We start from the raw sequence: 86,437 nt of genomic DNA on the forward strand, positions 1-86,437 counted from the left end.
GTGCGCGTTCCGGTGGACCCCCCCTCTTTGTGGGGTTCGGTCTGTTTTGGTGTAAAAACCCCAACACCCCCCCCCAAACCCACGAACTCGGCGAAGGTAGGCAAGCCCATCACAAGATTGTTCAACAAAGCGTTGCTTGATTGTTGAACAATATTTTATGATGTGAGTCACGCGGCCACGTGACGGCCGCCACGACCAGCTTTCCCGGACCCGCGGGTCCCGCCTGGAATGGACTCACATGCTCGTACTCATCGGGGTACTGCTGGTGATCGTCGGATTCGCCGTTCGCCTGAACCCCCTCATCGTCGTCACCGTCGCGGGAATCGTCACCGCGCTCCTGGGCGGAATGAACCCGCTCCAGATTCTGGAAGCCTTCGGCTCGGGCTTCGCCAGCAGCCGTTCCGTCACCGTCTTCGCGGTCGTACTGCCCGTCATCGGCATCATCGAATACTTCGGACTGCAGGAACAGGCCAAGAACCTCATCTCCAAGCTCGCCCGCCTCACCGCAGGCCGCGTGCTCCTGGCCTACCTCGCCATTCGCCAGGTGACCGCCGCCGTCGGCCTCACCGGGATCGGCGGTCACGCGCAGGCGGTCCGTCCGCTCGTCTACCCCATGGCAGAGGGCGCCGCGATGCGCCGCTACGGCCACGTCCCGGGCCACATCAAGGAACGCATCAAGGGTCACTCCGCCGCAGCGGACAACGTCGGGGTCTTCTTCGGAGAGGACGTCTTCGTCGCCGTCGGCTCGATCCTGCTCATCACGACCTTCGTCGACACCACCTACCACCTGCAGCTCGAACCGCTGCAGCTGGCACTCTGGGCGATTCCAACGGCGATCGCGGCTCTCCTCATCCACGGCTTCCGCCTGCTCCGCCTGGACAAGCAGCTGGACAAGGAATACGCCCAGCTCACGGGCGATGCCGCCACGGCCGAGACCGGAGGTGCCCGGTGATCAACGTCGAAGCCGTCTACTGGTTCATCGGAGCGCTCTTCATCGCTTGGGCCTCCCTCATCGCCCGCGACACCAACCACCGTCACAGGATCGGCAGTTCGCTCTTCTGGGGGCTGTTCGGCCTGTGCTTCTTCTACGGCACCTGGGTCCAGGCCGGCACCGCACCCGCCTGGCCTCTCGGCATCGCGGTCCTGGCGCTCGTGGCCCTGGCTGCCAGCGGTCAGCTCTCCGACGGCAAGGCGAAATCCTCGACGGCGGAGGAACGCGTCGCCTACGCCGCCCGTTTCGGGAACAAGCTGTTCATCCCGGCCCTCATCCTGCCCGTCGTCACCGTCATCCTGGTCCTGGTGGCCCCGGTCCTGGTGATCGGCGGCAAACCGCTCCTGGATCCCAAGAACACCACGCTGGTGGCCCTGACCATCGCCGCGGTGGTGGCCGCCGTCGTCGCCGTCCTGATTCTGAAGCCGAAGAACAAACTGACGCCCGTGCTGGAAAGCCGACGCATCCTCGAGTCCATCGGCTGGGCGGCACTGCTGCCCCAGATGCTTTCCACGCTCGGCATCCTGTTCACCAAGGCGGGCGTCGGCACGGCGGTCGGGACGCTGACGACGGCGATCATGCCCAAGGGCTCGCTGCTCGCCGCCGTGGTGGTGTACTGCGTCGGAATGTTCGTGTTCACCGTGCTGATGGGCAACGGCTTCGCGGCCTTCCCCATCATGACGGCCGCGATCGGCTGGCCCGTGCTGGTGCAGCAATTCCACGGCGACCCCGCCATCATCTTCGCCATCGGCATGCTCGCCGGCTTCTGCGGAACCCTCTGCACCCCCATGGCGGCGAACTTCAACCTCGTCCCGGCGGCCCTGCTGGAGATGAAGAACCGCTACGGTGTCATCACGGCGCAGATTGGCACGGCCGTACCGTTGCTGGTGGTGAACGTGGCCCTCATGTACTTCCTGGCGTTCTAGAAAGGCACCCACATGACCGACACCCTGTTCTCTGACGCCGCCCCTCATTGCGCCGCCGTCGTCCTCGGCAACCTGGGCCGCAGCTACCCCTACGCCTCGCACCACGTGGAGCGCTCGGTGGAGGATCTGCACACGCCCGTCGAAATCCACCCGTCCTTCCACACCTCCTTCGACTGGCATTCCTGTGTCCACATGCACTGGCTGGGAGTCAGCGTCCTGGATGCCGTGGCACGGGGCGAGGAGGAACTGCCGGAGGAGATCGTGCAGCAGCTGCGGACCGTCCTGGACGCCAATCTCAGCGCGGAGAAGCTCGCGGTGGAGGCCGGATACCTCCTGGCGAACCCTTCCTGGGAGCGGCCCTACGGCTGGGCCTGGCTGACCCGTCTGACCGCCGCATGCCGGAATTCCGAGGACCCCCAGTTGCAGCAGTGGGGCCGGAATCTGGCGCCCTGCGTGGACGCGGTGGCGGAGCTCCTGATCCGCTGGGCTGCGACCGTGGAGCACCCCGTGCGGCACGGTCTGCACACCAACTCGGCCTTCGGGCTGGCGTATCTGCACAGCGCCTTCCGGACGCTCGGGCGCGATGACGCCGCCCAGGCATGCGAGACGGCCGCCCGTAGTTGGTTCGGAGAAGACCGGGCCTGGGCCGCCGAATGGGAGCTCAGTGGGCAGGACTTCCTCTCGGCCGGACTCAGCGAGGCCGACCTCATGCAGCGGCTGCTCCCCGCCGGCGAGTTCGCCCAGTGGCTGGATGGTTTCCTGCCGGGTCTCTCCGCGGACTCCAGGATGCTCGCCGAAGTGGGTGTGGCCGACGAAAGCGACGGCTACATGGTTCACCTCCACGGCCTCAACCTCACCCGCGCGGGACAGCTCGCCCGCGTGGCCGCGGCCCTGCCGGCCGGTCACGGATTGCGTCCCGTCCTGGCGGCGGCCGCGGAGCCACTGTTCCAGGCCGGGATGAAAGGCCTGGCCAGCGGCGACTTCATGTCCACCCACTGGCTGGCCAGCTTCGCCTGGGACGCCCGGGAATCCCTCCGGGCGCTCGCGGGGACGCCCGCATGAGCGTGATCGACCTGAACAGCGACGTCGGGGAGTCCTTCGGCAACTGGAGCTTCGGGGACGACGCCGCGATCCTGGCCAATGTCTCCAGTGCCAACGTCGCCTGCGGTTTCCATGCCGGGGATCCGGTGGGGATCCGCGCGACAGTGCGGGCGGCCGTGCAGAGCGGGACCACCGTGGGTGCGCATCCCGGGTACCGGGACCTGGCCGGTTTCGGCCGACGGTTCATCGACATGGATACCGGCGAACTGCGCGACGACGTGATCTACCAGATCGGTGCGCTCCAGGCCCTGGCCCGGGCCGAGGGGACCGCCGTGAAGTACGTGAAACCGCACGGGGCGCTCTACAACACGATCGTGCACCACGAGGCGCAGGCGCGGGCCGTGGTGGCCGCCGTCCAGGCCGTCGACGCCGGCCTGCCGCTACTGGTCCTGCCGGGGTCCGCCGTCGAACGCGTGGCGGCGGACGCCGGTCTGAGGACGGTGGCCGAGGCATTCGCGGACCGGGCCTATCAGCCGGACGGGACGCTCATGCCGCGCAGCCGGGAAGGCGCGGTGCTGCACGACATGGGGCAGATCCTGGAACACGTGCTGCGCCTGGTCGACGGGACCGTGAAGGCCGTGGACGGCAGCCTCCTGCAGGTGCAGGCCGAGAGCATCTGCGTCCATGGGGACAGCCCGGGTGCCGTCGCCATGGCCGCTCGCATCCACCAGGAGCTCAGCGCGCGCGGCGTCACGCTGCAGAGCTTCGCCTGAGATGGGTGCTCTGCTGGGCCTGCGTCGTGCCGGTGACCGAGCCGCGCTCGCAGAACTCGACGGCCTCGATGCCGTGCTCGCGCTTCAGGCGGGATTGCTTGCGGACCCACCGGCCGGCGTCGTCGACGTGGTGGCCGCCGCCCGCACCGTCCTGGTGACGGTGGCGCTGCCCCGCGCTCTCGGCGCCGTCGAGAAGCGCATCCGCGCCGTGGACCTCACCGCCCCCGCGGTCACCGCTGGGCGGCTGGTCACGGTGGAGGTGGTGTACGACGGCGACGATCTGGCCGAGGTGGCACGCCTGACCGGCCGCAGCGAGGAGTCGGTGGTGGCTGAGCATGCCGGTGCCGAGTGGAGTGCGGCTTTCGGCGGTTTCGCACCGGGTTTCGTCTACCTGAGTTCCCCGGACGCGGTGGAGGTTCCGCGCCGGACCTCGCCCCGCACGCGGGTCCCGGCCGGGTCTGTGGCACTGGCCGGAGGCTATTCGGCGGTGTACCCCAACGATTCTCCGGGCGGCTGGCAGCTGATCGGCCGGACCGGGGCGGTGCTGTGGGATCCGTCGCGCGTGGAGCCCGCGCTCATCCAGGCCGGAGACACCGTGCGCTTCACGGCAGTCCGGGAGGTGATCCAGGCCGCAACGGCTTCGCGCTCCGCGGCCGAGCCCGCTCCGGTGCTGGAGGTGCTCCGGCCTGGTCTGCAGACGCTCGTCCAGGATCTTGGCCGACCGGGCCATGCTGCCGCGGGGGTGAGCGAATCGGGAGCGATGGACCGTGGTGCGCTCAAGCGCGCGAACCGCATGGTGGGCAACCCGCCAGGGGCGCCGGGGCTGGAAGCATTGCCCGGTGGACTCACGCTCCGCGCCGTCGAGGACACGATCCTGGCGGTGGCCGGTGCCGAGGTGCCACTCTCCATCATCACTGCTGACGGCGGTTCCGCCGCGGTGCCCGTCGACTGCCCCTTCCCTTTGCTGGCCGGGGAGAGCCTGAGTCTGGGGGCACCGTCGTCCGGGCTGCGCAGCTATGTGGCCGTCCGTGGAGGTGTACGGGCCGAACGGGTGCTGGGCAGCGCCGCTGGGGATGTCCTGTCCGGGCTCGGGCCGGTGGCGCTGGCCGCGGGTTCATGGCTGGGCCTTGAGGACGGGCCGGTCTCCGGGGCTGTCGGAGCTCCCGAGGCCCCGGCGCCGCTGCCCGGTCCCGGGACGAGTGTGGTGCTGCGCGTGGTCCCGGGGCCGCGGGAGGACTGGTTCAGTCCGGAGTCCGCCGAGGCGTTCTATGCGGGGGAGTGGGCGGTCACTGCCGAGTCCAACCGAGTGGGGATCCGCTTTTCCGGAGAGCCGCTGACCCGGTCCGTGGAGGGGGAGCTGCAGAGCGAAGGCATGGTCCGGGGAGCGATCCAGGTGCCGGCGTCCGGGCTGCCGCTGGTGTTCATGGCGGATCATCCGGTGACAGGGGGGTACCCCGTGATCGGGGTGGTGATGGACGCGGACCAGGATCTGCTGGCGCAGTTGCCGCCCGGGAGCCGGGTCCGGTTCGAGCGAGTGGCGCCGGCGTCCTTGTAGCCGTTCGGTGGTCCGGGCTCCGGGCTCCGGGCTCCGGGCTCCGGGCTCCGTGGGCTCCGTGTGCTCCGGGGTCCGGGCGGCGCCGGTGCCCTGAGCTCCGTACTCTGGGCCTCCCTGTGTACCTGCCGAGTTCGTGGGTTCCGGGTGAGTTCGTGGATAAGACCCACGAACTCACCCGGAACCCACGAACTCGCGGATGGTGGAGAGCAGGGGAGTCGAGAGCAAGGGAGCCGTGCGCAGACCCCGGGACAGGGAAGGCCCCGCGTGATGGCGATTCCGGCCCGTCCTGTTCCGCGGCATAAGGTGAGGCTGTGAGTTCTGATGCTGTCCTGGCCGGTCTGAGGCGTGAAGCGCGTGGCGTACATGCGCAGACGGCCCAGTGGGTTGCCGCTGTGCTGCGGCAACGGATCGCCGACGGCGAGTTGACCCCGGGCACCAAGCTCCCCGAGGAGGCACTGCGGGAGGCCCTGGGCGTCTCACGGAACACCCTGCGGGAGGCCTTCGCCACCTTGCACGCCGAGCGTGTGGTGCACCGGATCCCCAACCGCGGCGTGTTCGTCGCCCACCCGACGGCGGAGGACGTGCGCGAGATCTACCGGGTGCGCAAGCTTGTGGAACCGGCCGCGCTCCTCTGGGCTTCCGAACTGGACCTCGAGGGGCTCCGGGCCATCGTGACCCGGGCCCGGGAAGCCATGGCGGTCATGGACGTCCCGGGCATGGCCGGGGCGAACCAGGAGTTCCACCGGACCATCCTGCGCGGAGCCGGAAGCGGACGCCTGGACGTGCTGATGGAACAGGTCCTCGCGGAGATGAGGCTCGTCTTCGCCGCCATGGGCTGGGATCCGCGATTCCACGCGCCCTATGTCGAGGGCAACGAACGGATCGTGCAATTGCTGACCGCAGGGGACAGGGCCCTCGCGTCCGAGTATCTCCGGGAGTACCTCAGCCGGGCTGAAGAACAATTGGTGGACGCGGTTCAAGGGCGGGAGTGACCGGACGCCACCGGCCCGCTTCGGGGAACCGGCCGGCCGGACGGTCGCCTGTCCACCCCACGGCACCGGTCATGCGGAGGCGGCGGGCAAGGTGATCCCGTAACGGGCTGCCACACGCTCGAACTGGGCGTAGAGCCGGGGCCAGCGGTCTTCGCGGCCGAACTCCGCCTCAGCGGCCGCGAGCTGAGCGTCGCGCTCGCCGTCGTCGTCGGTGGCACACCACCAGGCGAACAGCTCGAGGTTCAGCGGTCCGCCGGAGCGGAGGGCGGCAGCCATCGCCGCGGCCGTGGTGATCCCGGAAAGGTGCTCGTCCAAGCTCAGGAGAGCGCTTCGGAGCGCCGGGGCAAGGTCCTGATCGGTCCAGGCTTCGAGGTCGACCCACTGCCCGGGCCAGTCCACCACCGACTCGAATCGGCGCCGGTACTGCGTCGTCGCTCTGAGCAGATCCTCGGGCACGGTGTTTCCGGTCCGATGCGCAAACTCGGGGACGTACGCACCGATCTCCACGTAGAAGCGCACGTGGTCTGAAGCGTTTCCCTGGCTGCGCTGGAAGGCGATCTCGTGCAGCGCCTCGGGTGTCTGCCGGGTCCAGACGAGCTTGCGCTTCCGGTACCCGCGTGCCTTGAGTTCGGGCACGACGACGTCGGCGATCAGCGCGTTGAACCGGGTTTCCAGATCTGTCATGCCCACAGCCTAGGGCAGCCCGGTCCAGTGCGTCCCGGCCGGCCGGCCTGCCCGCCACGGCCTGCCTGTCCGGCTGATCCCACCCGAGCTCGGCGCGAGTCCGCTACTGGGGGGGGGGGGGGGGGGGGCCCCCCCCCCGGGGGGGGGGCCCCCCCCCCCCCCCGGCGCCGCCCCCGCCCCCCCCCCCCCCCCCCCCCCGCCCCCCCCCCGCGGGGGGGGGCGCCCCCCCCCCCGGGGGCCCCCCCCCCCCCCCCCCCAGTAGCGGACTCGGCAGGCACTCGGTCCGCACCGGCCCGTCCCCTCGCACGTCATGACTGTCGCACGTCATGACTGTCGCACGTCATGACTGTCGTGCCGGGCGTTTCAGGTGGAACGGGGTTCTTTCGGGTAGAAACGGCCGCGCCGGACCAGAACCCAGAACATGGAGATCGCACCCAGCAGGCCCACGGCGATGCCGAGCAGCACGGCGAACGCCGAATCGCGGGATACGACGGCGGCCACCACGAGGATCATGACGAGCAGCCCGAAACTCGCCGAGTTGATGGCGAACTTGCCCTGGAGAGCGGGCTTGACCTGGCCGTACATCGCGGCCTGGCCGAGCAGGAACAGGATCACGACGCCGGTGCTCACCCAGTGCCAAGGTGATGGCAGTGCGGCGAAGCAGCCCAGGCCGAGGCCGAAGGCCACGGACAGGCCCAGCCAGTAGGACCGGGCCGTGCGCAGGGCCGGTGGGGTGGTGCGGGGCATGCTGTTCGGGCTCCTCGGGCGGGAAGTATCAGGTGACGGCGGCGGTGCCGCGGCTCAGGGCAGGGGCAGGACGATACAGGGCCCGCCCTCGTAGAGCCCTCCGTCAATGTCTACCACACGGCCTTCCGCGTAGACGTCGGGCCCCTGGGTGAGCGGTGCGGGATGGCCGTGCACATCTCCGATGATGCTGTGACCGTGGACCAGGAACTCCCCGCCGAACGCCGCGAGGAAGTCCTGCGCCACCTGCGGGTCCTCCCGGAAGGCGTGGCGGGTGGTGAGCCGGGCCCAGACCTCCCAGAGCTGCAGGGGGTCGTCCGAGGAGAGGCGTGCCGCCAAGGATTCGTTGACCTGTTCCACCGAGGAACCGAAGGACAGGTATTCCGTGGTGTCGGCGTGGGCCAGCAGGGCGGAGCCGGTCAACGCCATGCCGGGCAGGGCAGCGAGCCATGCGAAATCGTCTTCGCTGAGCTCGTTCTGGTCGGATTCCCGGCCGCCGTTGCGTCGCCAGGAGTCTTCGAAGGAGCGCGGCCCGGCGGGGGTCTCCAGACGGCGTCCGCCGAAGCGATGACGTCCGAGGGCCAGGACTTCGTGGTTGCCCAGCAGGGCGTGGACCGCGCCGCCGTCCTGCGGTGCGGCGTCCTGAAGCCTGCGGACCAGCTGGACGACGCCGGAGCCGTCCGGCCCGCGGTCCATGAAGTCGCCCAGGAACCAGAGGGTCCGTTCTCCACCGGCCCAGCGTCCGCGCACGTCGAGGAAGCCTGCGTGGCGCAACGCCGCCATGAGCGGATGGAGCGCGCCGTGCACGTCGCCGATGACCGCGGACGTCGAGCCGTCCATTGCGCGCGATCCGGACGACGGCAGCCCGGAGACCCGTCCGCCGTCGTCCGTAGGTCCCGGAGGATTCATTCGCTCTCCGGTTCCGCCACCGTGCCGCGGGCCTTCGCGATGGCCTTCATGCCGTGGTACATGACCAGTGCCGCGGCTGAGCCGAGCGCGATGCCCGTGAAACTGAGGTCGCCCAGGTTCCAGGTGTAGTCGGCGATGCCGACGATCAGGGCCACGGCCGCCGTGCTCAGGTTGATCGGATTGGAGAAGTTGACCTTGTTCTGCACCCAGATCTTCACTCCCAGGATGCCGATCATGCCATACAGCATGGTGGCGGCGCCGCCCAGCACCCCGGCGGGCACGGTGGCGATCAGGGCACCGAACTTGGGGGAGAAGCTGAGCAGGATCGCGACGACGCCCGCCACCCAGTAGGCCGCCGTCGAGTAGACCTTCGTGGCCGCCATGACGCCGATGTTCTCCGCGTACGTGGTGGTGCCGGAACCACCGCCCGCACCGGCCAGGACGGTGGCTGCGCCGTCGGCCATGAGTGCGCGGCCGGCGTAGGCGTCGAGGTTCTCGCCGGTCATGGTGGCGACGCTCTTCACATGCCCCACGTTCTCGGCGACGAGGACCAGGACCACCGGCACGAAGAGTCCGATCACGCCCACATTGAAGCTGGGAGTCTGGAAGTGCGGGAGTCCGATCCAGGCGGCGGCGTCCATCTGGCTGTAGTCCACCTCGCCGCGCCACATCGCGACCAGGTAGCCCAGCACCACGCCCACCAGGATGTTGAGGCGTCCCAGGATGCCTCTGAAGAGGACGCCGACGAGGATGATCGCCAGGAGGGTCACGAGCGCCGTGATGGGGGCTTTGACGAAGTTCGCCTTGGCGGCCGGAGCGAGATTCAGGCCGATGAGAGCCACGATGGCGCCGGTGACCATGGGCGGCATGAGGCGGTTGATCCATTCCGAACCCACCGCCTGCACCACCAGGCCCACGAGGAAGAGCGCCGCACCGGCCATGATCACGCCGCCGAGCGCCCCGGCGACGCCGAATTGCTGTTGGGAGGCCATGATCGGTGCGATGAACGCGAAGCTTGAGCCGAGGTAGCTGGGGACCCGGCCGCGGGTCAGGACCAGGAACAGCAGGGTGCCGACGCCGGAGAAGAACAAGGTGGTGGCCGGTGGCATGCCGGTCAGGATGGGGACCAGGAAGGTCGAACCGAACATCGCCACGACGTGCTGGGCGCCGATGCCGATGGTCCGGGGCCAGCTGAGCCGTTCGCCAGGGGCGACCACTTCACCCGGACGGACGGTCTTGCCGTCGCCGTGAAGGGTCCAGGAGGTTCCGAGCAGGCTCACGCGAGGCCTTTCCAGGGGTGCGGGTGTTTCCAGAGCAACTTTACTGCCGTGGGCCTGTCCGCGGGATGTGACCCTTGTGGCGCACATCACTCGTCATCAGGGAAGAACTTGCAATTGCTTGAAGTTGAAACTATTCGAAACCGCCGGAACTCCCCGAAGGAACAGAACATGAGCATCGCCCACGAAGAAGCAGTCCTCGACTCGGCTTCCGTCAACGCCCTCTTCCACGAGGCCCGCACCGCCAACGCCTTCCAGGGTGAGGTCACCGAGCAGCAGCTCCAGGCGATCTGGGAGCTGACCAAGTTCGGTCCCTCCGCCTTCAATGCTCAGCCGCTGCGCGTGACCTTCGTGCAGTCCCCGGAGAAGCGCGCCGAGCTCGTCGACGCCATGATGGCCGGAAACCAGCCCAAGACCGCCTCGGCCCCCGCCGTCGCCGTGCTGTCCTACGACACCGAATGGCATGGCAAGTGGGAGTCCTTCTCCCCGGGCTGGGACGCCCCGAAGGCCATGTTCGCCGAGAACGCCGAGCTGAGTGGCACCTTCGCCAACAACAACGCCCACCTGCAGGCCGGCTACTTCATCCTGGCCGTGCGTGCGCTCGGTCTGTCCGCCGGCCCGATGACCGGCGCCGACTTCTCCGCGATCGACGCCGCCTTCTTCCCCGAGGGTGACCAGAAGAGCTTCCTCGTGGTCAACATCGGCCAGGCCGGCGAGGGCGCCTGGGGCGCCCCGAAGCCGAAGTTCGGCTTCGACGAGGCCGTGACCGTCCTCTGATCTTCAGCTGAGACGAAGGCCCCGGTCCCCGCTTCAGGGGGCCGGGGCCTTCGTCTTCCCCTGGGCGTGCCGGGCACACACGCGCGACGACGGCGACCCGGCCCTTGGCGGCGGTTCAGCCTTCGGCCGGAGCTGCCTTCTTCCGTCCGGGGGTCCGCTCCCGGGTGCTGCGCTCACGGGCGTTCTGTTCCCTGAGCTCGCGGTGTTCGGCCCAGACTGTGCGCAGCTGACGTCGCACCGTCCCCTCGCCCCAGCGGCTGACGAGGATCAGGCCGACGACGCCGGCTGCGAGAGCCACCGCTCCTCCGCCGAACACGGCCCAGCGTGGCCCGAACTCGTTCGAGATCCAGCCCACCAGTGGGCCGCCGATCGGGGTGCCGCCCTGGATCACCGTCATGTACAGGGCCAGGACCCGGCCACGGTAGGCGGGCTCGGTGCGCATCTGCAGCAGGGTGTTCGCGCTGTTGAGGAAGGTCAGGGCGCACAGCCCCACCAGGACCAGCAGTACCGCGTAGAGGGCGTAGCCCGGCATGAATGCGGCCGCACAGGTGGAGATCCCCAGTCCGACGGCCCCCATCACCAGGTAGCGCATCCGTGGTGCCGCGCGTCGTGCCGCGAGCAGGGCGCCCGCCAAGGTGCCCACCGCCATGACGGAGCCCAGCAGGCCGTAGGCGTCCGGTCCGGCATTGAACACGGAGGCCGCCATGACCGCATTGGTGAGCTGGAAGTTCATGGTGAAGGTGCCGATCAGGCCCGCGAGGATCATGACCAGCAGAGCCCGCGGCCGGGCCAGGACGTACTTCACGCCATCCATGAGCTGCCCGCGGCTGCGGGGGACGGGCGTGGTCCGGTAGAGGGTCTTGGTGTTCATCCTCAGAAGCCCGATCAGGACGGCCGCGAAGCTGGCCGCGTTGAGCAGGAAGACCCAGCCCGTGCCGATCAGTCCGATCAGCAGGCCTGCGACGCCCGGGCCTGCCAGCCTGGCCAGATTGAAGGAGGCGCTGTTGAGGGCCACCGCGTTCGCCACGCTGTCCCTGCCGACGATCTCGGAGACGAAGGCCTGCCGGGGCGGGGCGTCGAAGGCGCTCGCCACGCCCAGTGCGAGGGCGATGACGTAGATGTGCCAGAGCTGGGCCGTGCCGGTCAGAACGAGCACCGCCTGGAGCAGGGCCAGCAGGCCCATGGCGGCCTGGGTGGTGAGGAGGATCTTCCGCTTGTCCAGGCGGTCGCCCAACAACCCCGCGTAGGGGCCGAGGATCAGGATCGGCAGGAACTGGAGGCCCGTGGTGAGACCCACCGCGGCGCCGTCGTGGTTCGTCAGCTGCGTCAGGACCAGCCAGTCCTGTGCCACCCGCTGCATCCAGGTGCCGATGTTCGACACCAGAGCCCCTGCGGCCCAGAGGCGGTAGTTCGGATTCTTCAGCGACTGGAACATGCGGCTGCTCATGCGGTGGTGGAACGCCTCCTCGGCTCGGTGCGGGTCATGTCCACCAGGAGGCGTGCGGCGTCGTGCAAGGTCTGCCGCTCCATCTCGCTCAGGCCGTCGAGGCGTTCGGCGAGCCAGGCGGAGCGGAGTCTGCGGGACTCGTCCAGGATCGCGCTTCCGTCACTGGTGAGACTGATGAGCACCGTCCGGCCGTCCTCCGGTCTGGAGTCCCGGCGAACCAGACCCTTCTCCACCAGGGCGTTGACCGTGCGGGTCATGCTCGGGGCCTGCACGTGTTCGGTCTCGGCGAGCTGCCCCATGGTCTGAGGGCCGTTCTTGCCGAGCAGCGCCAGGACGGTGTTCTGTCCGGGCGTGACCGCGTCGCTGCTGGCGTGAGAACGCAGGATCCGGGACGTGCGCATCAGGGCCACGCGGAGTTCGGCGGCCAGCTCCTGGAGGTCTGGGACGGTGTTCATCGATATTTAACATAGCTAATTAGCATTGTTAAGTAAATCGTTCGTGGCCGAGGTCACCCCATCGACTGCTCCGTGGTTGTCGTTTTGAGGCTCCAAAACGACAACCACGGAGCAGTCGATGAAGGGGGTGGTGCTGCTGCTACGCCTGGCGGGTGCGGGCCTGGGAGCTGAGGGGTTTCAGCCGATGACGGAGTCCACCAGGGCCTTGGCCTCGGCCTGGACCTGCTTCAGATGGTCCGCGCCCTTGAAGGACTCGGCGTAGATCTTGTAGACGTCCTCGGTTCCGGACGGCCGGGCCGCGAACCAGGCGTTCTCCGTGGTGACCTTGAGTCCACCGATGGCCGCGCCGTTGCCCGGCGCCTCGGTGAGGCGGGCGGTGATGGTCTCGCCAGCCAGCTCCGTGGCCGTCACGTCCGAGGCCGAGAGTTTGCCCAGCTTGGCCTTCTGCTCCCGGTTGGCGGCGGCGTCCACGCGGGCGTAGACCGGCGCGCCGTAGCGATCGGTCAGACCGCGGTACAGCTGGGACGGGGTGGAGCCGGTGACGGCCGTGATCTCGCTGGCCAGCAGGGCCAGGAGGATGCCGTCCTTGTCCGTGGTCCACACGGAGCCGTCCTTGCGGTTGAACGAGGCGCCGGCCGACTCCTCGCCGCCGAATGCGCCCTCACCGGAGAGCAGCCCCGGAACGAACCACTTGAAGCCCACCGGCACTTCCACGAGCTTGCGCCCGAGGCCCTCGGCCACGCGGTCGATGATCGAGGAGGACACCAGGGTCTTGCCCACCACGGAGGCGGGGTTCCAGCCGTTGCGGTGCTGGTAGAGGTAGTCGATGGCGACGGCGAGGTAGTGGTTGGGGTTCATCAGCCCGCCATCGGCCGTGACGATGCCGTGGCGGTCCGAATCGGCGTCGTTTCCGGTGGCGATGTCGAACGGCGCGGTGCCGCCGTCGGACTTCATGCGTGCGATGAGCGAGGCCATGGCCGAGGGGGAGGAGCAGTCCATGCGGATCTTCTCGTCCCAGTCCAGGGTCATGAATGCCCACTGCGGGTCGACCGTCGGATTCACGACGGTGAGGTCCAGATGGTGCCGTTCGGCGATCTCGCCCCAGTAGTCGACGCTCGCGCCGCCCATGGGATCGGCGCCGATCCGGACGCCGGCCTCGCGGATGGCGTCCAGATCCAGCACGGAGGGGAGGGAGTCGACGTAGCTGCTCAGGTAGTCGAAGGTGCCGACGTTCTCGGCCTTCTGCGCGTCGACGAGCGGGATCTGGTGGACGCCTGCGAGGCCGCTCTCGAGGTAGTCGTTGGCGCGCTGGGCGATCCATGCGGTGGCGTCGCTGTCCGCGGGTCCGCCGTGCGGCGGGTTGTATTTGAAGCCGCCGTCCGTCGGCGGGTTGTGGCTGGGTGTGACGACGATGCCATCCGCCTGGTCCGCGTGGCCGGCGTTGTTGTACGTCAGGATCGCGTGGCTGAGTGCCGGAGTGGGGGTGTAGCCGTGGCGTGCGTCGAGCAGCACGGTGACGCCGTTGGCGGCGAGCACCTCAAGCGCCGTGTTCTGGGCCGGCTCGCTCAACCCGTGGGTGTCCTTGGCGAGGAACAGGGGGCCGGTGACGCCCTGTCCTGCACGGTATTCCACGATCGCCTGTGTGATGGCCGCGATGTGCCGTTCGTTGAAGCTTCCCTTGAGACTGGAGCCGCGGTGCCCCGAGGTGCCGAACACCACTCGCTGGCCCGGATCGGAGGGGTCGGGTATCACCTCGAAGTACGCGTCCAGCAGGGCCGTCAGGTCGACGAGGTCTTCGGGAAGGGCCACGGTGCCCGCGCGGTTAGCCATGTGGCCAGCATGCCAGAGAAGCCACCGGGGTTCTATGACTTCGCCAGGGTTACGCCGCTATGACGCGGGCGCCCTTCTCCGATGGGTGCGATGGGCCGTTACCCTGGGAGGACAGCAAGGCACTCGTGAGGGGAACCATGAGCCAGCAGACGCCGCAGCCCGGCAGACAACAGCCCGATCCCTGGCCAGGCCAGGACCAGGGAGCGCCTCCCGTGCAGGGACCGCAACCGGTCCGGCAGCAGCCGCCCTACGGCCAGCAGGCTCCTCCGCCGGGCAGCCTGCCGTCTGGTCCCCTTCCGCCTGGTCCGGCTCAGGTTCCGTATGGCCAGGCCCCGTACGGTCAGTTCCCTCCGACCGGGCAACCTCAGCGCCCCGCGCGCCAGGTCCCGCCCGTGCCGCAGGCCCCCCAGGGAGGATTCGCCGCTTCCGGATATCCGCCCGTACCACCGGCCCTGCAGCAGCCGGGTCCTCAGCGTCAGGTCTATGGCGCTCCTCCGGCCTTCGGGCAGGCGCAGCCGTACCAGCAGCCCTTCTATCAGCCGTACGCTCCGGCGGCGCCGAAGGGCATGAGCATTGCGGCGATGGTGCTGGGTCTCGTGGGCGTGGTGACCGCGGGTGCGTTCATCATTCCGCAGATCCTCGCCGTCGTGCTGGGCCACGTCGCCTTGTCGAAGGAGCCCGCGGGCAAGGGCATGGCCATCGCCGGATTGGTGCTGGGCTATGTGGTGACGGCGTTGTCGATCCTGTACTGGGTCATGATGTTCTTCTTCTGGGGGCTCGCTTCAAGCGACGGCGCCTGGGACTGATCCCGGCTTCGTCAGCGGTCGAGCTTGAGCAGGAATTCGACCAACCCGTCGTTCTCGACGGTGACGAAGCCCAGGTCCGGTGCGGTGATGCCGTAGTCGGAGGCTGCGACAGGGATGGAGCCTGAGGCGGACACGGTCCCCCCGGCCTTCACGAGCTGAAGCTCGGCGGTCACTTCCTTGGACCGGCCCGCGAGTTCGAGGGAGCCCTGGGCGCGGACGGACACGGGGGAGGTGCCCAGCGCGGGCAGTGTCACCGGCTTGTTCAAGGTGAAGCTCGCGGTGGGGAATTGCTCCGTGCGCATCGAGGTGGACCGGAAGTATCCGTCCCGATTGGCGGAATCAGTCGTGATCGAGGCGACGTCGACCGTGATGGTGGCGCCTCTGAGGGCCCCGCCCTGAACGTTCAGCTCCCCGGTGACCTTGGGGGTCCGGCCGACCACCGTCACCTCGGCGGAGTTCAGCACCTCCTTGAAGCGATACCCGGCCTGTGAACCGGAGTTCACTTTCCAGAGGCCGTCCTGTGTGGCAGGGAGGCTGTCGTTCGGCGCCGTCGTCGCGTTCCCGGTCTCGGCGGCGTCCTCCACGGAGAGGGGCGCGGGGGCGGGTGGCTGGCTCTTGGCGTACAGCCAAGGCCCGACGACGACGGCGGTCACGCCGAGCAGGGCGGCGATGAGTGCGGCGAACAGCCACTTCTTGCGGGCGGCAGGCATGGGTCTCCCTGGCTTGTCTGACATTTGATCAGCTAACGCTTCTGCCGTCCCCACTGTTCCCGAGGGCCGGATCTTCGCCGCCGGGAAGTTCGTGCGGAAATATTCTCCACGTCTCTTGACGCGCGGTGTGGGCGGCCTCACATTTAAGTGTATGGCTTTCACTAAATCCGCGGCGGACCCCCAGCCGACCGCGTCCGGCCCTTCACAGGCCGGCCTGAAAAAAGACTCCCTGAACACCCGCGACATCGTCTTCATGCTGGTCTCGGCAGCGGCGCCGCTGACCATCGTGGTAGGCGTCTCGCCCTTGGCCCTGGCAGTCGGGGGTCCCGGCGCCCCGGTCATCTACGTGGCGGCCGCGCTGGGCCTCGCCCTCTTCGCTGTCGGCTTCATGGCCCTGACCCGCCACATCCTGTCCTACAGCGGCTTCTACGGCTACATCGCCAAGACGCTCGGCCGAGTGACCGGCCTCGGCGCCGGGCTCACCGCCTGGCTCAGCTACAACGGCATCCAGATCGGCCTCTACGGCCTGCTCGGCATTCAGGCCAATCTGGCCGTGAAACAGTTCACCGGAGCAGATCTGCCCTGGTGGCTCTACGCCCTGATCTCCATCGCCGCGGTGCACTTCCTCGGCTGGCGCGGCATCGACGTCGGCGCCCGCGTGGTGGGTGTGCTGCTCACCCTGGAGACGGTCATCGTCGTCATCCTCGCGGTGGCCGTGCTGGCTCACGGTGGCGCCCGTGGCATCAGCCTGGACTCATTCAGTGCGGGTGCGATCTTCACCCCAGGCATGGCCGCCGTCCTCAGCATGGGATTCTCGGCCTTTATGGGCTTCGAATCCGGCGCCCTCTACCGAGAGGAGGCGAAGAACCCGGACCGCACCGTGCCTCGGGCCACGTACATCTCCATCGCCTTCATCGGCGCCTTTTACGCATTCGCGGTCTGGATCCTGGTCCAGGCGGGCGGTTTCGACGCCATCCAGCAGTTCGCGGGACAGCATCTGGACACCGGGGACACCGCCTACGTCCTGGCCGGAACGTTCGCGGGCGACTGGCTCGTCAACCTCATGAGCGTGCTGATCGTGACCAGCATCTTCGCCTCCCAGCTGGCCTTCCACAACACCATCAACCGCTACACCCTTTCCCTGGGACGCGAGGGGATCTTCCCTTCCGCCATGGCCCGCGTCAGCCGGCACCGGACCCCGGGCAATGCCGGTGTGCTCCAGACCGTGCTGAGCGTGGTGCTCGTGGCATTCGGCGCGCTCCTCGGACTGGACCCGTTCACCCAGTTCGTGGTCTGGCTGAACTCGCCCGGCATCATCGGAATCCTGGTATTGCAGGCCTTGATGGGCGTGGGTGTCGTGGCTTTCTTCCTGCGGAACCGGGGGCTGGCTCCTCGCTGGTACGTCCTGCCCTCCGCGGTCCTCGCGACCCTGGTCATGGTGGCGGTCATCTGGCTGAGTGTGGCCAATATCCAGTACCTCACGGCCATCCCGGCCGGTGATCCGGTGAACACCACTCTGATCCTCATCGCCCCCATCACCTTCCTGGTGGGTGTTGCCGTAGCGTGGTGGCTGAAGAACAACAAGCCAGAAGTCTTCGGACGGATCGGACACTCTGAATGAGCCCAGCGCAGCAGGCGCACCCCGACGGCGGCCGGAGCCATCGGCTCGGCCGCCCCAGCACGCCGCGACTGAACGTGGAGAAGATCGGGCATGAGGCACTGGCGCTTCTTGAGGAGGAGGGCGTCCTGTCCCTGCCACGGCTGGCGGAGCGCCTCGGCGTCCGCCAGTCGGCGTTCTACAAGCACGTGGCCAGCCGGGCGGACATCGTGGAGCTGGCCCGTGGCGCGCTGGCCGAGAGAATGGTCTTCCCGCGCCCCTCTCGGGACCTTCCCGTCCTGGTCACCCAGCTGTTCGACTCCCTGCTGGACACGTATCGGGGAGTCCCGGCGATCCTGCCGCTCATTCTGGTCCAGCCGGTGACCAACCCCGGCGTGCTGGCCGTCTACGAGAGGATCGCGGAGGCACTGCTTGCCGCAGGCGTTCCCGATTCGCTGGTCCTGCCCGCCGTGGAGGCCATTGACAGCGCGGCCATCGGTGCCGCGCTCGACACGCAGGCGATGGAGAACGCCTGGTCCGTTCCGCAGGAGCAGGCGGCGGGATTCCCGCACCTCGTCCGCGTGCAGACGGCCCTGGCCAGCGGTGGCGTCGACCGTTTCGGCTTCCTGGCCCGGACCCTCGCCGAAGGGCTCAAAGTCACCGCGGGCGCGCAGGACACCGTTCCGTACGACGGCGGCCGCTGAGCCGCCGTCGTACGCCGTCAGAGGGCGGGCTGTCCGCCTGGGATCCGTTCAGGCCTGAAGACCAGGTACCCCAGGTCCTTGTCGTAACCGTGGATCTCCCGGGTGTCGAGGACGTCCATGTAATCCAGGATGTCCTTGGAGAAGCACTGGCCCGGCACCAGGACCGGGAAGCCTGGCGGGTAAGGGGTCACGAAACTCGCCGACACCACGTCTCCGAGCGGCAGCCGTTCGCGGATCTCGGCCGAGGAGAGATGTTCCGTGGTCCCCTTCCGGTACGTCAGGTAGTACGCGGAGCGCATGTCCCCGGAGATGCCGTCGGCCGTGAGGAACGCCGGGGCGAAACGGCTGAAGTCCGGCAGCGGGACCACCGTGTCCAGGGCCTGGGCGGACGGGACCTTCGGGGCCTTGACGCGGGACAGGGCCCGCTTGCGTTCCAGGTCCTCTGCGATCTTGACCAGGACCTCGATCAGGTACGCCACGGAACTGCGGGTGGTGCCGATCGTGGTCATGATCAGCACATTGGACCGGCTGGTCTTGTTGACCTGGATGCGGTGCCCGTCCATCAGGTAGTCGTGCTTGAAGGTGTCGCCGTCCACGCCCGTGGCCGTGATGTCCAGGGTGATGCGGCACGGATCGACCACGAACTCGTCGTGCGCCCAGGCCTCGTCCCAGGAGCCCAGCCCGTCCTTGGCGGGGTTGGCGCTGCTGGAGATGCGGTGGGCATCCGGCACCAGATCTGCGGTGGACAGCACCCGGAAGTACTTGCGGAGCATGGGATGGCGCCCGACCGTGCGGCAGATGCTCTGGGCCAGATCCGCCTGGCGCTGCACCAGGGCGTAGCCCTCCAGCTCCACCTGACGGCGCCCGATGTCCAGGGATGCCAGGATCTGGTAGTTGGGTGAGGTGGAGGTGTGCGTCATGAACGCCTCCAGGAAGGACTCCTCGTTCAGCTCTGCGAAGTCCTGATCGAAGACGTGGATCATGGAGCCCTGGCGCAGGGAGGTGAGCGTCTTGTGCGTGGACTGGGTGGCGTAGACACGCAGTCGTGTCGCTGTCGGGTCGGCGAGCAGCCGCGTACGTGCCCAGCCCTCCGCGTCGGCCGCGGCGAGTGCCGACTTCTGTTCCTCGAAGCGGCGGCCGTAGTCCGCCGTCGTGAATTCCTGTTCCAGAGCCGCAGCCGCGTGCATCGCCGTGCGCTGCCGGTAGACGGGGTGGAAGCCGGCGAAGGCGAACCAGGCCTCGTCCCAGAGGAAGACGAGGTCCGGCTTGATGGCCAGGCATTCCTCCATGACGCGTTTCGGGTCGTAGACGATGCCGTCGAAAGTGCAATTGGTCAGGGTGATCATCTTGACCCGGTCCAGCTGGCCCGCGTCGCGGATCGCGAGGAGGCGCCGCTTGATGCTCTCCAGCGGGACGGCGCCGTACAACGAGTGGCTGTCCAGCGGGTAGGCGTCCAGGTAGCTGACCGAGGCTCCGGCCAGCACCAGGGCGTAGTGGTGGGACTTGTGGCAGTTGCGGTCCACCAGCACGATGTCGCCGGGGCTGACGATCGACTGATGCACGATCTTGTTGGCGGTCGAGGTGCCGTTGGTGGCGAAGTAGCTGCGGTGGCTTCCGAAGGCGCGGGCTGCGAGCTCCTGGGCCTCCTTGATGGCGCCGTGAGGATCCAGGAGCGAGTCCAGGCCGCCCGAGGTGGCCGAAGTCTCCGCAAGCAGCAGGTTCATGCCGTAGAAGTCCGCCATGTCGGAGATCCACGGCGAGGCGCAGACGGAGCCGCCGCGGGAGACCGGCAGGGCGTGGAACACTCCGCCGGGCGTGCGGCTGTACTCCTGGATGGCGTCGAAGAACGGGGTTTCGTAGCGTTCCGTGATCCCGCCGAGGATGGAGAGATGCAGGTCCATGGCGTCCGTGCGGGAGAAGACCCGGCGGAAGCGGCCGTTGACGGAGCCGGCCAGGGACTCCAGGGCGACGCCCGCCATGAGGAACACATCCAGCTCGGGACGGATCTCCGCGACCGCGTCCGCGAGGTGGATGATGCGCCGGATGGAGCGGGTCTCCTTCAGGCGTTCGCCGGCCCGGCGGTCCACGAAGCGGCGCAGGGAACTGCTGAGACGTTGCTGGGAATGGGCGGAGATCCGGGGCGTGAGGATGCAGGACTGGATGCCGGGGTTGATGACGAGGGCGACGAGGGCGTCTTCGAAGCTGGGCACGACGTTGACGTGGTAGGTGAACTTGTCCAGACCACGGCGCTGTTCGCGCAGCTCACGGGTGAAACGTTCCAGCTCCTCGGCGGGCCCGGAATCGACCACGAGCACTTCGAGGTGCGGGGCCGGACGGGAGGGGGACGCCTGATCCGCCTCAGGGGTGACGCCTTCGGCGTCGTCGGCCGGCATGAAGCCGGTGCGCAGCAGCTCGTTGACGCTCTCCACCCGGCTCATCGCCTCGGAGTAACGGCCCAGTCCGATGAGTTCCGCGATGTCCTTCACGGCTTGCAGACCCGGCAGGGCCCAGTACGGCTCCAGGGATTCCAGGAGCTGGAGGATGCTTCCGAAGGAGGCGGAGTTCTCCGTCTCAAGCTGACCCATGCGGCGCTGTTGCAGGATCCCGGAGAGGGCGTAGCCCAGGTACTCCCAGGTGTCCTTCCGAGTGCGCCAAGCACTGTCCGGGGTCCCGATCTCGGCCCCCCACCGTCCCGCGGCCGTCGGTGCGAACGTCATTGCCATCCCCTGGTCTCATCATCGAGAAGTCCGGGTCTGCCCCATTGCAGACCGGCGGGCCGTCACGGCCTTGGCATGACCATACCTGTGGCTTCGGGCCGCTTTGCAGGGTTCCGGCAAGATTACGGTATACAAAAAGCGTGCAAGCGGTCTGCGGGGGCCGAAAACCCTGAGAAACCGCGGAGACCCGGACGCCGTGCGGCGTCCGGGTCTCCGGACAGCAGAGCTGGGAGCCTGCTCTTGAATGGCCTGTTCAGACCGTCAGCGCACCTCGCCCATGAGCTTGCGCACTGCCGGGGTGGCTGCCACGAGGGCGAGGCCCAGAACCACGGCCACGGTGCCTACGCTGATGAAGTACGGCAGCTCGTTGCTGGGGTCGTAGTACCCGGCGAGGATGCCCGCGAGGGTGGTGCCCAGCGAGACCGACAGGAAGAACAGCGCCACCATCTGTGCCTGGAAGGCGGCCGGGGCCAGCTTGGTGGAGACGGACAGGCCGATGGGGGAGAGGCACAGTTCCGCGAGTGTGAACAGCAGCAGGATGCCCACCAGAGCCAGCAGCGGGGTCTTGCCTGCACCGGCCAGTGGCACGAAGCAGAAGAACGCCAGGCCCATGAGCACCAGGCCGAAGGAGAACTTCAGCGGAGAGCTCGGCTGCTTCGAACCCAGTCGGGTCCACAGCGCGGCCAGCACGCCGGCGAAGATCACGATGAACACCGGGTTGATCGACTGGACCCAGGCGGCCGGCATCTCCCAGCCGAAGACATGCCGGTCCAGTTTCTCGTCCGAGTAGACGGCGATGAAGGTGAACTGCTGCTGGAACAGTGCCCAGAAGGCGGCCGAGGCGATGTAAAGCGGAATGAAGGCGAAGACGCGCTTGCGCTCCACCGGCTGGGTCTTCTTGCTGCTCACCAGGATGATGAAGTAGGCCACGGAGGCGCCGATCGCCACGTAGGCCATCCAGGTGGCCAGATTCTTGGGGGTCACCAGGCCGGTGAACAGCAGCGAGAGGACGAGGACGACGACGGCGGCGAAGATGATCGCGTACTTGGTGCGCTCATGGGGAGCGAGGGGATTGGCCACATGGTGGGCGCTCTCCGGCATCGCCTTGCGCTTGAGGCTGTACACGGTGAGGCCGATGGCCATGCCCACGGCTGCCGCGCCGAAGCCGACGTGGAAGCCGAGATTGCTCTGCAGGAAGCCGGTCACGAGCGGGCCGAGCAGGCCGCCGAGGTTGACACCCATGTAGAAGATGGAGAAGCCTGCGTCGCGCCGTTCATCCTTCGGGGAGTAGAGGGTTCCGACGAGGGCCGTGGCATTGGCTTTCAGGCCGCCCGAGCCGAAAGCGACCATGACCAGGCCGAGAGTGAGGCCCGCGACGCCCGGCACCAATGCCAGGGCGACGTGGCCGGCCATGATCACACAGGCCGAGAAGAAGAGCACCCGCTCGGAGCCCAGGACGCGGTCGGCCAGCCAGGCGCCGAGGATCGTGGAGAGGTAGACGCCGCCACCGTAGGCGCCGACGAGGCTCAGGGACAGGGTCTTGTCCAGGCCCAGGCCGCCATCCGTGGCGGTGTAGTACATGTAGTACGCCAGGATGCCCTGCATGCCGTAGAAGGAGAACCGCTCCCACATCTCCACGGTGAAAAGATTCGCCAGGAGCCGGGGGTGGCCGAAGAAGCCTCTGTCGCCGGACACGGTGGTGTCCGGGCTGGTTTGTACGGGGTTCATCCCTCTATCGTCTCAATGCGATGTGAAAGAAGTCATATTTAGTGGCGTTGCTCACGTCGCTCGACGGGGTCCCGTCCGGGCCCGTTGGAGCCGCGGAAAGCCAGCGTCACGGCTCGCAGAGCCAGTACGAAACCGGCGAAGAGCAGGGTGAACCCGAAGAAGGAATGCCAGGACAGGCTGGCGGTCAGGGCCGGTCCGGAATCGTCCAGGATGAGCAGGACTGCGCCGATCGTGGCCGCGGCTGCGAGGACCGCGACGATCAGCTGCTGGAACAGCCGCGTGAGGAAGCCGCGGTCGCCGTCGTCGGCCAGTACGCGCACGCGAGTCGTCAGGCTGCCCTGTTCGAGGGCCTCCGCCAGCCGGTCCACCCGGCGCGGCAGACGGGCGAGGGTGGGCAGCAGGGTCATGGCCTGCCGGCTCAACTCCTCGCGCAGGCGCTCGGCGCTGAACTCCTCACGGAGCTGCTCAGCGCCGAGGGCCCGGGCTTCCGTGACGATGTCGAAAGCCGGGTCCAGGAGTCGCAGGGTGCCTTCGAGGGCCGCCAGCGCACGGAATGCCGCTGCGATCTGCGGAGGAACGGAGAAGCCGTGATCCAGCACCAGAGTGAAGAGCCGCCCGAACATCGCCGCACCGCCCCGGCCGCCGAAACCACCGCGGAACCGGACCATGAGCTGGCCGAGTTCCCGGGCCAGTCGCCGCTCGTCCAGCCGGAGGGGCGGGTCCAGGAGTTCCAGCAGGGCGTCACAGGCGAGCCGCTCGTCATTGGCGTCGATCGCGAACAGCAGCGACGCCAGAGCCTTCTGGCTGCCGCTTTCCAAACGCCCCACGGAGCCGAAGTCCAGGAGCGCCAGTCCGCCGTCGTCGCACAGGAGCACATTGCCCGGATGCAGATCCGCATGGAAGACGCCGTCCACCGTCAATTGCGTGATGGTGGCGTGCAGAAGCGTCCGGGCGAGTTCACGGCGGCGCTCCGGGCTCAGTGCCTCGAGCCGTTCCGCCGCGCGGCCGAGCGGCATGCCGTGGATCCGCTCCATGACCAGCAACCGCTGGGTCCCGAGCTCCAGATGGACTTCGGGCACGCGGATCCCATGGCGACGGACGGCCTGAGCGATGGCCAGGGTGTTGTCCGCTTCGACCCGGTAGTCCAGTTCCTCGGTGAGGGACTCGGAGAATCCGCGGGCCAGATCCACGGCACCCAGCCGCCGGGCCCAGGGGGCTGTGCGTTCCAGCCAGCGAGCCAGCTGGGCGATGATCGTGACGTCCAGGCGGACCTGCTCCAGGGCGGACGGCCGCTGGATTTTCAGCACCACATCCTGGCCTCCGTATGAGCCTCCGGAACGCTCCTGGCGCAGCCCGGCAGCGTGCACCTGTGCCACGGAGGCCGAAGCCAGCGGAGTCCGGTCCAGTCGGCTGAAGACCCGGGCGGGATCGTCGTCGAGCTCGGCGGCCAGGGCGGTCCTGATCCGCTCCCAGGGCTCCGCCTGCACCTGGGACTGGAGTGCGGAGAGCTCGCGGATGTACGCCGGAGGCAGGAGATCGCTGCGGGTCGAGAGCATCTGACCCAGCTTCACGAAGGCGACACCGGCCTCCTCCAGGGTGAGGCGGAGGGCGCGAGCGGTGCGTTCCTCCCGCTCGGGGCCACCCCTGGACAGCCCGCGGAAGCCGAGCGCCAGACCGTGCCGGGCGGCGATCCGCACCACCTCCGTGTAGCGGCCCGCCTGCCGGGTATGGGTCCGTGCCGAGCGCAGCCACAGGAACGGGTCCGGCAGGGTCCCGGTGGGGACCATGACCTCGCAGGCCATGAGCACGGCCACTCCGAGAGCGAAGGTCCAAAGGGCGGAAAGGCCTGCCACCAGCAGTGCCGTGCCTGGCTCACGTGTGAAGCTCTCCGGGGTGCCGAGGCCTGCGGCGTCGAGGAAGAGGCGCACCACGGCGGAGAAGAACAGGGTCAGGAGGAACGCGACCAGGATGGAGCGAGGCCAGCCGACGGGCACGCCCAGGAGGCGACGGGACACCGCCGCCAGGAACCAGGTCTGGATGACGAAGAAGAAGAGAGTGACGAGGAGTTCCACAAGGCCCCCCAGCCAGGACAAAGGATCCACGCTCTCATTCTCACGTCCTGGAAGGCGTGCGGGCATCATCCCAGGGTGGGACTACTCTGAGAAGCAGGAAGACCGGCATTGTCCGCCGGGAGACAGAGGAAAGGTGTGCCGTGAGCGAGGTTGAGACCGTACGGGTCCAGGAGATCCCGGAAGGCGCCACCATCGTGGATGTCCGGGAGGACTACGAATGGGAGGCCGGCCACGTCGACGGCGCGGTGCACGTTCCGCTGAACACTCTGCCGCTGCGCTTTGAGGAGCTCGACCCCGATGAGGATCTCTACATCATCTGCCGCACCGGAGGCCGTTCCTGGCAGGCGGCGCAATGGCTCGTGGGACAGGGCTACTCGGCCCTGAATGTGGCGGGCGGCATGGACCAGTGGTTCGAGGCCGGGAAGCCGATCGTGGCCGAAGGCTCCAACGCTCCGCGCATCCTGTAGACCACACCGCTGACCTTTTCCGAGAGCCGAGTCCCATGAGCACACCCACGACGCGCTACACCTACCTGGGCCCGGAGGGCACCTTCACCGAGACGGCCCTTCTGCAGGTGCCGGGAGCCGAAGAGGCGCTCCGGATTCCTGTCAGCAATGCCAAGGCGGCTCTGGAGAAGGTACGCCTGGGCGAGGCCGACGCCGCGATGATCCCCATCGAGAACTCCGTGGAGGGCGGTGTCCCGGCCACCCTGGACGCCATCGCCACGGGCGGTGAACTGCGCATCATCCGCGAGGTGCTGGTGCCGGTGACGTTCCAGCTCGTCGCCCGTAAGGGCACCCGGCTGGAAGACATCCGCGTGGTCTCCACTCACGGCCACGCCTGGGCACAGACCCGCGAGTGGTTCGATGCCAACCATCCGGACGTCGACTACCTGACGGCTTCCTCCACGGCGGCCGCCGCCGTCGCACTCCTGTCCGACGACGCCCAGCACCAGGCCGCGGTCTGCGCACCGATCGTGGCGCGCAGCCACCCGGAACTGGAGGTGCTCGCGGAGAACATCGGTGACAATCCTGACGCGGTGACCCGCTTCATCCTCGTGGCCCGTCCGGGGAACATGCCCAGGCCCACCGGCGCCGACAAGACCACGCTGGTGGTGCCCTTGCCGCAGGACCGTCCGGGCGCGCTGATGGAGATTCTGGATCAGCTCGCCAGCCGCGGAGTGAACCTCAGCCGGATCGAATCCCGGCCCACCGGACAGTACCTGGGTCACTACTACTTCAGCATCGACGCCGAGGGCCACCTCCACGAAGCGCGCGTTCAGCAGGCGCTCGCGGGCCTGCACAGGATCAGCCCGGCCACCCGTTTCCTCGGCTCCTACGCACGGGCCGATGCCCAGCCGCCCGTCGTCGAGCAGCACAACTCGGACGCCGCCTTCTCCGCAGCCGAGCAGTGGGTGGCGGGGATCCTGGGGGACGGGGCCGGGGAGTAGGCCGGTCCGGAGCCCGAACGCGATGAAGGTCCTCATCACGGGAATGTCCGGCACCGGCAAGAGCACTTTGCTCGCCGGTCTCGCGGCCTTGGGGCATGCCACTGTGGACACCGATTACGGTCCGTGGACCGATGACCGCGGGCGGTGGGACGAGCAACGGATGACCGAATTGCTCAGTGCTCCTGGTGAGCTGGTGGTTTCAGGGACCGTCGAGAACCAAAGGGAGTTCTATCCCTTCTTCGCGCACGTGGTGCTTCTCTCCGCACCATTGGACGTGGTGCTGGAAGGGCGGTGAGTCGCCCCTGTCCGCGGGGCTGAGGTGCGCGTATGCTTGCCTGAACATTTCCAGTGACCGGCGGAATACGACAGTTCCGGCGGTGGAGGCCCGCCGCATCAGGCGCTCCGGACGGTGTCCGAACAGAAGCAGGGAGGCACGATGAGTGAGAACGACGGCCAGGGCATGATCGTCAACCCTGAACCGAATGACGAGAATCAGGATTGGGACGGGGACGAGGCCGACCGTGCTGACCGCCTGCGCTTCGCTGAAGAGCAGGCCATGATCCGTGAACAGTCGGAGCACCGTCAGCAGGATGAGGCACTCCGCCGGGCACAGCAGCAGGCCGCCGAGGAGGCCGGGGAAGGCAAGTAGCCGTCCCGCTCAGCGTTCCGGGCGGACCCGCACCGCAAGGGAACGCGGGCACACCTTCACGCTGATCCGCGTCACCGGTCCCGAAGGGTCCCCGTCGAGCTGTGTTTCCATGGGCTCCGGGCTCCACACCGTCATGCCGTGCACGGCGTACGCCCGCATGATGGGCAGCACGCCGCTGTGCTTGAACACGACTTTCAGGTACATCGCCAGCCAGCCCAGGAGGCTCCGCGGGCTGACCACGACGGCATCGAGCACGCCGTCGTCCACCATGGCGTCCGGGAGGAAGTCGATGCCGCCCGGGACCAGGCCGCAATTGGCGAAGAGGATGGTTCTGATCTTGCGCTTCTGAGGGTGCCCGCCGTCGAGGCTGATGGTCACGGGCCGCCGGCGTCCCGGCAGGTGCCGCATCCCTGCCGCCGTGTAGGCGAGCCAGCCGATCGACTTCTTCAGGTCGTCGCGGGTGTCGACCAGGACCTCCGCGTCCATGCCGATCCCGGCCATGACCAGGAAGCCGTGCTCACTCGTGGTCCCGTCCACGGCGCTCTGCAGTTCCGCCGTCGCCGTGTCGATCAGGCGTTCCCAGCCGAACAGTGCCGTGCCGATGGCGCCGCGCAGATCGGCCACGTCCATCTGGAGATTGCGGGCCAGGAGATTGCCCGTGCCGAGGGGCACCAGGCCGAGCGGCACGCCCTTGCCGGCGAGGACTTCAGCCACCGCGCGAACGGTGCCGTCGCCGCCCGCGGCGAGGACGACGTCGTACCCCTCCTCAAGCGCGGTGCGCGCCTGACCGTAGCCCGGATCGTCCTCAGTGGTTTCCAGGAACACCGGCTCCGGCCAGCCCGCCGTGCGTGCGGCGTGCCGGATCTGTTCGCGCGCGGCGTCGGCGCGGTTCTTGACCGGGTTGAGGACGACGACGACGCGCTGGGAACCTTCGCGCGGGCGGCTGACCGGTCCCGCGACCGCGCTGCGCCGGTGAATGGCCTTGAGACGGCGGGCACCCCACCAGCTCACGACGGCAGACCCCGCGAACACGGCGGCGCTCCCCGCGAAGAGAATGTACTTCCCCGAATTCCCCATAGTCCCTAAGCGTAGCCCGAGGGGCCCCGGCCGAGGCACGAGGTCTGGGGGAGGGATGCGCGGTAGCCCGAGGGGCCCCGGCCGGACTTCGCGGGGTGTGAGCCGCATTCGATACCCTTGGACTCGTGATCGACGTTAAAGAGCTCATTGACAACCCCGAGAAGTTCCGTGCGAGCCAGCGTGCCCGTGGAGCAGATGAGTCTCTGGTCGATCAGCTGGTCGAGTCCGACTCCACCCGCCGGGCCGCGCTGACCCGTTTCGAGAACCTCCGCGCCGAACAGAACGCTTTCGGCAAGCGCGTGGCGCAGGCGAAGGGCGAGGAGAAGCAGGCGCTGCTGGCCGAGGTCAAGGAACTGGCGGCCAATGTCAAGGCCGCATCTGCCGAGGCTGAGGCCGCACAGACCACCCAGGACGAGCTGCTGCGTGTCATTCCCAACCTGGTGCTCGACGGTGTCCCCGAGGGTGGCGAGGACGACTACGTGGTGGTCAAGACCGTCGGCGAGCCTCGCGAATTCACCGACTTCGAGCCGCGCGACCACCTGGAGATCGGCGAGCTCATCGGCGCCATCGACATGGAGCGCGGTGCAAAGGTCTCCGGTTCGCGCTTCTACTTCCTGCGTGGAGTCGGTGCCCGCCTTGAGATGGCTTTGCTGCAGATGGCCATGGACCAGGCGATCTCCAACGGCTTCGTCCCCATGATCACGCCCACCCTGGTGCGTCCCGAGACCATGCAGGGCACCGGCTTCGACGTCAAGCACGACGCCGAGATCTACCGCCTCGCTGAGGACGACCTCTACCTTGTGGGAACCTCCGAGGTGGCCCTCGCCGGGTACCACGGTGATGAGATCCTGGACCTCTCCAACGGCCCCGTGCGGTATGCCGGACAGAGCTCCTGCTACCGCCGTGAGGCCGGTTCGCACGGCAAGGACACCCGCGGGATCATCCGCGTCCACCAGTTCAACAAGGTGGAGATGTTCATCTACACCACCCAGGAGGAGGCTGCCGCCGAGCATGAGCGTCTCCTGGCCTGGGAGGAGGAGATGCTGGCCAAGTGCGAGCTGCCCTACCGGGTGATCGACACGGCGGCGGGAGACCTGGGCTCCTCTGCGGCCCGCAAGTTCGACTGTGAAGCCTGGGTCCCCACGCAGGGCGCCTACCGCGAGCTCACCTCCACCTCGAACTGCACCGGCTACCAGGCGCGCCGCCTCAACATCCGGGAGCGTGTCTTCACCGAGGACGGGACGCCTAAGGGAACCCGCGCCGTCGCGACTCTGAACGGCACCCTGGCCACCACGCGCTGGATCGTGGCCATCCTGGAGCATCATCAGAACCCGGACGGTTCCGTCACGGTTCCGGCGGCGCTGCGTCCGTACCTCGGCGGGCTTGAGGTGTTCCCGGTTCTCTGAGCTCTCGTGCTGGGACATTTCCCCGGCCTTGTGGACATTTCCCGGCGCTCCGGCAGTGGGGAATGTCCACAAGGCCGGGGATTCTTCGTTTCCACATAGGATGCAGTGCTGTCTGAGTGGGCCCGTCGTAAGGTTTTGGCTGTTCCACATGGAGTTCCCGGAATTCACCTTCCTCACCGCGGATCGCGGCCCGCATCTCAGATCAGCGCGCAGCCTGAGCCGAGACTTCACCGCAGGACGTCTGGCCCGGCTCCGTCGTGGAGTGTACGTCCCTATGGAAGAATGGCTCAGCGGCTCGGCCTGGACGCGCTACGCGATGACGACGGCGGCGTTCGGCGTGCTGGGCGCCCCTCCGGTTTTCTGCCGGGAGACTGTGCTGTCCCTGTACGGATTTCGGCTCGCCCGGGTCCCCCAGACGGTCGAGTGCCTGACCGGGTCGCAGTCGGGCTCAGGCCGAAGGCCTGCCCCGGTGTTGTACGGCGACCGGTCCGCGGCGGAACGCATCTGGAGGAACGTCCGGAGCGATCGGGAGCGCCCCGGTCTGCTGCCGCAGGGCTTTCGCGAGGCTCGTCGCTCAGGTCTGGAACCGTCGCCTCTCACCCTGCAGCTGGCTCATCTCGGGGTGTCCCTTCCGCTTCAGAACCTCGCCACCGCATTGCTCGATACCGTGCACCGCATGCCGTTCCCGGACGCCGTCGTGATAGCCGACGCCATCGCGTCACGTGACAGCAGGATCAAAGGCCCGTGCAGTCTGGAAAGCCTGGCCGCAGGCCTGCCCGCGTTGTCCTCGGCGAGTGCCCGGGCGCGTACGGCCTCGGTGCTGGACTTCGCGCTGGCGGGCTCGGAATCGGTAGGTGAGTCGTTCAGCAGGGCGGTGATCGCACAGCTCGGGTTCGAGGTTCCCGAAGTCCAGTTCCGGGTCATGGCTCGAGGTGGGGAAGTGGCCCGGACCGACTTTCATTGGCGCGGACGCGGCTTGGTGGGCGAGTTCGACGGCCTCATGAAGTACACGCGCTCCAGAGATCTCAGCGGCAAGGACCCCGCGCGGGTGGTGGTAGAGGAGAAGCTCCGCGAGGATCGGATCCGCGCCGAGGGTTATCAGGTGGTGCGATGGATCTGGGATGACATCATGCGACCTGAACTGCTCATGGCGAAGCTGATCAGAGCGGGAATTCCGAGGCGTGGCTCGTAGCTTCCCTTGGCCTTATGGACATTTCCCTGCGCTCCAGCAATGGGGAATGTCCACAAGGCCGGGGGATTTCGGCTTCCGGTGCCCGGTCCGGGGATTTCAAACATTCACACTGTGTGCAGGGCTGTGAATATTAACCTGCCGCGCCCCGTGTTCATACCGAATTCACGCCACGCTGTGAGCTGGGTCCTGGCCGCTCCGCAGCGGTGGTGCTTCACTGGATTATGACTATTTTGACTGAACACGCAGTCGCTGGCAGCGAAGACCAGCAGCACGAAGACCACAAGCAGCTCATCGCCCTGGACGTCGACGGGACTCTCGTGGACCATGACGGGCACATGTCCCCGGAAGTGCGTGAAGCGGCTCAGGCCGTGGTCCGCTCCGGGCATCGGGTGATCATCGCCACCGGGCGTTCCCTGGGTGCCACACTTCCCATTCTGGAACTGATCGGCCTCGATTCGGGCTACGCCGTCTGTTGCAACGGTGGCGTGACCCTCCGCCTCGATCCCACCCTGCCCGATGGTTACGAAGTCATTCACCGCGAGACCTTCGACCCGGCTCCCGCACTCACCGCCCTTCGTAAGCGCCTTCCGGTGGCCAAGTACGCGCTGGAAGACGCGCAGGGCCGTTTTCTGTCCACGGAGCGTTTCCAGGACGCCAGTTTCGGCGTCGAGGCGATCCCTGTCGACTTCCACGAGATGCTCGAGGCGGAAGCCGTGCGCGTGGTCGTCTTCAGCTCCGAGAACACCTCGGACGACTTCACCGAAGCGATCGCCGGGATCGGGCTCAGCGGCGTCACCTACTCGGTCGGCTGGACGGCCTGGCTGGACATCGCCGCCTCAGGGGTGACCAAGGCCAGTGCTCTTGAGCGGCTCCGTGGCACTCTCGGCTGGAATCAGGCTCACACGATCGCCGTGGGCGATGGGCGGAACGACGTCGAAATGCTTGGCTGGGCGGCGCGCGGCGTCGCCATGGGGCAGGCCCCCGAAGAGGTGCGGGCCGTTGCGGACGAGGTGACGGAGAGCGTCGAGCAGGATGGCCTCGCGACGGTGCTGCGGGGTCTGCTCGTCACCGCCTGAGCGGCGATCCGGGAACCGGAGCCGACGGCCGGGCCCTAGCCCCGGAGCTGCCCTGTGGCGCTCAGCAGCAGTCGGCCGGCCAGCTCGCGGCCGAGAAGCTCCTCGTGCCAGCCGGTCCTGTTGAGCGCCTTGCTCACGGCCTGAGTGGTGATTCCCAGCGCCTCCGCCACGCTCTTGTGCTGGCCCCGCACCCCGGGGGTGAGCAGGTCCACCACACGCCATTCAGCCTCGGAACGGGCTTCAACGATCCGTGCCACGAGCCGGAGCGCGGCCTCCGTGTCGACGGCCCCCTCGGAGGATTCGCCGGCCGCCGCCACGCGGTGCCGGACCTGTCGCCCTTCGAGCGTCAGAAGCGCCCCGGTCGCCAGATCACGGGCGAACCGTTCGGAGGTGGCGTCCGTGCCATGAGCCGCCCCGACCCCGGCCAGCGTGCCCGGAAAGCGGGCCGCCAGCAGCGCGGCTGCAACGGCGTCGTCGGCGTTCGGCGTCATGAGCCACCAGGACGACGAGGAAGCGGTCTTCCGCGCCCCCAGGGCGGCCAGCCGCTCGCTGAGTTCTGCCGGGCAGTTCGCGGCGCGGAGGACGACGGAGTAACTGTTCACGGAAAGGCTGACTCCTTGATCACGGCTCAGGATGATCAGGTCTCAGGCCTTCGGCCGCGCCAGCTGGCGGGTGGCTTCCAGGTCGATCATGGTCAGTTTCTCCTTCACCCGGTCCGCTGCTCCTCCGGTGGGCAGCCCCGAGCCGTCGGAGAGCAGGACCATGACCAGGAAGATGATGCCGAAGATGTACACCTTCAGGCAGTACCAAGCCATCCTCCAGGAGCCAGGAGCCTTGCCGCTCGGGACCAGGACGTTGCGAGTCCCGGCGACGAGACTTCCGATCGTGCGGCCCCGGAAGCACAGCAGGCCGTAGACCACTGCGAAGAGGATCCAGACGAGCACTGCGACGCCGATCGCCGCACCGATACCGTCAGGGTTCTTGCGGTACATGGCGGCGAAGGTGGAGGCCAGGGCGGCCAGCGTGATCAGGTAGTCCACGGCCAGCGTGGCGGCGGCCCGGCCAAGGCTGGAATCCACCACCTTGGAACCGTCGCTGAGCGTGAGGATGTCGCGTTCCTTGACGGCCACTGCTCAGGCCTCTCCGTGCGCTGTGATCAGCCCGGTCAACCGAGTGGCGAGGGTTTCTGCGGAGACCTGGCCCAGCTGGAAGCGGGCCTGGCCGTCCTCCTCGCTCGCCGAGAGGGCGTAGAGGCGTTCGGGTGCGGTGTAGATCGTGACGTTCCCGGTGTCGTCGCTGGCGGAGTCGATCACCACCACCGTGGTGACGCCTCGGACATCGCTCAGCTCGGCGGAGGCACGGGCGGTGAAGCCTGCCTCGTCGAGGTTCTCCGCCTCGGCATCGGTCCCCTGGATCCCGGTGGTGCCGGCGAGTTCCAGGATCGACTGGGCGAGTTCCGAGACTGGGCAGAAGCTGAAAGCGTGGCTTCCTTCCGGGTCGACCAGCTCCAGCAGGGCGACGTCGCCGTGAAGATAGCCGTAAAGCCAGGTCTTCTCGTCACCCGCCTTGTTCAGCTCGGCCACCACGACCTTCTGGCCGCTTCGACGCAGGGTCATGACGCCGGTCAGTTCTAGATCGGCGCCGATCCGGTTCGGTGCCTGACTGGGGACGTCTGCCACAGGAACGACGAATCCTTTGCTCAGCAGGGTGCGCAGCGCCACATTGCAGGCGAGTTCCCGTTGGTCCTCGTGGGCGGACAGCCAGGGCAATGCCACGGCCTGAGGGTGGTCCAGCCCGTCCAGGGCGACGATCTCCTCATCGGTCAGTACGGGAAGGGGCAGTTCTGCGGAGGCCTGTCCGAGGAGCTCCTGTGCCGCGGCGATGTCACGATCGCTGAGCGTGATTTCTGACGGTTCGGTTCCAGCTCCGGGCTGAGTGCTCATCCGAAGAGACCTCCAAGGGATTTGACGGGATTCGAGAAGAACTTCTTGGCACCTTCAACAGCTCCTGAGGCGACGTTCTTCGCGCCGTTCCATGCATCCGATGCCACGTTCTTGGCACCGTTCCAGACGTCACTGGCACGTCCCGCGATCCAATGTCCGGCCGCCTTGCCCCATTCGCTGTCAGCAATCATATTGCCCAGAGCCCAGGCGCCCGCCACGACTCCGGCGCCGACCACGATTCCGATGCCCACCGGGTTGGTGAGCAGGCCGGCAGCCATCAGCAGGGTCCCGCCACCCGCCAGCACTGACAGGCCGCCGGATACGCGGTCCCCCCAGCCTCGCCAGCCCCCGTGTTCGGGGGAGATCATGTCCTTGATTCCGCCGTAGATGGACAGGGGAGCGAGCGCAGGTCCCAGGAAGCGGCCGAATTTGCCGAACAGCTCTCCGGCCTTGCCGAATTTGGCCATGATCCCGGTGGGTGCGGCGGGGTTGAGGAAGTCTCTGGCCCAGGTGAAACCCTTGCCAGTGAAATCCAGGATCTTCTTCGTGGACAGGAAACCATTGGCATCCTTGAAGACCTTGACGAGATCTTTGATCTTCATACCCAGGGTGATGGCTCCCTTGAGGATGCCACCCGTTTCCACGGCGTTCTGGAGCTGCGTGTTGCCCCCGCCGCCGGTCGTCGACCCACCCTCGGCCGAGCTGGCGGTCTCCTGCTCCTTGGCATTGTCGAGCAGGACCTTGGCGGAGGTCTCCAGATGGCGGCTCGCGGCCATGAGCGCCTGGCGGTGGCTGCTGTTCCATTCGGTACGGAAGCGCTGAGCATCCGGACCCTTCCACGCATGGGTCGAGGCGATGGCGTCGGTCAGTTGCTTGCTCTGGAACTGCAGGGCGGTGGAACCCCGTTTGAAGTTCTGAGCGAGCACCCGGAGCTGCGCTGGATCGGCACCATAGAAACCGGCCACGTGGGCCCTCCTCAATCGAACGGAAGTGAACTGCGATCATCCTAGAACCGCGTCCCACCTCGCTGCGATGGGGAGGACTGCCCATATGCCTGAGCATCAAACACAAGAGGCCGGGTGTCTCCGCCACCATGAGTGCATCATGGCGGCGGAGACACCCGGCCTCTGATCAGGCGGAGGTCAGTGACCTTCGGCCTGGAAACGCTCGATCGAGGCCTGCAGCTCGGCCTCGGCGGCGGCGCGGTCGGCCCAGCCGTCCGGCTTGACCCACTTGCCCGGCTCCAGGTCCTTGTAGGTGGTGAAGAAGTGCTCGATCTCCTTGATCAGGAACTCGTCCAGATCGGAGGCCTCCTGGATGTGGTCGAAGCGCTTGTCGGCCGGGACGCACACCAGCTTGGCGTCTCCACCGGACTCATCCTCCATGTTGAAGATGGCGATGGGGCGGGCCTCCAGGACGATGCCCGGGAACAGGTCCACATCCGGGTAGAACACCAGGGCGTCCAGCGGATCGCCGTCCTCGCCCAGGGTGTTGTCGAAGAAGCCGTAGTGGGTGGGGTACTGCATGGAGGTGAAGAGGACGCGGTCCAGGCGGACGCGGCCGGTCTCGTGGTCCACTTCGTACTTGACGCGGGAACCGCGCGGGATCTCGATCGTGACGTCGTGCTTCATGGGAACTCCGTAGCTTTCGTGCCGTCGGGCGGCATGGCGTATCACAGGCGACGGGGCAGGCCCGTCGCCGACTACTATTGAGGATATCGCCACGCCCCGGCGTTGTCCTTCCGGAGGCAGGCCGCCCCACGCCGTTTCCGGCCTTCAGGGGCTCTCGAGACTGATAGGGGAAGCACGGGAATGGGCCGCACGGCGCGCATACTGAGCTCTGTTCTGCTCGTCCTCGCGCTCGCGGCGCTCGCCGTCCCCCTGGGGATCCATTGGAGCGAGGACGGCCTCGCCGAAGCCCCTCAGCCCGCTGTCACCACCCCCGCCTGGCAGCTGCCCCCCACCCCGGAACCTGCCACGGACGGTGCATTGACGACGGCGGCTCCCACGCCGTCGTCGGCCAGACTCACCGAACTGCTCGGCAAGTCCTTGGTGCCCGACGGCGGCGGTGACTTCTCCGCCCAGGTCACCGACGCGCTGACCGGTTCGGTGCTGTACGGAAGCAAGGCGGATGAGCCGCGCGCGCCGGCGTCGAACATGAAACTGCTGACCGCTGCTGCGGCCCTCCAAGTGCTCGGCCCGGACGCGCGCTTCAGCACCGAGGTGCGGCGGACCGGGGCCGGTTCCCTGTCGTTGCGTGGCGGCGGCGACGTCCTGCTGGGTGCGGGAGAGTCGAAGCCGTCCGAGGTCATGGGGCACGCCGGGCTCGCGACACTGGCCGGCCAGACGGTCGCCGCGCTCAAAGCGGGTGGTGCCAAGGGCAAACTCACCGTGGCCGCGGACGCCCGGCTCTTCAGCGGTCCCGCCGTGAACCCCACCATCGAACCGGATGACGTCAGTGCCGGGGAGACGGCGCCCGTGGCTCCCCTGGCCCTGAATTCGGGACGGTTCGACGCGTCCGTCGAGACCGGCCCCCGACCCCAGGACCAGCCCGCCGAGGTGCTCAAGGCCTTCGTCGCGGCCTTGAATGCGGCCGCATCCAAGGCCGGAGCCCCGCTCAGCTTCGCCGCCGGCGGCTCAGCCGGTGACGGGCCGGTCCTGAGCAGCGTCGCCTCGGCCACGGTCGCCGGTCAGGTGTCCTGGATGCTTCAGAATTCGGACAACTTCCTCACGGCCGTGATGGGACGCATGGTGGCGGTGAAGGAAGGCCGTGCGGGTGGTTACGCGGACGCGATCGTCGCGGTGCGGAACGAACTCGAGAAGCTCGGCATGGACACCAAGGGCATGGTCATCGCCGACTTGAGCGGGCTGGCTCCGGCCAATCGCGTCAGCGCCGCACAGTTCTCCTGGCTCGTCCGGCTCATGGCCACGGGGGATAACGCCTCCCTGCGAGCTGCCCTCGCCGGATTCCCGGTGGCCGGAGTGAGTGGGACCCTCGGCTCCCGTTACGCCTCCGCGGAGAGCAAGGCCGGCGCAGGACTCGTGAGAGCCAAGACGGGCACCCTGAACACGGTGCTGAGCCTTTCCGGCTATGTGGTCGACGCCGACGGGCGTCTGCTCATCTTTTCCTTCATCGGGAACGGTCTCACGGCGGGGGCTGCGGGGAACAAGGCGGCGTTGGACGACTCCGCCTCGATTCTGGCCGGCTGCGGCTGCCGCTGAGACCACTTGGCCGGACGGCCAGATAATCGTCAGCCGGGTAAGGCAGGATGGTCCCATGACAGAGCAGCCCACCCTCACCTTGATCGACTGGGATCTCGCGGCGACGACGGCGGCCCGGCTCGCCCCCGCCGGGCCACAGCTGAGCCCGGCGGAGATCGCCGCCGCCGTCGAGGACATCCGTGTGAAAGCGGAGGCCTCCGTGGCACTCGTCCATCGCATCACCGGTCTGGAGGCCGCCCGCGATCTGCGGGACTCCCCGGTGTTGGTGGTGGACCGGGCGGGCTGGTCCAAGGCGAACACCCAGGGCTTCGCCGTGATGATGGAGCCCGCGCTGGAGGCGTTCCGTGAACGCCTCGCGCAGGGCATGTCCGCGGGCGGCGCCAAGGTGGGAAGTGCCATCACCGGTGCGCAGATGGGTTCGGTTCTCGCGTTCCTCTCCAGCAAGGTGCTCGGGCAGTACGAGCCGTTCTCCGCACGCCGGGACGGAGGACGTGGGCCGGGAAGGCTCCTGCTCGTGGCCCCGAACATCGTGGAGGTGGAGCGGCGCCTGGGCGTGGACACGGACGATTTCCGGCTCTGGGTCTGCCTTCATGAACAGACGCACCGGGTTCAGTTCGCGGCGGCCCCGTGGCTGGGGGATTACCTTCTGGAGCAGATCGGACTGCTGAGCGGTTCGCTCGTGGAGAATGCCGGGTCCTTCCTGGAACGGGCCACCCGTGCAGTGGTGTCGCTGAAGGAGAACCGCGGCGGGTCCGAGAGCACGCCGGGCGGCCTGAGTGAACTCCTCCAGGGGCCGGAGGAGAAGGCCGTCATGTCCAGGCTCACGGGGGTCATGAGTCTGCTCGAAGGGCACGCCAATGTGGTGATGGACGCCGTCGACGCCGAGGCGGTTCCGAGCGTGAAGACCATCCGTCAGCGTTTCAGCGACCGCGGAAAGGACCGTGGGGTGCTGGAGAAGTTCATGCGGAGGCTGCTGGGGCTGGACGCGAAGATGCGTCAGTACACGGACGGGGCCCGCTTCGTCCGTGCCGTGGTGGACCGCGCGGGGATGGAAGGTTTCAACCGTGTCTGGGAGCGTCCGGATCACCTGCCCACCGAAGAGGAGATCCACGACGCCGGGGCCTGGCTGAAGCGTATGGGTTTCGCCGGTGACGCCTGAGCGGACCGATGGCCGCAGGAGCCGGGGACGGCTGGCCCCCGTGCTGGGGTCGGCCCGCCTGCGTTTGCGGGAAGCACTTGAGGATGAGGGATTCCTGGACAGGAACGCACCCCGGGGCGGCCGTGCGTTGAACCGGGCCGGGGATGGGCCGCTTCGGGTTCTGCTGGGCCTGAGTGGAGGCCCGGACTCGCTGGCGCTCGCGGCCGCTGCGGCGTTCTTCGCCCGGACCGGCCTGTTCCAGGTGGGTGCCGTGGTGGTCGACCATCAGCTGCAGGAAGGGTCCCATGAGGTCGCGGAGCGGGCTGCCGGGCAGGCGCGCGCCCTGGGACTGGACCCGGTGCGGATCGTCACGGTGACGGTGCCGTCCGATGGGGACGGCCCGGAGGCGGCAGCCCGTTCGGTGCGGCACGCCGCGCTGGAACAGGCCGCCCGCGAGGAGGGCGCCGATCTGGTGCTGCTCGGCCACACCCGGGACGACCAGGCCGAACAGGTCCTGCTCGCCCTCGCCCGGGGCTCGGGAACCAGGGCGCTGGCGGGGATCCCGCGGCGACGTGACTTCCCGGGAGGTTCCTATCTCCGTCCCTTCCTGGAGCTGACGCGCGCCGAGACCGAGGAGATCTGCCGTGTGGAGGATCTCACGCCCTGGCAGGACCCCAGCAACGCGGACCCGGCGTTCACCCGATCCCGGGTGCGATCCCGGGTGATGCCGTTCCTGGAGGACCAGATCGGCCCCGGCGTGGCCGAGTCCCTGCACCGCTCGGCCCGGATCCTCGCGGCGGATGCCGCCTTTCTGGACGAGGAGGCGCAGCGGCACTACGCGGCACTGCGAGAGGCGCACGACGGCGTCATCCTCCTCCCTGAGGACGGGTTGCGGGCGCTGCCCGAGGCACTGCGGTCCCGGGTCCTCGCGCTGGCCGTCACCGAACTCGGAGGTTCGCCGAGTTTCGAGCGGATGCAGGCCGCCGTCGCACTGTTGAAGCGGCAGGGGAGCGCCGGGCCGGTGCAGTTGCCCGGGAAGGTGAGTGTCCGGAGGCAGACCCGTCCCAAGGGGGCGCGCAAGGGCGGTGGCGAGTATGGGAAACTGGTTCTGGAAAGCACTGGCCCTCGTGCAATCGCCGCGGGGCCGTCCAGCCACGGATAGACAGTTACAGGAGTCAGGGTGGATTCGCAGGACGTCCAGGCAGATCTCAAGGAAATTCTTCTGACCAAGGAGGAGATCCAGCAGCGCATCACGGAACTCGCCGCGCAGATCGACAAGGACTATGAGGGGCGCGATCTGCTGATCGTCGGCGTCCTCAAGGGTGCCGTGATGGTCATGGCGGATCTGGCCCGTGCTCTGCACAGCCACGTGACCATGGACTGGATGGCGGTGTCCTCCTACGGCTCGGGCACCCAGTCCTCGGGCGTGGTCCGCATCATCAAGGACCTTGAGACGGATCTGATGGGCAAGCACGTCCTGATCGTCGAGGACATCATCGACTCCGGTCTGACGCTGTCCTGGCTCAAGGCGAACCTGGAGTCCCGTGGCCCGGCCAGCGTGGAGATCTGCACCATGCTGCGTAAGCCGGAGGCCGCCAAGGTCGAGATCGACGTCAAGTACGTCGGCAAGGACATCCCGAACGAGTTCGTGGTGGGTTACGGCCTGGACTTCGCCGAGAAGTACCGCAACCTCGCGTTCGTGGGCAGCCTCGCACCGCACGTCTACGAGTAAGCCTGAGTCAGCCCGCCCGGAAGGCCGCGCCCTGATGTGCTGTGCGCTCCCCAAGTGGGGAGCGCACAGCACATCAGGGCGCGGCCTCGGTGGTTAGTGGTCAGTTCAGGCTCTTCATGAAGGTGTAGTCGAACTCTTCGTAACTGATGACCGAGTAGAGTTTCTGGCCCTCACCCTGCCACGGACAGCTCACCTCGTAGTTCACGGCCTGCGCGGACTTCGTGTCCATGATTTTCGCGGTGCAGGGGATGGCTTTCCCGGAGTCCGCGAGCGACCCGGTTCCGATCAGGAATCGAGTGTCGGCCGGCGCCGTGAGTCTGAGCGAGACGGTCTTCCCCGAGGTGCCCTGCACCGTTTCCTGACCGTGGATGGTGGTCGAGTCCGGCCCGAACGTCGGAGTCCCGTCCGCGGCCGGGCTCGGCGCACCGGACGGTCCGGCAGGGTGTGACGCGGCGGACGTTTGAGGCGCCGCCGGTCCACTGCCCGCCGGCGAAGGGTTCGCCGGATCGCCGGAAGCGTGCGGGGTGACTGAGGAGTCCGGTGCCGGAGACGGCCCTGGTGCCGGAGCGCCGGGCAGGCTGCAGGCGCCGAGGCCGAAGAGCGTGGCGATGGCGAGCGTTGGCACCGCCGCACCCCGGATCGTGAGGGGACGTGTCACGGAACCAGCTTCCACTCGTCCTGGCGGGCCCTCAAAGGAGCGTTCACCGAGTTGTTCGAGTACGCGGCGACGTACTTGCAGGGGGACTGAAGGACCTTCTTCGTCGCCAGGAACGAGCGGGAGGTCTGGAAGAGCTGCATGGCACGGCGCTGACCACTGGCGACGTTCAGGCTGTAGGAGAAACCGTCCGTCCAGGACCGCTCCTTCGAGAGCTGTACGCCGATGGTGGTGCTCGCCTTGGCCAGGACGACGCCGGCCTCCGCGGTCACCGAGGCCGAAGCGGCCACCCCGACGGACGCCGTCGTCGTCCGCGTGTAGCTGAGGGTGCCGGGGCCTGTGATGTATGCGCTCTTCACATTGGTGGGTCGCGAACTGCGGGTGACCGAGGTGAAGGTGTACACCGGCGAGGGGCCGTCGCAGATCTGGGGCGAAGCCTGATCTCCGCCGGGCGACGGCGCCGCCTGTGCGGGAACGACCAGGCCGGCTCCTCCGAGGATCCCGATGACCGATGCTGCGATAAGGCCCTTCACTTTCATGACAACCAACCTTTCAAAGCGTGCGATTTTATGGGTCGCCGGGCTTCGTGTGTCCCTCACGAAGCCCGGCGAATCACAACGTATCGAGGACATAAAAATATGTCAATGAAATTGTTGGACATATTCGAAACTTGCTCATTCCCCCTCGCAGTTGAGCTTGCGGTTTCTCGGGTCAAGCGGGTCCTGGTCCCCAAGAAATCGCAAACTGAACAGGCCTCGCTCCTCGCGTCCCTGGTTGAAGTTCCGCTTTCGCCCTGAGGGAACTTTTCAGCTCCGGTGTACGTCTTGCTATGCAGACGGTGTCATGCTGGACCCAGAGAAGTGGGCCCGGCGCCGTTCCCGGGCTAAGCATTCGCAGGAGGGATGGGGCACACGCCCCGGTAGATGAAACTCAAAAGTATCGCCAAGGGTCCCTGGATCTGGATCGCCGCCGCGGTGGCCATCATGCTGCTCGCCTTCGCCACCTTCGCGCCGGGCGGTTCGGCACAGATCGACACCAACAAGGGACTCGAACTCCTGGGCCAGTCGGGCGAAGTCCAGCAGGCCAAGATCATCGACGGTGAGAACCGGGTGAATCTGACCCTGAAGGACTCCGTCACCGTGGACGGCCAGGACAAGGGCAAGGACGTCTACTTCAAGTACGTCGAGGCCCGTGCCAAGGATGTCGTCACGGCCGTGAACGACGCCAAGCCGAGCAAGGGCTTCCAGGACCAGCCGGTGGAGAGCAACTGGCTCCAGGGTCTGCTGTCCCTGCTGCTGCCCACCCTGCTGCTGGTGCTCCTGTTCTGGTTCATCATGTCCAGGATGCAGGGCGGCGGCTCCAAGGTCATGCAGTTCGGCAAGTCCAAGGCGAAGATGCTCAGCAAGGACATGCCGCAGGTGACCTTCGTCGACGTGGCCGGTGCTGACGAGGCCGTGGAGGAACTCCACGAGATCAAGGAATTCCTCCGCGAGCCGGGCAAGTTCCAGGCCCTCGGCGCCAAGATCCCCAAGGGTGTCCTGCTGTACGGCCCTCCCGGTACCGGCAAGACCCTGCTGGCCCGCGCCGTCGCCGGTGAGGCCGGGGTGCCGTTCTTCTCCATCTCGGGCTCCGACTTCGTTGAGATGTTCGTCGGCGTCGGCGCATCACGTGTCCGTGACCTCTTCGAACAGGCCAAGGCCAACAGCCCGGCCATCATCTTCGTCGACGAGATCGACGCCGTCGGACGTCACCGCGGCGTCGGCATCGGCGGCGGCAACGACGAGCGTGAGCAGACCCTGAACCAGATGCTCGTCGAGATGGACGGCTTCGACGCCAAGACCAACGTCATCATGATCGCGGCCACCAACCGACCGGACATCCTGGACCCCGCACTGCTGCGTCCGGGCCGCTTCGACCGCCAGATCCCCGTGGACGCTCCGGACCGCAAGGGCCGCGAGGACATCCTCAAGGTGCACGCCAAGGGCAAGCCGTTGGCTCCCGGCGTCGACCTGAACGCCGTCGCCAAGAAGACGCCGGGCTACACCGGTGCCGATCTGGCCAACGTCCTCAACGAGGCGGCTCTGCTGACCGCGCGCTCCAATGCCGATCTGATCGACGACCGTGCCCTTGACGAGGGTGTCGATCGTGTCATGGGCGGCCCGCAGCGCCGCAGCCGGACCCAGAAGGAACACGACCGCAAGATCACGGCCTATCACGAGGGCGGTCACGCCCTGGTGGCCGCGGCCCTGCACAACGCCCCGCCCGTCACCAAGGTGACCATCCTGCCGCGTGGCCGCGCCGGCGGCTACACGCTGGTGGTCCCGGACGACGATCCCCAGGGCTACACCCGCAATGAGCTCCTGGACCGCATGGCCTGGGCCATGGGCGGCCGCGTGGCTGAGGAGATCGTGTTCCACGACCCCACCACGGGCGCGTCCAATGACATCGAGCAGGCCACCAGCACGGCCCGCCGCATGGTCACCGAGCTCGGCATGAGCGAGAAGGTCGGCACCATCAAGGTGGCCGGCGGCGTCTCCAACGTCATGGGCGCCGGTCGCGGCGGCGATGACAGCGGAGCCACCATCTCCAACGAGCTGGCCGCCCTGGTCGACGAGGAAGTGCGTCGGATGCTGGATTCCGCTCACGACGAGGCCTACGCCGTGCTGACCGAGAACCGCGACATCCTGGACGCCATGGCCCTGGAGCTCCTCGAGAAGGAGACCATCAACCAGGCGGACGTGGAGCGGCTCACGGAGAACGTGCGCAAGCCCGTGAAGCGTCCCATCTGGCTCTCCAAGGAATCGCGTCCGGTGCAGCACATCGCTCCGGTCCAGTCCAGCCGCGAGCGTGCCCAGATGGCGTCTCAGCAGGAGGAGCCGGTGGTGCAGTTGTCCGCTCAGGCCCACGAGCCCGCGGCCCCCGTCCAGCACCTTGCGCCGCAGGCCGAGAACCCCTCCGGCCAGGCCCCGCAGGACGAGCAGCAGGGCCAGTAGGTCCGTTGGCCCCACGCTAGGATGCTTAGGTGAACCACATCGACGACGACGTCCCCGCCGCCGCCAGTAACGGCGTACCGGCCGACAGCCCCATGGACCTCCCTCGCATCGAGGCGGCGGTCCGCGAGATCCTGCTGGCCGTGGGGGAGGACCCGAACCGTTCGGGTCTGGTCGACACCCCCGCGAGGGTGGCCCGTGCGTACGCCGAAGTGTTCTCCGGCATCCACCAGGATCCCGGCTCTGTGCTCCAGACCATGTTCGACATGGATCACGAAGAGCTGGTCCTGGTCAAAGACATCCCGTTCTACTCCACCTGTGAGCACCATCTGGTGCCGTTCCACGGGGTGGCTCATGTGGGATACATCCCGTCCCATGACGGGAAGGTGACGGGCCTGAGCAAACTGGCGCGGCTGGTGGACATCATCGCCCGCCGCCCGCAGGTCCAGGAGCGGCTCACCACGCAGATCGTGGAGGCCCTGGTCACCCATCTGCAACCGCGCGGCGCCATCGCCGTGGTGGAATGCGAGCACATGTGCATGTCCATGCGCGGCATCCGCAAACCAGGAGCCAAGACCGTCACCAGTGCGGTCCGGGGCCAGCTCCACGACCCAGCCACACGAGCCGAAGCCATGAGCCTGATACTCGGAAGGTAATAACCCTATGGACTCGCTTGCCGCAGCACCGGGCACCGGCCCGGCCACGAACCCTCTGCCCGTGATCCGGAAAGCCAAAGCAGCAGCCCGATTCGAAGACCTCGCCCAGGACCGGACCCTGGTCATGGGCGTGCTGAACGTGACACCCGATTCCTTCAGTGACGGCGGGCAGCACAGCACCGCGGACTCCGCCATCGCCCACGGGCTGCGGATGTTCTACGGGGGCGCGGACATCATCGACGTCGGGGGCGAATCCACCCGGCCGGGAGCCGAGACCGTCACCCCGGAAGAGGAACGGCGCAGGGTGCTGCCGGTGGTCGCGGCCCTGGTCAAAGCAGGTGCTCTGGTGAGCATCGACACCATCAACGCCGAGACGGCGGCCGCGGCGCTCGACGCCGGTGCCGCGATCGTGAACGACGTCTCGGGACAGCGGGTCAGCGAAGAGATGATCCACCTCGTGGCGTCCCGTCGGGTGCCGTACATCCTCACCCACTCGCGCGGGGATTCGCAGACCATGGACTCGCTGGCGGTCTACACGGACGTCGTGGGCGAGGTCGTGGCCGAGCTGACCGAACTACGCGAGCGGTTCCGCAGTGCAGGACACTCGGACGAGCGTCTCATCCTGGATCCGGGCCTCGGTTTCGCGAAGGCCGGGTCGCAGAACTGGGAGCTGCTGCGCGGTCTGGACCGTCTCCGGGACCTGGGCCACCGGGTCCTCGTGGGAGCCTCACGGAAGCGATTCCTCGGTGAACTGCTCACGTCGGCGGGCAAGGCCGCGGCTCCTGCAGAGCGGGATGCCGCCACGCTTGCCGTGACCGCCCTGAGCGCGGCGCACGGCGCCTGGGCAGTCCGGGTGCACGACGCCGGCCCGAATCTTGACGCGGTGAAGGTCGCCGCGAGCTGGAAGGGGTGAGCCGGGCATGCAGCGCAGCCTGGACCGCATCGAACTTCGCGGCGTGACCGCGATCGGAAACCATGGTGTCTTCGATTTCGAACGCCGCGAAGGCCAGCCCTTCGTGGTTGACGTCGTCATGCACCGAGATTTCAGTCGGGCCGCGGAGAGTGATGACGTGGAGGACACGGCCCACTACGGCCTCGTGGCAGACCTCATCAAGTCCACCGTGACCGGCCCCGCCGTGAACCTGATCGAGAAGCTGGCGGTGCAGATCGCGCACGCCATTCTGGAGGGTTTCCCCGTCGAGCAGGTCGATGTGACCGTGCACAAGCCCAAGGCGCCCATCGAGGTGCCGTTCGGTGATGTCGCCGTCGTCGTCAGCCGTTCGCGTGCTGATCTTCCGGACGCCGGAACGAGTGGAGACGCCGTATGAGCCGCACCCGCGCCATCCTGGCCCTGGGCAGCAACCTCGGCGAACGGCAGGGCACACTGTCAGCCGCCGTCGCCGATCTGGTGGCCCATCCCCGGGTTCACCTGGTGGACGTCTCGCCGATCATCCAGACGAAGGCGGTAGGTGGGCCGGAGGACCAGCCTCCTTATCTGAACATGGTCATGGCCGTGGACACCGAGTTGGAGCCTCTGGAACTGCTGGCCCACTGCCAGGCGGTGGAGCAGATGCACCACCGGGTGCGGGAGGTCCGTTGGGGCGCCCGGACCCTGGACGTCGATGTGATCGTCTTCGGTGAACTTCACAGCGATGACCCGGTCCTCACCCTGCCTCATCCGCGCGCTGCGGAGCGGGCGTTCGTGCTGGTCCCGTGGGCCGCGATGGACCCCGAGGCGGTACTGAGCGGCACACCGGTGCGTGAGCTGGCCGTTGCTGCGGCGGACTACGCGGACGCCGAAGAATACGACGACGAGGTCTGACCATGCGATTGCTGCGTGCCGGTGAGCTGGCGGTGATCGCCCTCTGCTTCGTGGTCCTGGGGTTCCTGCTGTCGATGATCGTGCAGCGGTACAGTCTGCCGGTGCCGGTGCTCCCGGCCAGCGGCGTGTTCAGCATGCTGGCGATCGCGCTGCTGACCTTCATCCTGGGCTGGCGGGTGCACCGCTGGAAGACCTCCAAGGCCAAGGACCGGAAACAGCTCGATCCCATCCTCGCCGCCCGCACGCTGGTCCTCGCCCAGGCGTGCGCCTATGCCGGCACCGTGTTGTTCGGCTGGCACCTGGGGATCGTCCTGGAGCAATTGCAGTATCTGCAGTACCCCAGCGGAGTGGACCATGTCATCACGGGCGCCGTGGTGGGCGGCGGTGGTGTGGTGATGCTCGTCGTGGGTCTGATCGTGGAGCGTTTCTGCCGCATTCCTCCGGAGGACGACGGCGGTTCTGAAGGCGGACGAGGGAAGGGAACCGAGGGCGAATATGCCTGAGCCGGTGCATGACGGGACAGGCTCCCGGGCGGGCCGTTTGCGGCTGGGAGTGATCGGTGCCGGCAAGGTGGGCGCCGTGCTGGGTGCCGCCCTGCGGGCCGCGGAACATCGCGTGGTGGGTGTGACGGCCGTGTCCGAAGCCAGTCTGGAGCGTGCCGAGAACCTTCTGCCGGGTGTACCGGTCCGTGAAGCCCGCGAGGTGGTGGACGGGAGCGATCTGGTGCTCCTGGCCGTGCCCGACGATGTGCTCGCCGAACTGGTGAGCGGTCTGGCGGCGCTCGGGGCCTGGCGTCCCGGTCAGCTGGTGGCGCACACGTCCGGCCGCTTCGGCGTCGATGTCCTTCAGCCGATCCGCGCCGTCGGCGCGATCCCGTTGGCGATCCATCCGGCCATGACCTTCACCGGGCTGAGCCTGGATCTCGGACGTCTGCAGGACTGCGTCTTCGGTGTGAGTGCCGATGCGCCCATGCTTCCCATCGCGCAGGCTCTCGTGATCGAGATGGGCGGGGAGCCCGTGGTGATCCCGGAGGAGCAGCGGGTGCTCTATCACGCGGCCCTGGCTCACGGTTCCAATCACCTGGTGACCCTCGCCTCTCAGGCGGCTCAGCTGCTCTCCGAGATCGGAGTCGCCGAGCCCGAGCGAGTGCTGGGACCGTTGCTGCGAGCCTCGCTGGACAACGCCTTGGCTTCCGGGGAATCGGCCTTGACCGGGCCCGTTTCGCGCGGCGATGCGGGCACCGTGGCCGCGCATCGCGAGGCGCTGACGGGCCGCCGCGCCTTGCGGCAGGAAGCCGCCGCGGGAGCGGCCGGACGGGATGGTGACGATATCCTGGACTCTTACCTTGCCATGGCCCGGGCCACCCTTCAGCGTGCCGTGCGTCAGGACCGCCTCAGGACGGACCAGGCCGCGACGCTCGGGGACGTGCTGGGCTGAGGGGCAGATTCACGGCTTGAGAAGAAGGACGCGCCGCCCATGGGCATTGAGCTGGTCACCACCAAGAGCGCGTTGCGCGATCGCCTGACGGAATTCGTCCGGGATGGGTTCGTCACCTCGGTGGGCTTCGTCCCCACCATGGGTGCACTGCACGCCGGTCACGCGGCTCTCGCCTCTCAAGCCGCCCGGGACAACGATCTGGCTCTGGCGAGCATTTTCGTGAACCCTCTTCAGTTCGGGGAGGCTGTGGACCTGGAGCGGTACCCGCGGACCCTGGACGCCGACCTGGAACTCCTGGAGGCTGCAGGCGTGCGCCTGGTCTTCGCCCCGTCCGTGGAGGAGATGTATCCGGCCGGTCAGCCGGGCGTCCGGGTCAGCGCCGGTCCGCTGGCGACCGTCTGGGAAGGTGCGTCGCGTCCGGGGCATTTCGACGGCGCGCTGACGGTGGTCGCCAAGCTGCTGCACCTGACGCAGGCTCCGGTCCCGGTGAACCGCGCCTATTTCGGGCAGAAGGACGCCCAGCAACTGGCGCTGGTCCGTCAGATGGCGGACGATCTGGATTTCGGTACGGAGATCGTCCCGGTGCCGATCGTGCGCGACGCCGATGGGCTGGCGCTGTCCAGCCGGAACAGGTTCCTCTCGGACGCGGAGCGCGAATCGGCCTTGGTGCTCTCCCGGGCGTTGCGTCTCCTGGAGGAGCGTGCGGCCGCCCACGAGCCGCTGGATCTGGACTCCGCCGTCGCGCTCGTGGAGTCGGCTCCCGGCGTGGAGCTGGACTACTTCGACGTCGTGGACCCGCGCACCCTGGAGCCGCTGGCGGAGAACTGCCGCTTCACCCCGTTCCGCGGAGAGGCCCTGGCGATCATCGCCGCGGCGGTGGGGCCTGTTCGCCTGATCGACAATGCCCTGTTGAACTCCTGAAGTCGTGGGCTGCTGAGCTCGTGAACTTCTGAATTCCGTGGCCCGGGTTTCGATCCCCCGACACAACTCCGCCGAACTCGCTGGTTTGGTGCGAACTCGTTCGTTGAGGGCGCGGTTTGGCATGGATTTCGCGAGCTCGGCGGGTTCTGGTCCCCGGGGTAGCGGTTTCGGCGGGGGTGGTGCCGGGAGGTGGCGGGTTTGGCCGAGCTCGCTGGTTTGGTGCGAACTCGCTCGTTGAGGGCGCGGTTTGGCACGGATTTCGCGAGTTCGGCGGGTTGTGGTCCCCGGGGTAGCGGTCTCGGCAAGAGCGGCGCCTGAGAAGCAGCGTTTTCGGAGAGCGCGGTGACCTGTTCAGAATCGGGTTTCTGTGAGTAAACTGGATGAGTGCGTCTGATCATTAACACACCGCTTTCTGCTTAGGCGGTCACCCGTGGGCCCCGGCTTGATGCCGGCCGGCGAACGGAACCCGCTGTGCGGTGTGTGAGCCCCTGAAGTCACGGTTTCCCGTGACGGCGGGCAACCCTGTCAACCAACCCCCTAGGGGAAGTGCCGTCTGATGGATGCCATCGCATCCTGAACGGCAGGGATACGCAGCAATCGGAAATCCTCCTCCTGCTCACCCCTGGTGATTCGTGCCATGAGCCGACACCAGGTCCCTGACCACCGGTACCTCCTCCACCGTTCACTCGCAAGGACGTGACCATGACCCCCGAGACCCAGAGTTCAACCGGCGGGCCGCCCGAGGCACTGGCCGCCCACGGAACTTTCACCCCTGAAACCGCCGCTGCACCCGGCCGGACGCCCGAGGCGGACGCACCGGACAAGCTGCCGCGCGACGTCGTCGTGATCATCAGCGTCCTGCTGGTGTCCACCTTCACCGTGTTCCTGAATGAGACCATCATGAACGTGGCGTTGCCGCGCCTCATGACGGCCCTCGACGTATCCGAGAGCACCGTCCAGTGGCTGTCCACCGGGTTCATGCTGACCATGGCCGTGGTCATCCCGGCGACAGGCTTCATCCTGGAACGCCTGAGCACCCGCCAGGCCTACTTCCTGGCCATGGGCCTGTTCACCACCGGTACGGTGATCGCCGCCGTCGCCCCCGGCTTTGGCGTGCTGCTTCTGGGCCGCGTGGTCCAGGCCTCCGGCACAGCCATCATGATGCCTCTGCTCATGACGACCATCCTGACCCTGGTCCCCATGAACAAGCGCGGCATGGTGATGGGCAACATCACGATCGCCATGTCCGTGGCGCCCGCGCTCGGCCCTACGGTGTCGGGGCTGATCCTGGAGCACTTCGAATGGCGCTTCATGTTCATCTTCGTTCTGCCGGTGGCCCTCCTGGCTCTCCTGGTGGGGGCGAAGTTCCTGATCAATGTGGGGGAGACCGGCCATCAGAGGCTCGACGCGCTCTCCGTGTTCCTGACCATTCCGGCATTCGGCGGAGTCGTCTACGGACTCAGCCAGCTCGGCGGCAGCCACTCCGGCCAGGCCGGACCGTCCAGCAATGCGATCGTCGCCCTCGCGGTGGGGGTCGTCTCGCTGGGACTGTTCGTCTGGCGGCAGCTGAGCCTGCAGCGCACGGGTGCCCCGCTGCTTGATCTGCGGGCGTTCCAGCACCGCATGTTCACGGTGTCCGTGCTGCTACTGGTGGTGGCCATGGTGGCGCTGTTCGGCACGGTGATCCTGCTTCCGCTCTTCCTGCAGAAGGTGCTGGGTGCGGAGCCGCTGGTCACGGGGCTGGTCATGCTCCCCGGTGGACTGGCGATGGGTCTTTCAGGTCCGTTCATCGGGCGCATGTACGACAAGATCGGACCGCGTCCTCTGACCGTGACCGGTTCGGCCCTGATGGTGATCTGTCTCTGGCAGTTCGCGATGATGAACGGCTCCACGCCCATCTGGTGGGTGACGGTGATTCAGACCGTGCTGAACTTCGCCCTGGCGATGCTCTTCACACCGGCCTTCACCAACGGCCTGAACCCGCTCCCGCCGCAGCTGTACTCGCACGGTTCGGCGATCCTCGGGACCTTGCAGCAGGTGGCAGGTGCGGCCGGCACCGCATTGCTGGTGGCCCTCTTCGCCGCAGGGACGGCCATCCATGGCGACCTGCTCGACGGCACCCGGATCGCGTTCCTGACGGCGGCGGGTATCGCGGTGCTCGCCGTCGTGCTCTCTGCGATGATGCGCAAGACGGAGGGTGCCGGCGGACACTGAGGAGGTCCGTTCACTCCCTCCGAGAAGCCACGTGGGCACGATTCTGGACGCCAGGATCGTGCCCACGTGGCTTCTCGTACGCCGGGCTCGGGGCGTTCTCGCAGTTCCAGTGAGTACCATGGGGCCGTCACACGCACCTGGGAGGGGTGGCCGAGCCACAGGCCGGCCTGAGAACTGAGCTGGAAGGCCTGTCCCCAGGAGACCTTATGAACAATCAGCCACGAGAGAGTTTCGCGGCACGCAAGAATGTCGGAGCGCCGCCGGCGCCCCGCCGCCATCTGATTCCGGGGTCCCCGGGCGGTCGCCGCCATGGACGCGGAGTATATCTACGACGGCGCGTGGTGGTCCTCATCGGGCTGCTGCTCACGGTGGGTCTGGTCGCCACCGGCTGCTATGCGGTCAGCACGTATCTGAACATCGAGAACGGCATCCACCGCTCCCAGGCGCTCAGCGGCGGCAAGGGTCTGGATCAGGACACCAACATCCTGCTCATGGGGCTCGACAGCCGACTGGATGAAAACGGCAAGCCACTTTCCCAGGAGGAATACGATGCCCTCCATGCCGGAGACCCGGGCATCGGCGGTTACAACAGCAATGTGCTGATGTTGCTGCACATTCCGAAGGACGGGAGCACGGCTCAGATCGTCTCCATCCCTCGCGACGACTATGTCGACCTGCCGGGGCAGCCCGACGGTATGGCCAAGGGCAAGATCAAAGAGGCCTACGGCTACGCCATGGATGAGGCGATGAAGAAGTTCACCAACGATCCTCAGGGCCGCAGCCAGGACCAGATCTATCAGGCGGCCCGGGACGAGGGCCGCAAGGCGGAGATCAACACGGTCGAGCAGTTCCTGAACGTGAAGGTGGACCACTTCGTCGAGGTCACCATGGCGGCCTTCCTCTCGGTTGCGCAGGCCGTCGCGCCGATCAAGGTCTGCCTCCAGCACGACACCTCGGACACCTTCTCCGGGGCGGATTTCAAGGCCGGCGTGCAGGACATCGACGCGAAACAGGCGGTGGCCTTCGTACGCCAGCGCCGAGACACCTCAGGATCGGGCTATGAGCTCACGGACCTGGACCGCTCGCGGCGGCAGCAGGCCTTCATCACCTCGCTCGCGACGCAGCTCAAGCAGAAGGGCACGGTCACCGATCTCGGCAAGATCAATGGGATCGTCGACGCACTCAAGGACAAGATCGCCGTTGACCAGGGGCTGAACCTTGTGGACCTGGGCCTGCGGGCGAAGCAGCTCAGTGAGAATCACACCCGTTTCGTCACGCTCCCGATCCTCGACTACGGCACCTCGGACACCGGAGAGTCGGTGAACCTGGTCGACAAGGACGCCATTCAGAAGATGGTCGCCAGGGTCCTCGGGGGAGGACCGGTGACCGAGCCGGCTCCGGCCACGTCCTCCCCGGCGGCCTCCTCATCCGGAGCCCAGGGGGATGGAAATGGCTCCCAGGCAACCAGCACACAGAGTGGTTCAGGAGGGAACGGTGCCCAGGCGGGTGCCGCGGCTCCGGTGCCCGCGGCTCAGCCTGCCGCCCCGGCCGCTCAGCCCGCAGCACCCAGCCCGTCGCCGTCGTCGCCGTCCGGCAGCTACGACGCCGGGGACTGGAGCAGCACGCTCAGTGGCGGCGGGGTGCCCTGCGTGAAATGAGCCCGCGGATTCACCGCGAGTGGGCACTTGTTCACGGTCTGGGACTCGGACACTGTGACCAAGTGCCCACTCGCGGGAGAGCGAGAAAGAGAGGCGCCGGCTCAGGCGTCGAAGAACTCCGCAAGCGGTTCGATCAGGCGGGCGGGGGCGCGGTTCACGCCGTCGTGTCCGAGGCCTGGGATCACGCTGTAGGAGGAGCCGGACAGGACGTCGTGCAGGCGTCCGCAGGCCACGCCGAAATACGACGGGCTCTTCTCGCCCACCAGGATGAGCGTCTCAAGCGGCAGCTCCAGGAACGGCTCTGCGGACATGTCCGCAGCCATGACAGCCTGGATCTCCCGGACCCCGTTCGGCAGCTGCTCGCGCAGTTCCTTGCCGAACTCGGTGCCCTGCGTGAGGTAGTTGCCGAGCGTGAGCATGTAGAGCGGCATGCGGGAGATGGGGCCATGGGGTTCGAGGCCACGCATCACGATGGCGAGGGCCTTGTCGGTGTCTCCTGCGGCGTGCGCCGCTTCGTACTCGTCGACCCATGGCGCCTGGACGCTGCCGTCGATCGAGACGGCCGGGTCGTAGACGGCCAGGTGGTCCACGGCGATGCTCCGTGCCGCGTGCAGCACGAGGGCGCCGCCGAAGCTGTGCCCGAAGATGTCCCGCGTTCCCGTGTGGTCCAGGACCGCCCGCAGATCGGAGACGTCCTGTTCCAGGGAATAGGAGTCGATCTGCGGTGTGGATCCGCCCTGGCCGCGGCGATTGAGCACGTGAACGGGACGCTTGAGCGCCTCGGACAGGGCCTTGGCGAACTTCGTGTAATCGGAGGCGGTGACCAGCGACCCGATCACCACCACGACGCCGGGAGCGGCGCCTTCGGCGGCTTCGGCGTAGGTGAACAGTTCCAGCTCGGCACCGTCCGGGGTGCTGACCAACTCGCGCTTCATGCCATGAGCCTAGCGGAGCAGTCTGGGCACGTCATGATCGCCGCTGGGGCCGCTTCCGGGGGTGCTGGCCGGCACCGTGGACGTGGAACTCCGCCAGGGCGGTGACCAGACGTTTTCCCACTGCGGGAACGGAGCCGTGGACGCAGCGCGGGACCTTCCTCAGCGGGCCGGGGACCGTGCTGTGCAGCTTCTCCGCGGTGTCCCGGAAGTAGCGGGGACTGCGGGCGCCGTAGAAGATCGCGGACTCCTGGGAGATGTCCGCGAAGTCCTCGGCGTGCGCCTCCTCCTCGAGTGCGGCGCGGAGTTCGCCCACCGAGCTGGGCATGAGCTCAGCGAAGACACGGTTGGCCGTCGTTCGCCCGAGGGCGGTGAAGAGCAGCGCCAGGATCGGTTCGGGAGCGCGGGCGAGTGCCGTTCCTGGCAGCATGCCGCGTCGCATCCGTGCCAGCGCGCGGGGGACGTCGCCGTCGTTCACGGCCTGCGTGAACGCGGGGAGCCAGTCGGTCGGTGCGCTCCCGTCGATGTTGATCGCAGGGTCGTAGACGGAGAGACGCCCGGCGCCGAGCCCGGTCCCGAGATGCCGCGCGGCGTTCAGCACCACGGCTCCTCCCAGGGAGTGCCCGAGCACGTGGTCTGATGCCGTGTGGCGCAGGACCGCCTGGACATCGGCGATCTCAGTGTCCATGCCGTAGTCGGGGCCCTGGTCGGGGGACTCTCCGTGGCCTCTGCGGTCGTAGACGTGCACAGCCCAGCGTGCGCCGTCGTCCTCTGCTTCGAGCGCTGTGACGAAAGCCTGGGCGAAGGGGCGGTAGAGCGCCGCCGTCAGGAACGCCCCGCCGACGACGACGAGGCTGTGGGCCGCGTCCTCCTCGCCGTAGCTGTCCAGCGCGAGCTCGTCCCCGGCGTCGGTGGGTACGCGCGACTCCCTGCGTGGAACCTGCAAGGCGTCGGTGAACTTCATGGTGCCTCATGGTACCGGCCCGCCCGCTTCGTCCCGGTCACGTAAACTAGAGGACTGTGACTGCTGAAAACCCCACTCCCCTTGAGGCCTCCGACGAGAACGAGCAGATGCGCGTCCGCAAGGAGAAGCGCCAGAAGCTGCTCGATCTGGGCATGGAGGCCTACCCGGTGGGTGTGGAGCGGACTCATTCCCTGAAGGAGATCCGGGAGAAATACGGACACCTCCAGGCCGATGAGACCAGCGGTGACGTGGTCGGCGTGACGGGCCGCGTGGTGTTCGTTCGCAACACCGGCAAGCTCTGCTTCGCCACCCTGCAGGACGGTGACGGCACCCGTGTGCAGGCGATGCTGAGCCTCGCGGTGGTCGGCGAGGAAGCCCTGGGGCAGTGGAAGGCCCTGGTGGATCTGGGTGACCATGTCTTCATCAAGGGCGAGGTCATCTCATCCCGTCGCGGCGAGCTGTCCATCATGGCGGAGTCCTGGGCCATGGCCTCCAAGGCGCTGCGCCCCCTCCCGGTGCTGCACGCCGAGCTGAACGAGGAGACCCGCGTGCGCCAGCGCTACGTGGATCTCCTGGTCCGCGATGAGGCGCGTCAGATGGTCTACACGCGAGCCTCTGTCACACGCTCCATCCGGGAAACACTCAATCGTCACGGATACGTCGAGGTCGAGACCCCGATTCTCAATCTGGTGCACGGCGGTGCTGCGGCGCGCCCATTCGAAACGCATTTGAACGCCTTCGATCAGAAAATGACCTTGCGCATCGCCACGGAGCTTTATTTGAAGCGGACCGTGGTGGGCGGCATCGAACGCGTGTATGACATGGGGCGGGTGTTCCGCAACGAGGGCGTGGATTCCACCCACAGTCCGGAATTCACCACGCTTGAATGCTATGAGGCCTGGGCCGATCAGTTCGTGATGGCCGAGCGTATGAAAGAGATCATTCTGGACGCCGCGGATTCAATCGGGGCAGGCCGTGTCATTCAGACCGAAGCGGGCGAGATCGATCTCGGCGGGGAATGGACCTGGCTCGGCGTCTATCCCGGCCTTTCCGCGGCCGTGGGTCAGGAGATCACTCCGGACACTCCTGCCGGGGAACTCCGCGCCCTCGCGGAGAAGCACGAGGTCAAGGTGGATCCTGCCTGGGGTGCCGAGAAGCTCGTGGTCGAACTCTTCGGCGAAATCGTGGAACCCACGTTGCTCAACCCGACGTTCGTGTACGACTATCCGCCGTCCGCGCAGCCGCTGGCCCGCCAGCACCGCAGCGATGGCCGCCTGATCGAGGCGTGGGATCTGATCATCGGCGGCATGGAGCGCGGCACCGCGTTCTCCGAGCTGATCGACCCCGTGATCCAGCGCGAGCGTCTGACTGAGCAGTCCCGTCTAGCGGCCGCCGGCGATGACGAGGCCATGCAGCTTGACGAGGACTTCCTGCGGGCGCTGGAATACGGCGCGCCTCCCATGGGCGGTATCGGATTGGGTGTGGACCGCCTGGTCATGCTCTTCACCGGAGCGGGCATCCGCGAGACCATTCTCTTCCCCCTGCTGAAGCCGGAAGCCAACTGAGCATGGAATACATCGCAGTCATTCTCCCGTCTCTCGTCGTGGGCCTGCTTTTCTGGTTCGCGATCCGGGCGCTGCTGAACGCGGATCGTTCAGAGCGCGATGCGCAGGCCCGCGCCGAGGACGAATGGGACGCCGAGGGAAACAATAACGAGTCGAAATCTTCGGATTCGGCCGACAATTAGAGTGCTGACTAATTTGAATTCTTGACTCCTTGTTATGTCTTCGGACATACTCTTATGCGGGGGAACTGCCAAACGGGTCTCCGTGGCCCGTATTTTCACCACATGATGGGAGCCATAATCCATGGCACAACGAGTCAAAATCATTCTGGTCGACGACGTCGACGGCGGCACCGCGGACGAAACGATCCGTTTCGGCCTGGACGGCAGCAACTATGAAATTGATCTCTCCGCTGAAAATGCACAGAAGTTCCGGGACTCGTTTCAGGAATATGTCGCCGTCGCCCGTCGGGTGACCACCGCCGGCCGCACCCCCAAGCGCGCCGCGGCCAAGGGTCAGGACACTGCCCAGATCCGCAAGTGGGCTCTGGACAACGGCTACAAGGTCAGCTCGCGTGGACGCGTCCACGCTGACATCATCGAGGCCTACCACAAGGCCAACAGCTGATCAGTGCGGGTTCCGCAAGGATCCTGCTCCGGAGAAAGCCCCTTCGCCGCCCGTCGGCAGGGGGCTTCCTCCGTTAAGGGATTCCCCCTCTGGCGAACACGCCCCACAACGCCCTGGCACGCACGTAGCATCTAAATACGTCGTATGGAGGAGTGTGGCGAAATGTTTGAGAGATTCACGGATAGGGCACGCCGGGTAGTCGTCCTTGCACAGGAGGAAGCCCGCCTGCTCAACCACAACTACATCGGGACCGAGCACATCCTTCTTGGACTCATCCACGAAGGCGACGGCATCGCCGCGAAGGCTCTGGAATCCCTGGGAATCTCGCTCGACGCCGTGCGTGAGCAGGTCCAGGAGATCATCGGACAGGGTCAGCAGGCGCCGTCGGGCCACATTCCCTTCACGCCCCGCGCCAAGAAGGTCCTGGAGCTGTCTCTGCGTGAGGCGCTGCAGCTGGGGCACAACTACATCGGCACGGAGCACATCCTGCTGGGCCTCATCCGTGAGGGTGAAGGCGTGGCGGCGCAGGTTCTGGTGAAGCTGGGTGCCGATCTGTCCAAGGTCCGTCAGCAGGTCAATCAGCTGCTCACGGGCTACCAGGGCGGCAAGGAGACTGCGGGCGCAGGAGTCGGCCCGGGCCAGCAGGAGGGCACTCCGGCCGGTTCCGTGGTGCTGGACCAGTTCGGCCGCAACCTGACTCAGGCTGCGCGCGAGAACAAGCTCGATCCGGTGATCGGCCGCGAGCACGAGATGGAACGCGTCATGCAGGTCCTCTCGCGCCGCACCAAGAACAACCCGGTGCTGATCGGTGAGCCGGGCGTCGGCAAGACCGCCGTCGTCGAAGGCCTCGCCCAGGCGATCGTCCGCGGCGACGTGCCGGAGACGATCAAGAACAAGCAGCTCTACACGCTGGACCTCGGTTCCCTGGTGGCAGGTTCCCGCTACCGCGGTGACTTCGAGGAGCGCCTGAAGAAGGTACTCAAGGAGATCCGCACGCGGGGTGACATCATCCTGTTCATCGATGAGATCCATACCCTGGTCGGTGCGGGAGCTGCCGAAGGCGCCATCGATGCCGCGTCCATCCTGAAGCCCATGCTGGCTCGCGGAGAGCTGCAGACCATCGGCGCCACCACGCTGGATGAGTACCGCAAGCACATCGAGAAGGACGCAGCTCTGGAGCGCCGTTTCCAGCCGATCCAGGTGGCTGAGCCGAGCGTCGAGCACGCGATCCAGATCCTGAAGGGTCTGCGCGACCGCTACGAGGCGCACCACCGGGTGAGCATCACCGACGGCGCCCTGGAGGCCGCGGCGACGCTCGCGCAGCGGTACATCTCGGACCGCTTCCTGCCGGACAAGGCCATCGACCTGATCGACGAGGCCGGCGCCCGTCTGCGCATCCGCCGCATGACGCCGCCCGCCGAGCTGAAGGAGATGGAGGCCTCCATCGAGACGGTGCGTCGCGAGAAGGAATCCGCGATCGACGCCCAGGACTTCGAGGGTGCCGCCGCTCTGCGTGATCGCGAGCAGAAGCTCGTGACCGAGCGTCATGAGAAGGAACAGGCCTGGCGTGAAGGTGGCCCGGACGAGATCGCCGAGGTGGATGAGGAGCTCATCGCCGAAGTGCTCGCGAACTCCACCGGCATCCCGGTGTTCAAGCTGACCGAGGAGGAGTCCAGCCGACTGCTCCGCATGGAGGACGAGCTGCACAAGCGCGTGGTGGGCCAGGACGACGCCATCAAGTCGCTCTCGCAGGCCATCCGCCGTACCCGTGCGGGTCTGAAGGACCCCAAGCGCCCGGGTGGCTCGTTCATCTTCGCCGGCCCCACCGGCGTCGGCAAGACCGAGCTGGCCAAGGCCCTGGCGGAGTTCCTCTTCGGCGACGAGGACGCGCTCATCACCCTGGACATGTCCGAGTACTCGGAGAAGCACACCGTGTCGCGTCTGTTCGGTGCGCCTCCCGGATACGTCGGCTACGAAGAGGGCGGTCAGCTGACCGAGAAGGTCCGCCGTCGTCCGTTCTCCGTGGTCCTGTTCGACGAGGTTGAGAAGGCTCACGCCGATCTCTTCAACTCCCTGCTGCAGATTCTGGAAGACGGTCGCCTGACCGACTCCCAGGGCCGCGTGGTGGACTTCAAGAACACCGTGATCATCATGACCACGAACCTCGGCACCCGGGACATCTCCAAGGGCGTCATGACCGGCTTCCAGTCGGGCACGGACACCAAGACGGGCTACGACCGCATGCGGGCCCGGGTCACGGAGGAGCTCAAGCAGCACTTCCGCCCCGAGTTCCTGAACCGTGTGGATGACGTCGTGGTGTTCCCGCAGCTGACCCAGGAGGAGATCATCGAGATCGTCGACCTGTTCGTCACCCGCCTGGAGAACCGCCTCAAGGACAAGGACATGGGCATCGAGCTCACGCCCGCCGCCAAGGTGCTGCTCGCCACGCGTGGCTACGATCCTGCGATGGGTGCCCGGCCGTTGCGCCGGACCATTCAGCGCGAGATCGAGGACCAGTTGAGCGAGAAGATCCTCTTCGGGGAACTCAAGCCCGGCGACATCGTCCTGGTCGACGTCGAGGGCGAGGGCGACGAGGCGAAGTTCACCTTCGCCGGAACCGCCAAGCCGGTGGTCCCGGAGCTCGCCCCGAGCGCGCACGGCCACGGTGACTCGGACGGGAAGCCCGGGGAATTGGGACACGGCGCCGCCTGAGCTCAGGCGGGTAACGCGTAACAAGGGCCGACGACGGCGGGATGACCCGCCGTCGTCGGCCCTTTTCGTGTGGTCTGTTCCCCGGTGAGTTCGCTGCTTTTCGGCTCTTGCCCGCCGAGCCCGCTATTTCCGTGCGAATTCGTTGGTTCAATGAGCGAATTCGCACGGAATCAGCGAGTTCATGGTGTCGGGTGGCCCGGTGGGGGCAGGGTGGCTGGGGTTGCTCTGGCGGAGTGGCTGAGCTCGCTACCTTGGTGCGGTCTGGTCGGTGAATCCGCTAGTTCGGGGTGGCCTGTCCCCGGTGAGTTCGCTGCTTCTCGACTCTTGCCCGCCGAGCCCGCTATTTCCATGCGAATTCGTTGGTTCAATGAGCGAATTCGCACGGAAATAGCGGGCTCACGGAATCAGCGAGATCGCGCGGAACCAGCGAGTTCAGCCGAGGACCGGTAGGAGGCGCGGTGCGCGGGCCTTGAGGGTCGCTCGCCAGGCCCTGGCAAGACCCCAGGTGGCACCGGCGTCGGTGGCGGCCAGGACGAACAGCGCCGCGGCGTAGATGACGTGCTGGTCCAGAACCGGATTGTCCTGCAGGGGCAGCATGCTGAGCCACATCAAGGCGAGGAGCAGGGCTCCCGTCCAGGCGGCGGCCCGCAGCGCGATGCCGAGCAACAGCGTCAACCCGAGGACGCCGAGACCCGCCATGAACAGCAGGTCCACCCACCACTGGCCCGCCAGGGCTCCAAGAGGATCGCTCAGCCATCCGTCGAGGCTTCCGAGGTAGCCCTTGGTGGGACTCTTGCCGTTCAGCACCCCGCGGCCGGCCGGTGTGGAGAAGCCGAGCCCGAACAGTTTGTCGACGAAAGCCCAGGCGAAGATCAGGCCCAGCAGGATACGGAGGGCGGCCAGGGCGCGGGAGGCCGAGGCTGTGAGTGTCCGGGGAGGTGCGGTGGCGGGAGCGGAAAGGGAACCTTCGAGGGCCATGGGGTCTCCAGAGGTGAGTTGATGGGGGTGTCCGTGACACTAAGCGGAGTAAGTGAGAGCGTAAAGTCATATGACTCCGTGTGGCTGGACTCCGTGGCGGTCCGGGGCCTGAGCAGGTTCTACGATGGAGGAATGCCGGCCCCCGACTTCACGCTCCGCCCCGCACGCACTTCCGACGTCCCGGGCATCAAGCGATTGGTCGCACCGCTGGCCGACCACCGGATCCTGATGGCCAAGGAGACCGTGGCGTACTACGAAGGCATCCTGGAGATGCGCGTTGCCGAGGCGGACGACGGCGAGCTGATCGGCTGCGGGGCTCTGCACGTCATGTGGGAGGACCTGGCGGAGATCCGCACGCTCGCGGCGTCGGACGCGTGGCGCGGTCGCGGCGTCGGGCACGCGCTCGTGGAGCGTCTGCTGGATGAGGCCCGCTCGGTGGGCGTCAGCAGGGTTTTCTGCCTGACGTTCGAGGTCGGGTTCTTCCAGCGGCACGGGTTCGAGGTGATGGCGGATCAGAGTGCCGTCGACCCGGGAGTTTACGCCGAGTTGTTGCGGTCTCACGACGAAGGCGTGGCGGAGTTCCTCGATCTGGCGAGGGTGAAGCCCAACACTCTCGGGAACACCCGCATGATCCGCACGCTCTGATGCTCGTCGCAGGGTGCTGAACTGCGAAAACACCTTTCCTCTACTTTCTGTCAGCCGCTGGTAGTAGGTTCTTAGCAGGTGGTCCGCACAAGGCAGGGAGTCCCCATGAAAAAGCTCATCAATGACCCGCGCGCGGTGGTCGACGAGGCGGTGGAGGGCTTCGGCCTGGCGCACGCCGATCTGGTCACTGTCAGTGCTGATCCGCTCTACCTCACGCGCAAGGATGCGCCGGTGGCGGGCAAGGTGGGTCTTGTCTCGGGCGGCGGCAGCGGACACGAGCCTCTTCACGCGGGCTACGTCGGCCGGGGAATGCTCGACGCCGCCGTGCCCGGCGCGGTCTTCACCAGTCCGACTCCGGACGCGATCCTTCCCGCGACGCTCGCCGTGGACTCCGGTGCCGGCGTCGTGCACATCGTGAAGAACTACACGGGCGACGTGCTGAACTTCGAAACGGCGGCCGAGCTTGCGCAGGCCGAAGGCGTTGACGTGCGGACCGTTCTGGTCAACGACGACGTCGCCGTCGAGGATTCGCTCTACACAGCAGGGCGTCGCGGTGTCGGCGGCACCGTGCTGGTCGAGAAGATCGCCGGGGCTGCGGCTGAACGGGGCGACTCACTGGACGCGGTCGAGGAGATCGCCAAGCGGGTGAACTCGAAGGTCCGCTCCATGGGCGTGGCCCTCAGCGGATGCACCGTGCCGCATGCGGGAGTCCCGAGTTTCGAATTGGCGGACGACGAGATCGAGATCGGCATAGGAATCCACGGGGAACCGGGCCGGCACCGGATCAAGCTGGAGAATGCCGACGCCATCACGGCCCGGCTTCTTTCACCGATTCTGGAGGACCTCGCCCCGGCTCCGGGGCAACGCGTGCTGCTCTTCGTGAACGGTATGGGCGGCACCCCTCAGAGCGAGCTGTACATCGTTTTCCGGGCGGCGTCCCAGCTGCTCGGCGAGGCCGGTCTCGTGGTGGAACGCAATCTCGTCGGCAACTACATCACGGCCCTGGAAATGCAGGGCTGCTCTCTCACGGTGCTGCTGCTCGACGACGAGATGGTCGAGCTGTGGGACGCGCCCGTGCACACCGCAGCACTGCGCTGGGGGGCCTGAGCATGGCCGGGACACTGGGGCTGGAATGGGCTCTCGACTGGATGCGGCGTGCCGCCACAGTCCTCTCGGACAACCGTATGGCGCTGATCGAACTGGACCGGGTGATCGGCGACGGCGACCACGGAGAGAACATGGAGCGCGGTTTCACGGCCGCGCTCGCCAAGCTGGAGGAACAGCCGCCCGCCACTCCGGGAGCCGTTTTGAAGTCCGTCGCGATGACGCTGATGTCCAAGGTCGGTGGGGCGGCCGGACCGCTCTACGGAACGGCGTTCCTCCGGGCATCGACAGCGCTCGGGGATGCAGCAGAGGCTGACTCGGCGGCCGTGCTCGCCGCGCTGACGGCCGCCCGGGACGGGATCGTGGCCCGGGGGAAGGCGGAACCCGGAGACAAGACCATGATTGATGCGTGGACCCCCGCAGTGGAAGCAGCTGAAGCGTCCGCCACCGCGGATCCGGCCGCTCTCCTCGCATCCGCTGCCGCGGCTGCCGCTCGTGGGGCCGAGGCGACCGAACCTCTCGTGGCGCACAAGGGCCGGGCCAGCTACCTGGGCGAGCGCAGCGCCGGACACCGGGATCCGGGTGCTCAGTCCACGGCTCTGATCCTTCAGGCCGCCGCCGACGCGGCCGCCGATGTTTGAATGGTTCCATGACTGTAGGAATCGTGGTGGTGTCCCATAGCGCCAAGATCGCTGAAGGCGCCTGTGAACTGGCCGCCCAGATGGCCCCCGGCGTGCGGATGGAAGCGGCGGGCGGCACCGACGACGGGCGGATCGGCACCAGCCTGGAGAAGGTGATGACGGGCATCGAAGCCGCCAACAGTGGCGGTGGTGTCGTGATCCTGTGTGATCTCGGATCCGCGTTCATGGTGGCGGAGAGCGCTCTGGAGTTCCTGGGGGCGCCCTCTGACGTCGCCCTGGCCGATGCGCCTCTCATTGAAGGCCTCGTGGCCGCGTCGGTGTCCGCGCAAGGAGGAGCCGGCATCGCCGCAGTCAAGGCGGCGGCCGAGTCAGCGCTGGCCCTGCAGGTTCAGGCGCGGATCGACGGCGGAGGGCCGGGTGCGGGAACCGCAGCCCGTGCAGCAGCCGGAACGGATGACTCGGTGGGCGGCGCGATCATCGAGGACTTCGAAGTTCTCAACGAACTGGGACTGCACGCCCGCCCGGCCGCTGTGCTGGCCGGATACCTCGGCGGTCTGGATGTGGAGGTCGACATCAACGGTGCCGACGGCCAGTCCGTCATGATGCTGATGACCCTGGCCGCCGGCAAGGGAACTCCGTTGCACGTGCGTGCGAGCGGACCCGATGCGCGGCGCGCGATGGACTTCATCGCGCAGCAGTGCCGCACGGGTTTCGGCGAGCTCTGAAGCAGGACTCCGTCAGAGACTAAGGCCGGCGTCCGACTCGTTCGCGAGCCCGTCCTTCAGCAGACCTCCCAGGCAGCGCTCCAACTGTTCGGGGGCCGCCTTCAACCGGTGCAGGGCATCGAGACGACCCAGCGCCCCCTCCGAGCCGCTCCAGGAGAGATTCGCTGTGCCGGTCTCCCAGTCGGCCGGTGGGGCCAGGAAGAGCTCCCGGGGCACGGGTGACCCTGCTTCCCGGAGCACCGCCATGACGGCTCCGCGGACCTGCCGGTCCGTTCCATGCCAGGACTGGCCCTTGGGGACGTACTCCGGTTCCGGCGACCCCGCCGCGAGCCAGGCGCACTCCGTCGCCACGGGGCATTCCTGGCACTTGGGGGAGCGTGCTGTGCAGACCAGGGCCCCGAGTTCCATGACGGCCGCGTTCCAGGTGACCGATTCCGCACGGTCCTCCGGCAACAGCTCCTCGGCGAGTCGGGCCTCTGCGGCGGTGAACGAAGGCGAGGGCAATGCCTTGCCGCTGAACAGACGTGCGTGGACCCGTCTGATGTTGGTGTCGACGACGCTCTCCCGTCGCCCGAAGGCGAAGGCCGCGATGGCTGCCGAGGTGTAGACGCCGACGCCGGGCAGCGCCTGCAGCTCCTCGCGCGTGCCGGGGACCTCGCCGTCGTGCTGTTCCACAATGGCGACGGCGGCCGCGTGCAGCCTTTGAGCGCGGCGTGGATAGCCGAGACGGCCCCAGGCCCTGACGGCCTCCGACGACGGCTCCGCGGCCAGCGCGGCGGGGGTGGGCCAGCGCGTCATCCAGATTTCCCAGACCGGCAGAACGCGCGAGACCGGCGTCTGCTGCAGCATGAATTCGCTCACCATGATGCCCCACGGACTGCAGCCGGTGGAGTGTGGCAGCGCGGTCCGCCAGGGGAGGTCGCGGCCCGTGGCGAGGAACCATTCCTCGATGAGCCGGGATGTCCTGTGGCGTTTGCTGTCGATGCTGTTCGTGGTCATGGCGGAATCCACTGTATCGCTCAGCCACGGCTGCCCCCGCTCCCACCCCTCGCTTCGCTCGGCGCGGGCCCCGCGCGGGCTAGCGCCTACCCCGCTCCCACCCCTCGCTTCGCTCGGCGCGGGCCCCGCGCGGGCTAGGCTTGAGCACATGGCACGGCAGGGACAGAGCAGCAGGGGCGGATCGGCGCGGAAGGTCAGCCCGGCTGTCTATCGCAGACGCCGTGTGGCGGTCCTCGGTGTTCTGCTGGTGGTCCTCGCGCTCCTCGCGTGGGGTGTCTTCGGGGTGATGTCACTGGTCAAGGGTTCCGGGAAGGACGACGCCGCTGCCACGCAGCCCACCGGTGCCGTCAGCACGCCGGGTGCCACGCCGTCGTCGACTCCCACCACGTCAAGCACTCCCAGCTGTGACCTGGGCAAGATCAAGGTCACCGCCACGACGGACAAGAAGAGCTACGGCCCCAAGGACAAGCCTGTTCTGACGCTCAAGGTGACCAATGAGGGCACGGTGGCTTGCCCGGTCAACATGGGGACTTCTCAGATGGAGTTCCTGGTCTCCAGCGGCCAGGACCGGATCTTCAGCTCCCGGGACTGCATGGACAAGCCCACCAACCTCTCCAAGTCCCTGGCCCCGGGCAAGAGCGAGAGCGCCAATTTCGTCTGGCAGCGGAATCGCTCGGTGGAGGGCTGCCAGGTGATCAACGCGGCACCCGGTGGCGGGGGAGCGACCTATGTCTTCCAGGCGACCCTGGGCCAGTGGACCAGCGGAAAGGCCGTCTTCCAACTCGGCTGAGACGGTTCAGCCCCGCTGCGGTGACGACGAAGTCGCTAGTTTCGTGCCAATTCGCTCATAAAGGAAGCGAATTGGCACGAAACCAACGATCTCGGGCGTCGTCCGGTCAGATGTAACGGTCCAGCAGGCTCGACTCGGCCATCCGGGAGAGGCCTTCGCGGACGCTGCGGGCGCGCTGCTCGCCGATGCCGTCGACCTGCATGAGGTCTTCGATGGTGGCCGCCATGAGGTACTGAAGCCCGCCGAAGTGTTCCACCAGACGGTCGGCGACGGCGCCGGGAACGGCCTTCAGTCCGGACAGCAGGCGGTAGCCGCGTGGTTCGACGGCGGCATCCGGCGACGATTCTCCGCCGGTGGTGGCGATGATGGCCGCGATCCGGTGGGTGTCGACGAGGTCCTGGGCGCTGAGTTCCCGCAGTGCGAGCACCGCGTTCTCGATGTCATCGCCGGAGGCGCCCTGGCCGGCGTAGTCACGCAGGATGACGTCGCTTCCCGGGCCCCAGCCGGCCGTGAGCTCATCCAATTGCAGTGCGAGCAGGCGGCCGTCCACACCGAGTTCCAGGACCAGCTGCGAGATCTCCTCCGAGATGCGGCGCACCATCTCCTGGCGTTGCAGGGTGACAGCGACGTCGCGGACGGTGACCATCGCCTCGATCTCCAAGGAGGAGAGCGCGGCCGTGACCTGATCCAGGCGGGAGCGGTACCGCTCCATGGTGGCCAGGGCCTGGTTGGCGCGGGCGGAGACCTTCTCGGAACCTTCCAGGACGTGCCGGAGACCGCTCACGTACAGGGCGATGATCTGCATGGACTGGCTCACCGAGATCACCGGGAAACCGGTCTGTTTGGCCACGCGTTCGGCGGTGCGGTGCCGGGTTCCGGACTCGGAGGTCTCGATGCTGGAGTCGGGGACCAGCTGGACGGCCGCGCGGATGATGTTGCTGGCGTCCTTGTCGCAGACGATCGCCCCGTCCATCTTGGCCAGCTCGCGCAATCGGGTGGGGGAGAATTCGATCCCGATCTCGAAACCGCCGGAACTGATGGCCTCCACCGTGCGATCGGTGCCTAGGACGATCAGGGCGCCCGTGCGACCTCGCAGGATGCGCTCCAGACCGTCTCGCAAGGCGGTTCCCGGAGCGACCCGGGCGAGTGTCGCCCGGAGTGTCTCTTCTGGTGTGCGGGCCATGCTGGCAGTTTCCCTTCAGGCGTGCGGACCGTTCTCGACGGCCCGGCTCCAAAGGCCGTTTGGCGGCATGCGCCCAGGGACACCCAAAGTGCGTCATTCACGGCTGAGACCATCATAGGGTCTGAGAGGGCCGAATTCCGCATCAGGACAGCTCAAAGTGCCCCGGAATCGCTCTCAGGGACCGGTGCGGAAACGGCTGTTGCCGCGGGATCTGGAAACAAGACTCTGACCCGTTTCGCCGACCGTCAGGACGGGGAGCCGAGGGTCAGTGCTCGCCGTCGAGGACCCGGTCGATCCGTGCGATGACGGCGGGCCAGCCCTTGCCCATGCCTTCGAGGGCCTGGCGGCCGGCCGGGGTGTCCAGGCGGAAGCCGGAGTGCTCCAAATGCAGCACTGTTCCGTCGGGCACGCCCTCCAGTCGCCACGTGATCGGAGTGTCCAGGACGCCTTCGGCGAAGAGAAAAGTGAGGCTCGTGCCAGGCTCGACCGCGAGGATCTCACAGTGCTGCTCACCCCAGCCGGGCATGTCCAGGGTGAAGCGATGGCCGACGACGGCGGCGATGTCGCCGGGTGCCCACCAGCGGGCCAGCAGTTCCGGGGTGGTCAGCGCGGCCCAGACGCGCTCGGCCGGGTGGGGGAAGTGGCGCTGGAGGCGGACGAGGTTCTCGGTCATGGGTGTTCTCCTTGTTCGGGGGCGGGATCGCTCGCATCGAGCAGTTCTCCCAGGGCGTCGAGCCGTTCTTCCCAGTACTGTTCGTAACGCTTCAGCCAGGCGCTCACTTCGGCGAGGCCCTCTGCCTGGAGCCGGTACACGCGGTGCCGGCCTTGCCGCTCTTCCAGAACGAGTCCGGCTTGGCGAAGGATGCTGAGGTGTTCGGACGCCGTGGAGCGGCTCAGGTTCAGGGTGGCTGTGAGTTCGCCGGCGGTCCGGGGGCTGCCCCGCAAAGAGTCCAGCATGTGGCGCCGGGTGGGGTTGGCGAGGGCGCCGAAGACGTCGGGAAGCACCCATTCACTATACGTCGGAAATTTCCGACATATCAAGGTCGCCTGCCGCCTCGTCCGCGAAGTGACAGTTGGCGCCCCTTCCCGGCCCGGGAAAGGGCATCACCTGTCACTTCGCGGTAACGGGAAGGCGGGTGAGCGCACGGAGGGCGGGTATGCGCGCAGGAACACAGCCGGACGAGAGCAGGGCCGGCCGGAATCAGTGGATCAGGAGTTCCAAGGCCTGGGCCAGGTGTTCCACTTCTTTCACGGTGAAGCCCTCGGGGATCGGGCCCGGCCCATTGGGGCTGGAGGGCACCACGGCGTGGGTGAAGCCGAGCCGGCTCGCCTCCTGGATCCGCTTGTTGATCCCGGGCACGGGGCGGACTTCGCCGGCCAGCCCCACCTCTCCGAAGGCGATGAGGCGGCTGGACAGGGCCTTGCCGGCCTTCGCCGAGGCGACCGCCAGTGCGACCGCCAGGTCGGTGGCCGGCTCGCTGAGCTTCACCCCGCCCACCGTGGCCACGTAGGAGTCGTCCTTGTGGAGCTGACACCCGGCCCGCTGCTGCAGCACGGCCAGGAGCATGGCCACGCGGGAACTCTCGAGACCGCTCGTGGCGCGGCGAGGCTGGGCGTTGGAAGAGGCTGCCAGAAGCGATTGAACCTCTGCCACGAGTGGCCGCCGCCCCTCCAGCGTCACCGTGATGCAGGTGCCGGAAACCGGCTCCTTGGTACGGGAGACGAACAGCCCGCTCGGGTCCGCCAGCCCCTCGATGCCATCCTCGTTCAGGTCGAAGCACCCCACCTCGTCCGTCGGGCCATAGCGGTTCTTCACGGCCCGGATGAGCCGCAGCCGGGAATGCCGCTCGCCTTCGAACTGGCACACCACATCCACCAGGTGCTCCAGAAGCCGTGGGCCGGCAATGGAACCGTCCTTGGTCACATGTCCGACCAGGAGGGTGGTCATGTTCCGCTTCTTGGCCGCAGCGATGAGCGAGGCGGCCACCTCACGGACCTGAGAGACGCCACCGGCAGAGCCTTCCACCTCGGGGCTGCTCAACGTCTGCACGGAGTCCACCACGAGGAGCCTGGGTTCCACCCGTTCCACTTGGCCCAGGGCCTGGGAGAGGTCCGTTTCCGCCGAGAGGAACAGTGTGTCCGCCACGGCGTCGATCCGCTCGGCCCGCAGCTTCACCTGGGCCGCGGACTCCTCGCCGGTCACATAGAGGACGTCCTGCCCGGTCCGTGCGAAGCGTGCCGCCACGTCCAGCAGCAGGGTTGACTTGCCGACGCCGGGTTCACCGGCCAGCAGGATCACCGCACCCGGGACCAGCCCGCCGCCCAGTACACGGTCCAGCTCGTCCACGCCCGTGGGCAGGAACGCCGCCGCGGCGGCGTCGACCGATGCGATAGGGACGGCCGGCTCCAGCACGGTGGCGGCCGCCGTCGTGCGCGCGACAGTGGCGCCGCTTTCCACAACGCTGCCCCACGCCTGGCACTCGCCGCAGCGGCCCACCCATTTGATGGTGGTCCAGCCGCATTCGGTGCACTTGTACCCAGGCGCTTTGCTGCCACGGGCGGTCTTGCTTGCCATGTCTCCAAGGGTATCGAGGAGTCCTGACAGGAATTACAGCTCAGGCAGGTAGTCGCGGGCTTCCTCGGCTTCGGCGCCGGCGGTCTCCAGCAGGTCCACCATGAGGGGGCGGAAGAGCATCACCACCGTCTCACCCTCCAAGCGGTTCACCCCCAGGAGCTTCGGGTGCAGCCGTGTGGCCAGGGCGGCCAGGTCCTGCCGGGCGCTGCGCAGAGCGGACTCGCGGCCCCGACCGTCGTCGCCCGCATAGCCCGCAGCGAGGACGTCCACCGCGTCCGCGGTCTCCAGCAACACCTCGGCGATGCTCTGTGTCGCCTCGTCGCTCAGAGCGGTGTGGTTGATGGCACTGGTCAGGCGGCGTGCGAAGACCCGGCAATTGCGGAGGGCCAGGTCAAGGAACTCCACCGCATCACTCAGGCGGGACACCTCCGAACGGTGCCGACGGTACAGCGGTGACATCGTGGTCACCTCGTCCGAGGCCCGGAGAGTCAAGCGGAGGGCATCCAGCTTCGGCTGGCAGTTCCGGGCCCGGACCAGGGCGTGCCAGGCCTGCGTGGAGTCGCTCTCCATGAGGCCCTTGCCGCATTCGCGCAGCACCTCCGCCGTCTGCTGCAGGAGTCCACGGAGTTCCAGTCGCGGTTCCTCGCGCGGATCGCGAGGCGTCAGGAAGGCCACCAGCAAGGCGAAAGTGCCGCCGACGACGGCGTCCAGGCTGCGCGTGAAGGGGCCGCCGGCCGGCGCGGGCAACAGCACCACCAGCAGCGATTGGAGGCCGAGCTGCGTGGCGAAGATGGCGCCTCCGTCGAGGAAGCGCGCCAGAAGGATCGAGAAGAGGAGCACGGCGGCGGCCTGCAGGATGCCGGAGCCGAGCCAGTGCAGCAGCAGTTCGCCCACTGCGATCCCCAGGGTGCAGCCGATGCCCACCTCCAGGACCCGGCGCATCCTGGTGCCGCGGGCGAAGCCGAGGGCGATCAGGGAAGACGTGGCCGCGAACAAGGGACCGACGTGCCCCAGCACGAATTCGGAGAAGGTGTACGCGCCGACTGCGCACAGGGTCATCTGAAGCGCAGGCACCAGCGATTCCCGGGTCCGGATGGCGCCGGTCGTGGCGCGGTCCTTCACTTCCTTCCTGAGGGATGAGAGACGCGCCATGGCCTAAGCCTATGCGGCGAGGGGCCCCGCGCGAGCGAAGCGAGGGTGGGGGAGCGTGCTGGGCGCTATGCGGCGAGGGGCCCCGCGCGAGCGAAGCGAGGGTGGGGGAGCGCGTTCACGTGGGAGTGGACGGCGGTTAAGCAGATGTCTTTACGGCTGACAGGCGGCGAACGCAATGCGACCCGGAACGATGTCACGGAGAGTCCACGGCCGGTTAACCTCTCGTTCACCTTTAACCGCGGATCCCGTTACCTGGGCTCCCTAGTTTCGATGAAGGTACAGAAAAGGTACGCGCCGTCGGCAGCGCCGTCCAGTCAACCCGGGAGGGGGAGGACGAGCAAGTCACAGGCCGACGCGAAATCAGGAACCCTGAAAGGGAACATTGTGAAGGCTCTTCGTTTCGGCCGCCACGCGGCACTCGCCGTTGTCGCAGCAGGCGCCCTGGCGCTGACCGCGTGCGGCTCCGACAACGCCACCGGTGCCAACTCCGCTGCTCCGAGCAGCAACGGCCCCAAGGTCACCGGCACGCTGACCGGCGTGGGCGCCACTTCTCAGAGCGCCGCCATGGACGCCTGGAAGACCGGCTTCTCCGGTGCCAACTCCGGCGCCAATGTGCAGTACTCCCCCGACGGTTCCGGCGCGGGCCGCAAGGCCCTCCTGGACGGCTCCGCTCAGTTCGCCGGCTCGGACGCCTACCTCAAGGATGACGAGTACGCCTCCTCCAAGGCCAAGTGCGGCCCGGACGGCGCCATCAACATCCCGGTGTACATCTCGCCGATCGCGGTCGCCTTCAACGTGCCGAACGTCCAGGAGCTCAAGCTCGACGCCGACACCCTCGCCAAGATCTTCCGCGGCCAGGTGGCCAAGTGGAACGACCCGGCCATCACCGCCCTGAACCCGGGCGTCACGCTGCCCGACCTCAAGGTGACCCCGGTGAACCGCTCGGATGACTCCGGCACCACCACCAACTTCACCCAGTACCTGAGCGCCGTGTCCCCGTCCGTGTGGACTGACAAGGCTGCCGGCGTCTGGCCGTCCTCTCTCAAGGGTGAGAACGCCAAGGGCACCTCCGGCGTCGTCAAGACCGTCACCGACACCCCCGGTGCCGTGACCTACGCCGATGACTCGGCAGTCTCCGGCAAGCTCGGCGTCGCGTCCATCAAGGTGGGCGACACCTTCGTCAAGCCCACCGCCGACGGTGCCGCCAAGGCCGTCGAGTCCGGCAAGCCGGTCGCCGACCGTGCCAAGGGCGATCTGTCCCTGACGATCGACCGCACCAGCAAGGACTCTTCGTCCTACCCGCTGACGCTGGCCTCGTACCACATCGTCTGCAGCACCTACAAGGACCAGGCGACCGTTGACCTGGTGAAGGCGTTCGAAAGCTACGTGGTGAGCGACGCCGGTCAGCAGGCCGCATCCGACGCCGCGAAGTCCGCTCCGCTGAGCAAGGCTCTGCAGGACAAGGCCAAGGCTTCCATCGAGGGCATCAAGGTTCAGGGCTGAAACGCCTGAACTGAGGTGAAAGGTTCCCTGCCCAGCACGTTCCGCCCTGAAGGACGACCCCGGTTCCGGGGGTCCGCAGGGGATGAGGAGGAACGCGCGGGCAGGGAACCTTCCCGTTATCCCGTCCCAGCCGTATTGCGGCGAGGCGGGTCCGAACACTCGACTGGAAGGGCAGTTAAGTGAGCAGCAACACCATGACCAGGTCGACGGCCGCAGGACGGGCCGGCGACAAGGTCTTCTCCGGCACCGCCATGGGCGCCGGAATCCTGATTCTCGTCGTCCTGTTCGGCGTGGCCGCCTTCCTGGTGGTCCAGGCCTTCCCGGCCCTCGTGGCCAAGCCCGAAGACATTCAGGGCGGTGCGGGATTCTGGTCCTACATCTGGCCCATCGTCATCGGCACGCTGATCGCCGCCGCGATCGCTCTGGTGATCGCGACTCCGGTGGCCATCGGCGTCGCACTCTTCATCTCGCACTACGCCCCGCGCCGGCTCGCCTCGGCCCTCGGCTATGTGATCGATCTGCTGGCCGCCATCCCCTCGGTCGTCTACGGCGCCTGGGGGGCGGCCTTCCTGGCCCCGTCGATCGCCCCGGGGTACGCCTGGCTGGCTGAGAACCTCGGCTGGATCCCGATCTTCGCAGGACCCGCGTCCGCGACGGGAAAGACCATCCTGACCGCGGGCATCGTCCTGGCCGTCATGGTCCTGCCGATCATCACCTCGCTCTCCCGCGAGATCTTCCTGCAGACTCCTAAGCTGCACGAAGAAGCCGCACTGGCGCTTGGTGCCACACGCTGGGAGATGGTGCGGATGGCCGTGCTGCCGTTCGGCCGCCCGGGGATCATCAGCGCCATCATGCTGGGTCTGGGCCGTGCATTGGGCGAGACCATGGCGGTGGCCCTGGTGCTCTCCTCCGGAGCGCTCACCGCGAGCCTGATCCAGAGCGGCAACCAGACCATCGCGGCTGAGATCGCACTGAACTTCCCGGAGGCTTCCGGAGTTCAGGTCAACACGCTCATCGCCGCCGGCCTGGTCCTCTTCGTCATCACGCTGGCCGTCAACATGGTGGCCCGTTGGATCATCACCAAGCACAAAGAATTCTCGGGGGCCAACTGACATGTCTGCGACCATGACTCCCACACGCCGTCGTTCCGCCCTCACCAAGGGCCAGCTGCCCAAGTACGCGCCCTGGGCCGTGCTCGGCGTCGCTCTGGTGCTCGGCGCCGCCCTGATCAACCTGATCGGCTTCAATGCCTTCGGCTGGGGCATCTTCACCGCCGTCCTCTTCACCGTGGGCCTGGTGGCCTGGAGCGGTGCCGTGGAGGGCGCGCGCAAGGCCAAGGACAAGCTGGCCACCTGCCTGGTGGTGGGCGCGTTCATCGTGGCCGTGCTCCCGCTGGTCTCGGTCATCTGGACCGCCCTCGTGAACGGCATCCCCGGCCTGGTGACGCCCGGCTTCCTGGGCACCTCGATGAACGGGGTCACCGGCGCCACGGACAACAAGGCCGTGGAGAACGGCACCAAGGTGCTCGGCGGCGTCTACCACGCGCTCATCGGCACTGTGCAGATCACCTTGCTGGCCACGGTCATCTCCGTTCCGGTGGGCCTGCTCACCGCCGTCTACCTGGTGGAGTACGGAAACGACAAGACGCTGGCGAAGGCGATCACCTTCTTCGTCGACGTCATGACGGGCATCCCGTCGATCGTCGCGGGTCTGTTCGCTGCGGCCTTCTTCTTCATCGTGGTGGGTCCCGGCACCAAAACCGGTGCCGTCGCCGCCGTCGCACTCTCCGTGCTGATGATCCCCGTGGTGGTGCGCTCGAGCGAGGAAATGCTCAAGATCGTCCCGAACGAGCTGCGCGAAGCCGCCTACGCGCTCGGTGTCCGCAAGTGGCGCACCATCCTCAAGGTCGTCATCCCGACGGCGATCTCCGGTATCGCCTCCGGCGTCACCTTGGCGATCGCCCGCGTGATCGGTGAAACCGCGCCCATCCTGGTGACCGCCGGCTTTGCCACCGCGATCAACAACAACGTGTTCGGCGGGTGGATGGCTTCGCTGCCCACCTTCATCTACACGCAGATCCTGAACCCCACCTCGCCGTCCAACCCCGGCCCGTCCGACCAGCGCGCCTGGGGCGCAGCCCTGGTGCTGATCATCCTGGTGATGCTGCTGAACCTCATCGCCCGTCTGGTCGCCAGGATCTTCGCTCCCAAGCAGGGTCGCTAGAGACATCCTCAGAATTCCGAAGGAACCACAGCAATGAGCAAGCGCATCGACGTCAAGGACCTGAACGTCTACTACGGCAACTTCCTGGCCGTGGAGGGTGTCAACATCAACATCGAAGCCAAGTCCGTGACGGCCTTCATCGGTCCGTCCGGCTGCGGCAAGTCCACCTTCCTGCGAACCCTGAACCGCATGCACGAGGTGCTGCCCGGCGCCACCGTGGAGGGCGAGGTACTGCTGGACGGTGCGGACATCTACGGTGCCGGGGTGGACCCGGTGACCGTTCGCACCAACATCGGCATGGTGTTCCAGCGTCCGAACCCGTTCCCCACCATGTCCATCCGGGACAATGTCCTGGCCGGCGTGAAGCTGAACAACAAGAAGATCTCCAAGGGCGAGGCGGACGCCCTCGTGGAGAAGTCCCTCAAGGGCGCCAACCTCTGGAACGAGGTCAAGGACCGTCTGGAGAAGCCCGGATCCGGCCTCTCCGGTGGGCAGCAGCAGCGCCTCTGCATCGCCCGCGCCATCGCGGTGGAGCCGGCCGTGCTGCTGATGGACGAGCCGTGCTCGGCCCTGGACCCGATTTCCACCCTGGCGGTGGAGGACCTGATCAACGAGCTCAAGGACTCCTACACCGTGGTGATCGTGACCCACAATATGCAGCAGGCCGCTCGCGTCTCCGACAAGACGGCGTTCTTCAACATCGCCGGGACCGGCAAGCCGGGCAAGCTGATCGAGTTCGCTGAGACCAGCACCATCTTCAACAACCCGAGCCAGAAGGCCACCGAGGACTACGTCTCCGGCCGCTTCGGGTGATCGGCTCCCGCTGGGCCCTTCCCCGGCGGGTTTCCTCCCTCAGGAACGTCTCTGGCCCCCACCGTCGCTGGTGGGGGCCAGAGACGTTAAGGTGTGCCAGGCTCTGCTAGCGTCGGATGCGTGGCACGACCCAATACCCAATCCCAGCGACGCCAGGACCTGATGACGGCCGCCGCGAAGGTCATCAACGAACAGGGTCTCCGTTCCATCTCCCTGGCGGACGTCGCCGAGAAGGTCGGATTGAGCCGTGGCGCCGTGCACTACTACTACGGCGACCTGGACGAGCTCCTCGTGGAAGTGCACCGGGCGGGCACCGAACGGTTCTGCGACGAACGAGACCGCGCCGTGGCCGCCGTCGACGGTCCCCGTGAGCAGTTGGCCGTGGCCATCCGCGCGGGCCTCCCAGAGGGGCCGGAGGACGAACTCATGCGGCTCATCTTCCAGTTCAACATCCTGGCGGCGGGCTCCTCGCTGCATCTGACGCTGGCCGATTCCATGTACCTCCGCCAGGTCGCCACCTACCAGGGGATCATCGAACGCGGCATCGCCACGGGGGACTTCCACCCGGTGCTCCCGCCGGCCACGATCGGCATGCACATGGCCGTCATGGAGGACGCGTACAGCCTCCATATCGTCAACGGGAACCAGAACCTCGACGTCGACGCGGCGGAGGCCGCCATGCACGCCTCCGCCGCGGCTTTGGGAATCCCACCGACGACGGCGGGTCTGGACTCCTAGACCTTCTCCGGAATCGCAGTGGTGTCCGCTTCGTCCAGACGCATCTTCGGCGTGGGCCGCCGGAATCCCCGGGTGAGCCAGAGCAGGTAGACGAAGCCGAGCGCGAGCCAGCACACGCCCGCGGTCAAGGCGATGCCACTGAGCTGAGTCAGCATCCAGACGGTGATCACGGCGCCCAGGGCCGGGAGCGCCACGTGAGTGAACAGGTTCAGAGGGCGCTGACGCCTGGTGCGGACATAGTAGGCGGAGCCTGAATCGGGGTACTGACCGGCCATCCGTGCATAGCTCAGCGCATGGCGAGCAGGAGGGTGAGGGTGGCGATGAGAAATGCGGTGGGAGCTGCTCCGGAGCTTGCCGCGGCGATGATGCCGAAGGCGACTACGGAGGTCAAGGAGAGGCTGCTTTCTTCCGTCCCGGTCGGGCCCGGTGGATGTGTCGGGGAGGCCGGATGCGGTGGCGCCTTGCCGGAAGGGTGAGTCCGGACGCCGTGGACATAAGGAACGGTTTCAACGGGAACTCATGATCTCAGCTCCGCCGAACTCGCGAACTCTGTGCGAGATCGCGCATCCTGAGCGCGAAACGGCAAGGAACCAGCGAGTTCGGCGGGATTGCGGCGTGGTTCGCCCCGTTTCAGAGCAGGGCCGAAAGGGCCATCTGGAAGATGAAGGCAACGGCCGCCGCGGCGAGAGGTGTCACCAGCCAGTAGCCCAGGATCCGCAGCACGACGGGCCGGTTGGTCTCCGGGAAACGCTGGTTGGACCCGGCGCCCCACATGCCCGCCGTCATGGTGTGAGTGGTGGAGATCGGCCAGCTCAGGGCGATGGCTCCGATGAATTGCAGGGCGAAGCCCACGGACTGGGTCACGAAGCCGCGCATCGGATCGACCCGGATCATGCGGTGTCCCAGCGTGTAGGAGATACGCCAGCCGCCGAAGAGGGTTCCGAGGGTCATGGCCGCGGTCACCAGCACGACCAGCATCGGTGCCAGTGGAGCTCCGTCGTCATAACCGGCGGCGACCAGGGCGGCGAGCATGACCAGGAAGGTGCGTTGCCCGTCCTGCAGTCCGTGCCCGAAGGCCACGGCGCCCGCCGTGATCGCCTGCGCCCGGCGGAAACGCCGGTTGACCACATTGGGTTGCAGATTCCGGGCCACCCAGATGGTCGGCCAGACCAGCAGATAGGACAGCAGGAACGCCAGCGCCGGGGACACGAGGAGGGGCAGTGCCACCGAGTTCCACAGTGTGGCAGCTGTTTCGGGGATCTGGTCGCCGCCCTTGAGCAGGGCTGCGCCGCCCGCCCCGAAGAGGCCGCCGAACAGGGCGTGCGTGGAGGAGGACGGCATGCCCTTCCACCAGGTGAAGATATTCCACACGATGCCGGCTGCGAGCCCGGAGATCAGCAGGCTGAGTCCGCCGGTACCTCCTGGGATATGCATCCAGTCCGTCCCGATCGACGCCGCCACCGGATACGCCAGCAGGACTCCGAGCAGGTTGAACAACGCGGCGAGCACGACGGCGACGCTCGCCGTGAGCGCTCGCGAACGGACGGCGAAGGCGATGGCGGAGGAGACGTCGCGGAAGCCGTTGAGGAAGGTGAAGGCGACCGTCAGCAGCACGGCCAGGGTGAGGAAGAGGGGAACCACTCAGGATTCCTTGACGATGATCGCTCCCACCGAGGTGGCGACGCGACGCATGTCCTTGGTGACCTCGACGAGCTGATTGGCCACGTCCCGGTGGCGGGTGTACTGGGCGAACTTCATGTCCTTGAGCATGTCCGCGACCCAGACCCGGTGAGTCCGCTCGGCGCGTTTGGCCAGCCGGAGCACCTCGATCCAGTAGTCCTCCAACTCATCCAGATTGTCGAGCATCCGCATGGCCTCGACCGTGAGTTCGGCCTGGCGGGTGATGATCTCCAATTGGTCCGCTGCGCGCTTGGGCAGCCGTTCGAGCTTGTAGAGGGCGATCAGCTCGGCCGCGCCGTCCAGCTTCTCCATGGCGTCATTGAGGTAACGCGAGAGGGTGAACATGTCCTCGCGGGGGAGGGTGTTGATGAAGCTGGTGCGCATATGGGTCAGCAGCGCGTAGTGCAGATTCATCGATTCGCCCTCGTGCTCGTGCATCTCTTCGACGAGGCGTTCGAAATCGGCTGCGGGGGCACCGAGAAGTTCGGACAGTGTTCCGGTTCCGAGGACCAGCTGGCGGGCCAGCTGGGTGAGGAGCCTGAGTCCGGCAGTCTCCTGGGGGAAGAGGCTGAGTTTCACGTCTTACCGGTGTCCTTGGCTGGCGTAAGGGGATCAGGCGCGCGCGCCAGCAGATTTGATGGTGCCGGACCGGATACGCCTCTCGGCGGTAGGCCGCTCGAAGCGGCGAATTGTTGAAGCCCGGGGGTTTCGCGGCCCGACACCAAGTTCAGTTTTCTACGTCCGGGGCTCCTAGTCAACATTGACAGCAGACGGTTTGAGTGGTTCTCCGGATTCAGTCCAGGTGCCCGTTGCGCCATGCCGCCGCTGCGAACTCGAGGTCGTCCGCAGTGTGGACCAGGCGGTGGGAGTCTTTGGTCAATTTGGTGGCGTGGGCTTCATTGGAGAACTCCGCCGAGTCCGCCAGCCGGGCCTGGCCGAGAGCGATCACGCGGCAGAAAGCCGCGAAACGTTCCAGCGCGACGTCGAATTCGCCGTCGAACGCCCCGGAGAGGATCGCGTCCGACATGTGGCGGATCTCATCCGCGCCGGGGGGCTCCGCCGCACCCGCGACCGCGTGGGAGACCTGAGCGCCTTCCTTGCCGGCGTTGAAGTAGAGGGCCATGCGGTCCGGGTCCTGGACGATGGCTGCGCGGAGGGCGTACAACCGCCAGAGGGCGCCGGGGAGCGAGTGCGCGGGGCTCTCGGCCCAGAGCTCGGCGATGACCTCGATGCCCTGCTTGTCCGCGAGCTTGACCAGGCGCTTGGTGACCTCGGGGTCTTCGTTCGCGCGGCCGTGTTTCACGAGTGCGTGCGCCGCCAGGTGGGCGGCTTCAGACACGCGTGCAGGATCCGCGCCGCCCGCGAAAGGCTCGAAGTCGAGAGGCGCGAAGGGCTTGGGCTTGTGGTGCCGCGGGGCTCCCTGGTTCTCGCTCATGTGCCTACGCTACGCCTGGTGAGGTCGCCGCGGAACAGTCCGGACGGCTCGGTGGAAAGCCGCGACGGCGATGCGGTCGCCTACGGTAGAGTAGTGACGTCCCAGTTGGGACAGGAGGGCCTTTAGCTCAGTTGGTAGAGCAGTGGACTTTTAATCCATAGGTCGAGGGTTCGATCCCCTCAGGGCCCACCGTTGCAAGCCCCCGGAACCGTTTCTGGTTCCGGGGGCTTCGTCGTGTCGGCGCTGCTTTCCTCACGCTTCCCGGCTGCGGACAGCGCCGGACGTAGGGTGGTGCCGAGGGGCGTGCCGCCCACGGAGGGGAGCATCATGAGCGTTGACGGCAAGAGCGCTGCACACGGTCGCCGGGCCGTGCCGTTGCTGTGGTTCGGTGTCTCGATGCTGCTGATCGTGGTGACGACGGTGGTCGGGATGTCCGTCTACGGTTCCCTCCCGCAAACGGTCCCCACGCACTGGGGCGGAGACGGCGTTCCGGACAGGTTCTCGGAGAAGAGCGTGTGGAGCGTCTTCGCCCAGATCATGATCGCCGCGGGTCTCGCCGTCTTCCTCCTCGCCTTGTCTTATCTGATCCGTTCGATGCCCGTGCGGGGCGTGCCCTCGGGGGACCCGGCCTGGGATGAACGCCGGCTCCGCGTCGCCCGTGACGCGGGAACTGCCCTGCTGGGACAGCTCATGTTCTGGATCGTGGCGGTGGTGTGCTGGATCAGTATCGCCTCCTGGCTTCTGCCCGCACGCCCGTGGGCGGTCACGTTCGGAGTGATCGTGCTCCTGGTGGCGATCGCCGTCGTACTGTTCCGTTTCTATCTGCGCTGGCGCCGGCTCATCGCCCAGACGCCTGCCGGAGAGGCTTCCGCGGACGAGGCACGGCACTGGAAGGCCGGCCTGTTCTATGTCGATCCCGAGGACCCCAAGCTCATGGTCCCTCGACGGCTTGGTGTCGGCTGGACGGTGAACTTCGGGCATCCGGCAGGTGCCGCGATCGGGGTGGCGCTGCTGGTGCTTCTGCTGGGAGCGGTGGCCCTGGTGGTCTTGCGTTCACTCTGAGCCGGGCCGCACGTCTTATTGATCACCTGAGAAATTAAATCCGCGCACCTCTTGAGTAAAACATTTTACTTCCTTACGTTTTTGCCATGCCCGCCGGAGTGAGTCGCATCACATCCGGGCTGACGGCACAAGCTGAAGGAAAGCGAGAGCGCGTTGTCATCCGAACTGTATTGGAACGCCAGGTTCTTCACCGCTGACAAGCGGCGTTGGGCCGAGGCGTTGCTCGTGAACGACGGGCGCATCGTCTACACGGGTGAACTGGCCACCGCCCGACGTCTGGCGTCCGAGGGCACGTCCGAGATCGATCTCGACGGGGGCACGGTGCTCCCGGGCTTCGTTGACGGTCACGCCCACGTGGTCGGCACCGGAGAGGCGGCAACCCAGGTCGATCTCTGGGGTGCCGCAGACCTCGCCGAGATCCAGCGCCGCATCGGCGCCTGGGCAGCCGCCCATCCCGAAGCGCCCGTGATCCGGGCCCACGGCTGGAACCACGGCGCGCTCCCCGGCGGTGTCCCGGACCGTAGCCAGCTCGACGCCGTCGTGCCGGACCGCCCCGTGTACGCGCAGGCTTACGACTTCCATTCGATCTGGCTCAACAGCGCCGCCCTGGCCGCCGTCGGCATCGACGAGCACACCGTCTCGCCTCCTGGAGGCACCGTGCATCGCGACGCCGCAGGCCACGCGACCGGCTACGTCGACGAGACCGCCATGCACCGTCTCGTCTGGCCGCAGCTGGACGCCCAGGTGACCGATGAGGCGCGCGATGCCGCCCTGGCGGCCGCGCTGGCCAGCTACCGCGAGATCGGGGTCACCGCCAGCACTGAAATGGCGCTCGACGACGGCGACCTCGCCGCCATGGAGCGAGCCGAGGCCAACGGGACGCTCACCGCACGGATCGCCGCGCACTGGCGAGTGCAGCCCACCGGTGATCTGGAGGAGAACCTGGCTCAGGTGAAGCGTGTGGCCGGATTGGCTGCGGGACATTCCTCCGAATGGCTGCGGATCACCGGCATCAAGGTACTGATCGACGGGACGGTGGACGGCTGCACGGCCGCGCTTGGAGCGCCGTATGCGGACGGCAGCACCGCCACCCCCGTCTGGAGCCTGGATGAGCTCGCCCCGGTGGTCGCGGCAGCCGATGCCGCCGGACTCCAGGTGGCCATGCATGCCATCGGAGACGAGGCCATCCGGATCGCGATCGGCGCCGTCGAGCACGCCATCGCCGAGAACGGGCCGGCTGAGCGGCGGCACAGGATCGAACATCTCGAAGTGACGGATCCCGCCGACATCCAGCGCCTCGCGGCGCTCGGAATCACCGCCAGCATGCAGCCCGTTCATGCCGACCCCGCCATCCAGGGGAACTGGCGCGCCATGCTCGGGGACGAGCGGGCGGAGCGCGGCTACCCCTGGTCGGAGATGAGCGAGGCGGGAGCCCCGCTGGTCTTCGGAACCGACTCGCCCACCTCGCCGCAAGCCCCGCTGCCCAATATGTTCGTCGCGGCCACCCGGCGTTCCGCCCTGGAACCGGGCCTTGAACCGAACCTCGCGAAATACGCCGTCCCGCTCGCCGATGCCGTCGAACACGCCACCCGCGACGCGGCCTGGGCGTGCCGGGCCGAGCATGCCTACGGGCGTCTCGCGGCCGGACTGCACGCCGATTTCGTGGTGCTGGACCGGGACGTCTTCACGTCCCCCGTCGACGAACTGCTGGAAACCCGGGTGATCCGCACCGTCATCGGGGGCCGGACCGTGCACGAGGCCCCGTCCCGCGAAAAGGCGGACGCGTGAGCAGCCCGGACGCAGCGCAGGCATCCCAAGGCACAGCGCCTCAAGCAACTGCGCCTCAAGGAACCGCGCCGAAGCCCGCCGCCGGGGCAGGCTCGGGTTCCGGCTGGGCCCTGGTCCGCTTCATCGGGCAGCGCGTGATCGGCCTGCTGGCGACCCTGTTCGTCGCGAGCCTGGTGGTCTTCGGCTCCCTGTACCTGGCGCCGGGCAACCCCCTGACCTTCCTCACACATGGGCGTTCCATGGCCCCGGACGCGATCGCCCAGCTCAAGGCCCAGTACCACCTGGACGACCCGCTGTGGATGCAGTACCTGCGCTGGCTCGGCGGCGTCCTGCACGGCGACTTCGGCACCTCGATCATCTACAACCAGCCGGTCTCCTCGCTCCTTGCCAGCAGAGCCCAGTCGACCCTGCTGCTGGTGGTCATGGCGGCCGTGATCGTTCTCCTCTTCGGTCTCGCCGTGGGCGTCTTCGCCGGTCTGAAACCGGGCGTCCTGTCCCGGTCCGTCATGGCGCTCGCGACGGCGACCATGGCCGTGCCGACCTTCGTCGCCGCCGTCATCCTGATCCTCGTCTTCGCCGTGAGTCTCGGCTGGTTCCCGGTGTTCGGCGCCGGCACGCCGGGCCTGGACGCGGTCTATCACATGGTGCTGCCCGCCATCGCGCTGGCCCTGGCGTCCGTGGCATTCGTCGCCCGGCTGGCGCAGGCGGCCATCCGGCAGGAACTCGCTGCGGACCACGTCCAGACCGCCATCAGTCGCGGCCTGGCGGGCCGGTTCATCGTGCGCCGGCACGTGATCCGCAACGCGGCCATGCCCGTGCTGACCGTTGCGGGCCTGACCATCGCGGGCTTGATCGCGGGCAGCGTCGTCGTCGAGCAGGTGTTCCAGCTCGGTGGTTTCGGGCAGTTCCTGGTGGCGAGCGTGCAGCAGAAGGACTTCCCCGTTGTCCAGGCGATCTGCATGGTCTACGTCACCGCGTTCATCGTGCTGAACACGCTGATCGACCTCCTCTACTCGCTCCTAGACCCCCGTGTCTCGCTCGGAAGGACCGACTCATGAGCACCGCCGCCGCCGATGGGCGCATGATCGCCCGCACCGCACGACGGATCCGTCGGGCAGGCGCCTTCGGAATCTCCGGCTGGACGGCCGTGGGCGCCCTGGCGCTCATCGTGCTGATCACGGCCATCGGGCCCTTGCTCAGCGGTGTGGACCCCAATGCCGTCAGCCTCTCCGAGGCGTATCAGGATCCGGTGGCCGGGCATCTGCTCGGCACGGACGCCAGCGGCCGGGATCTCTTCGCACGGCTCATGATCGGCTCGCGCACCGCCCTGCTGGGGCCGTTCCTGGTCGTCCTCGTCTCCACTGTTCTCGGCACCGCCCTCGCCCTCGCCGCAGTCTGGTTCGGCGGCTGGTTCGATCAGCTCGTCGTCCGGGTCATGGACGCCGTGTTCGCCTTCCCGGGGCTCCTGCTTGCCATCCTCGCGACCGCGCTCTTCGGGGCCGGCCTGCCCGCGGCGATCGCCGCCCTCTCCATCGCCTACATCCCGTACATCGGGAGGATCGTGCGCAGCGCGGCCCTGCGGGAGCGCAATCTGCCGTACGTCGCGGCGCTGCGTGTGCAGGGTGTGCGGGGCGTGCTGATCTCGCTCAAGCACATCCTGCCGAACATCTCCGGGCTGATCGTCGCCAACGCCACGCTCGCCTTCGGTTTCGCGCTCATGGACCTGGCTGGCCTTTCCTTCATCGGCCTGGGCGTTCAGCCCCCGACGGCGGACTGGGGCGCCATGGTGGGCACCGGCATGTCCGGCATCCTCCAGGGACACCCCGACGAGGCGCTCTTCGCCAGTGCACTCATCGTCATCACGGTCGCCGCCGTCAACGTCCTCGGCGACCGCCTCACCGAACGATCGGAGGCCCTGTCGTGACCGCATCCCAGTCCGCGGCCCAGCCACTCCTGTCCGTCGACTCCCTCACCGTGAAGCTGCCCGTCGCCGGACAGCTGCGGACCGTGCTGAAGGACGTGTCCTTCGAACTGGAGGAGGGTAAGGCGCTCGGCCTGGTCGGGGAGTCCGGCTCAGGCAAGTCCATGACCGTGCGGACCATCGCCCGCCTGCTCCCACCCGGTGCCGACGTCTCCGGCAGCATCCGCTTCGCCGGAACCGAGGTGTTCGATCTGCGGGGCGAAGCCCTGCGGAAGTACCGCGCCGGGGACGTCTCCATGATCTTCCAGGACGCCCGCGCCCACACCAATCCGGTCCGCCGGATCGGCGACTTCCTGACCGAGGCGTTGCGGACCAATCAGAAGGTCCCCCGGAAGACCGCCGAGGCCCGCGCCGTCGACCTCCTCGCCGAAGTGGGCATCCACGACCCGGAGCGCCGCCTGCGCCAGTATCCGCACGAACTCAGCGGCGGGCTGTTGCAACGCGTCATGATCGCCGCTTCGGTGGCGGTGCGGCCCCGGCTCATCCTCGCCGACGAGCCCACCACCGCGCTGGACGTCACCACTCAGGCCGAGGTCATGACGATCCTCAAGCGCATGCAATCCGAATACGGCATGGCGATGCTCTTCATCACCCACGATCTGGAGCTCGCGAGCGCCGTCTGCGACGACACCGTGGTGTTCTACGCCGGCCAGCTGGTGGAACGTCAGTCCGCCGGCCGGCTGCATCACGATCCCCTGCACCCGTACACCGCGGCGCTGGCCCAGGCCCGCCCGGAGATCGGTCACCGGGCGGGGCGTCTTCCCGCCCTGCCCGGCCACCCGACGACGGCGTACGAGGCACCGGACGGCTGTGCCTTCGCACCGCGCTGCGCCTTCGCCCAGGACGCGTGCCGGGTGGAGGTGCCCCCTCTGCTGCGCATCGGTGAGCAGGGTGACAGCCGCTGTGTGCGCATGCCGGAGCTCAAGGGACGGCTCCTGCCCGCCGTCGTCGAAACCGCCGAGGAGGTCACGCCGTGAACCCCACGCCCACTACGACTCCACTGCTCGCCGTCGAGCATCTGGTCAAGCACTTCGGCAAGGGCCGCAACCAGGCCACCGCGGTGAACGACGTCGGCTTCGAACTGCACGACGGCGGCTCGCTCGGCATCGTCGGCGAGTCCGGCTCCGGGAAGACGACCACGGCCCGCATGATCATCGGTCTGGAGCAGCCCAGCGGAGGACGGATCCTCTTCCGAGGGCAGGACCGCACGCAGCCCGCCCGCACCGTCCGGGAACTGAGGGAGCGGGGCCGCAACATCCAGATCGTGTTCCAGGACCCGTACACCTCCCTGGATCGCCGTCAGAGGGTCGGCGACTGTCTCGCCGAGGTGATCGGCGTGCACTTCCGGCTGGACCGCGAGGAGACCAAGCGCCGGGTCCGTGAGCTGGGAGAGCTCGTGGGTCTGGACGATCGTCAGCTCGGTGCACTGCCGAAGGCGCTCTCCGGCGGGCAGCGCCAGCGCGTCGCGATCGCCCGGGCACTCGCGGCCGAGCCGGAGATCCTGATCCTCGATGAGGCGGTCTCAGCCCTCGACGTCTCCATCCAGGCGCAGATCCTCAACCTTCTTTCCGACATCCGTGAGGAGCGTGGTGTGAGCTACCTGTTCATCAGCCACGATCTCGCGGTCATCCGCCAGGTGTGCGACGACACGATCGTCATGCGTCATGGCGCGGTGGTCGAACAAGGCGCCACCGCTGAGGTGCTCGACCGCCCGCAACATCCCTATACCCGCCTGCTGCGCGACAGTGTGCCGCGCGAAGGCTGGAACCCCGCCATCGGCATCGCACGATCCTGAGCCAAGGAGCATCCACCATGCACATCACCACCTCGTCCGGCCTGCGCCGCAGCAGTGTCACGATGGTCGCGGCCGGCCTCATCGCCGTCTCCGTACTGTCGGGCTGCAGCAGCAAGGCCGTCCAGAGCCCGTCTTCCGACGGCGGTGCGCTGACCACGCTCACGCCGGCCGGCACCGGGGAGGTCGACAAGGTCACCTGGAACGTCTTCCAGGGTGAACCCCAGACCGTCGATCCGTACCATGCGGCCGATTACACCCCGAACATGATCAACTCCAACATGTGTGAGAGCCTGCTGCAGCAGACGCCCGATTTCCAGATCAAGCCAGGCCTCGCGTCCTCCTTCAGCAATCCGGACCCGTTGACCTGGGTTTACACGCTGCGGGACGACGTCACCTTCTGGGACGGCTCACCCATGACGGCCGACGACGTCGCGTACAGCCTCAAGCAGAACCTGACCGACAAGACCTCGTTCTACAACTACCTGTACGCGAATGTCGCCTCGGTGGCCAAGACCGGGGCTCACCAGGTGACCGTCAAGCTGTCCAAGCCCGACTATCTCTTCAACGACGAGCTGGCCAGCACGGCCGGCGTCGTCGTCGAGCAGAAGTTCCACGAACAGGCCGGCAAGAAGTTCGGCACTCCCGGCACCGGGTTGATGTGCACCGGCCCGTACAAGTTCACCAAGTGGACTCAGGGGCAGTCGATCACCGCGACGCGCTACGACGGCTACTGGAACAAGGATCTGAAGCCGAAGGTCAAGGAGATCGACTTCACCTTCCTCACCGATGACAATGCGATCACCTCGGGCCTGCTCGCAGGGCAGATCGACGGCACGTACAACGTCCCCACCTCCGGGGCCGCCCAATTGAAGAGCTCGTCCGCGGGCAAGTACTACGTCGGCGCGGCGCCGTTGGAGACCACCCTGGTGGTGGCGAACCCGAAGGGTGCGCTGGCCAACGCGGAGGTACGCAAGGCGCTTCAGCTCGCCATCGATTGGAAGGGCATCGGCGCCACCGTCTATGGCGGCCTCGGCACGCCGAGCAAGCTCCAGACGCCCCCGTCCGTGTACGGCTTCGCGAAGGACGAACTCGACAAACTCGCCGGGACCGTCACCTCGGACGGCACCGCCCAGCTCGACAAGGCCAAGGCCCTGCTGGCGAACGTCCCGGCGGAGGTGAAGAACAAGGAGATCAGCCTGGTGGTACCCGCCCAGGCCGAGACACAGCAGCTCGGCGTCTCCATCAAGGACTCCGCGGACAAGATCGGTCTGAAGTTCAAGCTGAACGTGGTGCCCGCCACCGGCTACTCGAACTATCTGTACGATCCGGCGACGCGCGGCTCCACGGATCTGCTCTACACGCAGTTCTGGCCGGGCATTCCGAACCCGCTCGACTGGCTTGCCACCACGGCCGTCACGGGCGGCACCTTCAATCAGTCCGGGTACAACGGGATCGACACGTTGTTCGCGCAGGCCCGCGGGACCAAGGACCCGGGGGAGCGTGCCAAGGTGGTGGCGCAGGCCGAGAAGAAACTCTATGACGAGATGAATCCGATGTTCCCGGGTGTCGAGCTGCACAACGACCTCTGGATGAACAACCGCATCACCGGGGCGCCGGCGTCCTTCGACTACGTCTACTACCCGTGGGCGGCACATCTGGGCGGCACCAAGTAGCACCGTCCGATGGACCCGGCCGCACTGGGGAGGGCGAGCCGCGGTGACAGGGCCCCGGAACCGTCAGGGTTCCGGGGCCCTGTCGTGGGCGGCCCGGGTCCGTCCTTCCCCTGCTGTCCGTGGGCTTACCGGTCCGTGAGTCCGCTATCGAGGCTACAGGGAAGGGCCGAGTCCGCGATACG

Annotated in this window: 85 protein-coding genes and 1 tRNA gene; 53 read left to right on the top strand and 33 right to left on the bottom strand. The window is 67.4% G+C overall.

What is annotated here, in order from left to right; translation table 11 throughout:
- The first annotated feature begins 238 nt into the window (after window positions 1–238).
- The 5 genes from ACIPXZ_RS07140 to ACIPXZ_RS07160 are packed head-to-tail and all read left to right on the top strand — an operon-like array spanning window position 239 to window position 5,286.
- Window positions 239–952: a DUF969 domain-containing protein gene (locus ACIPXZ_RS07140; protein WP_400591707.1), complete on the top strand. Its 714-nt coding sequence runs from the start codon at window positions 239–241 to the stop codon at window positions 950–952.
- Window positions 949–1,917, top strand: a complete 969-nt coding sequence (locus ACIPXZ_RS07145) for a DUF979 domain-containing protein (protein WP_400591709.1) — start codon at window positions 949–951, stop codon at window positions 1,915–1,917. The genes ACIPXZ_RS07140 and ACIPXZ_RS07145 overlap by 4 nt, the downstream gene beginning before the upstream one ends.
- A gap of 12 nt (window positions 1,918–1,929) precedes the next feature.
- A complete protein-coding gene (locus ACIPXZ_RS07150; protein WP_400591711.1) occupies window positions 1,930–2,979 on the top strand; it encodes a DUF2891 family protein in 1,050 nt (349 codons plus the stop codon).
- The gene (locus ACIPXZ_RS07155) at window positions 2,976–3,731 is read left to right on the top strand and encodes a LamB/YcsF family protein (protein ID WP_400591712.1); all 756 of its coding nucleotides are present in this window, start codon (window positions 2,976–2,978) and stop codon (window positions 3,729–3,731) included. The genes ACIPXZ_RS07150 and ACIPXZ_RS07155 overlap by 4 nt, the downstream gene beginning before the upstream one ends.
- Before the next feature lies 1 nt (window position 3,732).
- Window positions 3,733–5,286: a 5-oxoprolinase/urea amidolyase family protein gene (locus tag ACIPXZ_RS07160; protein ID WP_400591713.1), complete on the top strand. Its 1,554-nt coding sequence runs from the start codon at window positions 3,733–3,735 to the stop codon at window positions 5,284–5,286.
- A gap of 171 nt (window positions 5,287–5,457) precedes the next feature.
- Here ACIPXZ_RS07160 and ACIPXZ_RS07165 read toward each other — a convergent pair whose 3' ends face one another.
- Complete coding sequence (locus ACIPXZ_RS07165; protein ID WP_400591715.1) at window positions 5,458–5,586, bottom strand: hypothetical protein; 129 nt, start codon at window positions 5,584–5,586, stop codon at window positions 5,458–5,460.
- An 11-nt stretch (window positions 5,587–5,597) separates the two neighbouring features.
- On the opposite strand from ACIPXZ_RS07165, the gene ACIPXZ_RS07170 reads away from it, so the two are divergent.
- Window positions 5,598–6,278: a GntR family transcriptional regulator gene (locus tag ACIPXZ_RS07170; RefSeq protein WP_400591717.1), complete on the top strand. Its 681-nt coding sequence runs from the start codon at window positions 5,598–5,600 to the stop codon at window positions 6,276–6,278.
- A 69-nt stretch (window positions 6,279–6,347) separates the two neighbouring features.
- Here ACIPXZ_RS07170 and ACIPXZ_RS07175 read toward each other — a convergent pair whose 3' ends face one another.
- From ACIPXZ_RS07175 to ACIPXZ_RS07190, 4 genes are all read right to left on the bottom strand, one after another.
- Entirely contained in the window at window positions 6,348–6,962 is a 615-nt protein-coding gene (locus ACIPXZ_RS07175) for a DUF4304 domain-containing protein (protein ID WP_400591719.1), read from the bottom strand.
- Between the two features lie 363 nt (window positions 6,963–7,325).
- Window positions 7,326–7,709: a hypothetical protein gene (locus tag ACIPXZ_RS07180; RefSeq protein ID WP_400591721.1), complete on the bottom strand. Its 384-nt coding sequence runs from the start codon at window positions 7,707–7,709 to the stop codon at window positions 7,326–7,328.
- Window positions 7,710–7,763: 54 nt separating this feature from the next.
- Window positions 7,764–8,615: a metallophosphoesterase gene (locus ACIPXZ_RS07185; protein ID WP_400591723.1), complete on the bottom strand. Its 852-nt coding sequence runs from the start codon at window positions 8,613–8,615 to the stop codon at window positions 7,764–7,766.
- On the bottom strand, window positions 8,612–9,895 hold the full coding sequence (locus ACIPXZ_RS07190) for a uracil-xanthine permease family protein (protein WP_400591725.1): 1,284 nt from the start codon (window positions 9,893–9,895) through the stop codon (window positions 8,612–8,614). The genes ACIPXZ_RS07185 and ACIPXZ_RS07190 overlap by 4 nt, the downstream gene beginning before the upstream one ends.
- Before the next feature lie 168 nt (window positions 9,896–10,063).
- On the opposite strand from ACIPXZ_RS07190, the gene ACIPXZ_RS07195 reads away from it, so the two are divergent.
- Window positions 10,064–10,669 carry a malonic semialdehyde reductase gene (locus ACIPXZ_RS07195; RefSeq protein ID WP_400591727.1) on the top strand — a complete coding sequence of 202 codons (606 nt, stop codon included), beginning with the start codon at window positions 10,064–10,066 and terminating at the stop codon, window positions 10,667–10,669.
- Between the two features lie 115 nt (window positions 10,670–10,784).
- Here the strand turns inward: ACIPXZ_RS07195 and ACIPXZ_RS07200 are convergent, their stop codons facing one another.
- The 3 genes from ACIPXZ_RS07200 to pgm form a co-directional block, all read right to left on the bottom strand.
- Window positions 10,785–12,116 (bottom strand): MFS transporter, encoded by a 1,332-nt coding sequence (locus tag ACIPXZ_RS07200; protein ID WP_400591728.1) that lies wholly within the window; start codon window positions 12,114–12,116, stop codon window positions 10,785–10,787.
- On the bottom strand, window positions 12,113–12,571 hold the full coding sequence (locus ACIPXZ_RS07205) for a MarR family winged helix-turn-helix transcriptional regulator (protein WP_400591730.1): 459 nt from the start codon (window positions 12,569–12,571) through the stop codon (window positions 12,113–12,115). The genes ACIPXZ_RS07200 and ACIPXZ_RS07205 overlap by 4 nt, the downstream gene beginning before the upstream one ends.
- A gap of 177 nt (window positions 12,572–12,748) precedes the next feature.
- On the bottom strand, window positions 12,749–14,401 hold the full coding sequence (gene pgm, locus ACIPXZ_RS07210) for a phosphoglucomutase (alpha-D-glucose-1,6-bisphosphate-dependent) (RefSeq protein WP_400591732.1): 1,653 nt from the start codon (window positions 14,399–14,401) through the stop codon (window positions 12,749–12,751).
- Window positions 14,402–14,538: 137 nt separating this feature from the next.
- On the opposite strand from pgm, the gene ACIPXZ_RS07215 reads away from it, so the two are divergent.
- A complete protein-coding gene (locus ACIPXZ_RS07215; protein WP_400591734.1) occupies window positions 14,539–15,207 on the top strand; it encodes a DUF4190 domain-containing protein in 669 nt (222 codons plus the stop codon).
- A gap of 11 nt (window positions 15,208–15,218) precedes the next feature.
- Here the strand turns inward: ACIPXZ_RS07215 and ACIPXZ_RS07220 are convergent, their stop codons facing one another.
- The gene (locus tag ACIPXZ_RS07220) at window positions 15,219–15,917 is read right to left on the bottom strand and encodes a YceI family protein (RefSeq protein ID WP_400591736.1); all 699 of its coding nucleotides are present in this window, start codon (window positions 15,915–15,917) and stop codon (window positions 15,219–15,221) included.
- Window positions 15,918–16,068: 151 nt separating this feature from the next.
- Here ACIPXZ_RS07220 and ACIPXZ_RS07225 point away from each other — a divergent pair, with 151 nt between their 5' ends.
- Together ACIPXZ_RS07225 and ACIPXZ_RS07230 are read left to right on the top strand one after the other, a co-directional pair.
- The gene (locus ACIPXZ_RS07225) at window positions 16,069–17,538 is read left to right on the top strand and encodes an APC family permease (RefSeq protein ID WP_400591738.1); all 1,470 of its coding nucleotides are present in this window, start codon (window positions 16,069–16,071) and stop codon (window positions 17,536–17,538) included.
- Window positions 17,535–18,218, top strand: a complete 684-nt coding sequence (locus tag ACIPXZ_RS07230; RefSeq protein ID WP_400591740.1) for a TetR/AcrR family transcriptional regulator — start codon at window positions 17,535–17,537, stop codon at window positions 18,216–18,218. Before ACIPXZ_RS07225 ends, ACIPXZ_RS07230 begins: the two co-directional genes overlap by 4 nt.
- Window positions 18,219–18,235: 17 nt before the next feature.
- Here ACIPXZ_RS07230 and ACIPXZ_RS07235 read toward each other — a convergent pair whose 3' ends face one another.
- From ACIPXZ_RS07235 to ACIPXZ_RS07245, 3 genes are all read right to left on the bottom strand, one after another.
- The gene (locus ACIPXZ_RS07235) at window positions 18,236–20,935 is read right to left on the bottom strand and encodes an aminotransferase class I/II-fold pyridoxal phosphate-dependent enzyme (protein ID WP_400591742.1); all 2,700 of its coding nucleotides are present in this window, start codon (window positions 20,933–20,935) and stop codon (window positions 18,236–18,238) included.
- 261 nt (window positions 20,936–21,196) lie between these two features.
- Entirely contained in the window at window positions 21,197–22,663 is a 1,467-nt protein-coding gene (locus ACIPXZ_RS07240; RefSeq protein WP_400591744.1) for a peptide MFS transporter, read from the bottom strand.
- A gap of 38 nt (window positions 22,664–22,701) precedes the next feature.
- On the bottom strand, window positions 22,702–24,765 hold the full coding sequence (locus ACIPXZ_RS07245; RefSeq protein WP_400591746.1) for an ABC1 kinase family protein: 2,064 nt from the start codon (window positions 24,763–24,765) through the stop codon (window positions 22,702–22,704).
- A 110-nt stretch (window positions 24,766–24,875) separates the two neighbouring features.
- On the opposite strand from ACIPXZ_RS07245, the gene ACIPXZ_RS07250 reads away from it, so the two are divergent.
- The 4 genes from ACIPXZ_RS07250 to ACIPXZ_RS07265 all read left to right on the top strand — a co-directional run bounded on the left by ACIPXZ_RS07250 (window position 24,876) and on the right by ACIPXZ_RS07265 (window position 26,834).
- On the top strand, window positions 24,876–25,202 hold the full coding sequence (locus ACIPXZ_RS07250; protein ID WP_400591748.1) for a rhodanese-like domain-containing protein: 327 nt from the start codon (window positions 24,876–24,878) through the stop codon (window positions 25,200–25,202).
- 35 nt (window positions 25,203–25,237) lie between these two features.
- A complete protein-coding gene (gene pheA / locus ACIPXZ_RS07255) occupies window positions 25,238–26,185 on the top strand; it encodes a prephenate dehydratase (RefSeq protein WP_400591750.1) in 948 nt (315 codons plus the stop codon).
- A 22-nt stretch (window positions 26,186–26,207) separates the two neighbouring features.
- A complete protein-coding gene (locus ACIPXZ_RS07260; protein ID WP_400591752.1) occupies window positions 26,208–26,480 on the top strand; it encodes a hypothetical protein in 273 nt (90 codons plus the stop codon).
- A gap of 141 nt (window positions 26,481–26,621) precedes the next feature.
- The gene (locus ACIPXZ_RS07265) at window positions 26,622–26,834 is read left to right on the top strand and encodes a hypothetical protein (RefSeq protein ID WP_400591754.1); all 213 of its coding nucleotides are present in this window, start codon (window positions 26,622–26,624) and stop codon (window positions 26,832–26,834) included.
- Between the two features lie 9 nt (window positions 26,835–26,843).
- On the opposite strand, the gene ACIPXZ_RS07270 is transcribed toward ACIPXZ_RS07265, so the two are convergent.
- Window positions 26,844–27,911, bottom strand: a complete 1,068-nt coding sequence (locus tag ACIPXZ_RS07270; RefSeq protein ID WP_400591756.1) for a diacylglycerol/lipid kinase family protein — start codon at window positions 27,909–27,911, stop codon at window positions 26,844–26,846.
- Between the two features lie 125 nt (window positions 27,912–28,036).
- Between ACIPXZ_RS07270 and serS the strand changes: the two genes are divergently transcribed.
- From serS to ACIPXZ_RS07285, 3 genes are all read left to right on the top strand, one after another.
- Window positions 28,037–29,317, top strand: a complete 1,281-nt coding sequence (gene serS, locus ACIPXZ_RS07275; protein WP_400591758.1) for a serine--tRNA ligase — start codon at window positions 28,037–28,039, stop codon at window positions 29,315–29,317.
- Window positions 29,318–29,465: 148 nt separating this feature from the next.
- The gene (locus ACIPXZ_RS07280) at window positions 29,466–30,509 is read left to right on the top strand and encodes a hypothetical protein (RefSeq protein WP_400591759.1); all 1,044 of its coding nucleotides are present in this window, start codon (window positions 29,466–29,468) and stop codon (window positions 30,507–30,509) included.
- A 221-nt stretch (window positions 30,510–30,730) separates the two neighbouring features.
- Entirely contained in the window at window positions 30,731–31,585 is an 855-nt protein-coding gene (locus ACIPXZ_RS07285; RefSeq protein WP_400591761.1) for an HAD family hydrolase, read from the top strand.
- 35 nt (window positions 31,586–31,620) lie between these two features.
- Here ACIPXZ_RS07285 and ACIPXZ_RS07290 read toward each other — a convergent pair whose 3' ends face one another.
- The 5 genes from ACIPXZ_RS07290 to ACIPXZ_RS07310 form a co-directional block, all read right to left on the bottom strand.
- Entirely contained in the window at window positions 31,621–32,187 is a 567-nt protein-coding gene (locus tag ACIPXZ_RS07290; RefSeq protein ID WP_400591763.1) for a hypothetical protein, read from the bottom strand.
- 42 nt (window positions 32,188–32,229) lie between these two features.
- Window positions 32,230–32,715, bottom strand: coding sequence for a hypothetical protein (locus ACIPXZ_RS07295; RefSeq protein WP_400591765.1), 486 nt, complete (start codon window positions 32,713–32,715; stop codon window positions 32,230–32,232).
- 3 nt (window positions 32,716–32,718) lie between these two features.
- The gene (locus ACIPXZ_RS07300) at window positions 32,719–33,528 is read right to left on the bottom strand and encodes a hypothetical protein (protein WP_400591767.1); all 810 of its coding nucleotides are present in this window, start codon (window positions 33,526–33,528) and stop codon (window positions 32,719–32,721) included.
- Window positions 33,525–34,493, bottom strand: coding sequence for a hypothetical protein (locus ACIPXZ_RS07305; RefSeq protein ID WP_400591769.1), 969 nt, complete (start codon window positions 34,491–34,493; stop codon window positions 33,525–33,527). The genes ACIPXZ_RS07300 and ACIPXZ_RS07305 overlap by 4 nt, the downstream gene beginning before the upstream one ends.
- Before the next feature lie 177 nt (window positions 34,494–34,670).
- Window positions 34,671–35,159, bottom strand: coding sequence for an inorganic diphosphatase (locus ACIPXZ_RS07310; RefSeq protein ID WP_400591771.1), 489 nt, complete (start codon window positions 35,157–35,159; stop codon window positions 34,671–34,673).
- A gap of 180 nt (window positions 35,160–35,339) precedes the next feature.
- Here ACIPXZ_RS07310 and dacB point away from each other — a divergent pair, with 180 nt between their 5' ends.
- From dacB to hpt, 4 genes are read left to right on the top strand one after another with little or no spacing between them, the layout of a single operon-like run.
- Window positions 35,340–36,749, top strand: a complete 1,410-nt coding sequence (dacB, locus tag ACIPXZ_RS07315) for a D-alanyl-D-alanine carboxypeptidase/D-alanyl-D-alanine-endopeptidase (RefSeq protein WP_400591773.1) — start codon at window positions 35,340–35,342, stop codon at window positions 36,747–36,749.
- 55 nt (window positions 36,750–36,804) lie between these two features.
- Window positions 36,805–37,908, top strand: a complete 1,104-nt coding sequence (locus ACIPXZ_RS07320) for a zinc-dependent metalloprotease (RefSeq protein WP_400591775.1) — start codon at window positions 36,805–36,807, stop codon at window positions 37,906–37,908.
- Complete coding sequence (tilS, locus tag ACIPXZ_RS07325; protein WP_400591777.1) at window positions 37,898–39,049, top strand: tRNA lysidine(34) synthetase TilS; 1,152 nt, start codon at window positions 37,898–37,900, stop codon at window positions 39,047–39,049. The genes ACIPXZ_RS07320 and tilS overlap by 11 nt, the downstream gene beginning before the upstream one ends.
- An 18-nt stretch (window positions 39,050–39,067) precedes the next feature.
- On the top strand, window positions 39,068–39,619 hold the full coding sequence (gene hpt, locus ACIPXZ_RS07330; protein WP_400591779.1) for a hypoxanthine phosphoribosyltransferase: 552 nt from the start codon (window positions 39,068–39,070) through the stop codon (window positions 39,617–39,619).
- 100 nt (window positions 39,620–39,719) lie between these two features.
- On the opposite strand, the gene ACIPXZ_RS07335 is transcribed toward hpt, so the two are convergent.
- Both ACIPXZ_RS07335 and ACIPXZ_RS07340 read right to left on the bottom strand, forming a co-directional pair.
- Complete coding sequence (locus ACIPXZ_RS07335) at window positions 39,720–40,277, bottom strand: hypothetical protein (protein WP_400591781.1); 558 nt, start codon at window positions 40,275–40,277, stop codon at window positions 39,720–39,722.
- On the bottom strand, window positions 40,274–40,813 hold the full coding sequence (locus tag ACIPXZ_RS07340) for a hypothetical protein (protein WP_400591783.1): 540 nt from the start codon (window positions 40,811–40,813) through the stop codon (window positions 40,274–40,276). Before ACIPXZ_RS07340 ends, ACIPXZ_RS07335 begins: the two co-directional genes overlap by 4 nt.
- A 384-nt stretch (window positions 40,814–41,197) precedes the next feature.
- Here ACIPXZ_RS07340 and ftsH point away from each other — a divergent pair, with 384 nt between their 5' ends.
- The 10 genes from ftsH to ACIPXZ_RS07390 all read left to right on the top strand — a co-directional run bounded on the left by ftsH (window position 41,198) and on the right by ACIPXZ_RS07390 (window position 51,972).
- Window positions 41,198–43,267: an ATP-dependent zinc metalloprotease FtsH gene (ftsH, locus tag ACIPXZ_RS07345; RefSeq protein ID WP_400591785.1), complete on the top strand. Its 2,070-nt coding sequence runs from the start codon at window positions 41,198–41,200 to the stop codon at window positions 43,265–43,267.
- 29 nt (window positions 43,268–43,296) lie between these two features.
- Window positions 43,297–43,920, top strand: a complete 624-nt coding sequence (gene folE / locus ACIPXZ_RS07350) for a GTP cyclohydrolase I FolE (RefSeq protein ID WP_400591787.1) — start codon at window positions 43,297–43,299, stop codon at window positions 43,918–43,920.
- A gap of 7 nt (window positions 43,921–43,927) precedes the next feature.
- The gene (folP, locus tag ACIPXZ_RS07355; RefSeq protein ID WP_400591789.1) at window positions 43,928–44,833 is read left to right on the top strand and encodes a dihydropteroate synthase; all 906 of its coding nucleotides are present in this window, start codon (window positions 43,928–43,930) and stop codon (window positions 44,831–44,833) included.
- A gap of 7 nt (window positions 44,834–44,840) precedes the next feature.
- Window positions 44,841–45,248, top strand: coding sequence for a dihydroneopterin aldolase (folB, locus tag ACIPXZ_RS07360; protein ID WP_400591791.1), 408 nt, complete (start codon window positions 44,841–44,843; stop codon window positions 45,246–45,248).
- Window positions 45,245–45,742: a 2-amino-4-hydroxy-6-hydroxymethyldihydropteridine diphosphokinase gene (folK, locus tag ACIPXZ_RS07365; protein ID WP_400591793.1), complete on the top strand. Its 498-nt coding sequence runs from the start codon at window positions 45,245–45,247 to the stop codon at window positions 45,740–45,742. The genes folB and folK overlap by 4 nt, the downstream gene beginning before the upstream one ends.
- 2 nt (window positions 45,743–45,744) lie before the next feature.
- Window positions 45,745–46,245, top strand: a complete 501-nt coding sequence (locus ACIPXZ_RS07370) for a DUF3180 domain-containing protein (RefSeq protein ID WP_400591795.1) — start codon at window positions 45,745–45,747, stop codon at window positions 46,243–46,245.
- The gene (locus ACIPXZ_RS07375) at window positions 46,238–47,179 is read left to right on the top strand and encodes a Rossmann-like and DUF2520 domain-containing protein (protein ID WP_400591797.1); all 942 of its coding nucleotides are present in this window, start codon (window positions 46,238–46,240) and stop codon (window positions 47,177–47,179) included. Before ACIPXZ_RS07370 ends, ACIPXZ_RS07375 begins: the two co-directional genes overlap by 8 nt.
- Before the next feature lie 39 nt (window positions 47,180–47,218).
- The gene (gene panC, locus ACIPXZ_RS07380) at window positions 47,219–48,100 is read left to right on the top strand and encodes a pantoate--beta-alanine ligase (protein ID WP_400591799.1); all 882 of its coding nucleotides are present in this window, start codon (window positions 47,219–47,221) and stop codon (window positions 48,098–48,100) included.
- A 702-nt stretch (window positions 48,101–48,802) separates the two neighbouring features.
- Window positions 48,803–50,314, top strand: a complete 1,512-nt coding sequence (locus ACIPXZ_RS07385; protein ID WP_400591800.1) for an MDR family MFS transporter — start codon at window positions 48,803–48,805, stop codon at window positions 50,312–50,314.
- 206 nt (window positions 50,315–50,520) lie between these two features.
- A complete protein-coding gene (locus ACIPXZ_RS07390) occupies window positions 50,521–51,972 on the top strand; it encodes an LCP family protein (RefSeq protein ID WP_400591802.1) in 1,452 nt (483 codons plus the stop codon).
- 101 nt (window positions 51,973–52,073) lie between these two features.
- On the opposite strand, the gene ACIPXZ_RS07395 is transcribed toward ACIPXZ_RS07390, so the two are convergent.
- Together ACIPXZ_RS07395 and ACIPXZ_RS07400 are read right to left on the bottom strand one after the other, a co-directional pair.
- Window positions 52,074–52,907: an alpha/beta fold hydrolase gene (locus tag ACIPXZ_RS07395; RefSeq protein WP_400591804.1), complete on the bottom strand. Its 834-nt coding sequence runs from the start codon at window positions 52,905–52,907 to the stop codon at window positions 52,074–52,076.
- A gap of 31 nt (window positions 52,908–52,938) precedes the next feature.
- The gene (locus tag ACIPXZ_RS07400) at window positions 52,939–53,868 is read right to left on the bottom strand and encodes an alpha/beta hydrolase (protein WP_400591806.1); all 930 of its coding nucleotides are present in this window, start codon (window positions 53,866–53,868) and stop codon (window positions 52,939–52,941) included.
- Window positions 53,869–53,975: 107 nt separating this feature from the next.
- Between ACIPXZ_RS07400 and lysS the strand changes: the two genes are divergently transcribed.
- From lysS to ACIPXZ_RS07420, 4 genes are all read left to right on the top strand, one after another.
- Window positions 53,976–55,433 (top strand): lysine--tRNA ligase, encoded by a 1,458-nt coding sequence (gene lysS / locus ACIPXZ_RS07405; RefSeq protein WP_400591976.1) that lies wholly within the window; start codon window positions 53,976–53,978, stop codon window positions 55,431–55,433.
- Between the two features lie 2 nt (window positions 55,434–55,435).
- Window positions 55,436–55,615, top strand: a complete 180-nt coding sequence (locus tag ACIPXZ_RS07410; RefSeq protein WP_400591808.1) for a hypothetical protein — start codon at window positions 55,436–55,438, stop codon at window positions 55,613–55,615.
- A gap of 121 nt (window positions 55,616–55,736) precedes the next feature.
- Window positions 55,737–56,060, top strand: a complete 324-nt coding sequence (locus tag ACIPXZ_RS07415) for an Lsr2 family protein (protein WP_400591810.1) — start codon at window positions 55,737–55,739, stop codon at window positions 56,058–56,060.
- Window positions 56,061–56,222: 162 nt separating this feature from the next.
- Window positions 56,223–58,772 carry an ATP-dependent Clp protease ATP-binding subunit gene (locus ACIPXZ_RS07420; RefSeq protein ID WP_400591812.1) on the top strand — a complete coding sequence of 850 codons (2,550 nt, stop codon included), beginning with the start codon at window positions 56,223–56,225 and terminating at the stop codon, window positions 58,770–58,772.
- A gap of 432 nt (window positions 58,773–59,204) precedes the next feature.
- On the opposite strand, the gene ACIPXZ_RS07425 is transcribed toward ACIPXZ_RS07420, so the two are convergent.
- On the bottom strand, window positions 59,205–59,750 hold the full coding sequence (locus tag ACIPXZ_RS07425; protein WP_400591814.1) for a hypothetical protein: 546 nt from the start codon (window positions 59,748–59,750) through the stop codon (window positions 59,205–59,207).
- Window positions 59,751–59,882: 132 nt separating this feature from the next.
- On the opposite strand from ACIPXZ_RS07425, the gene ACIPXZ_RS07430 reads away from it, so the two are divergent.
- The 4 genes from ACIPXZ_RS07430 (at window position 59,883) to dhaM (ending at window position 62,865) form a co-directional block, all read left to right on the top strand.
- On the top strand, window positions 59,883–60,395 hold the full coding sequence (locus ACIPXZ_RS07430) for an amino-acid N-acetyltransferase (protein WP_400591816.1): 513 nt from the start codon (window positions 59,883–59,885) through the stop codon (window positions 60,393–60,395).
- A gap of 105 nt (window positions 60,396–60,500) precedes the next feature.
- Entirely contained in the window at window positions 60,501–61,502 is a 1,002-nt protein-coding gene (gene dhaK / locus ACIPXZ_RS07435) for a dihydroxyacetone kinase subunit DhaK (RefSeq protein ID WP_400591818.1), read from the top strand.
- A 2-nt stretch (window positions 61,503–61,504) separates the two neighbouring features.
- Complete coding sequence (gene dhaL, locus ACIPXZ_RS07440; RefSeq protein WP_400591820.1) at window positions 61,505–62,140, top strand: dihydroxyacetone kinase subunit DhaL; 636 nt, start codon at window positions 61,505–61,507, stop codon at window positions 62,138–62,140.
- Window positions 62,141–62,148: 8 nt separating this feature from the next.
- Complete coding sequence (dhaM, locus tag ACIPXZ_RS07445) at window positions 62,149–62,865, top strand: dihydroxyacetone kinase phosphoryl donor subunit DhaM (RefSeq protein WP_400591822.1); 717 nt, start codon at window positions 62,149–62,151, stop codon at window positions 62,863–62,865.
- A 12-nt stretch (window positions 62,866–62,877) separates the two neighbouring features.
- On the opposite strand, the gene ACIPXZ_RS07450 is transcribed toward dhaM, so the two are convergent.
- Window positions 62,878–63,864: an A/G-specific adenine glycosylase gene (locus ACIPXZ_RS07450; protein ID WP_400591824.1), complete on the bottom strand. Its 987-nt coding sequence runs from the start codon at window positions 63,862–63,864 to the stop codon at window positions 62,878–62,880.
- Window positions 63,865–64,012: 148 nt separating this feature from the next.
- Between ACIPXZ_RS07450 and ACIPXZ_RS07455 the strand changes: the two genes are divergently transcribed.
- A complete protein-coding gene (locus ACIPXZ_RS07455) occupies window positions 64,013–64,654 on the top strand; it encodes a hypothetical protein (RefSeq protein ID WP_400591826.1) in 642 nt (213 codons plus the stop codon).
- A 106-nt stretch (window positions 64,655–64,760) separates the two neighbouring features.
- Here ACIPXZ_RS07455 and disA read toward each other — a convergent pair whose 3' ends face one another.
- The 5 genes from disA to ACIPXZ_RS07480 all read right to left on the bottom strand — a co-directional run bounded on the left by disA (window position 64,761) and on the right by ACIPXZ_RS07480 (window position 69,564).
- Window positions 64,761–65,837, bottom strand: a complete 1,077-nt coding sequence (gene disA / locus ACIPXZ_RS07460) for a DNA integrity scanning diadenylate cyclase DisA (RefSeq protein ID WP_400591828.1) — start codon at window positions 65,835–65,837, stop codon at window positions 64,761–64,763.
- A gap of 265 nt (window positions 65,838–66,102) precedes the next feature.
- Window positions 66,103–66,510: an SRPBCC domain-containing protein gene (locus ACIPXZ_RS07465; RefSeq protein WP_400591830.1), complete on the bottom strand. Its 408-nt coding sequence runs from the start codon at window positions 66,508–66,510 to the stop codon at window positions 66,103–66,105.
- A complete protein-coding gene (locus ACIPXZ_RS07470; protein WP_400591831.1) occupies window positions 66,507–66,842 on the bottom strand; it encodes an ArsR/SmtB family transcription factor in 336 nt (111 codons plus the stop codon). The genes ACIPXZ_RS07465 and ACIPXZ_RS07470 overlap by 4 nt, the downstream gene beginning before the upstream one ends.
- Window positions 66,843–67,038: 196 nt before the next feature.
- The gene (radA, locus tag ACIPXZ_RS07475; protein WP_400591833.1) at window positions 67,039–68,412 is read right to left on the bottom strand and encodes a DNA repair protein RadA; all 1,374 of its coding nucleotides are present in this window, start codon (window positions 68,410–68,412) and stop codon (window positions 67,039–67,041) included.
- A 33-nt stretch (window positions 68,413–68,445) separates the two neighbouring features.
- On the bottom strand, window positions 68,446–69,564 hold the full coding sequence (locus tag ACIPXZ_RS07480; protein WP_400591835.1) for an aromatic acid exporter family protein: 1,119 nt from the start codon (window positions 69,562–69,564) through the stop codon (window positions 68,446–68,448).
- 384 nt (window positions 69,565–69,948) lie between these two features.
- Here ACIPXZ_RS07480 and pstS point away from each other — a divergent pair, with 384 nt between their 5' ends.
- From pstS to ACIPXZ_RS07505, 5 genes are all read left to right on the top strand, one after another.
- Window positions 69,949–71,067, top strand: coding sequence for a phosphate ABC transporter substrate-binding protein PstS (gene pstS / locus ACIPXZ_RS07485; RefSeq protein WP_400591837.1), 1,119 nt, complete (start codon window positions 69,949–69,951; stop codon window positions 71,065–71,067).
- Between the two features lie 194 nt (window positions 71,068–71,261).
- Complete coding sequence (gene pstC, locus ACIPXZ_RS07490; RefSeq protein ID WP_400591978.1) at window positions 71,262–72,179, top strand: phosphate ABC transporter permease subunit PstC; 918 nt, start codon at window positions 71,262–71,264, stop codon at window positions 72,177–72,179.
- A gap of 1 nt (window position 72,180) precedes the next feature.
- Entirely contained in the window at window positions 72,181–73,290 is a 1,110-nt protein-coding gene (gene pstA / locus ACIPXZ_RS07495) for a phosphate ABC transporter permease PstA (protein WP_400591839.1), read from the top strand.
- Between the two features lie 33 nt (window positions 73,291–73,323).
- A complete protein-coding gene (gene pstB, locus ACIPXZ_RS07500) occupies window positions 73,324–74,103 on the top strand; it encodes a phosphate ABC transporter ATP-binding protein PstB (RefSeq protein ID WP_400591841.1) in 780 nt (259 codons plus the stop codon).
- 120 nt (window positions 74,104–74,223) lie between these two features.
- Window positions 74,224–74,841, top strand: coding sequence for a TetR/AcrR family transcriptional regulator (locus tag ACIPXZ_RS07505; protein ID WP_400591843.1), 618 nt, complete (start codon window positions 74,224–74,226; stop codon window positions 74,839–74,841).
- On the opposite strand, the gene ACIPXZ_RS07510 is transcribed toward ACIPXZ_RS07505, so the two are convergent.
- The 4 genes from ACIPXZ_RS07510 to ACIPXZ_RS07525 all read right to left on the bottom strand — a co-directional run bounded on the left by ACIPXZ_RS07510 (window position 74,838) and on the right by ACIPXZ_RS07525 (window position 77,956).
- Entirely contained in the window at window positions 74,838–75,116 is a 279-nt protein-coding gene (locus ACIPXZ_RS07510) for a hypothetical protein (RefSeq protein WP_400591845.1), read from the bottom strand. The two genes, ACIPXZ_RS07505 and ACIPXZ_RS07510, sit on opposite strands and share 4 nt — an antisense overlap.
- Window positions 75,117–75,471: 355 nt before the next feature.
- A complete protein-coding gene (locus ACIPXZ_RS07515) occupies window positions 75,472–76,482 on the bottom strand; it encodes an anion permease (RefSeq protein WP_400591847.1) in 1,011 nt (336 codons plus the stop codon).
- On the bottom strand, window positions 76,483–77,100 hold the full coding sequence (locus ACIPXZ_RS07520) for a DUF47 domain-containing protein (RefSeq protein ID WP_400591849.1): 618 nt from the start codon (window positions 77,098–77,100) through the stop codon (window positions 76,483–76,485).
- Between the two features lie 214 nt (window positions 77,101–77,314).
- The gene (locus tag ACIPXZ_RS07525; protein ID WP_400591851.1) at window positions 77,315–77,956 is read right to left on the bottom strand and encodes a hypothetical protein; all 642 of its coding nucleotides are present in this window, start codon (window positions 77,954–77,956) and stop codon (window positions 77,315–77,317) included.
- Window positions 77,957–78,072: 116 nt separating this feature from the next.
- On the opposite strand from ACIPXZ_RS07525, the gene ACIPXZ_RS07530 reads away from it, so the two are divergent.
- From ACIPXZ_RS07530 to ACIPXZ_RS07565, 8 genes are all read left to right on the top strand, one after another.
- Window positions 78,073–78,145 (top strand) — tRNA-Lys (locus ACIPXZ_RS07530).
- Window positions 78,146–78,283: 138 nt separating this feature from the next.
- On the top strand, window positions 78,284–79,018 hold the full coding sequence (locus tag ACIPXZ_RS07535) for a DUF5808 domain-containing protein (protein WP_400591852.1): 735 nt from the start codon (window positions 78,284–78,286) through the stop codon (window positions 79,016–79,018).
- A 153-nt stretch (window positions 79,019–79,171) separates the two neighbouring features.
- Window positions 79,172–80,806: an amidohydrolase gene (locus tag ACIPXZ_RS07540; RefSeq protein WP_400591853.1), complete on the top strand. Its 1,635-nt coding sequence runs from the start codon at window positions 79,172–79,174 to the stop codon at window positions 80,804–80,806.
- Window positions 80,803–81,864 (top strand): ABC transporter permease, encoded by a 1,062-nt coding sequence (locus ACIPXZ_RS07545; protein ID WP_400591855.1) that lies wholly within the window; start codon window positions 80,803–80,805, stop codon window positions 81,862–81,864. The genes ACIPXZ_RS07540 and ACIPXZ_RS07545 overlap by 4 nt, the downstream gene beginning before the upstream one ends.
- A complete protein-coding gene (locus tag ACIPXZ_RS07550; RefSeq protein ID WP_400591856.1) occupies window positions 81,861–82,730 on the top strand; it encodes an ABC transporter permease in 870 nt (289 codons plus the stop codon). Before ACIPXZ_RS07545 ends, ACIPXZ_RS07550 begins: the two co-directional genes overlap by 4 nt.
- Window positions 82,727–83,764: an ABC transporter ATP-binding protein gene (locus ACIPXZ_RS07555; protein WP_400591858.1), complete on the top strand. Its 1,038-nt coding sequence runs from the start codon at window positions 82,727–82,729 to the stop codon at window positions 83,762–83,764. Before ACIPXZ_RS07550 ends, ACIPXZ_RS07555 begins: the two co-directional genes overlap by 4 nt.
- Complete coding sequence (locus tag ACIPXZ_RS07560) at window positions 83,761–84,582, top strand: ABC transporter ATP-binding protein (RefSeq protein WP_400591860.1); 822 nt, start codon at window positions 83,761–83,763, stop codon at window positions 84,580–84,582. The genes ACIPXZ_RS07555 and ACIPXZ_RS07560 overlap by 4 nt, the downstream gene beginning before the upstream one ends.
- A gap of 17 nt (window positions 84,583–84,599) precedes the next feature.
- A complete protein-coding gene (locus ACIPXZ_RS07565; RefSeq protein ID WP_400591862.1) occupies window positions 84,600–86,255 on the top strand; it encodes an ABC transporter substrate-binding protein in 1,656 nt (551 codons plus the stop codon).
- Window positions 86,256–86,437 lie beyond the last annotated feature (182 nt).

This window comes from Arthrobacter sp. NPDC090010 (genome assembly GCF_044748305.1).
Lineage (GTDB): Bacteria > Actinomycetota > Actinomycetes > Actinomycetales > Micrococcaceae > Arthrobacter_E.

What these genes read in the sequence shown, in the direction of transcription:
- ACIPXZ_RS07140 (WP_400591707.1), top strand. Translation starts at nt 239, where the DNA reads ATGCTCGTACTCATCGGGGTACTGCTGGTGATCGTCGGATTCGCCGTT.
- ACIPXZ_RS07150 (WP_400591711.1), top strand. Translation starts at nt 1,930, where the DNA reads ATGACCGACACCCTGTTCTCTGACGCCGCCCCTCATTGCGCCGCCGTC.
- ACIPXZ_RS07155 (WP_400591712.1), top strand. Translation starts at nt 2,976, where the DNA reads ATGAGCGTGATCGACCTGAACAGCGACGTCGGGGAGTCCTTCGGCAAC.
- ACIPXZ_RS07160 (WP_400591713.1), top strand. Translation starts at nt 3,733, where the DNA reads ATGGGTGCTCTGCTGGGCCTGCGTCGTGCCGGTGACCGAGCCGCGCTC.
- ACIPXZ_RS07165 (WP_400591715.1), bottom strand. Translation starts at nt 5,586, where the DNA reads ATGCCGCGGAACAGGACGGGCCGGAATCGCCATCACGCGGGGCCTTCC.
- ACIPXZ_RS07175 (WP_400591719.1), bottom strand. Translation starts at nt 6,962, where the DNA reads ATGACAGATCTGGAAACCCGGTTCAACGCGCTGATCGCCGACGTCGTC.
- ACIPXZ_RS07180 (WP_400591721.1), bottom strand. Translation starts at nt 7,709, where the DNA reads ATGCCCCGCACCACCCCACCGGCCCTGCGCACGGCCCGGTCCTACTGG.
- ACIPXZ_RS07185 (WP_400591723.1), bottom strand. Translation starts at nt 8,615, where the DNA reads ATGAATCCTCCGGGACCTACGGACGACGGCGGACGGGTCTCCGGGCTG.
- ACIPXZ_RS07195 (WP_400591727.1), top strand. Translation starts at nt 10,064, where the DNA reads ATGAGCATCGCCCACGAAGAAGCAGTCCTCGACTCGGCTTCCGTCAAC.
- ACIPXZ_RS07200 (WP_400591728.1), bottom strand. Translation starts at nt 12,116, where the DNA reads ATGAGCAGCCGCATGTTCCAGTCGCTGAAGAATCCGAACTACCGCCTC.
- ACIPXZ_RS07205 (WP_400591730.1), bottom strand. Translation starts at nt 12,571, where the DNA reads ATGAACACCGTCCCAGACCTCCAGGAGCTGGCCGCCGAACTCCGCGTG.
- pgm (WP_400591732.1), bottom strand. Translation starts at nt 14,401, where the DNA reads ATGGCTAACCGCGCGGGCACCGTGGCCCTTCCCGAAGACCTCGTCGAC.
- ACIPXZ_RS07215 (WP_400591734.1), top strand. Translation starts at nt 14,539, where the DNA reads ATGAGCCAGCAGACGCCGCAGCCCGGCAGACAACAGCCCGATCCCTGG.
- ACIPXZ_RS07220 (WP_400591736.1), bottom strand. Translation starts at nt 15,917, where the DNA reads ATGCCTGCCGCCCGCAAGAAGTGGCTGTTCGCCGCACTCATCGCCGCC.
- ACIPXZ_RS07225 (WP_400591738.1), top strand. Translation starts at nt 16,069, where the DNA reads ATGGCTTTCACTAAATCCGCGGCGGACCCCCAGCCGACCGCGTCCGGC.
- ACIPXZ_RS07230 (WP_400591740.1), top strand. Translation starts at nt 17,535, where the DNA reads ATGAGCCCAGCGCAGCAGGCGCACCCCGACGGCGGCCGGAGCCATCGG.
- ACIPXZ_RS07235 (WP_400591742.1), bottom strand. Translation starts at nt 20,935, where the DNA reads ATGACGTTCGCACCGACGGCCGCGGGACGGTGGGGGGCCGAGATCGGG.
- ACIPXZ_RS07240 (WP_400591744.1), bottom strand. Translation starts at nt 22,663, where the DNA reads ATGAACCCCGTACAAACCAGCCCGGACACCACCGTGTCCGGCGACAGA.
- pheA (WP_400591750.1), top strand. Translation starts at nt 25,238, where the DNA reads ATGAGCACACCCACGACGCGCTACACCTACCTGGGCCCGGAGGGCACC.
- ACIPXZ_RS07260 (WP_400591752.1), top strand. Translation starts at nt 26,208, where the DNA reads ATGAAGGTCCTCATCACGGGAATGTCCGGCACCGGCAAGAGCACTTTG.
- ACIPXZ_RS07265 (WP_400591754.1), top strand. Translation starts at nt 26,622, where the DNA reads ATGAGTGAGAACGACGGCCAGGGCATGATCGTCAACCCTGAACCGAAT.
- ACIPXZ_RS07270 (WP_400591756.1), bottom strand. Translation starts at nt 27,911, where the DNA reads ATGGGGAATTCGGGGAAGTACATTCTCTTCGCGGGGAGCGCCGCCGTG.
- ACIPXZ_RS07280 (WP_400591759.1), top strand. Translation starts at nt 29,466, where the DNA reads ATGGAGTTCCCGGAATTCACCTTCCTCACCGCGGATCGCGGCCCGCAT.
- ACIPXZ_RS07285 (WP_400591761.1), top strand. Translation starts at nt 30,731, where the DNA reads ATGACTATTTTGACTGAACACGCAGTCGCTGGCAGCGAAGACCAGCAG.
- ACIPXZ_RS07300 (WP_400591767.1), bottom strand. Translation starts at nt 33,528, where the DNA reads ATGAGCACTCAGCCCGGAGCTGGAACCGAACCGTCAGAAATCACGCTC.
- ACIPXZ_RS07310 (WP_400591771.1), bottom strand. Translation starts at nt 35,159, where the DNA reads ATGAAGCACGACGTCACGATCGAGATCCCGCGCGGTTCCCGCGTCAAG.
- dacB (WP_400591773.1), top strand. Translation starts at nt 35,340, where the DNA reads ATGGGCCGCACGGCGCGCATACTGAGCTCTGTTCTGCTCGTCCTCGCG.
- ACIPXZ_RS07320 (WP_400591775.1), top strand. Translation starts at nt 36,805, where the DNA reads ATGACAGAGCAGCCCACCCTCACCTTGATCGACTGGGATCTCGCGGCG.
- ACIPXZ_RS07340 (WP_400591783.1), bottom strand. Translation starts at nt 40,813, where the DNA reads ATGAAAGTGAAGGGCCTTATCGCAGCATCGGTCATCGGGATCCTCGGA.
- ftsH (WP_400591785.1), top strand. Translation starts at nt 41,198, where the DNA reads ATGAAACTCAAAAGTATCGCCAAGGGTCCCTGGATCTGGATCGCCGCC.
- folP (WP_400591789.1), top strand. Translation starts at nt 43,928, where the DNA reads ATGGACTCGCTTGCCGCAGCACCGGGCACCGGCCCGGCCACGAACCCT.
- folB (WP_400591791.1), top strand. Translation starts at nt 44,841, where the DNA reads ATGCAGCGCAGCCTGGACCGCATCGAACTTCGCGGCGTGACCGCGATC.
- folK (WP_400591793.1), top strand. Translation starts at nt 45,245, where the DNA reads ATGAGCCGCACCCGCGCCATCCTGGCCCTGGGCAGCAACCTCGGCGAA.
- ACIPXZ_RS07370 (WP_400591795.1), top strand. Translation starts at nt 45,745, where the DNA reads ATGCGATTGCTGCGTGCCGGTGAGCTGGCGGTGATCGCCCTCTGCTTC.
- ACIPXZ_RS07375 (WP_400591797.1), top strand. Translation starts at nt 46,238, where the DNA reads ATGCCTGAGCCGGTGCATGACGGGACAGGCTCCCGGGCGGGCCGTTTG.
- panC (WP_400591799.1), top strand. Translation starts at nt 47,219, where the DNA reads ATGGGCATTGAGCTGGTCACCACCAAGAGCGCGTTGCGCGATCGCCTG.
- ACIPXZ_RS07385 (WP_400591800.1), top strand. Translation starts at nt 48,803, where the DNA reads ATGACCCCCGAGACCCAGAGTTCAACCGGCGGGCCGCCCGAGGCACTG.
- ACIPXZ_RS07390 (WP_400591802.1), top strand. Translation starts at nt 50,521, where the DNA reads ATGAACAATCAGCCACGAGAGAGTTTCGCGGCACGCAAGAATGTCGGA.
- ACIPXZ_RS07395 (WP_400591804.1), bottom strand. Translation starts at nt 52,907, where the DNA reads ATGAAGCGCGAGTTGGTCAGCACCCCGGACGGTGCCGAGCTGGAACTG.
- ACIPXZ_RS07400 (WP_400591806.1), bottom strand. Translation starts at nt 53,868, where the DNA reads ATGAAGTTCACCGACGCCTTGCAGGTTCCACGCAGGGAGTCGCGCGTA.
- lysS (WP_400591976.1), top strand. Translation starts at nt 53,976, where the DNA reads ATGCGCGTCCGCAAGGAGAAGCGCCAGAAGCTGCTCGATCTGGGCATG.
- ACIPXZ_RS07410 (WP_400591808.1), top strand. Translation starts at nt 55,436, where the DNA reads ATGGAATACATCGCAGTCATTCTCCCGTCTCTCGTCGTGGGCCTGCTT.
- ACIPXZ_RS07415 (WP_400591810.1), top strand. Translation starts at nt 55,737, where the DNA reads ATGGCACAACGAGTCAAAATCATTCTGGTCGACGACGTCGACGGCGGC.
- ACIPXZ_RS07420 (WP_400591812.1), top strand. Translation starts at nt 56,223, where the DNA reads ATGTTTGAGAGATTCACGGATAGGGCACGCCGGGTAGTCGTCCTTGCA.
- ACIPXZ_RS07425 (WP_400591814.1), bottom strand. Translation starts at nt 59,750, where the DNA reads ATGGCCCTCGAAGGTTCCCTTTCCGCTCCCGCCACCGCACCTCCCCGG.
- ACIPXZ_RS07430 (WP_400591816.1), top strand. Translation starts at nt 59,883, where the DNA reads ATGCCGGCCCCCGACTTCACGCTCCGCCCCGCACGCACTTCCGACGTC.
- dhaK (WP_400591818.1), top strand. Translation starts at nt 60,501, where the DNA reads ATGAAAAAGCTCATCAATGACCCGCGCGCGGTGGTCGACGAGGCGGTG.
- dhaL (WP_400591820.1), top strand. Translation starts at nt 61,505, where the DNA reads ATGGCCGGGACACTGGGGCTGGAATGGGCTCTCGACTGGATGCGGCGT.
- dhaM (WP_400591822.1), top strand. Translation starts at nt 62,149, where the DNA reads ATGACTGTAGGAATCGTGGTGGTGTCCCATAGCGCCAAGATCGCTGAA.
- ACIPXZ_RS07450 (WP_400591824.1), bottom strand. Translation starts at nt 63,864, where the DNA reads ATGACCACGAACAGCATCGACAGCAAACGCCACAGGACATCCCGGCTC.
- ACIPXZ_RS07455 (WP_400591826.1), top strand. Translation starts at nt 64,013, where the DNA reads ATGGCACGGCAGGGACAGAGCAGCAGGGGCGGATCGGCGCGGAAGGTC.
- disA (WP_400591828.1), bottom strand. Translation starts at nt 65,837, where the DNA reads ATGGCCCGCACACCAGAAGAGACACTCCGGGCGACACTCGCCCGGGTC.
- ACIPXZ_RS07465 (WP_400591830.1), bottom strand. Translation starts at nt 66,510, where the DNA reads ATGACCGAGAACCTCGTCCGCCTCCAGCGCCACTTCCCCCACCCGGCC.
- radA (WP_400591833.1), bottom strand. Translation starts at nt 68,412, where the DNA reads ATGGCAAGCAAGACCGCCCGTGGCAGCAAAGCGCCTGGGTACAAGTGC.
- ACIPXZ_RS07480 (WP_400591835.1), bottom strand. Translation starts at nt 69,564, where the DNA reads ATGGCGCGTCTCTCATCCCTCAGGAAGGAAGTGAAGGACCGCGCCACG.
- pstC (WP_400591978.1), top strand. Translation starts at nt 71,262, where the DNA reads ATGACCAGGTCGACGGCCGCAGGACGGGCCGGCGACAAGGTCTTCTCC.
- pstA (WP_400591839.1), top strand. Translation starts at nt 72,181, where the DNA reads ATGTCTGCGACCATGACTCCCACACGCCGTCGTTCCGCCCTCACCAAG.
- pstB (WP_400591841.1), top strand. Translation starts at nt 73,324, where the DNA reads ATGAGCAAGCGCATCGACGTCAAGGACCTGAACGTCTACTACGGCAAC.
- ACIPXZ_RS07510 (WP_400591845.1), bottom strand. Translation starts at nt 75,116, where the DNA reads ATGGCCGGTCAGTACCCCGATTCAGGCTCCGCCTACTATGTCCGCACC.
- ACIPXZ_RS07525 (WP_400591851.1), bottom strand. Translation starts at nt 77,956, where the DNA reads ATGAGCGAGAACCAGGGAGCCCCGCGGCACCACAAGCCCAAGCCCTTC.
- ACIPXZ_RS07535 (WP_400591852.1), top strand. Translation starts at nt 78,284, where the DNA reads ATGAGCGTTGACGGCAAGAGCGCTGCACACGGTCGCCGGGCCGTGCCG.
- ACIPXZ_RS07550 (WP_400591856.1), top strand. Translation starts at nt 81,861, where the DNA reads ATGAGCACCGCCGCCGCCGATGGGCGCATGATCGCCCGCACCGCACGA.
- ACIPXZ_RS07565 (WP_400591862.1), top strand. Translation starts at nt 84,600, where the DNA reads ATGCACATCACCACCTCGTCCGGCCTGCGCCGCAGCAGTGTCACGATG.